Genomic DNA, 114,474 nt, shown 5'->3' with positions numbered 1-114,474 from the left:
GGGAAGCGGCGCAGCAGAAACTGATCGATAAGCTGGGCGCGGAAAAGCGCGCGACCTTGCTAGCCTTGCTGGATGAACTGGCATGAAGCCGGTTCGTTCGATGATAAGTGGGTATATACCCGCGAGCGGAGAATAAGAATGACATCGATGTGGCGTACCTGTGGTTGGGTCCTGGTGGGCAGCGCGCTGATCCTGGCGTTGTCCCTGGGCGTGCGGCATGGCTTCGGCCTGTTCCTGGCGCCCATGAGTAGCGAGTTTGGCTGGGGCCGCGAGGTGTTCGCCTTTGCCATTGCCTTGCAGAACCTGATCTGGGGCCTGGCGCAGCCGTTCACCGGTGCGCTGGCCGACCGCTTCGGTGCGGCGAAGGTGGTGTTGATCGGCGGTGTTCTTTATGCCGTCGGCCTGGTGTTTATGGGCATGGCCGACTCGCCATGGTCCTTGTCGTTGAGCGCGGGTCTTTTGATTGGCATCGGCCTGTCGGGCACGTCGTTCTCGGTGATTCTGGGTGTAGTCGGACGGGCCGTGCCGCCGGAAAAACGCAGCATGGGCATGGGTATCGCCAGTGCCGCCGGATCCTTCGGCCAGTTCGCCATGCTGCCCGGTACGCTGGGGCTGATCGGCTGGCTCGGTTGGTCGGCGGCGTTGTTGGCGCTGGGGCTGCTGGTGGCGTTGATCGTGCCGCTGGTGAGCATGCTCAAGGACGCGCCATTGCCGGTCGCCGGCCATGAGCAAACCCTGGGCGAAGCCTTGCGCGAGGCGTGCAGTCACTCCGGGTTCTGGCTGCTGGCGGTGGGCTTTTTTGTCTGCGGGTTCCAAGTTGTGTTCATTGGTGTGCATTTGCCGGCGTACCTGGTGGACCAGCACCTGCCCGCCAGCGTCGGCACCACCGTGCTGGCCCTGGTCGGGTTGTTCAATATCTTCGGCACCTATACCGCCGGTTGGCTGGGCGGGCGCATGTCCAAGCCGCGCCTGTTGACCGGGTTGTACCTGTTGCGGGCGGTGGTGATCGGTTTGTTCCTGTGGCTGCCGGTGACGACCACGACAGCGTACTTGTTCGGCATGGCGATGGGCTTGCTGTGGCTGTCGACGGTACCGTTGACCAACGGCACCGTGGCGACTCTGTTTGGTGTACGAAATCTCTCGATGTTGGGTGGGATCGTGTTCCTGTTCCACCAGTTGGGCTCTTTCCTCGGTGGTTGGTTGGGCGGGGTGGTGTACGACCGCACCGGCAGCTACGACTTGATCTGGCAGGTGTCGATCCTGCTCAGCCTGTTGGCGGCGGCGTTGAACTGGCCCGTACGTGAACGTCCGGTGGCGCGCCTGCAAGTCCAGGCCAGTGCAGCATGAGCCGCATCGGCCCGTGGTTGATCGCTGCCGGCGCCGGCCTGCTGCTGGCGTTCGCCTGGTGGGGCTGGCATCAGGGCGGGCTGGCTTTGATGCAACTGGGCATGGGCAACTGCTGAACAATGGACGGCATCGGACGCTGCGAGTAACGTCGTGGTCTGACGTGCTTTTAAGGAAAATCGACATGTTGATGCGCTGGTTTGCTGTTCCCGCCCTGTTGCTGGCTGTGACCGGGCAAGTCTGGGCCGCCGATTGCCCACCGTTGCTGGAGGGGTCGTTGCCCAAGCTGCGGGCCAAGGAAACCATTGATTTGTGCCAGCGCTTCGCCGGCAAGCCGCTGGTGGTGGTCAACACTGCCAGCTTCTGTGGGTTCGCCCCGCAATTCAAAGGCCTCGAGGCGCTCAACCAGCGCTACAAGGACCAAGGGCTGCAAGTGCTGGGCGTACCGTCCAATGACTTCAAGCAGGAATCCAAGGACGGTGCTGAAACCGCCAAGGTCTGCTACGTCAATTACGGTGTGACCTTCACCATGACCGAACCACAACCGGTGCGCGGCGCGGATGCGATACCGTTGTTCAAGCACCTGGCTGAACAATCCGGCGCGCCGAAATGGAATTTCTACAAGTACGTGGTGGACCGCCAGGGTAAGGTCGTTGGTAGTTTTTCCAGCCGGATCAAGCCTGATGATCCCGATTTCATCAAGGCGGTCGAAGCGGCCATTGCTTCCAAGCCCTGATCGCAGACCACGAAAAAGCCCCGCCTCTTTGCAGAGTGCGGGGCTTTTTTCGCTTCAGGTGGCGAGTGGTTCAGGTTCGCCGTGAAACATCAGAAGCGGTAGGTTGCACCGACACCGAAACCGTTGGCGCTGTTTTCGTATTCAGCGTTGTAGGATTGGCCGAGCGCATTGCTGCCGCCGACTTTGACTTTTTCTTCCTTGAGGTAGGAATAAGCCACGTCGATGGTCAGGTCTTCTGTCGGGCTCCAGCCGGCACCGAGGCTGAAGATGGTCCGGTCGCCGGTCGGAATGCGTGGCGAGCGGTCCTGGTTGTTGGTCGGCGACTGGTCGAAGGTCAGGCCGGTACGCAGTACCCACTGCTTGTTCAACTGGTAGGAGGTACCGATGGCGTAGGCCCAGGTGTCGTGCCAGTTTTGCTCTTCGGTGATGGTACCGAAGAGGGGCGGGTTCAGGGCACCACCACTCGTTACGTCGTTGTTTACGGTAATTTCTTTCAGGCGGCTCCAGCGAGTCCAGGTGCTGCCGGCGTAGACGGTCCAGGCATCATTGATTTGCTGGGTGACCGAAAAGTCCACCGACTCAGGCGTGGTGATGTCCAGCGAAGCGTCGTAGCGTGCGCTACTCAGTGCGGGAGGAGGAGTGCCTGCACCTGGGTTCACTTCGGTGTGGCCTTCAAGCTTGTACTTGACCTTGGAATGGTAGGTCAGGCCGACACGAGTGGTGTCGGTTGCCTGGACCAGCACGCCAATGTTGTAGCCGTAGCCAATGTCGTCACCCTTGATCTCCACGCCCGCCTCGGGCAGGCCTGGTACGCCCAGTTTCGATTCCAGGGAGCCGGAAATACGGTTGATGGTTGGGCCGAAACCGATCGATACCTTGTCGTTGAAGGCATAGCTGACGGTTGGCTGGAACGTGACGACTTTCACTTCGCTCTTGCTGCCGAAGCTCCGGCCCTGGAAGCCATTTTCGTAATCGGTGATCAAGCCGAACGGTGCGTAGACACCCAGGCCGAACGCCCACTGATCATCGATAGGCTTGACGTAATAACCCATCGGAACGCCGGTAAGCGGGACCATGTCGCCCTTGTTGGTGCCGGACTGGGTGCCGCTGGCATCGTCGATATCGGTGGAGGCATCAATGGCGGCGAAGCCACCGGTGACTTGCTGGCGCTTGAGGCGCGACATGCCGGCAGGGTTGCCAAACACGGTGCTGGCGTCATCGGCAGCGGAAGAACGACCTGCGAAACCAGTGCCCATGCCACTGATGCTTTGTTCGTTCAAGGCAAAGCCACTGGCGAAAAGTTGAGTGGATGCCAAGGTAACGGCAAGGCCAAGGGTGGTTTTGAGCATCATTTTTTTCATTGTTAGAACTCCTGGTGATCACCGGGGCGAAAATTACCAACATTTTCGGCCAAGCGCTATAGCCTTTATCGCTTGATTTAGAGTGGTTTTGTAGGACAATCAGACCAAATTCGCGACCGTTGTAGGAAGTTTCCAAATTTCCCGTCAGCAAGCGACTTGGTTCAGTGGCGAGACGTAGCTTCGCCAGGCACAGGTGAAATCTCGCAGGCGTCCTTGGGGGTGAAAGGTCTGTCGCCAGATGCGGGCCATGCCCAGCAGGTCATCGGCTTCGGGAAGCGGGGTGTTCTGTTCCTCCACCAGCAGCCAGGCAATGGCGGTGGCGTAGCGCAGGTTGACGGTCAACTCCAGGTGCGGGCCGCTGAGAAAGGCGTGCTGGCTGGCCAGGCCGCGTACCAGGCTGGCACGCTCCGGGTCCAGCGCCAGGTAATGATCCCAGAGTGCCTGGTGTCGGGGTTCGGTAATGCGATACAGGCCGTGCCCGCGGCGATCATGCAGGGCCGAACCGAGGGCGGACTGGCTGGCGGCAATGCCCAGCAACAAGGATTCCGCGGTTGCGCTATGACGCTCAAGGTAGAGGAGCGTCGGGCGGATCACATATCGACACAGTTCGCTGGCAGCGATACCCATAAAACCCTCGAAGTGTGAATGGGCGGGGCCTGAAGAGTGTGGGCTTGGCAGCGGTGGATCGGTCCAGGCCCCGCCGGAAGCGGATCATGCCGCTTGACTTGAAGTGTAGTGTCATATTTGCGCTGTAAAGGACTGTTTTTAAAACATCTTCAACGAACGGTTATAACTGTTATATCCCTTGGTACTTACGCCGTTTCGCTTGAGCGAGAAATTCCAGGCAATAAAAAACCCCACTTTCTAGGCGGGGTTTTTGGGTTTTCAGCCTTTCTGGCGTGTCAGGCAACCAGTGCCTGGCGGGTACGCTCGATCACGGCCTGCAGCGGTTCGGCGCTGGAGTACTGATCGGGGTACAGGCGTTCGCTGTGACGGGCGATGCCGTGTTCGTTGACCAGGGTGAAGCTGAAGCAGCCTTTGCGAGCGGCCATGATCAGGCAGTTCATCGGGGCAAAAGCGTTGGTGAGGGTGCGGATAGCATCCTGTGCGTGGATTTGAGTAGACATGTTATGGGTGTTCCTACAAATGACACGGTTAAGAACCGTGCAACGTTAAAACGTTCCAGTAACGTCGACCACCATTGGTCGAACGAAGAACCCGACTGGAACAAAGCAGCCAGTTTGAGCGCTATATGAAGTGCGCGCTTGGGCTGGCAGGTAGGTACTTAGGAGGGCAGGCAGCACATCAAGGGCAAAGGTTCTGGGCCCAGGGTGAAGATCCTGATCAATTTGCAGGTTGGTTCGGTCAGAGTAATGAGCCTGGCAACACCCTTTGCATTCGATCAAAGGCTGTGTTGGCGCAAGGTTTACCTGGAAACCATCGAGGGGGCCGGTCTCTTTTTTTCGGTGAGGCGTCCTTTGAAGGATGGCTGACCGTGGAGATGTGTTCGACCCGGAATTGACTTTCAGCTTGGTACTAACGCCGCGGATAGTAACGGATCGAACGGGTGAAAGGAAGGGCATTGGTTAAAAAATATTCAAATAGGGCCTCACCCTGATGCCGATTAGTTAAGAGAACAGCCTAGTAATATTCTCGTGGAGAGGGAGCTTGTTCCCGCTGGGCTGCGTAGTAGCCCCAAAACAGGGCCGCTTCGCGCCCCAGCGGGAGCAAGCTCCCTCGCCACGGGTTATCCCCAGGTTTTACCGCCAGATGCGCCAAAAAATCGCAGCGTTATAACCAGTTCGGCTGTTACTTGTGCACACTCGCTACACCACTTGTCACTGTACTGTCATGTCGAAACAATCCGGGGTGGGTGCCTGTATCCAAAATTTAAGTCAATGAAAAACATCGCTTTTTTTTGCTGGTGAAAAAATCGTCAGTTTAAGCGCAGGCCCCGTTCCACAGGGCTTTGCGCGAGTTCAGGGTGGGTTGTCCACTGAGTTATCCACAGCTTCTGTGGATTGTCCCAAGCGCTTGCTCTAGCACGGGCGTGCTGGTTTTTTTCGGCTTTACCCGTGCGAAAAAAGGAGTAGAGTGGCGCGCCTTCCGATCTGCCCCACAGTGTTTTATGAAGTTTCGCTCAGTATCAAATCCTGTTACCTCCACACCCCCTGGTGTTACCCCACCCAAGCGTATTTCGATGCGGGTGGCTGAGTGGTTGCTCGACAGCCCGCGACTGGGGGACAGCCCCAGCGTCAAGCACTTGGCCGGCCGTTTACTCAAGCAACCGGCCCGTGAAGGCGTGGTGGCCGCGCAAAGTCGCCTCGGGCAGTTGATGTGCCGTGAATGCGGCAACGCCCGGGATCGACGCATCGGCCATGACCTGCTGCGCCAGGCCGCGCGGGCCGGCGATGATCGAGCCCGCCGGGCCCTCGGTGAAATCGAAGGCTGAAAACGAAGACCGCGCTGGGCAACCCCCGGCCGCTTGGTTAACCTTCGGGCTTTATTTGATCGGCAGGAATTGTCATGGCTATGGATTTGACCAGCCTGTTGTTTGGCCTGGCAGGCGCTGCGGTGCCGTTGCTGGCACTGGCCTGGCACCTGCAACGCCAGGCAGGCGCTGCGCAGACCGAACAGGCCCTGCTGGAAGAACGCCTGGCCACCGCGCACATGGCCCACGACGGCCTCAATGCCCAGCTCGATGCCTGCCGCGATGAGATCAGCGACCTGAGCCAGGCCAACGCTGCCAAGCAAGCCGAGCTCGCCGCGGCCTGTCGTGAAGTCGAGTTGTTGCAGATCGAGCGCGACAATGCCCGGGATGCGGCCCACGCCTGGAACCTGGAGCGCGCCAACAAGGAAGCGGAACTGCGGCGGCTCGATGCCCAGGCGGCGTCGTTGCATGCCGAACTGCGCGAGCAGCAGGAAAGCCATCAGCAACGCCTGGATGACCTGCAAGGTTCGCGCGACGAGTTGCGGGCACAGTTCGCCGAGCTTGCCGGAAAAATCTTCGATGAGCGTGAGCAGCGTTTCGCCGAGACCAGCCACCAGCGCCTGGGTCAGTTGCTCGATCCGCTGAAGGAGCGCATCCAGTCCTTTGAAAAACGCGTCGAAGAAAGCTATCAGGCCGAGGCCCGGGAACGTTTCTCCCTGGGCAAGGAGCTGGAGCGCCTGCAGCAACTGAACCTGCGCTTGAGCGACGAGGCAACCAACCTCACCCGCGCGCTCAAGGGCCAGAAGACCCAGGGCAACTGGGGTGAGCTGATTCTGGAACGGGTGCTTGAACATGCCGGCCTGGAGAAGGGCCGCGAGTATCAGACCCAGGTCAGCCTCAAGGGCCCGGACGGTGAGCGTTTCCAGCCGGACGTGTTGATTTATCTGCCTGGCGACAAGCAGGTGGTGGTCGACTCCAAGGTCAGCCTCACGGCCTATCAGCAATATGTGGCCGCCGAAGATGACGCCATTGGCCAACTCGCCCTCAAGCAACATGTGGTGTCGTTGCGCGCCCACGTCAAAGGCTTGGCCGGCAAGGACTACAAACGCCTGGACGGTTTGCACAGCCTGGATTTCGTGTTGTTGTTCGTGCCGATCGAAGCGGCGTTTTCCGCCGCCCTGCAAGCCGAGCCGAACCTGTTCCAGGAAGCCTTCGACCGCAATATCGTGATCGTCAGCCCGACCACATTGCTGGCGACCCTACGGGTGATCGACAGCTTGTGGAAGCAGGAACGCCAGAGCCAGAACGCCCGGGAAATCGCCGAGCGGGCCGGGTGGCTGTATGACAAGTTCGTCTTGTTCATCCAGGACCTGGACGAGATCGGCAGTCGCTTGCAGCAGCTGGACAAAGCCTACAGCGCGGCGCGCAACAAGCTGACGGAAGGGCGCGGCAACCTGATCAGCCGCAGCGAACAGCTCAAGCTGCTCGGCGCCCGGGCCAGCAAGAGCTTGCCCAGCGAATTGCTCGAACGGGCGATGACCGATGCGGATGGGCTGCCTGAGTTGCCGGAAGAAGCCAGCGAGAAAACCCAGGGCTGAAGCAGATCCCAAGGCTGAAGCAGAAACTTGTGGCGAGGTCATCTTGTGGGAGCAAAGCTTGCTCGCGATGGCATCCTTGAGACCGCCATCGCGGGCAAGCCTTGCTCCCACAGATTTTCCATCGCCACAGTGGAACAGCGTGTCCCTCTGCCCATTACAACGGCAAATGCCGACTCAACAACGCCCGCAACGCCGCCGGCTTCACCGGCTTGGCAACCTGATCAGCCGCAGCGAACAACTCAAGCTACTCGGCGCCCGGGCCAGCAAGAGCTTGCCCACAATGGAATCTTGTGGGAGCAAAGCTTGCTCGCGATGGCATCCTTGAGACCGCCATCGCGGGCAAGCCTTGCTCCCACAAGATTTTCCATCGCCACAGGGAACCGCGTGTTCCTCTGCCCATTACAACGGCAAATGCCGACTCAACAACGCCCGCAACGCCGCCGGCTTCACCGGCTTGGCAACCTGATCAGCCGCAGCGAACAACTCAAGCTACTCGGCGCCCGGGCCAGCAAGAGCTTACCCACAATGGAATCTTGTGGGAGCAAAGCTTGCTCGCGATGGCATCCTTGAGACCGCCATCGCGGGCAAGCCTTGCTCCCACAAGATTTTCCATCGCCACAGGGAACCGCGTGTCCCTCTGCCCATTACAACGGCAAATGCCGACTCAACAACGCCCTCAACGCCGCCGGCTTCACCGGCTTGGCCAGGTAATCCAGCCCTGCGGCATGCACCTGGGCTATCATCTCAGGTCGGCCGTCCGCGCTGATCACCACCCCCGGCACCGGTTCCCCCATGCGCGTGCGCAACCAGGCCATCAGTTCGGTGCCGGTCTCGCCGTCGTCCAGATGAAAATCCACCAGCGCCAGTTGCGGTCGGCCGCCCTGGGCCAGCCAGCGCTCGCATTCTTCCCGGTTGCGTGCTGTCCACACCTGGCAACCCCAGCGCGTCAGCAGGCTGTTCATGCCGATCAGGATGCTGTCTTCGTTATCGACGCACAGCACCAGCGCGCCGCTTGGCAAATGACCGTTGGGTTCGACCACGGGGCTCGGTACGACGGCTTGTGTATGGGCCAAGGGGACGCTGACGCTGAATACGCTGCCGCGTCCCGGCCAGGAACGCACGCGCAAGGTATGGCCCAGCACACGGCACAGCCCGTCGGCGATGGCCAGGCCCAGGCCCAGGCCTTTTTCGGCGCGGGTCTGGTGGCTGTCCAGACGCTTGAACTCTTCGAAAATGACCTGCAGCTTATCCTCGGCGATGCCCGGCCCACGATCCCAGACTTCCAGGCACAACTCGCCGTTGCGCCGACGTACCCCCAACAGCACCGGGCCCTTGGCGTAGCGGAAAGCGTTGGTCAGGAAGTTCTGCAAAACTCGCCGCAACAACTTGATGTCGCTGTCCACCCGCAGCCGTGAGCCGCGCATTCGGAATTTCAGGCCTTGTTCCTGGGCCAGCGCCGTGAACTCGGCGCCCAAGGTGTCGAACAACTCGTTGAGGACGAATGGCTTGCGGTCGGGGTTGATCTTGCCGTTTTCCAGACGGGAGATGTCCAGCAGGTCGGTGATCAGGTCTTCAGCGGAACGCAGCGAACTGTCCAGATGCTGCACCAGTTGCCGGGCCTCGCTCGGCAAACCCTCGTGCTGGTGGGACAGCGCGGCAGAGAACAGCCGCGCGGCGTTGAGCGGTTGCATCAGGTCGTGGCTGACTGCCGCCAGGAACCGGGTCTTGGATTGATAGGCCGCTTCGGCGGTGCTCTTGGCTTCGGTCAGGGCCAGGTTCAGCTGTGACAATTCCCGAGTGCGTTCGGCCACCCGTTGCTCCAGCCCCTCGTTGGCTTCGGTCAGCGCTTGTGCGGCCTCGCGGAACGCGGTGATGTCGGTGAAACTCATGACGAAACCGCCACCGGGCATCGGGTTGCCGATCAGCTCGATCACCCGGCCGTTGGGGAACAGTCGCTCAGAGGTATGGGCGCGGCCCTGGCGCATCCAGTGCAGGCGTCGGGCGACGTGAACTTCGGCTTCGCCCGGCCCGCAGAGGCCACGTTCGGCGTTGTAGCGGATGATATCGGCAATGGGCCGGCCGACACTGATCAAGCCGTCCGGATACTTGAACAGCTCCAGGTAGCGCCGGTTCCAGGCCACCAGCCTGAGGGACTGGTCGACCACGCTGATGCCCTGGCTGATGTTCTCGATGGCGCCTTGCAACAGCGCACGGTTGAACTGCAGCACTTCCGACGCTTCGTCTGCGATCCGGACGACGTCTTCGAGCTGCATCTCCCGACCTTCAATGGCGGCTTTTACCACAGCCCTGGTCGAAGAGGCCCCGAGTACACCGGCCAGCAGGCGTTCGGTGTGGGCGATCCATTCGCTGTCGGCGTTCTGGGTCGGGTTGAAGCCTTTGCCCTGGCGGTAGGCAAAACGGATGAAGCTCTGCCGCGCCCGCTCCTCGCCGACGAAGCGGGCGGCCAGTTGCAACAGGTCTTCGATGTGCACCGCCAGCATTGAGCGCGGGTTGGGGCGGGCGCTGATTTCCTGGCCGATGAAGCGTCCGGCCTGCCAGTGTTCCGAAACGCGTGTGCGCGACAGCACGGAGATCCAGGCAAACAGCGTGAAGTTGCCGGCCAGGGACAGCACCACCCCCTGGGTCAGCGGGGTAATCGGCAGGTTAAAGGGATTGCCATGCAACCAGGCCAGGCCCGGAAAGCTACTGAGCGACCAGCCCAGGCTGTGGGCGGCAATCGGCAACACCAAAGTGTAGAACCACAGGAAGATCCCCGTGGCGAGGCCGGCGAACACACCGCGGCGGTTGGCCTGTTTCCAGTACAGCGCGCCGAGCATGGCCGGGGCCAGTTGGGTCACGGCGGCGAAGGCGATCTGGCCGATGGTCGCCAGGCTCGCCGTCGAACCCAACAGCCGGTAGCTGACGTAGGCCAGCAACAGGATCACGACGATGCTCACCCGCCGCACCGAGAGCATCCACTGGCGGAACACTTCGAAGGGCCGTTCGGCGTTGTTGCGGCGCAACAGCCACGGCAACAGCATGTCGTTGGAAACCATGGTGGACAGCGCCACACTCGCGACGATCACCATGCCGGTGGCCGCCGAGGCACCGCCAATGAACGCCAGCACGGCCAGGGCCGGATGGGCCTGGGCCAGCGGCAGGCTGATAACGAACGAGTCCGGCAGTACCGAACTGGGCAGCATCATTTGCCCGGCGAGGGCGATGGGCACCACGAACAGCGCGGCCAGGGCCAGGTAGGCGGGGAATACCCACTTGGCCAGGCGCAGGTCCTGGGGTTCGATGTTTTCCACCACGGTCACGTGGAACTGCCGCGGCAAGCAGATGATCGCCATCATCGCCACCCCGGTTTGCACCACCATGGACGGCCAGTTGATGGTTTCTTTCCAGTACTGCTCCAGGCGTGGGGCGAGCATGGCCTGGTTGAACAGGTCGTCGAAGCCGTCGTACAGGCCGTATGTCACGAACGCACCGACCGCCAGGAAGGCGAACAGCTTGACCAGGGATTCGAAGGCAATCGCCAGCACCATGCCACGGTGGTGTTCGGTGGCGTCGAGGTTGCGGGTACCGAATACGATGGTGAACAAGGCCAGGATCAGCGAGACGATCAGCGCGGTGTCCTGGGCGCGGGTGCCCATGGCATCGGCGCCAGCACCGATCAACAGGTTCACCCCGAGCACGATGCCCTTGAGTTGCAAGGCGATGTACGGCAGCACGCCGACCAGGCAGATCAGCGCGACCACCACTGCCAGGGATTGGGACTTGCCGTAGCGGGCGGCGATGAAGTCGGCGATGGAGGTGATGTTCTCCTGCTTGCTGATCATCACCATTTTCTGCAGGACCCACGGCGCCAGCACCAGCAGCAGGATGGGCCCGAGGTAGATCGGCAGGAATGACCAGAGCTGTTCGGCCGCCTGGCCGACGGCACCAAAGAACGTCCAACTGGTGCAATACACCGCCAGCGACAGGCTGTAGACCCAGGCCCGCACCCGCGGCGGCAGCGGTGTGCTGCGCCGGTCGCCGTAGAAGGCGATGGCGAACATGATGGCCATATAGGCCAGGGCGACAACGGCGATCAGCCCGCTGGACAACGACATGGAAACTCCCGGACGAAGACACCGGGACTTGAGCCCGGCAGGACAGTCTCGCATGCCCGCACGGGTTCGTCAGTGTCGACCAAGGTCGAGGCGTGGTGGGGTGTCGCGGGTGGGGGGAATGCTCAGGTTATTGGGTGTTCTTTCGGGCCTCTTCGCGAGCAAGCCCGCTCCCACATTGGACCTCCGGTGGACACAATATTTGTATTCACCACAGAACCAATGTGGGAGCGGGCTTGCTCGCGAAGGCGGCCTTACTGAGCCAACGCGATATCCACCAGCCGATACAACTCCTCACCCGCTAACGGCGCGGTAGCAAAGAGGATACGGAACACCGTCGGCGCCACCACCACATTGATCAGCCGTTCGACGCCTGGATTGGGCTCATCGGGGTAGCGATCCAGGATGATCTGCAACTGACGGCTGAGGATCCCCACGCAATACCCCGGCGTGGCGCAGGCCTGGATGTCGCGCATCATGTTGCGACCGGGCTCGGAGCTCATTTCGTCCAGGTATTGCTCAGCCCAGGCGCGCAGGTCGCCGCGCAAACTGCCGGTGTCGGCTGGTTCGCCGTCAGGGCGCATGCGCGCGATGGCGACGTCGGCCAGTAGCGCGGGCAGATCGCCCCAGCGCCGGTAGATGGTGGACGGCGTCACCCCGGCGCGCGCAGCGATTTGCGGCACGGTCAGGGTCGCGCGGTCCTGCTCTTGCAGCAGGTCGCGGACCGCCGAATGAATCGACTCTTGGACCCGGGCGCTTCTGCCGCCGGGGCGTAAACCTTCTTTAATAGCCATGCGTCAGACCTTAACACAAAGAATTTGCTTTAAGCGCACGCCGGTAGCACACTTCGCAAAAGCAAAAAATTAGCTTTTGCGAGTACTCCTGTGGAGCGTGCCCATGTCCCGTCCAGCTTCGACCCGCGCCAGCCTGATATTCCTGGCGCTCACCTTGCTCGGTTTTCTCGCTGCGTCCAGCGCGCCGACGCCGTTGTATCACCTCTATCAGGAACAATTACAGTTTTCCCCGGCTGTCCTGACGCTGATTTTCGGTGTGTACGCCTTCAGTCTGTTGGCGGCCTTGCTGACCGTGGGTTCGCTATCGGATTACCTGGGCCGCAAACCGGTGATCTTCGCGGCATTGTTGCTCAACATGCTGGCGATGCTGCTGTTCATCAGTGCCGACAGCGTTGCCTGGTTGATCAGTGCTCGGTTGATCCAGGGATTTGCCACCGGCATGGCCACCAGCGTGCTGGGGGCAGCCTTGCTGGATTTCGACCGTCGCCAAGGCCCGCTGATCACCAGTGTCGCGCCGCTGTTGGGCATGGCATGCGGGGCGCTGGGCTGTGGTCTGCTGGCTGAGTTCGCGCCGTTGCCCTTGCAACTGACGTACTGGCTTTTGTTGGGCTTGTTCCTGGCCCAGGCCGTTTACCTCTGGCGCCTGGCGGAAAGCGTCAGCCCGCAACCGGGTGCCTGGCGGTCCCTGCGGCCAACCCTGCATGTGCCGCCCCAGGCGCGGCAAGCCTTGTGGCGGGTCCTGCCACTGGACCTGGCGGCCTGGGCCGTGGGCGGTTTCTACCTGTCACTGGCACCGTCCCTGGTGCGGACGGCAACCGGATCGACCTCCAATCTGATCGGTGGCGCGCTGGTGGCGGCGCTGACCCTCAGCGGCGCGTTATCCATCTACCTCTTGCGCAACCAAGGCGCAGACAAAATGTTGCGCCTGTCCGCGAGCTTGCTGGTGATTGGCCTGGCATGGGTGCTGGTGGCGGTGCATGGCGCTAGCTTGCCATTGTTCTTCATTGGCACGCTGGTCACCGGTGGCGGCTTTGGCGCAGGATTCCTGGGCGCGCTGCGCAGCATCATGCCGCTGGCCTTGCCCCACGAACGAGCCGGCTTGATGTCGGCGTTCTATGTCCTCAGTTACCTGGCCTTCAGCCTGCCGTCGCTGCTGGCGGGGAACCTGACACGGGTGTTCGGACTGATCCCGACCACCGATGGCTATGGCGCGGTGTTGATTGTGCTGTGTGTCGTCGCGTTGTTGGGGTTGCGTCAATCCATGAGACCGGTCAGCGATGGCGCGCGGTCTTGAAACCAAGCATGCAGGCGCTGCTGGCAGTGGGTTAGTCTTGGCGCCTCAGCCTTTTTCCGGACGATCCCTTGAAAATCATTCGCAGCAAATCCTTCATCGGGGACCGCGCCTGGGCGGCGCTGGATATCGCCAACATGAACGGCATCACCACGCGCCTGCACTGGACCGATCAGCCGTACAAATGGCACGTCAATGACGGCGAGGAGGTCTTCGTGGTGCTCGATGGGCAAGTGCGGATGTGCTATCGGGAAGAGGGTGTCGAAAAGGAGGCCTTGCTGGAGGCCGGGGACATTTTCTACGCATCGGTGGGCACCGAGCATGTGGCCAGGCCCTTGGGCGAAGCGCGAATCCTGGTGATCGAGACCGAAGGCAGCGTCTGATAGCTATCTGTGAAACCGATAAGACATAGAGAAAATACCCGTTATATAGATATTCGATCCGGCTCTAGCATGGCGTCACCTCATCCGAGGACGGGAGTTCGCCATGACATGCTGCGCTGCAAAAAACCGCTTGCGTCCATTGAGCCATTTGCCCAGGCCGCTGGAGGCCATTCGCCAATTCACGCCTAACTGGTTTGCCGTGGTCATGGGCACCGGCGTGCTGGCGCTGGCCTTGGCGCAATGGCCGGCGTCGATGCCCGGCCTGCGGGCCCTGGGCGAAGGCTTGTGGTTGTTCAACACGCTGTTGTTCGTGGTGTTCGCCCTCATGTACACGGCCCGTTGGGTGCTGTTCTTCGACGAAGCGCGACGGATTTTCGGCCATTCAACAGTCTCGATGTTTTTCGGCACCATCCCCATGGGGCTGGCGACCATCATCAACGGCTTTCTGGTTTTTGGGCTGCCGCGCTGGGGGGAGGGCGTGGTGGCGGTGGCTGAGGCGTTATGGTGGATCGACGTGGCCATGTCGCTGGCCTGTGGCGTGCTGATCCCGTTCTTGATGTTCACCCGCCAGGAACACCGGATCGATCAGATGACCGCCGTGTGGTTGTTGCCTGTGGTGGCCGCCGAAGTCGCAGCCGCCAGCGGCGGGCTGTTGGCGCCGCATCTGGCCGACGCTCATGGGCAATGGGTCATGCTGGTGACCAGCTACGTACTCTGGGCTTTTTCCCTGCCGGTGGCGTTCAGCATCCTGACGATTTTGCTGTTGCGCATGGCGCTGCACAAACTGCCTCACGAAAACATGGCCGCCTCGAGCTGGCTGGCCCTCGGCCCGATCGGCACCGGCGCCCTGGGCATGTTGCTGCTGGGCAACGATGCTCCGCTGATTTTTGCCGCCAATGGCCTGCCCGGCGTAGGCGAAATCGCCGCCGGGTTGGGGCTGGTGGCCGGCATCACGCTGTGGGGGTTGGGTTTGTGGTGGATGTTGATGGCGCTGTTGATTACCGCGCGCTACCTGCGTGCAGGCATTCCCTTCAACCTCGGTTGGTGGGGCTTTACCTTTCCCCTGGGTGTGTACGCGCTGACCACGCTGAAGCTTGCGGACCTGCTGGGCCTGGATTTTTTCAGCGTGTTCGGGGCTGTGCTGGTGGCGATGCTGGTGGTGATGTGGCTGATCGTCGGGCGGCGTACGGTGCTGGGCGCCTGGCACGGTGAGTTGTTTGTGTCGCCCTGTATTGCAGGGCTGGCGAAATAATCGCTAAAGACAGGTAATGTGTGGCCTGGATCGAAAAACGTTCATTCCAATAAGCGTCCACGCCACTCAGGAACATGGAAGATGAGTCACCCTTCGCAGTTCACCTTGCTTCGCACGCGGCGTTTCCTGCCGTTCTTCATCACGCAGTCCTTGGGCGCGTTCAACGACAACATTTTCAAGCAGTCGCTGATCCTCGCCATCCTCTACAAATTGACCATCGAGGGCGACCGCTCGATCTGGGTCAACCTCTGCGCACTGCTGTTTATCCTGCCGTTCTTTCTGTTCTCGGCGTTGGCAGGGCAGTTCGGGGAAAAATTCGCCAAGGACGCGTTGATTCGTCTGATCAAGCTCGGCGAAATCGCCATCATGGCAGTCGGCGCAGTAGGGTTTCTGTTCGATCACTTATCGCTGATGCTGGTGGCGCTGTTCGCCATGGGCACGCATTCGGCGCTGTTCGGCCCGGTGAAGTATTCGATCCTGCCCCAGGCCTTGCGTGAGGAGGAGTTGGTCGGCGGCAACGGCCTGGTGGAGATGGGCACCTTCCTGGCGATTCTGGCCGGCACCATCGGCGCCGGGATCATGATGTCCTCGGCGCAATACGCACCCGTGGTGTCCACCGCGATCATCGGCGTTGCCGTGCTCGGTTACCTGGCCAGCCGCAGCATTCCGCGCGCGGCGGCGGCCTCGCCGCAAATGCGCTTGAACTGGAACATCTTCAGCCAATCCTGGGCCACCCTGAAACTGGGGTTGGGGCAAACCCCGGCAGTGTCCCGGTCGATTGTCGGCAACTCCTGGTTCTGGTTCGTCGGTGCGATCTACCTGACGCAGATCCCCGCCTATGCCAAGGAGTGGATGCACGGTGACGAAACCGTGGTGACCTTGATCCTGACGGTGTTCTCGGTGGGGATCGCCTTGGGTTCGATGCTCTGTGAAAGGCTTTCCGGGCGCAAAGTCGAGATCGGCCTGGTGCCGTTTGGCTCGTTCGGGCTCACCGTATTCGGTCTGTTGCTGTGGTGGCATTCCGGTGGAATCCCCGACAGCGTCGAGGGTCACGGTTGGCTTGAAGTGCTCGGTTTCGGTCACGCCTGGCTGGTGTTGATCGACATCCTGGGCCTGGGCATCTTTGGTGGTTTCTACATCGTGCCGCTGTACGCCTTGATCCAGTCGCGCACGGTGGAGAACGAGCGGGCGCGGGTGATTGCCGCCAACAACATTCTCAACGCGTTGTTCATGGTGGTCTCGGCCATCGTCTCCATCGTGTTGCTGAGCCTGGCAAAACTGTCGATTCCACAACTGTTCCTGGTGGTGTCGTTGCTGAACATCGGTGTCAATGCCTACATCTTCAAGATCGTCCCCGAGTTCAGCATGCGTTTCATGATCTGGCTGCTGAGTCATTCCATGTACCGCGTGGAGCATCGCAACCTGGAGGCGATACCCGATGAAGGCGCTGCGCTATTGGTCTGCAACCACGTTTCCTTCGTCGATGCCTTGCTGATTGGCGGCGCGGTGCGTCGGCCGATTCGCTTCGTGATGTACTACAAGATCTACAACTTGCCGGTGCTGAATTTCATCTTCCGCACCGCCGGGACGATCCCGATTGCCGGGCGCCAGGAAGACATTCACATCTACGAAAAAGCCTTCAAGCGAATCGCCCAATACCTGAAGGACGGTGAGTTGGTGTGCATCTTCCCTGAAGGAAAACTGACTGGCGATGGTGAGATCAATGAGTTCAAGAGCGGACTGACCCGCATCCTCCAGGAAACCCCGGTGCCGGTGATTCCCCTGGCGTTGCAGGGTTTGTGGGGCAGCTTTTTCAGTCGCGACCCGGCCAAAGGGCTGTTTCGCCGGTTCTGGTCGCGGGTGACGCTGGTGGCGGGTTCGGCTGTGGCGGTGGAAGTGGCTGAGCCGGCGAAGTTGCAGGCGTTGGTGGGGGAGTTGCGTGGGACTGTCCGCTAGAACGAAAAACTGTGGGAGCAAAAAGCTTATGGGAGCAAGCCCTGTGGGATTAAAACCTGTGGGGAGCAAGTTCTGTGGGATTAAACTTGTGGGAGCAAGGTCTGTGGGAGCAAGGCTTGCCCGCGATAGCGATCGCAAGGACGCCATCGCGAGCAAGCTTTGCTCCCACAAGTTTGCTCCCACAGACCTTGCTCCCACAGGTTTAATCCCACAGACCTTGCTCCCATAGGTTTGGCTCTTGCAGGAAAATTCAGGTGCTGACCTTGAGCCCGATCAACCCTGCAACGATCAACGCCACGCTGGCCAGGCGCACCAGCGCCATCGACTCACCAAACAAAATGATTCCGGCGATCACCGTGCCCACGGCACCGACCCCGGTCCAGATCGCGTAGGCCGTACCCAGCGGCAGTTCCTTCATCGCCAGGCCGAGCAGGCCGAGGCTGATCGCCATGGCGGCGATGGTCAGTGCAGTGGGGAGAGGGCGGCTGAAGCCGTCGGTGTATTTCAGGCCGACAGCCCAGCCGACTTCGAACAGGCCGGCAAAAAACAGAATGATCCAGGACATCACGCACCTCATCGATGGGTGGGGTCGTCCCCGGATAATGAACGCTATGGCGTTGCGAGGTCGTCCCCGCATTGGGCGCAAGAGTGCCCAATGCTGACGATTCGGTCAAGATTGTCCTTCAATCTGCCGCTTGACGGGCCAGTAGCTCACGGTCCTGTTTTTCGCTCATGCGCCGGAAGTACGTCGAGAGCAGGGCGCCGGAAATGTTGTGCCAGACGCTGAACAGCGCGCTGGGCACCGCCGCCAGTGGCGAAAAGTGCGCGCTCGCCAATGCCGCGCCCAGGCCGGAGTTCTGCATGCCCACCTCCAATGACAGAGTTTTGCGCTGGGCCAACGGCAAGCCGAACAAACGCCCGGTGAAGTACCCCAGCAGATAACCGAAGCTGTTGTGCAGCATCACAATGGCCATGATCAGTAGGCCGGATTCGGCGATTTTCGCCTGACTGGCCGCTACCACCGCCGCCACAATGATCACGATGCTCACCACCGATATCAGCGGCAGCACGTCTATGGCATGGCGAACCCTGGGTCCCAACAGGCGTTGGGCAACGATGCCCAATGCGATCGGCACCAGTACGATTTGCAGGATCGACCAGAACAGCGCCGAGAACGACACCGGCAACCAGGCCGAGGCCAGCAGCCAGATCAGTGCAGGGGTCAGCAGAGGGGCAAGCAGGGTCGTGAGGGCGGAAATCGCCACGGCCAGGGCCAGGTCACCGCGAGCCAGCCAGGTCATGACATTGGACGATGTGCCGCTCGGGCAGCAACCCACCAGGATCACGCCGACGGCGATCTCCGGCGGCAGACTGAACACTTGGCAAAGCAGCCACGCCGTACCGGGCATGATCACGAATTGGGCAACCACGCCCAAGGCTACGCGTCCCGGATGACGGGCCACTTCGGCGAAGTCTTCCAGCTTGAGTGCCAGACCCATGCCGAACATCACCAGGCCCAGCAGCGGCACGATGGCGATTTTCAGGCCGACGAACCACTGCGGTTGCAGGAATGCCAGTACCGCGAAAAACAGTACCCAGTAAGCGAAGGTGTTGCCGACAAAGCGGCTCAATGCAGCCAGTGCGCGCATGGCCTGATCCTTATTATTAAGAACACCACAAAACCCAATGTGGGAGCGGGCTTGCTCGCGAAAGCGGAGTGTCAGTCAACATCATCGTTGAATGTCAGTCAGTCTTCGCGAGCAAGCCCGCTCCCACACTAGAGATCAACAGTCTTTAGATCCCCTGCGGAATCTCTTCCCCGCCCAACGCTTCAACCAGCGCCGGCAGGAACTCGCCGAACGTCAACATCATCAGCGTGAAGCTGGCGTCCAGTTGGCCGAGGGCTTCGTCGCCACCGTCCTGCTCTGCCTGGTCCTGCAGCAGGTCTTCGAACTTCAGGCGCTTGACCACCATCTTGTCGTCGAGCACGAAGGACAGCTTGTCCTGCCAGGCCAGGGACAGTTGCGTCACCACCTTGCCGGTGTTCAGGTGCAGCTGGATTTCGTCGCTGGTCAGGTCCTGGCGCTTGCAGCGTACGATGCCGCCGTCTTCGTGGGTGTCGCGCAGTTCGCATTCATCCAGCACGAAGAAATCGTCTGCGGCTTTCTGGGTCTTGACCCAGTCGGTCATGGTGGCGGTCGGGGCCATCTTGACCGTCAGCGGGCGTACCGGCAGCGAGCCGATGACTTCGCGCAGGGTGGACAACAGGTCTTCGGCGCGTTTCGGGCTGGCCGAGTTCACCAGGATCAGGCCCTGTTTCGGCGCGATGGCGGCGAAAGTGGACGAACGACGGATGAACGCACGCGGCAGGAACGCCTGGATGATTTCATCCTTGAGCTGGTCCCGTTCCTTTTTATAGACCTTGCGCATTTGCTCGGCTTCGATCTCTTCGACCTTTTCCTTCAGGGCATCGCGTACGACGCTGCCCGGCAAGATGCGTTCTTCCTTGCGCGCGGCGATCAGCAGGAAATCCTGGCTGACGTGCACCAGCGGTGCGTCTTCGCCTTTGCCAAACGGCGCGACGAAACCGTAAGTGGTCAACTCCTGGCTTGCACATGGACGCGCCAGTTTGCTGGCCAGTGCAGTTTCCAACGCCTCGGCATCAAAAGGCAGATCTTGGGTCAGGCGATAGATAAGCAGGTTTTTGAACCACATGGGGTGAGTCTCTCCTTTATACAAAGGGGGGCATTATTCTCTTCGCGGCGCCATAGGCCAACCCTTCGCTAAGCCTTTGGAAGGCCTGAAAAAATTAATTTAAAAAGTGCTTGCCAGCTTAAAGAGTGCTCCGTAGAATGCGCGCCACACCGAAAGCGAAGGGTGATTAGCTCAGCTGGGAGAGCGTCTGCCTTACAAGCAGAATGTCGGCGGTTCGATCCCGTCATCACCCACCATTCGTTCAACGTGTTACGCGCAGCGGTAGTTCAGTCGGTTAGAATACCGGCCTGTCACGCCGGGGGTCGCGGGTTCGAGTCCCGTCCGCTGCGCCATATTCGGTAACCTGGAACACTGAACGCCAGGTCACCACGGAAAGCCCGCTAACGCGGGCTTTTTGCTGTTTGCAGTTCCTGCGGTGTGCGTTGCTCATGTTTTTTTGCTGAATTTGCTAATTAAATCAGCACGTTACAAAAAACTGTGAGAGAATGCGCCCCGCATCGAAAGTGAAGGGTGATTAGCTCAGCTGGGAGAGCGTCTGCCTTACAAGCAGAATGTCGGCGGTTCGATCCCGTCATCACCCACCAAACTTTCAGTGTTACGCGCAGCGGTAGTTCAGTCGGTTAGAATACCGGCCTGTCACGCCGGGGGTCGCGGGTTCGAGTCCCGTCCGCTGCGCCATATTCGGTTATCTGGAATGCTGAACGCCAGGTGACTACTAGAAACGACGCTTTTCCTTTGCGAGGGAAGAGCGTCGTTTTTTTTTGTTCTTTGTTTTTGGAGTGGTGTGCATATCCGTTGCTGCGGTAACGGCTGCTTAGGGTTCCGCTCTTACAGCGGGTCACTTTCGAAAAGCGCGAAAGTAACCAAAGCGCTCATGCCCCACCACTTGGCACCTCGCCTAGGCTCGGTGTGCCCTCACTCCGGCATTGTTCCGTGGGCCCGCCGCGAAGGGCCATCCATGGCCCAGCGCGGCTATCCCGGCATCCATGCCGGGATGCCCACTCCACAATGCCTGCGTTCAGCCATCGTGGTTAACGGGGCGCCGAGATCAACGTCCACCGCGAGGCGGCCTAGTAGCCGACCTGACTCTTGGTGAGACCGCGTTTCTCCTGTGGGAGCGGTGCACATGGATTTTGCGCCTGCCAAAGATCCAATGTGGGAGCGAGCCTGCTCGCGAAGGCGGTTTCACAGTCGATGAAGATGTTGGATGGGCAGGCCTCATCGCGAGCAAGCTCGCTCCCACAGGTTTTGCGGTGCACATGGATTTTGTGCCTGCCCAAGATCCAATGTGGGAGCGAGCTTGCTCGCGAAGGCGGTTTCACAGTCGATGAAGATGTTGGATGGGCTGGCCTCATCGCGAGCAAGCTCCCACAGGTTTTGCGGTGCACATGGATTTTGTGTCTGCCAAAGATCCAATGTGGGAGCGAGCCTGCTCGCGATAGCGGTGGTTCAGCCACATAGATGCCGGCATTTGTCCCGCTGTTGCTGTTGCTGTTGCTTTGGACTTTGATCTCGACGCCCCGTTAAACCACGCTGGCCGAACGCAGGCATTGCGCAGTGGGCAACCCGGCATGGATGCCGGGTTAGCCGCGCTGGGCCATGGATGGCCCTTCGCGGCGGCCCACGGAGCAATGCCGGAGTGAGGGCATGCCGAGCCTAGGCGAGGCACCGAGTGGTGGGGCAAGAGCGTTTTGCTTACTTTTGCGCTTTTCAAAAGTGAGCCGCTGTAAGAGCGGAACCGTCAGCAGCCGTTACCAAAAAAACGGATATACACCCCAATCCAACCTCTACAGCTCAGCATTCCGCCGATGACGATAATCGCTGACCGCCTCATACACCGCCTTACGCAAGCGATTGATCCCACCAATAGGCCGGTGCGCCTCAATCCCAAACCAAGGATTGAACGACTGATTATCACAAGCCAGATTCAGCTTGGGCGTATCGAAATCCTGAGCTGGAACCTTGATCCGTGCCACGGTCTCGAACGGCGCATCACTTTCCTGCCATTCAATACTGGTGTCTTCAATCGGCATGTACTTGCTCGGATCCTGACGCTGGATCTGCAAGACAAAACACGCCGGCACCCGGTCGGTGGATAACTGCTGGTTCAATGCGCTACGCAAGAAATTCGGCAGGTCCTGGTTCTGCGGAGGCAAGGTGTAGCTTGGGCAACTGTCCGGGTCCGGTGCGACGCGAAACTTGGCGTTGGCCTCACCGAACTTGTAAGGCGATACCGAGAAGTAAGTGGTCTGGGTCGGGCTGGCCGGAGCCGGCGAGAGGGTCGCCAGGGCGATGAATAAATGCCGAATCTGCCAGCTGCGCGGGTCCAGGCTTGGAAAGAAAGCCATCGCCTTCTTCCCGTCAGCCTGAGCGGCCACATTCTGACGGTACTCGGCGACATCACTGACGAAGAAGTTCGGATGATTGAACATCACGAAATCCTGCTCACCCTGTGATTGCCGGTCAGCGAGCAGTTGCTTGCCCGGTACGTTCATCAGCTTGATCGCCATCCCTCGTGCATCGCGCAGGCTATCGAATTGCGGATAGGCGTTGCCGTTGGACAGGCGAATCGTCGCCTGCCAGACCTTCCCCGGTTCGGCAAATACCCCTTGGCGCAACGCTGCCGGCAGGTCGCTCGGCACCTGGACTTCGGCCATGACGCACCCGTGCGCTTTGGCATGGGCATCGCGCAGGTAGCGCGTGCTTTCGCGGTGCTGCTCGACGATGCGAATAGCGGTCTGGATGATGTCCTGGGTCATGGCCGCTTCGCCGGGCGCAACCTGTTCCTTGTCCGGGACCGGTCCCTTGTGTTGCCAGGCAAACCAGGCCGTGGACAGTGCCCAGCCGAGCAGCCCGATGCCCAGCAGCCACAGGAGCGTCTTGCCCAAAAAGGCACCGAGGCGCAGCCAGAGCGTGATCAACATTGAAACTTCCTTTTACCGGTGGGGTTCATCATTACAGTTGCGACTCCAGTGGCCCGCCCAGCACCTTTAAATACTCCAGCAACGCCCAGCGTTCCTGCGGTTGCAGCAGACGCCCAATGACGCCGTTGCCGCGCTCGCCCGCGCGGAATTCATGGCCACTGTTGTGGTTGCCAGTGATCCGGGTATCGAAGAGAAATGCGTTGGTGAAGGCTTCGGTGCGATAGCCCAGGTGACGCGGGTCGTATTCGAAATTGCCTTTATAGAACGTGGTCGCGCGCTCGTCCTGGGGGGACAGCAGTTGATAGATCGTCGGCACCGAGCCGTTGTGCAGGAACGGTGGCGTGGCCCAGACGCCCGCCAGCGGCCGGGCCTTGTAGGCGCGCAATTCACGTACGCCGATGGGCAAGCCGAAACCGTCCAGGGCCGGGCGCTCGGCGGGGGTGACGCCGGCGTCGCGGTAAGCGCGGTTTTCGACGAATGCCGTGACATAGGCCAGGCCTTTGGCGACCGAGAGTTGGCTCAAGTCCAGCGGCTCCGTCGGGGTCGGGTGCAGTTGCACGTCCAGCTTCGCCAGCTCGGCCGGATCCCATTGCAGGCTGGTCAGGTCGTAGCGGTGGTCGGCGATGTTATTGGCGGTGCCCGGGTCGGTGCCGATCACTTGTACGGGGAGCATGTGCAGTTGTTGGACCGGCCTGTCAGGCCCCTGAACCACTTTGGGCACATGGCAGCCGGCGCAGTTTTCGGTAAACAGGGTCCGGCCCTTGGCCGCCAGCGGTTTGTCGATCGAGCCCAGCAGCGCTTCCGGCCACACGGGCGGCTTGAGCAGTTGTAGGGTCTCTTCGATCTTGTTCAAGTCGCGCACACGCACGCTGGAGGGGTAGCGCGCATCGCCTTGCAGCGGTTTGCCTTGGGCGTCGAAGAAATTCAGCGTGGCCCCGACCCCCAGCGCCTCACCGACGTTGCGGGCCATCGGTTGCTGGGCCGATCCGTTCCACTGGACCCAGTCGAATGTCCACATTTCCCACAACTGCGGGTAATCCACCGGTGCGTTGGCCACCCGGTAGTTTTGCGGCGAAATGGCGTCGCCGAAGCTGGCATTGGCGATGCGACCGAAGGCGTCGGTGCGGCCAGGGCCTTCTTCGGTGGGGTAGAGGCCGCGATGGGTGTCGTTCCAGGCCACCCGCAGGAACGTGTCCAGGGAAACCTTGAACGCTTTGCGCAATTCCTCGTGGCGGGCGTCGTAGTCCTTGCCCAGTACTTGGCGGGCGAAGCGCTCGAATTTCCAAGGGTTGTAGTAGGTAGACGCCAGACTGGCGACCAATGCCTGCCCGAAACTGCCACCGCGCAATGTAGGAACACTGGAAGGCAGCACGTGTTGAGCCGAGCCACCATCGATTCGTATCGCCTGGCCCTTGAAGCGCAATTCGCCGGTATGACACGCCGCGCAGGTGATATCGAGGTATTGGTCGGTGCTGCCCGGATTCTGGTGCCGGGCAAACCCTACCGGCAAGTTGCCGGGATTGCCGGGCGAGGCTTTCTGCGCCGGATCGATCAGGAAGCCGAAGCGCGCCAGGTACTCCGGCGATGCGAAGCGTTGTTGCGAAAACGGCAGTTCGAGGGCGGTGAACCAGTCGTAGCGCAAGCCTTTGACCTGGGTGCCCTGGGGCGTGAAGTAATACGTCTGGCGCTCGGCGGCGCTCCATTGATCCAGGTAGTGCACCTGTTCGATGGGCGTATAGAACGGCAAGCGAGGATTGGCGACGTAATAAAGCACCACGGCCACGACAACGATCAGCAGCGCGAGGAGCAGCAAGAGAATGCGAGAGAGGAGGCGCACGGTAACGTCCTTGTTTTTTTTGATAAGCCCTTATGCCTCAGTGCTGCGCGTCGGGCAAGTGGCCATTACCCTGGCCTGTGGAGGAGCGGCAATTTGCCCCTGTACGTAACAGATGACAGATGCTTCATTCGTCCAGGCTTAAAAAGCGTTTGCAGACCTGAACTTATCATTACTTTGTGGCTCACATGCCGGTAGCCATTGGTCGTGGCCGCCTGATAAGCTCGCGGCTTTATTCGATTGCCCTTTAGGCGCATGAACAAGGAAATAGCATGAAACAGCATCGGTTGGCGGCGGCGGTGGCCCTGGTTGGCCTGGTACTCGCGGGTTGCGACTCGCAGACCAGCGTAGAGCTGAAGACCCCGGCGCAGAAAGCTTCCTACGGTATTGGCCTGAACATGGGCAAGAGCCTGGCTCAGGAAGGCATGGATGACCTGGACTCCAAAGCGGTCGCCCAGGGCATCGAAGATGCCGTCGGCAAGAAAGAACAGAAGCTGAAAGACGAAGAACTGGTCGAAGCCTTCGCCGCGCTGCAAAAGCGTGCCGAAGAGCGCATGGCCAAGATGAGCGAAGAGTCGGCAGCTGCCGGCAAGAAATTCCTCGAAGAAAACGGCAAGAAAACCGGTGTCACCACCACCGCTTCCGGCCTGCAGTACGAAGTGGTCAAGAAAGCCGACGGTCCACAGCCTAAGCCGACCGACGTAGTGACTGTTCACTACACCGGCAAGCTGACCAACGGTACTGTGTTCGACAGCTCCGTTGAGCGTGGCAGCCCGATCGACCTGCCGGTCAGCGGCGTGATCCCGGGTTGGGTCGAAGGCCTGCAACTGATGCACGTCGGCGAGAAGTACAAGCTGTACATCCCGAGCGACCTGGCCTACGGCGCCCAGAGCCCGAGCCCGGCCATCCCGGCCAACTCGGTCCTGGTGTTCGACCTGGAACTGCTGGCGATCAAGGATCCGGCAAAAGAAGGCGCAGCCAAGTAATCGCGTCTGCTATAACGACAACGCCTCGCTTATGCGGGGCGTTGTCGCATCTGGGCTTCGGCAAAATGGCAAAAAAACCGAACGCACGATGCAGGGTATAGTCATAGGCAATACAGGCGCTGTGCTAGACGCAGTCAGCCGGTCAAGTCAATGAAATATTGGGTTTTTTTATGTGAGTAAAAAACGCCCGATCTAAGCCGGGCCCTTATGAAACGGGGGCTTCAGCGGTGAAATGCAGCTCTGTTCACAAGGTTATCCACAATTTGTGTGGATAACATTTCAGTGGGAGAAAAAATGAAGGCCCCGTGGAATTTTGCGCGATTTCTGCCCTTGGCAGGCCGCCTGCTGGCCCGCGGTCGATTGCCGACGTTGCTGTTCGCCGTTGCCAGCAAAGGTGCCCGGGAGGGTGGACGGCTGGGCAAGCTCAAGGAGGACCTGCGTCTGTTGCAGGCCTTGTGCCTGGCCTACTGGCGAGGCGAATATCGTGCTGTCAGCGCCAAGTCGATGCTGTCGGTGGTGGCAGGGCTGATGTATTTCCTCAGTCCCCTGGATGCGATTCCAGACATCTTGCCGATGTTTGGCATGTTCGACGACATCGCGGTGCTGGCATGGATCATGAAAACCCTCGACGTTGAACTCGAGGCATTCCGCGCCTGGCGTTATCGGCAATCGCCCGAGAAGCTTGCACAGGTCGAAAGGCTTCCCGATACCCCGGAACAACTCCAACTCCAAGGTCAGAAAAAAACCTGATTCGGTAGCACTTACCCCAGAGAATTCATCGCCCCGCGACCTTAGCCGGTATTAGGATTACACTTCCCAGAAAAAAGGCTGACTCGCTAAGTGTTGTTGTCCTACGGGGTAGACATGGATATTCAAATAATCACACGTGACGGAGAGCCCGAATACGCGGTTTTGCCGTGGGATCAGTACCAGTCGTTGTTGAAGGCAGCAGGCATCGATCAAGCTCCGCCGCGCGAAGCGACAGTCCGTCACGCGGCGGCACCGGGCCAGGTTCTCCCTGGCCTGGATCAATTACGCAGTTTACGCGAAGGGAAGGGCATCGCCATCGAGGCGCTGGCCCGCACGGTAGGTATCAGCCCGTCTTATCTGGCCTTGATCGAGAGCGGCGAGCGTCAGCCCGATGCCGCGATTCGGCGCAGTCTGGCCTGGGAGTTGACGGTGCCGGGTTGGAGGGAAGAATCGTGAGCGTACGCATCAGTCGGCAGCATTGGGATGGGTTGTTGGGTGAGTTGGACCAGGCGCGCCGCCAGCGCCATTTATTGACCTACCGCGCCTTGCTCGAGCGCTTGCAACTGCCCAGCCCGGCCATGCAGACCTTGACCGCGGCCCTTGAACACCTGGCGGCGCTGGACGCACGGGCGGAACAGCCGCTACGCAGTTCGTTGGTGATCAGCCAGGGCGCCAGTCGGTTGCCGCGCACGGGGTTCTTTGAGTGCGTTGAACGCCTGGGCCGCTTTTCCGGGCCTTCCGATGGCGTGGCCGCCGCCTCCTGGCACGCTTCGGAAGTGGTTCGGGTATTTGAATACGAGTACCCCGAATCGGCGGAGGCCTGAGTGCTCTGGCGACTCAAGGCGCGGGCCGGTTACTGGCTGGCGCGTCGGTTGTTTCATTGGTCCTGGTTCGTCCGCCAGCCGCGTGGCTGGACCTGGCTCGAGGGTCAGTTCTCGCGCATGGCGAACCTGGGCGATGTCGGTGCGCAGAGTTTCTACGGGCACATCCTCACCTTCCGAGGTCAAGGGCTGGGCGCCCGTGAAGAAGGGGTTCGCCTGTTGCGGCTGGCGGCATTGGCCGGTGATGGCAAGGCCGCCTACCAGGTCGGCGTGATCAGCCTGGCCGGTACAACCAGCAAGGCGCCGGACCCGGTGGAAGCGGCACGTTGGTGGACCTTGGCGGCGAAAGCCGGGCACCCGCTGGCCGAAATCAAGCTCAAATCACTTGAAACTCGCGATATCTAGGGTTATCCACAGGCGATTCGTTGTGCAGCTCGGACGAATTTAGCGAATCGCCCTACGCGCTCTGTCTCCTTCCCCTGACTTAATTCCCCTGTCATCCCCGGCAAAGTCTCGCGCTCCCTGAGTGCTGCGAGACGTCTGCCCATGTTCGACCGTTTTTTCCTGCCGGCCCTTGAGCGAGCCCTGTCCTGATGGATCAGGTGAGCCGAATCGAGCAGGAACTCGACAGCTTCAAAGGCACCTTGTCGGTCTACCGCGAGCAGCTCGAGCGCTGGTACAGCCGAGCGGCGGACCGTGCCAGCCATGCCGCTGACCTACCGTCATTGATGGGCATGGAGCGGCTGATCCGCTTTGGCGACAGCACCACCGCTGTCAGCACCGGTGACGATGACTTCCTCTCCACGGTCGTCCAGTGCCCCAAGGGCGGGCCGATGACGATCGAAAGCAAGTTCGAGTCGGTGTACGACATCCCGCTGGGCGACATCGTGGTGGATGTGGTGGATGTGGCCAGCGGCGAGGTCACGCCGGTGACCTTGGATGCCCAAGGCCTGGGGACCTTCACGGGGGAGGCGGGCAAGTCCTATCGGGTTCACGTTCAGGGCGAGGTGTCCGCCAGGCAAATCGCGAATCTGTTTTCTTCCTACGATGGCCTGACCACCGATCTGACGGACTGGTTGCGCGGTGAGTGGCAGGGTTTCAAGCCGCGATGGGCGCAGCAGTCCTTGGCGACTTCCGCAGCAGCTGTGGGGAACGGGTTGCTCGCCGGCAGTTGGGCGGCGATTGAAAGTGTGTGGGACAGCATCAGCTTGCTCTCGGACATCCTCAAGGATCCCGGTCAGTTTGTTGATCGGTTGGGCGAAAGCGCTGATCAGTTGAAAAAACTGGCTCAGGACACGCCGCAAGTGATGGCCAAGCTGCAACTGCTGGCCAGCGACGAAGCGGCGCTGTGCCTGTTGGTGCGCACTGCCAGCCTCTGGCTGGAGATGTTGCCGCCCAGTGAAGTCGCTGGCGAAACGGCCAAAGGGCTCTCGACCGTGGCGGTGCAACTGGTGATCGACTTGCTGATCGGCGTGGTCTTGACCTTTGCCGGGGCGGGGGCCGGGATTGCCTACTTGTCGATGCGGTTGGCCAGGCACGGCGCAACCCTGCTGAACGCCATGCAGCGTTTCATCCGTGCGATCTTCGCAGTGGTAAACGGCTTCATGAGCTACGTGGACCGCTACAAAACCGTGGCGGCGCGCGGCATTGCGGCGGGGATAAAGAAAGGTCGGATGCAACTGCGCTGGGATGCACAGCGCAACACCACGCTGAAAAGACACGAACCCCACGACGACGCCCCCACCCAGTCGAAAAACCCCAACGGCGACCCCGCCGACACCGCGGCCCAGACCCAGACCAGCGGCTGCCCGGTGTCGATGGTCACCGGCGAAGAACTGCTGACCCTCGACGACGGCACCCTCGATGGCCGCTTGCCGTTTGTCTTCACCCGTTTATACCGCACCAGCGCCGCTGACCTGGACGTCGGCCTCGGGCGTGGTTGGAGCCATGCCCTGGCCCATCGCTTGGAACTCGACGGCGAGCAGGTCACCTGGGTCGATCAGGAAAACCGCCGCACGACCTTTCCACTGCCCAGCACCCAGCGTCCGGCGATCCACAACAGCCTGGCTCGCGCGGCGATCTACCTGGGCACCGAGGCGGACGAACTGATCGTCGCCCAGCCCGGCGAAAACGCAGCATTCCTGCACTTTCGCGACGGCCACCTGAGCGCCCTCAGCGACCGCTACGACAACCGCCTGACCCTCCAGCGCAACATCCATGGCGACATCTGCCGTTTGGACAACGGCGCCGGGCGCGCCCTGCGCCTGCGTTACGAGCAGCGCCACCTGATCGCCGTCGACTACCAGAGCTTCCATCCCGCCATCACCCTCGACGAAGCCTGGCGGACCGAACAGACGCTGGTTTCCTACCGCTACGACGGACGTTTCCGACTGATCGAAGCGACCAATGCCGCCGGTGAAAGCGAGCGCTACGACTACGACGACCAACACGTCATCCTCCAGCGGCAACTGGCCGGCGGGGCGAGCTTTTATTGGGAATGGCAAGGCGTCGGACCGGCGTCCCGCTGCGTACGGCATTGGGCCTCGTTTGCGCAGATGGACAGTCGCTACACCTGGGGCGAAGACGGCAGCGTCACGGTCCGGCACCTGGATGGCAGCCAGGAGGTGTATGTCCACGACGACCGGGCGCGGCTGGTGCGCAAGGTCGAGCCCGACGGCGGCGAGCACCTCAAGGCCTATGACGAACAAGGTCGCTTGATCGCCGAGCAGGACCCGCTGGGCGCGGTGACCGAATACCGCTACGACGACGTCGGACGGCTGGTAGCGCTGCTTCCCCCGGACGAGACGCCGACGTCCTACGAATACCGCAACGGTTTCCTGCGCAGCCGTGCGCGCGGCAAGGCCGTGTGGAGCTACCGGCGCAATGCCCGGGGCGAGTTGATCGTCCTCATCGACCCGGACGGCCGGCGCACGGAATATGCCTACGACGCCCATGGGCAACTGCTGGCGACGTATGACCCGGACGGTGGCGAACATCGCTTCACCTGGAGTCGCCTGGGCCAACTGACCGAAGAGATCCTGCCCGACGGCAGTCGCCGGTGTTTTTCCTACGATGCCCTGGGGCGTTTACTCAGCCGCCAGGACGAACACGGCGCGCTCACGCACTACCAATGGGACGCCGTCGGCCGCCTGCTGCAGGTGACCTTGCCCAACGGTGCCACCCGGACCTGGCGCTACAACGCCTACGGCAAGGTCACCGCCGAGCGCGATGAACAGGGCCGTCTGACCCGCTACGAATACGCCGACGACCTGCACCTGGTCGGCCGCCGCCTGAACCCCGACGGCAGCGAGCTGAAGTACCGCTACGACTCGGCGCGGCTGTTGCTGACCGAAATCGAAAACGAATCCGGCGAAAAATATCAGCTGGACTACACGCCCAACGGCTTGATCCGACAGCAAGTCGGCTTCGACGGCCAACGCACCGCCTACGCCTACGACCTCAACGGCCACCTGCTGGAAAAAACCGAGCACGGCGAGGACGGTTCGCAACGGCTCACCCAGTACCAGCGCGACGCGGCTGGGCGGCTGCGGGTCAAGACCTTGCCCGACGGCCAGGCCATCGAATACCGCTACGACGAACTGGGCCGGCTGGTCCACGTCAACGACGGCAGCGATCATCCGCTGGCCTTCGAGTACGACGCCCAGGACCGGCTGGTCTGCGAGCACCAGGGCTGGGGCACCCTGCGTTATCGCTACGACGCTTGCGGGCGCCTCAACCACCTGCGCCTGCCGGACGACAGCCAGCTCGACTACCACCATGCCCCAGGTGGCGCACTGACCGCCATCGACCTCAACGGCTCGCGCCTGACCGAACACCGCTTTGTCGGCGGTCGCGAACGGCAACGCCAGCAAGGCCGGCTGCTCAGTGACTACGACTACGACGAACAGGGCCGCCTCAAGGCCCAGACCGTGTGGCAGAACCAACAGCAGCAACTGTTCTGGCGCGATTATGCCTACAGCGCCAAGGGCAACCTGCAAACCCTTTCCGACAACCGAAACCGCCGCAGCTACCAGTACGACCCGCTGGATCGCCTGACCCGCATCGACTTTTCCCACAGCGAACCGCCGGAACACTTCTGCCACGACCCGGCCGGCAACCTGATGATGCAGGACCGTCCCGGCCCGACCACCCTCAAGGGCAACCGCCTGCTGAAGGAGGGCGACCGCCACTACGACTACGACGCCTTCGGCAACCTGATCCACGAACGCCGCGACCAGGCCCTGGTCAGCGCCTACCGCTACGACAGCCAGCACCGCCTGATTGGCGTCACCACGGCCGATGGCCGCGAAACGTCCTACCGCTACGACGCCTTTGGCCGACGCATCAGCAAGACCGTGGACGGCCTGACCACGGAGTTTTTCTGGCAAGGCGACCAGGTTGTCGCCGAAAACAGCCCGCGCCACCACCGCAGCTACGTCTACGAACCCGGCACCTTCCGCCCGCTGGCGATGCTCGATGGCGAAGGCCCGGAAAAAGCCACGCCGTTCTACTACCACCTCGACCACCTGGGCACGCCCCAGGAACTGACCAGCTACAGCGGCCAGATCGTCTGGTCGGCGCGCTACAACGGCTACGGCAAACTCACTGAACTCACGCACGGTGGCGGCGAACAGCTTGAGCAACCGCTGCGCTTCCAGGGGCAATACCACGACCTGGAAAGCGGCCTGCACTACAACCGGCACCGCTACTACAATCCCGAGACTGGCCGTTACCTGACGCCCGACCCGAGCAAGTTGGTGGGTGGGCTCAATGGGTATCGGTACACCCTGAACCCGACGGGGTGGGTGGATCCGTTGGGGTTGGTGGATTGTCCGGGGAAGGGTGGGTGTAGGCCGGCGGTTGGGGAGCAGGATCCGGCGGTTAAGGCTGGAGTGGATGAGGGTGAGCCGCGGCTGCCGATGACGGCGGAGCAGCGGCGGGTGCGGATTGATGAGTTGGCGGAGGCGAATGCTTATCGGCGGTTGGATGAGATGGAGCGATCGATCCCAGGCGCGCATTTCCTAGAGAAGCATGGTGCTCAGACTACGGCGGAGGCTCAGTTGGAGCGCGTTACGACAGGGCGAAATCCTGGGACAGGCGAAATAGACGTTTATACCCACGGCAATAATATAGGTCAGCCGAAGATTCCCTCTGCAGCGACACGCTTCATAAGCCATAGAGATCAATTGAATGCCATATATAGGGCGAAACTCGTTTTCAGGCGCAATGATTTGTTTGAAAGTACCAAGCCGATCGATTTTGGGCGAAGGATTGGAGAGGGGTATAAGCGAGACGGTTTACAATACAATACATACGACCATGCGATAGTGATTTTGAAGGCGAATGGTGATCCAATAACAGCTTATACAGGGCCGAAAAAATGAAACCCAAACCAAGCATGATGCCGCTGATCGGGTTGTTGTTTGTATTTAATATTGAAAATGTTAGCGACGAGAAGCGGGAAGAGATAATAGTTTCAAAAAACATAAATATCGACTCTGAGCTTTCTGAGTTGTTTGATGTTTTGCTTAAGCCTGAGTTTTTGCGTTATCCGCCCGGAGCTCAGGATAAATATATTGAAGTAATCAGTTATTATCTGGAGGCTGGTGACAGCTTTGATGATTTGTTTGAAGATATGGATACGTATTTTGATCAGGAAATTTACGATCAGCGACATTTTATGGAAGTGCTGTTGAATTGCCTTAGGTGCTATCAACTAGAAAGTGTTTCGGAATCGTAAATCATGGAGTATTGAATTTTGATAAAGTCTAGGCGATATGGCTCGTATATGCCGAAAGAGCGTTCATTGGATGTTCACGCCAGCGATGTGAAGTCGCCGAGGCCGAGGAAGTGGAGAGCCAATTGCAGCACCAAATTCAATAGTTTTCTAATACAGCACCAAGCCATAAATGAGGCGCTAACCCGAGAGGCGAGAGGCCTGCCACGCTTCACAGGTGAAGACAAGAGAGGCAATCCAATCGTGCGCATGTATATGCCCAAGGTTGGGCAGGGATACATACCCAACGTAAATGATCGAGAGAATCCAATATTTCAAAGTGAAATTAACCTAGTTGAAGTCAGGTTCGATTACGAAACGCTACGTCCGGTCGCTTATTATCCTGTAGGAGGTTTTGATGTTGATGCATCCGTTTCTTGATCGTCCTTATGATCCTCAGATCGGTCATTTTCTAGGCGGATTCGAGGTATATGATTGCGAAGAGACCTTGGGTGAGGAACTGTCGCAGTTCGATCTCAATAGTGCTGAAGATCGGAAGGTGTTGATTTATAAGTACGTAGTGCATCGCTTTAGAAATCTAAGTTATCGACACAAATTCTTGTTTTTTTGTGTGCTCGCAATTGCGCTCGATGATCCGAAGTATGATTTTAATGCGCTGTTCGAACACGAAGTGGTTTCACATTCAGCCCTTCCGCCGGAGTGGGATGAAATGCAAGATTTCAGAATTTTCTTTGAGGATATCTATAAATATTTAGCGGAAGAGTGGGGCGGGGATCTTGATAGGGCCAACCAGGAAGACCCAGCAACCTGGTAATTCGGATAAGAAAAATATTTGATGGTGGAACTACCTTGCAAACAAAGCCTCTTTGATATCCGATAAGTCGAGCTGATTCCAGATTGCATTACTGTGGCGAGGGAGCTTGCTCCCGCTGGGCTGTGAAGCAGCCCTAAAAACAGCCTACGCAATTAACCAGACACACCGCGTTATCCAAATGAGGGGCTGCTACGCAGCCCAGCGGGAGCAAGCTCCCTCGCCACAGGATTTGTAGCTGCCATTCCGTTGGGGTGAAGGCAACCCACTTTCACACCGACAGCCCCAACTCCAGGACCGGTGCCTGCTCGATCGCACCATTAATCAAGTACACACTCCCCCCCAAAATGTCCTTGGCATGATGCTTGGCCTGCGAAGCCAGCTCAGCCAACTGGCTGGCATCCAATTCCTCACAGGCCTCGGCGCGCAGGTGCACCACGCCAATCGACAATGACAACAACGCGAACTCCTGTCGAACGCCCTGTCGGTTCAACGCTGTAAAACATCCCGCCTCCAAGTGCTCGGGGCGGTAGAAGCGGCGGCAGTGGGTCTGGAAGTCGCTGAGTAGCTGGTCCAGGCGTCTGCGCCAGTCTTCCGGGCCGAGGACCAGCAGGAAGTCGTCGCCGCCGATGTGGCCGACGAAGTCACGGCTGGGGTCGATGCGTTCGTTCAGGCATTGGGCCAGGCACAGCAGGACTTCGTCGCCGCGGCCGTAGCCGTAGATGTCGTTGAAGGGTTTGAAACTGTCGATGTCCACGTAGCAGATCACCGATTCCTGCCGTTGTTGCAGCAGGCGCGTGAGGCATTGCTGGATCGGGACGTTGCCCGGCAGCAGAGTCAGGGGGTTGGCGTAGCGGGCCTGCTGGATTTTCAGTTCGGTGATGAGCTTGAGCACGTCGATTACCCGGCCCAGGCCCAGGTAGCCGCCGTTGAGGGTGATGATGAAGTCTTCTTCGATGCGTTGTCGGGCGCGGCTGGTGATCAGGCGGCTGACTTGTTGCAGCGACTGGTTCAACTCCACCGCGAGAAAGTCATCGCTCATCAAGCGGCTGATGGGTTTGCGGGCGAACAGGTCGGTGGCGAAGGGCTTGAGCAAGGCATCCGAGAGCGAATGGCGATGAACGATGCCACAAGGCTGGTTCTGATTGTCCAGCACCGCCAGGGAGTTGAGGTTGGCCTGGCGACGAAATGCTTCCAGCACGGTGGCTGTCGGAGTGTTGTGGGCCACTGCCGGTTGTTCGTTGAGCAGCGCACTGAGGTCGTTGACCTCATCGCTCAACGCCGCCACTCCGCTGTCCTGCTTGGGCATCAGCGCTCTGGCATCGCGTGACGGTTGTTCTTGAGGCCGTGCCAGCAGATAACCCTGGACCAGGTCGACGCCCATTTCGATCAGCACCGCCAGTTCTTCCGGCAGTTCGATTCCCTCGGCAATCACCTGGGCGCGGGAGGCCCGGGCGATTTTCAGGATCGAGCCGACGAACTCGCGCTTGAGGGCGTCCTGATGGATGCCGTCGATGAAATGCCGGTCGATCTTCACGTAATCGGGCCGCAATTCAGACCACAGCCGCAGGCTCGAATAACCGGCGCCCAAGTCGTCCAGGGCAATCGAGAAACCCATGGCCCGGTAGTGATGCAGGGCGGTTTGCAGGAGCTGGAAGTCATCGATGGGGGTTTGTTCGGTCAGTTCGATCACGACCTGGCTGGGCGCGATGCCCAGGTCCTGCAGCAGTTGTAGCGTGCGCCCGGTCTGGTGCGCGGATTCGAGCAGGGATTCGGGTGAGACGTTGAGAAACAGCTTGCCCGGTAACTTTTGCTCATTGAAGCGTTGGCAGGCGCTGCGGCGGCAGGCCAGTTCCAATTCGCTGAGGCGGCCGGCCTGGCGGGCCACGGAAAGCAGCGCAATGGGGGAGTGCAACGGGCTGTTGGAGGGGCCGCGAGTCAAGGCTTCATAACCCACGATGCGCCGTTCGGAAAGGCAGATGATCGGTTGGAACAGGCTGTGCAAACCGCTTTGAGCCAGGATCGAACTCAAGGCACTCAGCTGCTCTGTCGTGGTCATGGCAATCTCTGGCGATAAAAAAAGGACCGGGTGCGCGGCACCCAGTCCTGTATTTCACGACAGACTGATGTCAGTTTGATGACACTCCGACGAGCATCACCATTAAATGGCCATCATTTTAGTGCTTGGCGATCGCCGTGTTGAGTTTCAGGTAATCCAGCAGGATCCGTCCGGTCTCGCTCAGGTAGGCATCGTCTTCCGGCTTGGTTTTCTCCGGCTCGGTGATCAGGTCTTCGTCTTCTTTCTTCAGCTCTTTGAGCGGTTCTTCGCCCTTGGCTTTGCGACGCAGGTTTTCCATGACCAGCTGCTTGGTCTCGATATCGGCATGCTGCGCGCGACGCTCGGCTTCGTTGAGGGTGACGGTTTTCTCCATCATCAACTTCTGCGCCAGGGCCAGCTTGTCGCGGATGAACACGAATTCCGCGTCCTGGGACGAGCGCGCATCGTGGTCGGACTTGAGTTGGGCCAGGTACGGCTTGAACGGGTCCACGGCCGGTTTGATCGCAGGCCGGATGGTGTCCCATGGCATGGCTTCGGGCAGGGCGCTTTCACCGATTTCCTTGGTGTCGATGATCGACGGGTAATCGATGTCAGGCAGCACGCCCTGATGCTGGGTGCTCTGGCCGGAAACCCGGTAGAACTTCGCCAGGGTCAGCTTCAGTTCGCCGTGGTTGAGCGGCTGGATGGTCTGCACGGTGCCTTTGCCGAAGGTCTGGCCGCCGATGATCAGCGCACGGTGGTAGTCCTGCATGGCACCGGCGAAAATTTCCGAGGCCGACGCGGACAGGCGATTGACCAGCAAGGCCATCGGTCCCTTGTAGAACGCGCCCGGGTTTTCGTCTTCCAGCACATCCACTCGGCCATCGGCGTTACGCACGAGCACGGTCGGGCCCTTGTCGATGAACAGGCTGGTCAGCTCGGTGGCTTCCTGCAGGGAGCCGCCGCCGTTGTTGCGCAAGTCGATGACAACGCCGTCGACCTTTTCCTTCTGCAGTTCGGTCAGCAGCTTCTTGACGTCGCGAGTCGTGCTCTTGTAGTCCGGATCGCCAGCGCGGAACGCCTTGAAGTTCAGGTAGAAGGTCGGGATCTCGATGATGCCGATCTTGTAGTCCTTGCCATCCTGCTTGAGGTTGAGGACCGATTTCTTCGCTGCCTGGTCATCCAGATTCACCGCTTCACGGGTGATGGACACGATCTTGCTGGTCTGGTCGTTCGGCGCATTGCTGGCCGGGATGACCTCCAGGCGCACCACCGAGCCTTTCGGGCCGCGGATCAGCTTGACCACTTCCTCCAGGCGCCAGCCGACCACGTCGACCATTTCCTTGTTGCCCTGGGCGACGCCGATGATCTTGTCCGCCGGGCTGACCTGCTTGGTCTTGTCGGCAGGCCCGGCCGGTACCAGGCGCACGATCTTCACTTGATCGTTATCGCTCTGCAGCACCGCACCGATGCCTTCCAGGGACAGGCTCATGTTGATGTCGAAGTTTTCCGCGTTATCTGGCGACAGATAATTGGTGTGCGGGTCGTAGGACATGGCGAAGGTATTGATGTACGCCTGGAAAATATCCTCGGCGCGGGTCTGGTCCAGGCGCGCCAACTGATTCTTGTAGCGCTTGGTCAGGGTTTCCTGGATCTGCTTGGAGTCCTTGCCGGCGATCTTCATGCGCAGCACTTCGTCCTTGACGCGCTTGCGCCATAGGTCATCGAGTTCGGCCGTGCTTTTGAGCCAAGGGGCGTCCTTGCGGTCGACCTGCAAGGTTTCCTTGGCATTGAAGTCGATTTTGTCGACGCCTTTGTTCAGTTCGGCCAGGGTGTAGTCCAGGCGCGCCTTCACGCGGTCCAGGTAACGCTTGTAAATGGTGAACCCGGCGTTCAGGTCGCCGCTCTTGAGGAAATCGTCGAACTGGGTTTTCCACTTGTCGAATTCAGCGATGTCGCTGGCCAGGAAGTAACTGCGCGATGGATCGAGCAGCTTCAAGTAGCTGTCATAGATGATGACCGAGCGCGCATCATCGAGCGGTGGCTTGCTGTAGTGATGGCGCTTGAGCAATTCGACGACGTTAAGGCTGGCAATCACTTCGTCGCGATCGGGCTGAAGCTTGTCCCAGCTGTTGGCTGCGAACGTATCGTTCGACAACGGTAACAGGCCGAGGCCAATGACGAGCGCGAGGGCGGTGCTGGGGAACAGGTGCTTCATGCTGATTCGACGCAGGGACAATTGATAACGCATATTAGGCCGTCTTTGAAGTCGCCGGTTCCATGTGGCCCGGGCGCATAATGCAAGAAAGCCCGGCGTTGAAGCAGCGGGCCCAGTCGAGACTCACTATGGAGGCACCGTGAAAGCATTGCAAGGCGTTGAAGGCCAAGTGGTATGGGCTGATGAGCCAAGTCCGGCATGTGATGTCGGGCAAGTTCGCATCCGTGTGGCGGCCGCCGGCCTGAATCGGGCCGATTTGTTGCAAAAAGCCGGACTTTACCCGCCGCCACCCGGCGCCAGCCAAGTATTGGGGTTGGAGTGTTCGGGGGTGATCAGCGAGGTGGGGCCGGGCTCGTCCTGGCAGGTGGGCGACCGCGTTTGCGCATTGCTGGCCGGCGGCGGGATGGCCGAGGAGGTGGTGGTTGATGGCCGGCATGTGCTGCCGGTGCCGGAGGGCTTGTCACTGGCTGAAGCGGCCGCGCTGCCTGAGGTCTACAGCACCGCGTGGCTGAATCTGTTCCAGTTGGCGGCGCTCAAACCGGGCGAAAAAGTGCTGCTGCACGCCGGTGCCAGCGGCGTTGGTTCGGCCGCTATCCAGCTGTGCAAGGCCTTTGGCAACCCGTGCTGGGTCAGTGTCGGTTCGACCGAGCGGCTGGCCTATTGCGAGGCCCTGGGCGCCCAGGGTGGCGTGGTGCGCACCGACGGCCTGGAGAGTTTGAACGACCTCGGTCCCTTCGATGTGATCCTCGATCCAGTGGGCGGCAACTACGCCAAACTCAACGTGAAACTTTTGTCAGTTGACGGCCGCTGGGTGTTGATCGGCCTGATGGGCGGGCGCTCTACCGAACTCGATCTGGCGCAGGTGCTGGGCAAACGCATCCAATTGCTCGGTTCGACCTTGCGCAGCCGTGACGAGCAGTTCAAGGCCGACCTGATCAGCGAGCTGGGCCAACAGGTGTGGCCGCTGTTTGCCGACAAACGCCTGAACCCGCAACTGGCCCGGACCTTCGCCATCAAGGACGCCGAAGCAGCGTTCGCGGAGCTGGCGACCAACCAGGTGTCCGGGAAGCTTGTGTTGGTGATCGATGAAAGCCTGAGCTGATTCCCGGAGCAGGGTGCGGACTTGTGGGAGCAAAGCTTGCTCGCGAAAGCGATGGATCAGTTTGCATTGATGCTGAATGTACGGCCGCCATCGCGGGCAAGCCTTGCTCCCACATGAGACTTCGGGGGCTCATAGAGCCGGTGTTCACCCCAAACTCCTTGTGGGAGCTGAGCCAAGGCCTCCTATCGACGGTGGCTTGCAACTCTCACCAGCGACCACGGGCAAGCTGACCTTCGGTCGGCAGCCCGTATCCGATGCGCGCGCCCTGCTAGCGTTAACTAATGGGGGATGGGGCAACCGCAACTTTCATTTCACCCGCCAGGTGAAGAGGTTGATCATGGCCATCGCCGAATGGCGCATGCAGGGCGTCGAATTCATTGCCTGCAACTGCAATTGGGGCTGCCCCTGTCAATTCAATGCGCCACCGACCCATGGTCACTGCCAGGCGGTGGCGTCGATGCGAGTGGAACACGGGTATTTCAATCAGGTAGCGCTGGACGGTTTGTGCTGGGCCGCCACCTTCGCTTGGCCGGGCGCCATCCATGAGGGCAACGGCAGTTGTCAGGTGTTCATCGACGAGCGCGCCGACGAGGCGCAACGCCAGTCCTTGCTGACCATCCTCTCTGGACTGGAGAGCGACCCCGGGGCCAATGTGTTTCAAGTGTTCAGCAGCACCATGAGTGAAGCGTTCGAACCGCTGTTCGTGCCCATCACCCTCTCCATCGATGTCGACCAGCGCTTGGCGCACCTGGACATTCCAGGCGTGTTGCAGGCCAGTGGCGAGCCGATCCGCAGCCCGATCGACGGCTCACCTCATCGAGTCCGGCTGTCCCTGCCCAACGGCTTCGAGTTCCTTGAGGCCGAAGTGGCCAGCGGCAGCTACCAGACGCATTCAGCCCTCAAACTACAATCCCAGGGCAGTCATAGCCACCTCGCCCACGTGCACTTCACCGGCCATGGCATAGAGCCGTAATGGCAGAACCTCAGGCGGTGACGCCGAGCAAGCGACTGACAGGCGAGCAGTGGCTGCTCCTGCTCTGCCTGCTCGCGCTGACCGCCCTGGCCTGGCTGCTGCTGTTGCGCATGGCCCGCGACATGAGTGCACCGGGCGGCATGGCCGATGTGGCAATGGCCGGCATGCTCATGCCCTGGAGCCTGAGCGATGCTCTGCTGATGTTCGTCATGTGGGTGGTGATGATGATCGGCATGATGCTGCCCAGCGCCCTACCCATGCTGCTGATCTACCAGCAGATGCTGCACAAGCGCATGCCGGCGCCGCAGCGACACCTGGCCCTGCTGCTGTTCTGCAGCGCCTATGTTCTGGTCTGGGCCGGTTTCGCCCTGGGCGCCACGGCGTTGCAATGGGCGCTCGAGCAGCTCGCCCTGCTCAGTCCGGGGATGCGCAGTACCAGCACCGCCCTGGGCGCCGGCCTGCTGCTGGTCGCAGGTGTTTATCAGTGGCTGCCAAGCAAGGCGGTCTGCCTTGAGCATTGTCGCGGGCCGCTGCATTTTCTGCTCAGCTATTGGCGCCCCGACGTGCTCGGTGGCTGGCGCATGGGGCTGGCCCATGGCGCTTACTGCGTGGGCTGCTGTTGGGCCCTGATGGGCCTGCTGTTCGTGGTCGGTGTGATGAACCTGCTCTGGGTGGCAGTGATCGGTGCCTTCATCCTGCTGGAGAAAAACCTGCCGCAGGGACTCTGGCTCAGTCGTCTCTGCGGTGTGGTGTTGCTCGGCTGGAGCCTGTGGCTGCTGCTGGGCTGAACCTGAATCTTGAACCTGTGGGAGCTGAGCTTGCTCGCGATGGCGGTGTATCAGATAAATCAATGCCGGCTGATTCACCGCTATCGCGAGCAAGCTCGCTCCCACATGAGGCTGCTTATTTCCAGGTATGGATTGGCCACCCGGCCGATTCGGCATGGGCCTTCAATACCGGGTCCGGGTTCACCACATGCGGGTAATCGACCTTGAGCAGCAGCGGCAGGTCATTGCGCGAGTCGGAATAGAAACTTGCGCCTTCCAGGTTCTCTTCCTCGGCATCCAGCCAGTCCAGCAGCCGGGTGATCTTGCCTTCGCGGTAGGTCAGGGTGCCCACGGTCTGGCCGCTGTACACCCCATGGGTCACTTCAAGTTCGATCGCCAGGATCTCGTCGATACCCAGGCGTTCGGCAATTGGCTTGACCAAGTGCGTGCCCGAGGCCGAGATCACCAGGATCCGGTCACCGGCCTTGCGGTGTTCGGCGATGGTCTTGGTGGCGTCGCTGAAGATGATCGGTTCGATGAAGTCTTCCACCCACGGCGCCACCAGGTGCTCGATCTCCTCGGGGGTGCGACCGATCATCGGCTCCAGGCTGAAGTCCATGTACGCTTCCATGCGCAGCTTGCCGTGGCTGTAGGCGTCCATCAGCTCGTTGTTGCGCCGCATGAAGGACTCGGGATCAACCCAGCCCAGGCGTCCCATCTGTTCGCTCCAGAGGGTGGCGCAGTCGCCGTGGATCAGGGTTTCGTCCAGATCAAAAATTGCCAGGGCCATCAGCGCGTTTCCTTTTCAAAATCAGTTTCAAAATCAACAAAGCCGTCAGGCTACCTCACACAGCGCCGACGGATCGATGGAAAGTGACAACCGTGCGCCATCGGGGTGCAGGTCGGCGGCCGAACGATTGAGCACATCCACCACCAATTCCACGCCACGGGCCTCAACCCGGTAGCGAATCACGTTGCCCAGCAGACTGTGGCTGCGGATCAGCGCATCGGCCTCGCCATTGCGGCTCAGCTCGATGGCTTCCGGGCGGATGGCGATACGGCCACTCACCGGCCGTTGCAGCAGTTTGGTCGCGCTGTCGGCATCCAGCAGGTTGTAGTTGCCGATGAAACCGGCGGCAAAGACGTCGATTGGCGCTGTGTAAAGGGTTTCGGCATCGCCGCTTTGTACGATCTTTCCCTGGTTCATCAGGAAAATCCGGTCAGACATGGTCAGGGCTTCTTCCTGGTCGTGTGTGACGAAGATCGTGGTCAGGCCCAACTCACGCTGGATCTGTCGGATCTGTTCGCGCAGGTGCTTGCGAATCCGTGCGTCCAGGGCCGACAGCGGCTCGTCCAGCAGCAACAGGCGCGGCCGGGTCACCAGGGAGCGGGCCAGGGCGACGCGCTGGCATTGGCCGCCGGACAGTTGATGGGGGTAGCGCGCGGCAAAATCATGCAGCTCCACCAGGCGCAGGATCTCCAGCACACGCTGGCGGCTGTCCGAGGCGTCGACTTTTTGCATGCGCAGGCCGAAGGCGACGTTCTGCTCCACGGTCATGTTGGGGAACAAGGCGTAGCTCTGGAAGACCATGCCGATCCCGCGTTTCTGCGGGCTCAATGGGACGATGTCTTGCCCGTCGAGGATGATCTGGCCGGCATCCACCGCGGTCAGGCCGGCAATGCAGCGCAACAGCGTGGATTTGCCGCAACCGGAAGGGCCGAGGAGGGTGACGAATTCGCCCTTGCGGATCTCGCAATTGATGTCGCTGAACACCGGCGTACCGGCGTAGCTTTTTTGCAGGTGTTGGACGCTGACGTAGCTCATTGGCTTTTGTCCTTGCTCAAGATGTTGGCCGCCCAGGTCAGGACCAGTACGAAGAGGAAGTAGGAAATCACCAGCGCACTGGTGAAGTGACCGCTGCTGTTGCGCATGTTGTTCAGGTACACCTGCAGGGTTTCATAGCGGGTGCCAACGAGGATGTTGGCAAACACGAATTCGCCGAACAGGAACGAGAAGGACAGCAGCAGCGCCACCATCAGGCCCTTGCGCAGGTTCGGCAGCACCACCAGGAATGCGGCCTGGAAGGTGCTGGCGCCGAGCAGTTGGGCGGCGTCCATCAGGTCGCGCAGGTTGATGGCTTGCAGGTTGTTGGTGATCGCCCGGTACATGAACGGCAGGGCGACGGTGAAGTAGCAGCCGATCAGGATCCACGGCGTACCGACCATCGCCAGCGGCCCGGAGCCGTAGAGTTGCAACAGCCCCACCGATGACACCACCGGCGGCACCGCGAAGGGCAGCAGGATGAGGATGTTCATCAGGGCGTCGAGCTTGGGGAAGTGGTAATGCACCACGAACAGCAACGGCAGGATCAGCACCACCGAAAGCACCAGCGCACCGACGCAAACCAGCAGCGATTGACCGAAGGCGTGGAGAAAACGCGGATCGCTCCACAACTGTACATACCATTTGAACGTGAAGCCGCTGGGCAGCACGGTGGCCGACCAACTGCTGGCGATGGAGTAGACGAGCGTGCCGGCCAGGGGCAGCAGCAGGATGGCGAACAGCAGGTACACCACCACCCGATGATAGAGCCCGACGGAGCCCGGTTCAGCGCGAGACATGGTAGCTCCTCTTGAGCAGCAACTGATGGACGATGGTGACCACGGTCATCAACGCCACCAATATCACGGCCAGGGCACTGGCCATGTTCGGGTCGAGGGAAATGTCGCCAGAGACCATGGCGGCGATGCGAATCGGCAGCACGTTGAAGTTGCCGGTGGTCAGCGCATAGACCGTGGCGTAGGCGCCGAGGGCGTTGGCCAGCAGGATCACGAAGGTGCCCAGCAGCGCCGGGGTCAGCACCGGCAAGCCAATGTGTCGCCAGAACTGCCAGCCGTTGGCGCCCAGCAGCTCGGCGGACTCGCGCCAGTCTTCGCGCAGGGCGTCGAAGGCCGGATAGAGCAGCAGCACGCCCAGGGGGATCTGGAAGTAGGTGTAGAGGATGATCAACCCGGTTTTCGAGTACAGGTTGAAATCCTCGATGATCCCCGCCTGTTTGAGCATGATCGTGATGCTGCCGTTGAACCCGAGCAAAATGATGAAGGCGAAGGCCAGGGGCACGCCGGCGAAGTTGCTGGTCATGTTGGCGAAGGCGTTGACGAAGTTGCGCAGCCGCGAATCCACCCGGCGCAGGGAGTAGCTGCCCAGCACGGCGATGACGATGCCGAACACACTGGACCAGAAGCTGATCTCCAGGCTGTGCTGGATCGCTTGCAGGTAGAACTTGGAACTGAAGATCTTGCTGAAGTTGGCCAGGCCCCAGCCGAACTCTTCCGATTCCAGGCTGTTGACCAGCACCCAGAGCAGCGGGGCGATCTGGAACACGATGAAGAAAATCGCGAAGGGCACCAGGCACAACGCTGCCAGCCATTTGCCGCGCGTCATGGCGTTCACTTGAGTAACTCCTGGCAGTAGGGTTTGTCGTGGTCGACGCCGAGCAATTGGCAAATGGTGCCGCACAGTTCGGTCTGCCGGGGCGTGGCGGCGGGATCGAAACTGAAGCCGCTGCCCAGGACAAACAGCGGCACTTCCCGTTCTTCGGCCAGCAGGCCGTTATGGGAGCGATCGTTGTTCATGCCGTGGTCGGACGTCACCAGCACCTGGTAACCGGCGTCGAGCCAGGCTTGCAGGTAGACCGCCAGGTTGATGTCGGCGGAGCGGGCGCTGTTGCGGTATTGCGGGGTGTCGAGGCCGTGCTTATGGCCGGCGTCGTCGATGTTCATCGGGTGCACCAGCAAAAAGTTCGGCAAGTAGCGCTGGCGCAGGTGTTCGGCGTCGGCGAACAGATGGGAATCGGGGTAATGGTCATTCCAATAGAAATGCCCGTGTTGAATCGGCAAGTCGGGGTTGTCGGTGTGACGATCGCGACCGGCCACGAAGGGCGAAACGTTATAGAGCTCGCTGACCCAGTGATACGCCGCGGCCGCCGTACTCAAGCCGGCCTGGGTGGCGTAGTGGAAAATGCTGCGCTGGTTCGACAGGCGCGAGACGTTGTTGTGCACGATCCCGCTGTCGATGGGCACGACGCCGGTGAGGATGCATTCGTAGAGCGGACGGGACAGGGCGGGCAACTCACATTCCAGTTTGTAGAGGGCCGCGCGTCCTGCGCCGACGTAAGCCTGCAAATGCCCCATGGCATGCCGGGCGACCTCATGGTTGAGACCGTCGAGCACCACCAGGATGACGTTGTGCTTCATGGGTACCGGGACTCCGGGCAGATACCAGAAAACTCGAATCCCCCAAGCTCCACTGTAAGAGCAGGCCTGTGGGAGCAAAGCTTGCTCGCGATGCTGGCGATACGGTACTACTTCAAGACCGTGTCATCGTTTATCGCGAGCAAGCTTTGCTCCCACAGGGACTGCTCCACAGTTGGGTGCCCAGTGGATATCCGAGCGGGAGCGACCGCCTTATTGCATGTTGATGATCACTTCTTCCTGCCACTTCTGCGGCAGTGCCTTGGAAGTCTTCTCCCAAGCATCCGCGTCCTTGATCGGGGTCACGCCTTTGTACTGCTCGTTCGGCAGCAGCTTGGCCTTGACCTCTGCCGGCAGGGTCAGGTGCTCGGCGCGGATCGGACGGGCGTTGCCCTTGGCCAGGTTGATCTGGCCGGCGTCGCTGAAGATGTACTCGCGGGCCAGCTTGGCGGCGTTCGGGTGCTTGGCGTATTTATTGATGATGGTGGTGTAGCCGGAGATGACCGAGCCGTCGGACGGAATCAGCACAACGTAGTCATCCGGGTTGGCCATCTTGGCCTTGTAGCTCAGGCCGTTGAAATCCCAGACCACGCCGACTTCGACTTCACCTTTTTCCATCGTGGAGATAGTCGGGTTGGCCATGGACAGGCGTCCTTGCTTGGCGATCTCGGCGAACATCAACAGTGCCGGCTGGACGTTCTTCTCGTCGCCACCATTGGCCAGGGCGGCTGCCAGCACGCCGTTGGCGGCTTGGGCAGCGGTGCTCACGTCACCGATGGAGACTTTGTATTTGCCGGTCTTCAGGTCCGCCCACTTGGTCGGTACTTCGGAGCCGTGCAGCAGCTTCTTGTTGACGATGAACGCGATGGTGCCGGTGTAGGCCAATGCCCAGTTGCCGTCCTTGTCCTTGGCCCAGGCAGGGACTTGTTCCCAGGTACTTGGCTTGTAGGGTTGGACCACGCCCTGCTTGACCGCGATCGGGCCGAACGCCGCACCGACGTCGCCGATGTCGGCGCTGGCGTTGTCTTTCTCGGCGGCGAACTTGGCGATTTCCTGGGCCGAGCTCATGTCGGTGTCGATGTGTTTCAGGCCGTAGAGCTTGGCCAAGTCGTCCCAGGTGCCTTTCCAGTTTGCCCAGTCATCGGGCATGCCGACGCTGTTCACGGCGCCTTCCGCTTTCGCAGCGGCTTCCAACGTTTTCAGATCGGTGTCAGCGGCCATGGCGGCGGTGCACATGGCAATGGTCGAGCCTAACAGTGATGCCAGGAAAAGCTGTTTCATCCGAAGCTCCTATGGGCGTTTTCAACGCTGCGATTGCGGTTGTGTTGGTCTAGGTCAGCAATACCTGAGCCAATGTAGGCGAGCCCTGTGACATTTTGATGTCGGTTCAGGATCTCCCGGGAAATGTCAGGCTCGTGAGGGTTGGCTGCGAATTAAGCGTAGACCATGGTTAAACAGCTGATCTGCAAGGACTTGGCCGTTAATTTGCACGCTTGCAAAACGACCGTTCGGCGGCTCTGTCATCTGCCAGTCATGTGCAGTGCCTAGGCTTGCTGGACCCAGAAACGGGTCGATGAACCGTCGATCTTGCCCCGAAACAGTGCTGGTCTAGTCCAGATAGGTAACGTTGATGCGCATCGATGCAACCAAAGCGGTGACAGCCATCGGACAGGTCCTGCAAGAGCAGCTCGACCACGGGTTGCTGGCGCCCGGCAGCAAATTGCCGGCCGAGCGCAAGCTCAGTGAGTTGTTCGGGACCACGCGCATTACCGTGCGTGAGGCGTTGTTGCAGCTCGAAGCCCAGGGGCAGATTTATCGGGAGGAGCGCCGGGGCTGGTTCGTCTCGCCGCCGCGCCTGGCCTACAACCTGATGCAGCGCAGCCATTTCCACGCCATGGTCGCGGCCCAGGGGCGTGTGCCTTCTACCCAAGTGATTTCGGCGCGTCTGCAACCCGCTTCGGCGGCGGTGTGCGCCTGGTTGCAGTTGCCGGCGTTGTCCAGCGTGATCCAGATCTGCCGCGTGCGGCGTATCGACGAGCGGCTGGTGCTGTACGTCGAGCACTACCTGAACCCGCAGTATTTTCCGGACATCTTGGGGTTCGACCTCAACCAGTCCATCACCGAGCTGTACGCCCGCCATTACGACCTGCACTACGGCCGAGTGAAGTTTGAAATCGTGCCCACCTCTCTACAGCCGGAAGCGGCAGCGGCGTTGAAGGTTTCGGTGGGCAGCCCCGGGCTTCGTATTGCACGGGTCAACTATGACCAGCATCAGCGGCTGATCGATTGCGACCTGGAGTTCTGGCGACACGATGCGATCCATGTCGGCGTGGATGTGCCGGAGCAACCTGAGCCGGAACAATCGCCGACAGCCTGAGACAGGGTCAGAGCGACTCGTTGAGCTTGCTCAGGATCTTGATCACCACCGTGGCGAGGATCAACAACATGCCGATCCACATGGCAAAGACCCCGACGTTCTTGTCACGGAAGTTGAAGCCGATGGCCAGCAGGATCATGCCGGCAATGATGGGCACCAGCATGGCGTTGAACGAAGACATCGAGATCATGGCGACAGCCTTGTCGGGGAAGGATAAGGCCAGTCTAGTTGGGGTTTTGTCGGGGTGTGCTGATGTATGTCACATCGCCCTCATTCCCGAGGCAAACACTGTGTGGGAAGAAAACTGTGTGGGAGCAAAGCTGTGTGGGAGCAAAGCTTGCTCGCGATGAAGGCAACTCGGTCTTTCCAGAAATAGAGTCGCCTTCATCGCGGGCAAGCCTTGCTCCCACAGGGCTCATCATGCCTTCGGGGCAACTATGGCAACTCGCGAGAGGCGTAGAACGCGCTCAGCACCTTCACCAGATGCGCCAGGTCATGGCTGCCGCACAGTTCGCGGATCGAATGCATGGCGAAGGTCGGCAGGCCGATGTCCACGGTACGCACGCCCAGCTGGCTGGCGGTGATCGGGCCGATGGTCGAACCGCAGCCCATGTCGCTGCGCACCACGAAGCTCTGCACCGGCACTTCTTCAGCCATGCACAGGTGGCGGAAGAACCCGGCGGTTTCGCTGTTGGTGGCGTAGCGCTGGTTGCTGTTGACCTTGATCACCGGGCCGGCGTTGAGCTTGGGGCCATGGTTGGCGTCGTGCTTGTCGGCATAGTTGGGATGCACGCCGTGGGCGTTGTCCGCTGAAACCAGCAGGGATTTCTGAATGGTGCGGACGAATTCTTCACCTTCAGGCAGCAGGCGACGCAGGGTCTGTTCCAGCATCGGACCGTCGGCGCCACAGGCCGAGCACGAGCCGACCTCCTCGTGATCGTTGCACACCAGCACGCAGGTTTCTTCGGTGTCGGCGTTCAGCAAGGCTTGCAGGCCGGCGTAGCACGACAGCAGGTTGTCCAGGCGCGCGCCGGCAATGAAATCGCCGTGCAGGCCAATGACCGCAGCGCTTTGCGTGTCATAGAAGCTCAACTCGTAATCGAGCACCACGTCGGCATTCAGGCCATGTTCGCGGGCCAGTTGATCGGTGAGCACAGCACGGAAGTCAACGCGTTCGTCACCGGCGAACTGGGCAAGGATCGGCGGCAGCTCATTCTGCGGGTTGATGGCCCAGCCCTGGTTGGCTTCGCGATTGAGGTGGATGGCCAGGTTCGGAATCGTGGCGATCGGCGCCTTGAAATCGATCAACTGGCTTTCGACCTTGCCGTCGCGACGGAAGGTCACGCGCCCGGCCAGGGACAGGTCGCGGTCGAACCACGGCGCCAGCAGCGCGCCGCCGTAGACTTCCACACCCAGTTGCCAGAACCCGTGGCGTTGCAGTTCCGGCTGCGGCTTGACCCGCAGGCAGGGGCTGTCGGTGTGGGCGCCGACCAGGCGGATGCCGTCGTGCAACGGGGAGTTGCGGCCGAGCTTGAAGGCGATAATCGAGGAGTCGTTGCGCGTGACGTAATAGCGACCGTTGGCCTCGGTGGCCCAGGTCTCGCGTTCGTCAAGACGCTGATAGCCTGCCGCCTCCAGGCGCTTGGCGAGGCTGGCGGTGGCGTGGAACGGGGTAGGGGAGGCCTTGAGAAAGTCGATCAGGCCCTGGTTCAACTCTGCGCGCATAAATAACTCCAGACAGCAATGGGCGGGAGTTTACCGTATTGGCAGCCCGCGTTGCAGAGCTGTTCTCCGTCATGGATTGTTGTGCGGCCTCGATATATCGATCAGCCCGAGGCCATGATTCGCTTGCGCAGGTGCGCCATGATCAACGTCTTGTCTTGAGCCTTGGATGGCTCCGGTAGGTGCTGCGGCCAATGCTCCAGTTGGCCGAACAGCTGTTGCCGGAGCTCCGGATTCAGCCGAAGAATCTCCCTTGATGCCGAATCCCACCAATGGTGCCGGCTAAGGTCGAAGTAAGGATTCTCTGGCGCCGCGCTGCCATACAACAGGTCGCGACCGATCTTGTTCAAGGCGCCGCGCTGACCGCGCAATTGCCATTTTATCTTCAGGCGCCGCCAGGTCGATGGGGATGGCCGGGTGCGTGGTACGTCATGGCTGCGCTCGACCAACTGCGCGCTGAAAGCCTCGCCGTGTTGGGCAAAGAAATGCGCATGCATGGTGTGGAAAAAGCGTTTCTCACCGAAGTAGTGATAAACGAATTTTTTGCTTTCTTTAACGGTCTTGGTGTGCAGCGCGAACGAAATCGCGATCTGTTCGATGGTATGGATGTCGAAGCCATCCTCGGTCCATTCATCGATCAGTCCGATGGCCTGGGCAAGCAGCGCAGCGTCGTTGTCGGTCACGCCGCATAGGCCGCTGTTGTAGAGATTGAAGCTACTGCTCGGAGTGATGCCGTGGGCGCGCAGGTGCGTCCCCAACGTTTGGTAACTCTCTCGCTTGCAGACGTAATCCCACTTGTATTCCAAGCGGTCCATCAGGTATTGCCCTGGCTCGATTTGCTTGAATAGCAGGTCGGGGTCGGCGAAAAATAGCGTGTCGGTGTCGACAAACAGGGTTTTTTCCGCCAGCTTCAGGCCTGACGCTATGGCACAGGCTTTGCGCCGATGTATGTAACCGTTGTTGCCTTGCCACTCGCTTAGCAGTTGGGGAGACAGCGCGAGTGTCTCGACCGGCCAGCCCAGGTAATCCTCAGGCCGGTCGGTCAGGATCCTGATGCTGGGAAGGGTGGATGGATTACCATGAGCAAGGGCCGTCAGGATACTGATGACGAACTTTTTTGACGGGTGTTCCCTGAAAATTAATAACCTGCATGTGAAGCCTTTATCTCCAGACAGCAATGGCCGGGAGTCTACCCTATCAATTAACGACATTGCAGGACCAATGCCGCGCCCCGGATGGGTCAGCCGAGCATAAGCCGGCCTTGCAAAAAAAACTCACGACGTTCCTTGCGGCCCAGGTGACTGTGCTTGCTGACTTGGTACACCTCGTTGAAGTTATCCATCGACACCGTTGGCTTCTGCCTGAGAAATTCCCTCACCAGGCTGTCATAACGGGCTTCGGTGATTAGCTTGTAAATCTCACGGTGATAAAGGAAACCGAGCTGGAAGCCAAGTGTTTCACTGAGGTATGGCGTCGACCGTGAGAAGCAATTCTCAAAATCGATGGCCTTGAGTGGCCCTTTTCCATCAGTAGGCTGCATGAGGTTGCCCACCCAGAAATCCATGTGGCTGATGTTCCTGCTCGTTAGAGAATCCAGAAGTTGGAAAGCTTTTCGGATGAATGTTTCGATTTGCCCGGGGTGTTCGGCCAACCATTTCTTGCCGTCTATGTGGTCTTCCAGCAACTGGGTAATAAGGAAGTAATCCTGAGCCAGGCCCAGTCCACTCCTTGTGTAGCCAAACCCCAGCAGCGCCGACGTCTCAATGCCTCGTTCCTCGGCATGCAGCATGTTCTGCAATTCTTCCAATGGCCAGTCGAAGCGTCCGTTGCGCTGGGGCGTACCCAAGGTGATGCGAACTTTGCTTTTAAAGCTGTCCAGGCGCTGTACCTTGGCGAACAATGATTGCTCGCTGCCTGGGATGATCGCTGTCGTGCGCGTCTCGGCACACTTGCGGCGATTGGTGATCAACTGCCGCAGCGAGTGCTCGATGTGGTGACAAGGTTTTTGCCGAAAATGTAGATCGGTATTCAAAAAACGAAAGGTGAAAGGGTAGTTCTGCTGAAGCATCGCGAGGTATGGCACGGGCATCCTGCCTGAGTGGGAAGTAGCATCATTCTAAATTCTTAATTCCAAGTGTAAATTTTTTACTGTTTTTTGTAGGAATTTTTACAGCCCAAGGCTTGCTCGTTGACTCCATAGAGTCGCTTGAGACGTCAGCCTAAAACGGCGCAGGGCACTCGAAGCGCAGGCGCTCGCCGCTTTGCGGATGGGTGAAGCTCAGCATGCTGGCGTGCAGGCATAAGCGCGGCCAGGCAGCGAGGGCCTGCGGGTGGGCGTAGAGCCCGTCGCCCAGCAAGGGGTGGCCGATGGAGAGCATGTGCACGCGCAGTTGATGCGAGCGCCCGGTAATCGGCGTGAGTTCGACCCGGCACCAATCGCCGCAACGTTCCAGCACGCGCCAGAAGGTCAGGGCGTGTTTGCCGTGCTCATGGTCCACCACATGCCGAGGTTTGGTCGGCGGGTCGTAGCGCAAGGGCAGGTCGATGCTGCCGCTGTCCAGCTCCGGTTGGCCCCAGCACAGCGCCGTGTAGGCCTTTTCGGTTTCGCGATCATGAAACTGCCGGGACAGTTCGCGATGGGTGTCCGGGTCGCGGGCCAACAGGATGATGCCGGAGGTTTCCCAGTCCAGTCGGTGCACGATTCGCGCTTCCGGATAGCCGTTTTCCTGCAGACGGGTGATCAGGCAGTCCTTGTTGTCGTCGGCCCGGCCGGGCACGGAGAGCAACAGGGTCGGCTTGTCGACCACCAGGACAGCGGCGTCCTGATGAATGATGCGGATGTTGGACAGGGGCATTGAAAACAGTCTCGTTACAAACGCCAACGGCGGCTCGGGCCCTTTTTTCCTAACCCTGTGGGAGCACAGGGTGAAGAACTTTGGGGCCCGAGCCGCCGTGGCTACCGCAGGATCTATCAGCGATCCGGCAGGGTGATGTTGAGTTCCAGGATCGAGCAGCTGCCCTGGCTTTCCAGTGCCACATGCACGTCATCGCTACCGATGTTGACGTATTTGCGGATCACTTCCACCAGTTCCTTCTGCAAGGCCGGCAGGTAGTCAGGGGTGCTGCGTTGGCCGCGTTCGTGCGCCACGATGATCTGTAGACGCTCTTTCGCGACCGAGGCGGTACTGGGCTTTTTGTTGGCACGAAAGAAGTCAAAAAGGTTCATTACCTACCTCCAAACAGGCGCTCGAAGAAACCCTTCTTCGTTACATCGAGGAAACGATGCTCCACGGTTTTGCCCAGCAGGCGATCAACGGCATCGCTGTATGCCTGGCCGGCATCGCTCTGGTCGTCGAGAATCACCGGCACGCCAGAGTTGGAAGCCTTGAGTACCGCTTGGGATTCCGGAATGACACCCAGCAGGGTGACGGCGAGGATTTCCTTGACGTCTTCGACGCCGAGCATTTCGCCATCGCTGACCCGTTGCGGGTTGTAGCGGGTCAGCAGCAGGTGTTCCTTGATCGGCTCTTCGCCCTTTTCGGCACGACGGGATTTGCTCGCCAGCAGGCCCAGCATGCGGTCGGAGTCACGGACCGACGACACTTCCGGGTTGGTCACGACAATCGCTTCGTCAGCGAAGTACATGGCCAGGTGGGCACCTTTCTCGATACCGGCCGGGGAGTCGCACACCACGAACTCGAAGTCTTCCTTGAGTTGCATCAGCACTTTTTCCACGCCTTCCTGGGTCAGCGCGTCTTTGTCGCGGGTCTGACTGGCGGCCAGCACGTAGAGGTTCTCAAGGCGCTTGTCCTTGATCAGGGCTTGTTGCAGGTTCGCTTCGCCATTGACTACGTTGACGAAGTCATAGACCACGCGACGCTCGCACCCCATGATCAGGTCCAGGTTACGCAGGCCGACGTCGAAGTCGACGATGACTGTCTTGTGGCCGCGCAGAGCGAGGCCGGTACCGATAGCGGCGCTGGTGGTGGTCTTACCCACACCACCCTTGCCGGATGTAACCACGAGAATCTTGGCCAAGGTGTTTCACCCCTAAGGAAAAAGGACTTTGTCAGTCCCTGAAAAACATCTCTGGAAAACTGCTGCAATTGGACAGGCTTGGCTGGAATCGGATGTCGGGCGGGGTTTACCTCCGGTAAACACTGCCTGATCCTTTTTCCTACGTCGTTTAAGCCGTTTTCGCTCGTTTTAGAGATGCTTGGAAAATGCGGCAGTATCCGTTAAAGCCGAATGATGTTCAACACGTCGCCCGACAGGCTGATCTGAACGCCGGCCCCCCACAACGGATCGCGGCGCAAATCCTCGGAGACCTTGTACTGTCCGGCGATGGAGACCAGTTCAGCGCTCAATTGCTGACAGAAGATCCTGGCTTTCGTATCCCCCTTGACGCCGGCCAGCGCTCGACCGCGCATCGGGCCGTATACATGGATGTTGCCATCGGCCAGAAGTTCCGCCCCCGGACTGACCGAGGACACGATGACCAGATCGCCACCCTGGGCATAGATCTGCTGCCCGCCGCGCACTGGCGAAGTGATGACGCGCGTCGGCCTGATGGTGGGCTCCGGTGGTTTTTCCGGGGCTTTCTTCGCTTCGACCGGGCTCAGCTCAAGCACGCGCTCCCGGGCGCCGGACGGCGGCAGCACCGGAATGTCCACGGCGATGGCAGCGGCGATGTCTTCGATGCGGCTGGCACGGATCGCCAGCGTGCGCAGACCGTGCTGGCGGCAAACGCGCATCAGGCCTGGCAGATCCACCGCGCCTTCGCCGGCCGGCAGTTTGTCCAGGGCCAGCACCAGTGGGGCGTTGCTGAAAAAATTCGGGGCCTGGGCGACTTTCGCCGCCAGTTGCCGGTCAAGGCTGTCCAGGTCGTTGCGGGCCAGCTCCAGCACCGTAATGGCGAGCATGCTGCCCTTCAGCTGGAACACGGGATCTTGGTCTAGCGGTTCGGTTTGGCTCATGGTCGGCGTACAACGGCTTGTCACTAAAAGTGCCGAGACTTATAACGAGATCGTCCGCCAGCCGCAACCCGGGTCGAACAATGTAGAATGCGCGGCCCATGTCTTAATGGAAGCTGTAATGGATCGCCCGCGTTTTCGAACTGCATTTTTTCATCCGCGTTTCTGGCTGCTGTGGTGCGGCCTGGGGCTGTTGTGGCTGATCGTCCAGTTGCCTTATCCGTTACTGCTGCGGGTCGGACGTGCATTGGGTGCGCTGATGTACCGGGTGGCCGGCGACCGACGGCGCATCGCCCGTCGCAACCTGGAACTGTGTTTCCCGCAAAAGTCCGCTGCCGAGCGCAAGCGGCTGCTCAAGGATAACTTTGCCTCCACCGGCATCGCCTTTTTCGAAATGGCGATGAGTTGGTGGTGGTCGCGTTCGCGGCTGGCGAAACTGGCCCATGTCGAAGGGCTGGAGCACCTCAAGCAGGCCCAGCGCGAGGGCAAGGGTGTGATCCTGATGGCGCTGCATTTCACCACGCTGGAAATCGGCGCGGCCTTGCTCGGCCAGCAGCACACCATCGACGGCATGTACCGCGAGCACAAGAACCCGCTGTTCGACTACATCCAGCGCCGGGGCCGCGAGCGGCATAACCTCGATTCCCTGGCGGTGGAGCGTGACGACGTGCGCGGCATGCTCAAGCTGCTGCGGGCCGGGCGTGCGATCTGGTATGCGCCGGACCAGGATTACGGCGCCAAGCAAAGCGTGTTCGTACCGCTGTTCGGCGTCCAGGCCGCGACGGTCACCGCTACCAGCAAGTTCGCCCGCCTGGGCAAGGCGCTGGTGGTGCCCTTCATTCAGGAACGCCTGGCCGACGGCAGTGGTTATCGCCTGGTGATCCAGGCCCCGCTGACGGATTTCCCAGGCGAGACCGAGGAAGCCGATTGCATCCGCATCAACCAGTGGGTCGAGCAGTCGGTGAGTGATTGTCCCGAGCAATACCTCTGGGCCCACCGGCGCTTCAAGAGCCGTCCGCCGGGCGAGCCCAAGCTGTACGACAAGCGCGATTGAGCCAGCAGTCCGCCATTTTTCAGCAGCACCTTGAGCACGGAGCATTGCGATGACCCCAGCTGAACCGGTTACAGGTTTGATTCTTTCCGGCGGCGGGGCTCGAGCGGCGTATCAGGTAGGCGTACTGGCGGCCATCGCCGAATTGTTGCCGGACGGGGCGCGAAATCCGTTTCCGGTGATCGTCGGCACGTCGGCGGGGGCGATCAACGCGGTCAGCCTGGCGAGCGGGGCGATGGACTTCAAGACCGCCATCGAGCGGCTGACGGCGTTCTGGCAAACGGTGCGCAGCCATCAGGTCATGCGCAGCGACTGGCGGGGCGTTATTGCCCAGGCCAGGCGTTTCATCATTCATAGCCTGCTGGGCCTGGGGCCCAAGTTGCCGGTGGCGCTGATCGACAGTTCGCCGTTGCGCGAACTGCTCCAGGCCCAATTCCATGCCTCGGGCATCGAGCAGGCCATCGCCGAGCAGCAATTGCGGGCAGTGGCGGTGACGGCGTTCGGTTATGAGTCCGGCCAGGCCGTCACCTTCTATCAGGGGCGCGGGACCATTGATGCCTGGCTGCGCCACCGGCGTATTGGTGTGCCGACGCAGTTGTCGGTGGAGCACCTGTTGGCCAGCTCGGCGATTCCGTTGCTGTTCGCGCCGGTCAGGATCGGCCCGCAATACTTCGGTGACGGCGCGGTGCGGCAGTCGGCGCCCATCAGCCCGGCGTTGCACCTGGGGGCCAATCGCGTGCTGGTGATCGGCGTCAGCGGCAACCCCCGTGGCGCCGGCGGGCAGGATCCCTCCGAGCGCAGCTACACCGGTCTGCAACCGACCTTGGCGCAGATCGGCGGCCATATGCTCAACAGCACGTTCATTGACAGCCTGGAAAGCGACATCGAGTTGCTTGAGCGCCTGAACGGTTTCAGTCACCTGTTGCCTGATGACGTACCGGCCCACGCCCTCGGCGCGGCACCAGTAGATGTGCTGGTGATCTCACCCAGCCAGCCGATCGACGAAATCGCCGCCCGCCATCGCCAGGAACTGCCCCGTGCGTTGCGGTTATTCTTGCGCGGGCCGGGCGCGACCAAGACCAGCGGCGCGGGGGTGCTGAGCTACTTGCTGTTCGAGGCGGGGTATTGCAGCGAACTGATCGAGCTGGGACGCCAGGATGCGTTGGCGCAGCGTGAGGCGTTGAGTCGGTTCCTGGGGTTGGAGCAGGGGTAACTGATCCACCGCAATCGCGAGCAGGCTCGCTCCCACAGTAGATCTTCAGTGGACACAAAATCTGTGTACGACATAAATCCACTGTGGGAGCGAGCCTGCTCGCGATGACGGCGGCACATCCAGCATCGACTCAGGCTGACCCACCGCTATCGCGAGCAAGCCCGCTCCCACAAAAGCTGTGCGGTGACTTCTGGATCCCAATGAATCAGATCAGAAATGGTACTTCAGCAAGAAGCTGGTATTGCTCTGGTTGGTCTTGAACCCGTCGCTGTCTTCGATCCCGTACTTGTTCTTCCAGTAGTCATACTCCACACCCACATACAACTGCTTGGCGCCGAGCTTCAACGCCTTGCCCAGGTCATATTTGATCTGCGGGTTGATGTGCAGGTTGGCGTGGTAGGTGCCCTTGGAGTTGGTGTCGTTGTCCACCACCCAGTCGATGAAACCGTCGATCAGGATGTCGGATGAACCCACCGGGAGGGTGTAGGCCCAGGTCGGGGTGATCTGCCAGACGTTGTCGCCGGCGCGTGGGCCTTCGGTCTGGCGGTTGTAGAAGTTCAGCTGGAAGTAGTCGAAGCCGGGAATCGCCAGGTCGAAGCCCGGGCCGATCAGGTAGGACTCGTTGTCGCCTTCGCCGAACTCATACGTCATGGCCAGCAGCACATCCTTGATCGGGCCCAGCTCCAGCTTCTGGTCGAAGATCTTGCCGAACGACAGGCGTGGGCTGAACTCGCCGTAGTAGGTGTTCGGGCCGGACTGGCTGTCGTCCTGGCCGTTATAGAAGATCCGATCGAGGAAGAAGAAGTTGTCCCCGTATTTCCAGGCGTCGGCGTGTTCGAAGGTCACGGTCTGCTGGATGCGCGGGTTGACCTGGAAATCCTTGCCGTACAGGTAGGTGAGACTGTTGTTCTGCCACTGGAACAGGTCATCGGCCATGGCTTGGCCCCCGGCCAGCAAGGATCCCGCGAGTATCAGGCTGGTGCACGTACGTTTCATTCGGTTTGCTCCCAAAGGTAAGTGGTACCGCTTTTTTTTCAGGTCAGCGCTCTGGTGTGGCGCCTTTTTCCATGGATGAAAAAACATCCGTTCGGTCAGCTTTTTGAGCGTGGCGAATGCTGATAGCAAGAGCTGAGCCAAGGCCGGGGGAAACCCGGAAAAAGACTCATCCAGCTGTTTGGAACAGTCGAAAGAGATGTGTTCAGAAGGGCGCTTATTCTATCCGCCGACGCCTGGATAAGTTGGCGGAGCGGTCAAGATCGGAGGGGTTTTTTGTGTCGGCCGGTTTCGAACGGCCGCGCAGGGTGCGGGCTTGCACCACAGGCCTCAAGTGCCCTGCAACGGCGCATGCGCGGCGAATTTGGGGCGTGATGGAGGGGCTGGGTCATCGGGTGCTTTCCTCTTGTTTTTATTGTTGAGGCGCAGGCAGTCGCTGACGGGCGGCCGGTGGTGAGCCGGTCGGCCTGTCAGCGGTATGACATGTGACGCTATTGGCGCGCGAGGTTCAGTTGGTCCGCGCGCCCTGGTTGATCCACGCGCCGATCAGATCGCGTTCCTGCTGGGTCATCTGGGTGATGTTGCCCAATGGCATGATCTGGCTGGTGACGGCCTGGGCCTGGATGCGCGCGGCCTGTTGCTGGATCTGCTGCGGGGTGTCGAACATCACTCCACCTGGCGCGGCGCTGAACAACGGGCTGGTGGGCTTGGCCGAATGGCAGACCGAGCAGCGTTCCTGGATCACGCTGTGGACCTTCTCGAACGAAGGGCCCTGGGCGTTGGCGGCCTGGGTGGGCGCCGCTGTCGGTGCGGCGGGGGCCGGCGCCGGTTTCGCGCCACCCCCCACTGCCGTTTCCGGCAACGGTTGGTACTCGATCACGCCGGCTGCCTTGGCCACCTCCGGTGTGGTGGGCATGGGCTTGGGCCCTGTGACATACGCCAGGCAGATCATCGCCAGGGCACCGACCGGCAGCGTCCAGGCAAACCGGTTGCTGTCATGGCGCGTGTTGAAGTAGTGGCGCACCAGCACCGCCGCCACGGCGATCCCGGCCAGGATCAGCCAGTTGTACTGGCTGCCGTAGGTGCTCGGGAAATGGTTGCTGATCATGATGAACAGCACTGGCAGGGTGAAGTAGTTGTTGTGGCGCGAACGCAACAAACCCTTGGCCGGCAGTGCAGGATCGGGCGTGCGGTTCTCGGCGATGGCCGCCACCAGCGCACGCTGGGCCGGCATGATGATGCGGAACACGTTGCCGACCATGATCGTCCCGATGACCGCCCCGACGTGCAGGTAGGCGCCGCGACCGCTGAACACCTTGCTGAACCCGTAGGCCGCGGCGATCAACAGTACGAACAGGATCACGCCGAGCAGGGCAGGGCGCTTGCCCAGGGCTGAGTCGCAAAGAAAGGAATAGACGAACCAGCCGACGAGCAACGAACCGAGGCCCAGGGCGACGCCTTCGGGACCACTCAGGCTGCTGCCGGGAGCCAGCAGGTAGACGGTCGGGTTCCAATAGAACACCACGCACAACAGCGCGATGCCCGACATCCAGGTGAAGTAGGCTTCCCACTTGAACCAGTGCAGGTTGTCCGGCATGGACGGTGGCGCGAGTTTGTATTTTTCCAGGTGGTAGATGCCGCCGCCGTGGATGGCCCACAGGTCGCCGGCCAGGCCGCTCTTGGGGTTGACGCGATTGAGGTTGTTTTCCAGCCAGACGAAGTAGAACGACGCGCCGATCCAGGCCACGCCAGTGATCATGTGAACCCAGCGTACGCTCAGGTTCAGCCATTCCAGCATATGTGCTTCCACAGTCTTTACCTCTCGCCCGTCACGCTTGTTTTCGCGTGATCGGACCTTCTCTTATTGGTGGGGGGCGAGGATCAAATACTCATCCTCTTTGAAAAAATGCTCATCGCAGTTATTGCCTGTGCCACTGCGATCAACCACCAGGAAGTCATCCCGCTTTTCGATCGTCAGCACCGGGTGGTGCCAGACGCCGCGATGGTAATTAATGCCCTGCCTGCCGTTGGTGACGAAGGCGCGGACCAAGCCTGATACAGGTGCATCGCCAAGTGGCGCGACCACGATCAGAAAGGGGTTGCCGAGCAGCGGAATGAAGGCCTGGCTGCCCAGCGGATGGCGCTCCAGCATGCGTACGGTCAGCGGCATGTCCAGCGCGTCGGCGCGGAAAATGCTGATGATCGCCTTGTCGTCCGGCGTGGCGGTTTCCACCGTCGCCAAGCGATGGAAGCGCATGGTCGAACCGTTGTTGATCATGAAGTGATCGCTGCCGTCGGTTTCGATCACGTCACCGAACGGGGCGAAGGCTTCTTTGGTCAACGGTTCGATCTTGAGTGTGCGCATGCTGGTCTTCTTATCCAAAAATTCTGTGTTGTTTGTTCTGGCGCCTTCGCGAGCAAGCCCGCTCCCACATTTGGAATGCATTCCCCTGTGGGAGCGGGCTTGCTCGCGAAGGGCGCGCCGCTTACTTCGCTACCTTACCGAGCACCCGCAGGCGACTCACGCCACCATCCGGGAACACGTTCAGGCGGATGTGGGTGATCGGCCCCAGGGCCTTGATCTGCTCGGCGAAGGTATGTTCGGCGTGCATTTCCAGTTTCTGGCTGGGCAGCAGCTCGCGCCAGAACAGCGACTGGGTTTCGATCTGGCTGTCGGTGCCGCCCTTGACGAACGCGCCCTGGATCGAGCAGCTGTCGGGGTAGTTGCCCTTGAAGTGCAGGGTGTCGACGATGACTTTCTCGACTTCGCCGGCATGGCCCAGGGCGATGATGACCCAGTCATTGCCCGGGGTGCGACGACGGGCGGTTTCCCAGCCGTCGCCCATGTTCACGCCACGACCCGGGTTGAGAATGTTGCTCATGCGGCCGAAGTGTTCGTCGGAACAGGCCAGGGCACGGCCACCATTGAGGGCTGCGGCCAGGTCGAGCTGTTCGTTGTCGCCCACGGCCGACCAGTCGCGGTACGGAATGCCGTAGACCCGCAACCGGGCCACGCCGCCATCGGGGTAGATATTGAAACGCAGGTGGCTGAAGGCCTGGTCGTTGTTGATTTCGTGATAGTGGTGGCTGTTGCCTTGCAACTCGACGGCCGACAGCACTTCAGTCCATTGGGTGTTTTCGTCTGGCTCGCCTTCTGTCAGGAAGCAGGCTTCCAGGGAGGCCGACGGTGGGTAGTTACCGGTGAAGAATGAGGTGTCGATGTCCACGCCTTTGATCGAGCCGGCCACACCCAGGCGGATCACCGCGCTGTCGTAGCCTTCGAAGCGCTTGCGCCGCGATTCCCAGCCGTCCATCCACTTGCCGTTGTCATCGAACACGCCCTCCTTCCATACGGCTGGGGTCGGTTGGAACAAACGGTTGGCGTCGGCGAACCAGTCATCGGTGACCGAAATGATCTTGGTGCCGAGGCGGGCGTCGGCCAGGTTGACGAACTTCTCGAAAGGTACGGCGTAAGCTTTCATTCTTCTTGTCTGCCTTTAAATAGGTTGGCTGGGGATGCTTGCAGGACCTGGGGTAGCAGGGCTGCTCGCTAAAGGGTCAGTAATCGGAACAACGCGATCTTGTTGATCTCTGCCAGCGCGCATTTGAATTCGGTGTCTACCGAGTGATGGATGCGCGTTTCGAACGCCGAGAGGATCTGATGCCGGTTGCTGCCTTTTACCGCCATGATGAAGGGAAACTTGAACTTGGCCTTGTAGGCGTCGTTCAGCTCGGTGAAGCGCTGAAACTCATCGCTCGAGCATTGGTGAATACCGGCGCCGGCCTGTTCGTTCGTGCTGGCTTCGGTCAGGTGGCCCTGGACGGCGGCTTTACCGGCCAGGTCCGGGTGAGCGTTGATCAGTGCCAGTTGGCTGGCGTGATCGGCACTCAACAGGATGTCGCTCATGCGCTGGTGCAGGGTCTCGATCTCGTCGATCGAGGGATCCCGGCCCAGGTCAAAGGCCTTTTCGGCGACCCATGGCGAATGTTCGTAGATATCAGCGAAGGCTTTGACGAACGCTTCGCGGCTCAAGGTCGAGGGCTTGAGGGTTTGGAAGGCGGTCATTTCGAAGCCTCCGGATACGGATGGGTTTGCTGCCAGTGGCGAGCGATGTCGACGCGACGGCTGAACCAGACGTGTTCATGGCCCTTGGCATATTCAAGGAAGCGCTTGAGTGAGGCCAGGCGGGCAGGGCGGCCGATCAACCGGCAGTGCAGCCCAATGGAGAGCATCTTCGGCGCCTCGGCGCCTTCGGCATACAGCACGTCGAAGGCGTCCTTGAGGTATTGGAAGAAATCGTCGCCCTTGTTGAAACCCTGCACTTGGGTGAAGCGCATGTCGTTGGTGTCGAGGGTGTAGGGGATCACCAGGTGCGGCTTGCCGTTGGGTGTGTTCGGTTCCCAGTAGGGCAGGTCGTCGTCGTAGGTGTCGCTGTCATAGAGAAAACCGCCTTCCTCCATGACCAGCCTGCGGGTATTGGGGCCGGTGCGACCGGTGTACCAACCCAGCGGACGCTCGCCAGTGATTTCGGTGAGGATGCGGATCGCTTCGAGCATGTGCTCGCGCTCCTGGGCCTCATCCATGTATTGGTAGTCGATCCAGCGATAGCCGTGGCTGCAGATTTCGTGACCAGCGGCAACCATGGCGCGGATCACGTCCGGATGGCGCTGGGCGGCCATGGCCACGGCGAAAATGGTCAGCGGGATATCGAATTCCTTGAACAACTTGAGGACCCGCCAGACCCCGGCGCGGCTGCCATACTCGTACAGCGATTCCATGCTCATGTTGCGCTCGCCCTGCAGCGGTTGCGCCGCGACCATCTCCGAGAGGAACGCCTCGGCTTCCTTGTCGCCATGCAGGATGTTGCGCTCGCCGCCTTCTTCGTAATTGAGCACGAAGGACAGGGCGATGCGGGCATTGCCCGGCCACTGGGGATGGGGAGGGTTACTGCCGTAACCGATCAGGTCGCGTGGGTAGTCAGCGCTCACTGCAGTTTTCCTTCTTGTTCGAACCATGTGGGTGGCGCCCTGGCGATGGATCATAGGCTGGCGTCACGACGATGGAGTGATTGTATACAACTTTATGTGCGATTTGTAAGCCTGATTTTTTGCATTTTTCACCGCTGTCCCCGGTTTGTCTACACTGCAAGAAACCTGCCCATCTGGTCAATTAATGGCTGGAAGAATGGCGTATCCGTTGGTGTGGCTTAAGATTGGGCAGAAGCCTTTGTCGGAACGCGCGTGGACTAAATATCTGTTTTTTATTGTGTACAATTTTCTTTTAAAATGTCTTAATTCGTTCATTGCCGTGGCGTTTCGTGCTCCGAAACGGTGCGGCCTGTCTTTCAACTGATTCAGGAGGCGTCGGGCCGGACTGCACAGCAGCGAGGCGCGCACAATCAATGGGACGTTTGACTACTCACGTTTTGGATGCTGCACACGGCTGCCCGGGCAGCTCGATCAAGGTCGAGTTGTACCGTGTGGAAGGTTCGCAACTGCAGCTGGTCGCCAGCGCGCTGACCAACAGCGACGGTCGCTGCGACGCACCGCTGCTGCAAGGGGATGACTACCGTTCGGGCGTCTATCAGATTCAATTCCATGCCGGCGATTACTACCGCGCCCGTGGTGTCCAGTTGTCCGACCCGGCGTTCCTGGATGTGGTGGTGCTGCGCTTCGGCATTTCGGCCGAGCAGGATCATTACCACGTGCCCCTGCTGATTTCACCTTACGCCTATTCCACCTATCGAGGCAGCTGACCCCAAGCGGCTGCCTTGTCCTGGAAGCGACTGCGCATGGCGCTTCTTTGGTTTTTTGCCCGCTCACACTGCGGGCTTTTTTTTGTCCATGAAAATAGGGTGTCTGGGAGGGTGCCTTCGCGAGCAAGCCCGCTCCCACACTGGATTTTTGTCGTTCACAAAAACCTGTGGGAGCGGGCTTGCTCGCGAAGCTTTTGCTTTTTTAGCGGCTCAACAAGGACGCCGCCCCCGCACCGCCAAACAACCCGGCACTGATCCGGTTGAACCAACCCTGGCCGTTACCCGTACGCAGATACCGCGCCGCACCGTGGGCGCCGAAGCCGTAGGCCAGCTTGCACAGCAGGTCGAGTACGGTCCAGGTGGCGATCATGATCAGCAGTTGTGGCAGGAACGCTTGTTCGGCGCTCAAGAATTGCGGCAGGAAAGCGGCGAAGAACAGGATGTCTTTCGGGTTGCTGGCGCCCAACACGAACGCCCGGCCAAAGAGGGCGCGAAAGCGCGGGACGGCGGCGGCCTGAGGCACCTCGGCGCCTTGGGACGGTTGGCGTGATTGCTGCCAGCTCTGCCAGGCCAGGTAAAACAGGTACAGGGCACCGACAATTTTCAGGGCACTGAACAACTGCTCCGACGCCATCAACAACGCACCGAGCCCCAGCGCCGAGGCGCTCAGCAGGCAGATCGACGCGATCACCCCACCCAGGAATGCCGGATACGAGCGGCGCAGGCCGTAGTTCAGGCTATTGCCGATCATCAACAACGACAACGGGCCGGGGATGAGGATCACCACCAAGGCGGCACCGCTGAACAACAGCCAGGTTTCCAGATTCATTGCTTTGCTCCTGATGTACAAAAGCCTCACCCAAGGGGTGAGGCGGGTGGATATGTTGTCGCTTACAAGAAGATGAACTTGGCGATGAAGATCGCGCAGAGCACCCACAGGCTGACGGAGATTTCCTTGTGTTTACCGGTGCCGGCCTTGAGCACCACATAGGTGATGAAACCCAGGGCGATACCGTCGGCGACCGAGAACGTCAGGGGCATCATGATGGCCGTGACAATGGCCGGGATGCTGTCGGTCGCCTCGTCCCATTCGATGTGGGCCATGCCGCCCATCATCAGCATGGCAACGTAGATCAAGGCCCCGGCCGTGGCGTAGGCCGGGATCATCCCGGCCAGCGGTGCGAAGAACATGGCGGCAATAAATAGCACACCGACGGTCACGGCGGTAAGCCCCGTCCGGCCACCTGCCGCCACACCAGCGGCGCTTTCCACGTAGCTGGTCACCGGCGGCACGCCGACCATGGCGCCAAATACGCTGGAGGCACTGTCGGCTTTCAAGGCGCGGGACAGGTTCTCGATCTTGCCATCGGCTTTCACCAGGCCAGCGCGCTGGGCAACGCCCATCAGGGTGCCGGCGGTGTCGAACATGTGCACGAACAGGAAGGCCAGCACCACGCTGATCATGCTGACGTTGAACACACCGGCCACGTCCATCGCCATCCAGGTCGGGGCGAGGCTCGGAGGGGTCGACATGACGCCGTTGTACTGCACCAACCCCAGGCCCCAACCGGCCAGGGTCACGGCGATGATACTGATCAGGATCGCGCCGAACACGCGGTGATAACTGAGCACGGCGATCATCAGGAAGCACACCGCGGCCAGCAGCGGCCCGGGCTCACGCAACGAGCCGAGCTTGATCAGGGTGGCGGGGCTGTCGACGATGATCCCGGCGGTTTTCAGGCCGATCAGCCCGAGGAACAACCCGACCCCCGCGCCCATGGCGAATCGCAGGCTTACCGGAATGCTGTTGAGCAGCCACTCACGGACTCGTGACAGGGTCAGGACCATGAACAGCACACCGGAGATAAACACCGCGCCCAATGCGGTTTCCCAGTTGTAGCCCATGGTGCCGACCACGGTGTAGGTGAAAAAGGCGTTCAAGCCCATGCCTGGCGCCAGGCCCACTGGCCAGTTGGCGTACAGGCCCATCAGCAGGCAACCCAGGGCCGCGGCGATGCAGGTGGCGACGAATGCGGCGCCGTGATCGATGCCGGCGTCGGCCATGATGTTGGGGTTGACGAAGATGATGTAGGCCATGGTGATGAAGGTCGTCAGGCCGGCAATCAGCTCGGTCTTCACCGTGGTGCCGTGCAAGCTGAGTTTGAAGAGGCGTTCCAGCCAGCCACTGCGTAGTGGCGGCGAGAGGTCCAGCGTCTGGGCTTCGGGTTTGCGGCTTTCCACAGCGAGTACTCCTCAAGAGTCTTATTGTTATTTCCAGCACCGCACACGCCCTGGGGGTGGCTGCGATGCGCTGAGGCAGGTAAGGCTGGCGAAGTATGTTGACCTGTTGGTCAGGAACTCGCACGAAGCGAATTATGCTTTTGTATACAAATAAAGCAAATAATGTTTTCTATGTTGTCGACGAAATGTCGGGCGATAGGGGTATATCGACCTTGAGGGCGCTATCGCGAGCAAGCTTTGCTCCCACGGCGGGCGTCCACACCCTCTGTGGGAACAGTTTTGCTTCCAGCAGGTGTCCGCTGAGACCCTCTGTGGGAGCAAGGCTTGCCCGCGATGGCGATAGACCGGGCAATACACAGCTTGCAGAGGAAACTCAGTCGACAGCCACCTGACCCTTCCCCAGTGCCAGGTTCACCGCCAGCCACCCATCCACCGCCGCTTCCCCGGCCTCGGCAAACACCCGCTCCAGCAATTTCACCTGCTCACGCCGCAACGCCTGCTCGAAGCGTTCGCCCTCGGCTGTCAGTTCCAGCAGCCGCTTGCGCTTGTCGGTCTCGGACGCGACGCTGTTCACCAGGTGCATTTCCATCAGTTGCCGCAACGGCATGTTCAGCGCCTGCTTGCTCACCCCGAGCAATGCCAGCAACTCCTTCACGCTCAATGACGGGTAGCGGGCGATGAAAAAAACGATGCGCTGGTGCACCCGGCTCAACCCGCGGCGCTCGAGCATTTCATCGGCCTTGGCGGTGAACGCCTGGTAACCGAAGAAAAACGCTTCCATGGCCATCTGTTGGGAAGTCGGGTTTTTAAGGTCAAGCATATTGACGTATCCAGAGAAGGCGGAGTAATTTCGGTCAACCAGTTTGACTCATTCCTCCAGCGACCCGCTACAGGTGACCCATGGCTTTTTCCGAACGTGTCTCGCGCCTCAACAGTTCTTTGATTCGAGAAATCCTCGCGGCGGCGCAGCGCCCTGAAGTGATGTCGTTCGCCGGCGGCCTGCCGGCCGAAGCCATGCTGCCGAAAGTGGAATGGGCGGCCATGCCGTTGTCCATGGGCCAGTACGGCATGAGCGAAGGCGAGCCCGCCCTGCGCGAAGCCCTGGCGGCCCAGGCGCGGGCGCTGGGTGTGGCCTGTGAGGCGAGTCAGGTGCTGGTGGTCAGCGGCTCCCAACAAACCCTCGACCTGGCGGCCAAGCTGCACATCGACGTCGGCACGCAAGTGATGCTTGAAGCGCCGACGTATCTGGCGGCACTGCAGATTTTCCAGCTGTTCGGCGCCGACTGCATCACCGTGCCCCTGGAGGCCGACGGCCCTGACCTGAAACAGCTGCGGGCCCGGCTGGAGCAGCATCGGCCTGCGTTCATCTACCTGATTCCGACGTTCCAGAACCCCTCGGCGGTGCGCTACAGCGAGGCCAAGCGCGATGCGGTGGCGGCGCTGTTGGACGAGTTTGGCGTGACCCTGATCGAGGACGAACCCTACCGCGAGCTGACGTTCGATGGCGGCAGTGCCACGCCGATTGTCAGTCGCTTGAGGAAGGCCAGCTGGATCTACACCGGTACCGTGTCGAAAACCCTGTTGCCGGGGCTACGGGTGGGCTACCTGATCGCCAGCCCGGATTTGTTCCCGCACCTGCTGCGACTCAAGCAGTCGGCGGATTTGCACACTAATCGCATCGGTCAGTGGCAGGCGCTGCAATGGATCGGCACCGAGCAGTACCGCAGCCATTTGAGTGAGTTGAGGGATTTCTATCGGGACCGTCGCGATCGGTTCCAGGCGGCGTTGCAAAAGCATTTCTCTGATATCGCGGACTGGAACGTGCCCCAGGGCGGGTTGTTTTTCTGGCTGACCCTCAGGCAGCCGCTGGACACCCGCACCTTGCTCGCCGCCGCGCTGGCGGCCGACGTTGCGTTCATGCCGGGGGAGCCGTTCTTTCCGGAGCCGGACCAGCATCCGGGGCACTTGCGCTTGAACTTCAGCCACATCGACCCGGCGCGGCTGGATGAAGGGCTCAAGCGGTTGGCGGGGGTGGTGCGGGAGGCGTTGGCTGCAAAAGCAGCCTGACTTATGTGGTGACTGGACTGGCCCCATCGCGAGCAAGCTTTGCTCCCACAGGGACAGTGGTGAATACAAATCCAGTGTTCACCAAGGCCCCTTGTGGGAGCAAAGCTTGCTCGCGATGAGGCCAGTCGCCACACCAGAAAACTATCAGGCTGCAGAGAACCGCTTATCCAGATACTCAATGATCACCTTGGACTCATACATCCAGGTGGTCTCGCCATTCTCTTCAATCCGCAGGCACGGCACTTTGATCCGGCCGCCTTGCTCCAGCAGCGTCTGGCGATCCTGCTCATTGTTTTTCGCATCGCGCAGAGCCACCGGCACATTGAGGCGGCGCAGGGTGCGGCGGGTCTTCACGCAGAACGGGCAGGCGTGGAACTGATACAGCGTCAGGCTGCGAGCGGCCTGCTCGACCTGCGCCTGGGCCTCGGCCGGGCGCTTTTGCTTGCCCGGGCGGGTGATGAAGTCGATGAAGATGATGAGCTGGCCCAAGCCAACTCGAAGCGCTTTGACGATCACGGTATTAAGCCTCGCGGCAGGGAAGAAGAGGGCGCGCAGCTTACCTGATTTTTCACAGGCGAAAAAAAACCGGCGATCAATGCCGGTTTTCTTCGTGCGACGGATTACTTGATGAGGCTGAGGAATTCACTGCGAGTGGCGGCGTTTTCCCGGAACTCGCCGAGCATCACCGAGGTGATCATCGAGGAATTCTGCTTTTCCACGCCGCGCATCATCATGCACATGTGCTTGGCCTCGATCACCACCGCCACGCCCAGGGCGCCGGTCACTTGCTGGACCGCATCGGCGATCTGGCGGCTGAGGTTTTCCTGGATCTGCAGGCGACGCGCATACATGTCGACGATGCGCGCGACTTTCGACAGCCCCAGCACCTTGCCGCTCGGGATGTAGGCCACGTGAGCCTTGCCGATGAAAGGCAGCAGGTGATGTTCGCACAACGAGTACAACTCGATGTCCTTGACCAGCACCATCTCGCTGTTGTCGGAGCTGAACAAGGCACCGTTGGTGACTTCTTCCAGGGTCTGTTCATAACCGCGGCAGAGGTACTGCATGGCCTTGGCAGCGCGCTTGGGCGTGTCGAGCAGGCCCTCGCGGGAAACGTCCTCGCCCAGTTGGCCGAGAATCGCGGTGTAATTCTGTTCCAGAGACATGAAACTACCTGTGGGATTTTACGCAAAGGGCAAGGGTACGGTGGCGGACACGGCGCTGCAAGCTCGGCAAGCGAGGGCTATTCGTCGCGGCCTTCCATCATGGTGCGCTTGAGCATCACGTAGACCGCCCCGGCGCCGCCGTGTTTTGCCTGGCAGGAGGTGAAGCCCAGCACTTGCGGGTGCTGGCGCAGCCAGGTGTTGACGTGGCTCTTGATCATCGGCCGCTTGCCGTCCAGGCGCACGGCTTTGCCATGGGTGACGCGCACGCAGCGGATTTCGAACTTGGTGGCTTCGGCCAGGAATGCCCACAGGGTTTCCCGGGCCTTTTCGACGCTCATGCCGTGCAGGTCGAGGCTGCCTTCGAAGGGGATCTGGCCGACCTTCAGCTTGCGCATCTGGCTTTCCTGGACACCGTCGCGTGCCCACATCAACTCGTCTTCCGGCCCGACGTCGATCACGAACTGATCGGACAAGCCATCCACGGTCGTGGCGTCGGTACGCACGGTGGCGGCCTGGCGCAGCTTGGCGATTTGCGCGCGATCGGCCTTGGGCTTGCCGGTCTCGGCGCGGTCGTGCTTGATCGGTTTTACGCCCTGGATCGCACTTTTGAACAGGGAAAAGTCATCGTCTTGCATGTCAGCCTCCGCGAAGCCGGCCAGTTTACCCAACTCTGGCGGGATCAGGCGCGACAAAACGTCGGATGGTGGGTCAGTCGTGCTTTTTCATCAGGTGCGGAGCCATGGCCAGCTCCAGGGATTGGCGGGCACGACGGCGGCAGCGGCGCCAGAGCCAGACGCCCAGCAACAACACGAAAAGACCGACTGCCAGGATGATCGCCGAACCCATTGGTGTGGCATTCAACTCACCCAGTGCGGGCGGGCGGCCCAGCAGGCTGGCGGCACCGGCCATGGCCAGCAGTACACCGAGTGTTGCCAATAGCGCAGCGATCGCCGCGCCAAAACGAAACCGCCAGTTGCTCGGGCCCTTGGGCCGCAAGCGACGTGCGTCAAAACCATCGGATAACTTCATTCCGACCTTCCTCAATGGGTATCGGCCCTTCGACCGGAAGATGTTCGGGTTGTTCCTGATACTCCGGTAATTGCGGCAAATGAGAGGCTTTTGCGGATGAGCGGCGTCACGGGCCGCTCATCGAAGGACATCAGATGAAGTCACGGGTCAACGCCAGGGTGGCGAAGTTGTCCGCCATGATCGCCATTTCGGTCTGCTGAACGTGTTCGGCACTGAGGACGCCGCCCTTGTACGGCAGGTCGCGCGTGGCGCAGGCGTCTTCCACCAGGGTGCAGCGAAAGCCCAGGTTCTTGGCGGCGCGCACGGTGGTGCTGACGCTGGAATGGCTCATGAACCCGCACACGATCAGGTCCAGGGGGCCGAAGTCTTCCAGGCGCTTTTTCAGTTCGGTGCCGTGGAACGCGCTGGGCAGCAGCTTTTCGACCACGGTTTCGTCGCCCTGGGGTTCGAGGCCGGGAATGAACTCCCCGCGCTCGCCTTGCGGATCGAACAGCCCGCCATGGGTGCCCAGGTGGCGCACATGCACGATCGGCCGAGCGGCTGCACGGGCCGCACCGAGCAATTGCTTGATGTTCGCGACGGCTGCATCCATGCCGCTCAGGGCCAGGGGGCCTGCGAGGTATTCTTTCTGGGCATCGATGATGATCAGGGTCGCTTGACTCAGATTGGCCGCTGCATAACCACGGCCGCTGAGTTGAAACATCGTTTTTGGAACGGACATTCTGGGGCTCCTTCGAGTGGGGCTTTTGCGACATTGTCCTCTGGCTGAGCGGTTCTGTGAATCGCTTCCATCGCAAGGGCCGCCGTTGCTGGCCTACAGCCTTGTCAAGATGCTCGTCTTGTTCAATAGGCGGATCAAAAAACGGATAATTCCTACGATTGGTCCGGGGTTTTTCGTTCGTCATCGGGGCGTGTTTGGGTGGGGCCGCGTTTGGCTGGTAGACTCGCCCGTCGATTTTTCTGGAGTTTGCCGCCGTGATCACTTCCCGTCTCCGTACCCTGCGCGACCATATCCGTTGGGCCGTCAGCCGTTTCCATGGGGAGGATCTGTTTTTCGGCCATGGCACCGACAATGCGTGGGATGAAGCCCGGCAACTGGTGCTGGGCGCATTGCACCTGCCATGGGAAATTGCCGACAGCTACCTGGACTGCCGCCTTGAAGACGAAGAGCTGGTTCATGTGCAGCGCCTGCTGCGTCGGCGTATCACAGAGCGGGTGCCAACCGCCTATTTGTTGGGCGAGGCCTGGTTCTGTGGGATGTCGTTCATCGTCGACGAACGAGTGCTCATTCCGCGCTCGCCCATCGGCGAGCTGATCGAAAAGCGTTTCGAGCCTTGGTTGGGCCAGGAACCCGCGCGGATTCTTGATCTGTGCACCGGTTCCGGCTGCATCGGCATTGCCTGTGCCTATGAGTTCCCGGAGGCCGAGGTGGTGCTGGCCGACCTGTCGTTCGAAGCGCTGGAAGTGGCCAACCAGAACATTGAGCGCCATGGCGTCGATGAGCGCGTGTTCACGGTCCAGGGCGATGGCTTCGAAGGTCTGCCGGGGCAACGTTTCGATTTGATCGTGTCGAACCCGCCCTACGTCGATGCGGAAGATTTCGCCGACATGCCACAGGAATACCTGCACGAGCCGGAACTGGGCCTGGCCTGTGGCGATGACGGCTTGAACCTGGTGCGCCGGATGCTGGCCGAGGCGGCCGAACATCTGACCGAGAAGGGATTGTTGATTGTCGAGGTGGGCAACAGCCAGGTGCACGTCGAGGCGCTGTACCCGGAAGTCGATTTCGCCTGGCTCGACTTCGAACGCGGCGGCCATGGCGTGTTCATGCTCAGCGCCGAACAGTGCCGTCAGCACCAGGGGTTGTTTGCTTCGCGGGTTTGATCGCTGCGACCATTTTTGTGGCGAGGGAGCTTGCTCCCGCTGGGCCTGTAGGAGCTGTGTAGGAGCTGTCGAGTGAAACGAGGCTGCGATCTTTCCCCTAACACTTGAGTCTCAAGTGAAAGATCAAGATCAAGATCAAAAGATCGCAGGCTTCGCCAGCTCCTACACCGCTATCGCGAGCAAGCTCGCTCCCACAGGGTTACTCGCACTGTTCAGTGCCGCGTCGCAATCCAGATCAGCAACCCCGCCTGGAACATGGCGAAGGCCACCAGGCAGGTGATGGTGAAGCGCAAGCCAGTGTCTTCGCGCTTGAACTTGTTGACCTTCTCTTCCTGCTGCTTGAGTTTGACTTCCTGTTCCGCCAGGTTCTGCTCGGCTTGTTGCAGCATCTGCGCCGCTTCAAGGATTTCCACGAACTGCAGCTTCTCGGTGTTCCAGTCCCCCAGCAGATCGCCAACGTGGGTTGGCTTGACGCTGCCCTTGAGGTGCTGGGCGTCGGCGTAGACCACCTCAAAGCCTTGGGCCTTGAGAAAACGGTCGCGGCGCAGGCGAGTGTCTTCGTTCAGGGCGTCCTTGTTATCCAGGTCGGTGCCGTCTACCCGGTAGGCCGACCAGCGTTTCTTGGCCCAGGTAATGCCCTGGGCCGCGAGGAAACGGCCGATGCCACGGTTAAACGGCTCGACTTGCAGGTTGTCCGGGGAAAAAAACAAGCGTTTCTCGACGTGGTCGGCCCAGACGTCCAAGTGATTCTGTTCCTTGCGCACGCGCTGGTTCGGCAACAGGATGCTCATGCGCAGCAGGCTGCGTTCCTTGCTGTGGCGCTCGGCATAGCTGAACTCGACAAACCGCAATGGCCGCGCACCGGTGGCGCGGTCGGTCTTGAGCGGCGCGAGCCGGAGCATTTTGTGATGCTCGGCATGCACGTCGGCCCACGGCAGCTCCACCGCAGGCGAGGCGGGGGCTTCGGCGGCGGTGTCGGGGGAAGCTTGAGTTTCAGTCATAACGGCAAAATCCTGTCCTGGCCGGCTGGTCGGCAGCTGTAGCGCTGCCCGACACCGGGCTATCGGCCGTTTTTGCCAGGACTGGAGGGCCAGTTGCCACTAAAACCGCTCAACGGGTGGCTAACGAGCCTATAAAACGCAGAATTCGCGCACCGAGCTCGGCCGCCAGGGGCAGGTTGGGATCCTTGTAGGAGGCCAGTTGCCGTTTCACGTCGTTGGGCACGATGCGCATCACGTGATTCATGCCCTCTATCAGCGCCAATTCAGCGTCGGGCTTGGCGGCTTTCAGCTGCCTGGCGTCATCGACGCTGACCTGGATATCGTTGCTGCCCTGGATAATCAAGGCCGGCATCTTCAACGCCGCGAAGGCCCGGGCCGGGTCCTGGCGGAACAACGAGATCAGGTAGGGCTGTACGCTGGGGCGGAAAATGACCTGCAGTTGTGCCGGCACGTTGTCGTCGAGTCGACCGGTCTTGAGGCTGTCGAGCAGTTCGTTGCTGCGCAACATCAGCGGCGGTGGCAGGCGGTTGCTCAGTTGTTGGCGCAGCACCTGGTCGATCGGCCGGGCACTGCCAGACAGCGAAATCACCGCCGCTGCATTGGCCTGGGGCGCGGCGAGGCTGGCGATCAACGCGCCTTCACTGTGGCCCAGCAGGATCAACGGGCCCAGGCGCGGATCGGCGGCGAGCTTGCGGCTCCAGGCCACGGCATCGGCCACATAGGCCTCGACGCTCAGGTTGCGCTCGTCCGGTGTCGCCGCGAGGCTGGCGGCCACGCCGCGTTTGTCATAGCGCACGCTGGCGATGTTGTGTTTGGCCAGGATCCAGGCCAGGCGCTTGAGGCTGTCGTTGCGCCCGCCCTCGGGGTTGTTGCCGTCGCGATCCGTAGGACCTGACCCGGAAATGATCAGGACAACCGGCACCGGTGTGTCGGACTTGGGCAGTAGCAACGAGCCGAAAAGCTCACCACTGCCGGTGTCGAGGCTGATCGGGCGTTGCAGCACCGTGGCCTGGGCCAGGCTGCAAAACAGGCCGGTGAACAAGGTAAGGCTTAAGGCAAGCAGCTTTAACATCATCACGCCATTAGTTGCGAAGGTGCCGGTTGGACTGGTGGCCGCCGATAAGGTTCGAGGATGAACTACGCGGGGAGCCTGCGTATACTGGCGCGCATTACGAATCCAAGGTTGAGTCTCTCAGCGATTTCACGGAGCACCCTGCATGTCCGGCAATACCTACGGCAAGCTGTTCACTGTCACCACCGCGGGCGAAAGCCATGGCCCGGCGTTGGTCGCCATTGTCGACGGCTGCCCGCCGGGCCTGGAGATTTCCCTGGACGACCTGCAACGTGACCTGGACCGGCGCAAGCCCGGCACCAGCCGCCACACCACCCAGCGCCAGGAAGCCGATGAAGTCGAAATCCTCTCCGGCGTGTTCGAAGGGCGCACCACCGGCTGCGCCATCGGCCTGTTGATTCGCAACACCGACCAGAAGTCCAAGGACTACTCGGCCATCAAGGACCTGTTCCGCCCGGCCCACGCCGACTACACCTACCACCACAAATACGGTGAGCGCGACTACCGTGGCGGCGGTCGCAGCTCGGCGCGGGAAACCGCCATGCGTGTGGCAGCCGGGGCGATTGCCAAGAAGTACCTGGCCAGTCAGGGCATCGTCATCCGTGGCTACATGAGCCAGTTGGGCCCCATCGAAATCCCGTTCAAGACCTGGGAGTCGGTGGAGCAGAACGCCTTCTTCTGCCCCGACCCGGACAAGGTGCCGGAACTCGAGGCCTACATGGACCAACTGCGCCGGGACCAGGATTCGGTCGGCGCGAAGATCACCGTGGTCGCCGAAGGGGTGATGCCGGGCCTTGGCGAGCCGATCTTCGACCGCCTCGACGCCGAGCTGGCCCACGCGCTGATGAGCATCAACGCGGTGAAAGGCGTGGAGATCGGCGCCGGTTTCGCCTGTGTCGCCCAGCGCGGCACCGAGCACCGTGACGAACTGACCCCGCAAGGTTTCCTGAGCAACAATGCCGGCGGCATCCTCGGCGGCATCTCCTCGGGCCAGCCGATCGTGGCGCACCTGGCCTTGAAGCCGACGTCCAGCATCACCACGCCGGGCCGCTCCATCGACATCCATGGCAACCCGGTGGACGTCATCACCAAGGGCCGTCATGACCCGTGCGTCGGCATCCGTGCCACGCCCATCGCCGAGGCGATGATGGCGATCGTGCTGATGGATCACCTGCTGCGTCATCGCGGCCAGAACGCCGACGTTCGCGTCAGCACCCCGGTGCTGGGGCAGCTTTGATGGTTGGCCTGCCGACCGCCGTGGCCTGACGGCCGTGGCGGCACTGCCGTACTGGCGGCTCTCCAGTTTCTATCTGTTCTATTTCGCGCTGCTCGGTTCGACGGCGCCGTTCCTGGCGCTGTATTTCGATCACCTGGGGTTCAACGCGGCGCGCATCGGCGAGCTGGTGGCGATTCCCATGCTGATGCGCTGCGTGGCGCCGAACATCTGGGGCTGGCTGGGGGATTACACCGGCCGGCGCCTGGCGATCGTGCGTTTCGGCGCGATCTGCACGCTGCTGGCCTTCTCGCTGATCTTCATCGATAAAAGCTACGCCTGGCTGGCGATGGTCATGGCGCTGCATGCGTTCTTCTGGCACGCGGTGTTGCCGCAGTTCGAAGTCATTACCCTGGCCCATCTGGGTGGGCAGGCCTCGCGCTACAGCCAGATCCGTCTATGGGGTTCCATCGGTTTCATCATCACCGTGGTGGTGCTCGGCCGCTTGTTCGAATGGCTGAGCCTGGACATCTACCCGGTGGCGCTGGTGTTGATCATGGCCGGCATCGTGCTCGCCAGCTTCTGGGTGCCCAACGCCCAGCCACTGCAGGGGCCGCGCATTTCGGGGGAGGGCTTCCTGCGGCAACTGCGCAACCCTGGCGTGCTGGCGTTCTATACCTGTGTGGGCCTGATGCAGGTGAGCCACGGGCCGTATTACACCTTCCTGACCTTGCACCTCGAACACCTGGGCTACAGTCGCGGGTTGATCGGCCTGCTCTGGGCCCTTGGCGTGGTGGCGGAAGTTTTGGTCTTCCTGCTGATGAGCCGGATCCTGACGCGGTTTTCCGTGCGCCGGGTGCTGCTGGCGAGCTTCCTGCTGGCGGCGTTGCGCTGGTTGTTGTTGGGTTCGCTGGCCGAGTTTCTCTGGGTATTGTTGTTCGCCCAGGTGCTGCATGCGGCGACCTTCGGCAGCTTTCACGCCGCTGCCATCCATTTCGTGCAACGCAGCTTCGGGCCTCGCCAGCAAGGTCAGGGGCAGGCGCTGTATGCGGCGCTGGCCGGCACGGGCGGGGCCTTGGGCGCGTTGTATTCCGGCTATAGCTGGAACACCTTGGGTGCCAGTTGGACGTTCAGTCTCGCCAGCCTCGCGGCTTTCGCGGCAGCCGTTATCATTGCCACACGTATGCAAGAGGACCGGCCATGAGCCTTCGAACCGTTAATTTTCTGGAGCCATTGTCATGAGCAGCCTGTCCGTCTATCACGTCTCGAGCCCTGATATTCCGAACAAGGTGTTGACCCACTTTGAGGACATTGCCGCGACCCTGGCTGAACAAGGTATTCACTTTGCCCGTTGGGAAGCGGCGGTGAAAATCCAGCCGGGTGCCAGTGAGGAAGAGATCATTGCGGCTTACCAGGCTCAGATCGATGGGTTGATGACTGAGCGCGGTTATGTGGCGGTCGATGTCGTCAGTGTCAGCAGTGATCAGCCGGAACAGGCTGGGGAGCTCGATGAGTATCGCCATAGTCAGGATGAAGTGCGATTTTTCGTTGCTGGTCGTGGCTTGTTTAACCTGCACGTTGGGGATTATGTCTATGCGGTGCTGTGTGAAAGGAGCGACTTGATAACGGTGCCTGCTGGTATGCCGCATTGGTTTGACAGGGGGGAGCGGCCGCATTTCGTTACGATTCGTTTGTCTGGTGATTTGCAGGGGGTGGTTGCTGAGGTTACGGGGGATGATATTGCTCGGCGGTTTCCTCGTTTGGAGGATTGACCTGCGTTCTTAGGGGGGGTGTATATCCGTTATTTCGGTAACGGCGGCTTATGGTTCCGCCCTGACGGCGGGTCACTTTTGGAAGAGCGCCAAAAGTAACCAAAAGCGCTTTGCCCCACCACTCGGTGCCTCGCTTAGGCTCGGCATGCCCTCACTCCGGCATTGCTCCGTGGGCCCGCCGCGAAGGGCCATCCATGGCCCAGCGCGGCTAACCCGGCATCCATGCCGGGTTGCCCACTGCGCAATGCCTGCGTTCGGCCAGCGTGGTTTAACGGGGCGCCCAGATCAAGATCCAAAGCAAGAGCAAGAGCAAGAGCAAGAGCAAGAGCAAGAGCAAGAGCAGGGCACAGGCCGGCATCTATGTGGCTGGGCCACCGCTATCGCGAGCAAGCTCACTCCCACAATGGGGCTGCGGTGAACACAAGACTCATGAACACCCAAATCCCCTGTGGGAGCAAAGCTTGCTCGCGATGAGGCCAGCAAACCCAACATCCATGTGACTGAGCCACCGCCATCGCGAGCAAGCTTTGCTCCCACAGATCTAACGTGTGTACGACCGGGAGAGCCAGGTCGGCTGTTAGGCCGCCTCGCGGTGGACGTTGATCTCGGCGCCCCGTTAACCACGCTGGCCGAACGCAGGCATTGTGGAGTGAGGGCACACCGAGCCTAGGCGAGGTGCCGAGTGGTGGGGCAGGAGCGTTTTGCTTACTTTTGCGCTTCTCAAAAGTGAGCCGCTGTAAGAGCGGAACCGTCAGCAGCCGTTACCGAAGAAACGGATATACACACCCCAAAAGAAGGCGCAAAAAAAAACGGCGCTTCCCATTTCTGAAAGAAGCGCCGTTTTTTTTAGCAAGCAGCACCGCGTTTTTCCAGCAAAATCACGCGCTATGGTAAGTCGGCAAAGCAAACCGATGCTGGCTCTGCAACAAGGTGATCTGTGGCAACTCGCTAGCCTGTTCAGCCAGGTCACGACGAATCGCACTGATCGCCCAGGACAACTGATCCCCCGCATGCAATTGAGCATAGGAAATCGTGCGTTTGAACAGCTTGCCGTCACTATTACGCAAGGTCAGCAAAATGCCGCCATCCGGGCGGGGCTGGGTGGTCACTTCGTAGTTGGAAAACAGGGACGCAAACTTTTCTTGAATCATGTTCATAGTTGACTGCTCCATGTATGGCAAACCGTGGAGAAGAGGTTGCACTGTCTGTGCCAGCATTTGGCTTTATATAAAATCCTTTAAAAACAGATAGTTATGTTTTTGCTGTATTTTTGATTTCGTGCATCTTGCATGAATCGCCATCGTGCATCCTGCATTTTGCGTGGTCGGGCAATGATTTTTGGAACCAAATCGTTTTGCGGCGCTCACGCTTCGCCTGTCTCGGGCAGCGGATACAAAACATTGCAAAAACCGCGTGTACAGCGCCGCAATTGCCAGCGTACTTTCGAGCCAAATCACCTCCTGCCCGATAACAAGAACCGAGACCCACGAGGTCGAACGGGGAAGATCACCATGAGTCGTACACCCAGCGACGCGATTACCTGGGGCATGATGCTGCGCAAGCTGCCAGCCATTGCCAGAGCCGTCCCCCGGATCGTCAAAGGCATGAAGCTGGCCAACGTCCAGGACCCGACCCAGCCTTGCGGCCTGGGCTGGTGTTTCGAGCAGGCCACGCAACGCAATCCCCAGGGCCCGGCACTGCTGTGCGGCGCTACGGTGTTGAGTTATGCACAGGTCAACGCGCAGGCCAATCGCATCGCCCATTACCTGCTGGCCCAGGGCATCGGCAAGGGCGATTGCGTGGCGATATTCATCGAGAACCGGCCACAGCTGTTGATCAGCGTGCTGGCGATGGCCAAGGTTGGCGCGGTCAGTGCCATGCTCAACACCTCGCAAACCGGCGACGCGCTGGTGCACAGCCTGGCCCTGGTCAACCCGGTCGCGGTGGTGGTGGGGGATGAACGGGTCGCGGCCTTCAACGACATACGAGAGCGAACCACTCTATCGAGCAGCAGGACCTGGTGGCTGGCGGATCAGGACAGCGCCGATATCCCGTCCGATGCCCCGTCCGGTTTCATCGACCTGATGGCTGGCAGCGAGGATTACCCAAGCGATAACCCGGCGTGCAGCCAGCAGGTGTTCTGCAACGACCCGTGTTTTTATCTCTACACCTCGGGCACCACCGGGCTGCCCAAGGCTGGGGTGTTTCGCCATGGTCGCTGGATGCGCACGTCCACCAGCTTCGGCCTGATCGCCTTGGACATGCAGCCCGACGATGTCGTGTATTGCACGTTGCCGCTGTACCACGCCACGGGCTTGTGCGTGTGCTGGGGCGCAGCGATCTGTGGTGCATCGGGCTTCGCGATTCGGCGCAAGTTCAGCGCCAGCCAGTTCTGGAACGACGTACGCCGTTATCGGGCGACCACGCTGGGGTATGTCGGTGAGTTGTGCCGCTACCTGATCGACCAGCCTGTCGCTGCCGATGACCGTCACCACGGTGTGAAGAAAATGATCGGCAACGGTCTGCGGCCCGGTGCCTGGTCGACCTTCAAGACCCGGTTTGGCATCGACCACATCTGTGAGCTGTATGCGGCCAGCGACGGCAATATCGGTTTCACCAATATCCTGAATTTCGACAACACCGTCGGGTTTTCCCTGATGGGCTGGGAATTGGTGCAGTACGACCATGCCAGCGGCCTGCCGTTGCGCAACCTGCAAGGTCGCATGCAAAAAGTGCCCAGGGGCCAACCGGGCCTGTTGCTGGCGCGGATCGACGAGAAGGCGCCGCTGGATGGCTACACCGATCAGGCCTTGACCGAAAAAACCATCTGCCGGGATGTCTTTGCGCCGGGTGATCGTTACTTCAATACCGGAGACCTGTTGCGCAACATTGGTTTCGGGCATGGGCAGTTCGTTGATCGACTCGGCGATACCTATCGCTGGAAAGGCGAAAACGTCTCCACCACGGAAGTCGAAAATGTGCTGCTGCAACATCCGCAGGTGGCCGAGGCAGTGGCTTATGGCGTGGAGATCAATGGCACCAATGGCCGTGCCGGCATGGCGGCAATCACTCCGTCCGAATCCCTGGCGACCCTGGACTTCAGCGAGTTGTTGCAGTTTTTGCAAGGCAAGCTGCCTGCCTATGCCGTGCCGCTGTTCCTGCGTATCAAGGTAAAAATGGACACCACCGGCACCTTCAAGTACCAGAAGACTCGCCTCAAGGCCGAAGCGTTCGACCCATGCGTCACCGGGGATGAGCCGATCTTCGCCTGGCTGCCGGGCACCGATACTTACGTGCGGGTGGATCGGCAGCTGGCCGTTCGGATTCAGGGCGGACAATTGCGTTATTGATTCTGACTATGACGGGCACAGTGAAAAAAGGGATGACAGCGCCCGGGTCCCTCGGGAAACTAGCCGCTTTGCGAAGACCCGAGTGGAGTTTCCCATGTCCGATACAAGCCGCCAGATGACCCCGGAAGAGGCTGCGGAGTTTGCCGAGCAGGTGTTCAACGTCGCACGCCAGGGTGATGCGGCCATGATGGCCGCGTTGCTGAGCAAGGGCCTGCCACCCAACCTGCGTAACCACAAGGGCGACACCTTGTTGATGCTGGCCGCTTACCACGGGCATGTGGAAACGGTGAAAGTGCTGCTGGAGCATAAGGCCGATCCGGAAATCCGCAACGACAACGGCCAGAGCCCGATTGCCGGCGCGGCGTTCAAGGGCGACCTGGCAGTGGTTTCGGCGTTGGTGGATGGCGGCGCGCAAGTGGAAGGCGCCTCTTTCGATGGCCGTACCGCGCTGATGATGGCGGCGATGTTCAACCGCGTGGAAATCGTCGACTACCTGATCGGCAAAGGCGCCGACCCGAAAGCCAAGGATGCCAACGGCGTCTCGGCCCTCGATGCCGCCAAGACCATGGGCGCGGTGGACACCACGGCGCAGTTGGAAAAGTTGTTGGGCTGAAAGGCTGTGGGAGCAAAGCTTGCTCGCGATACAGGCACCTCGGTTCCAGAGAGACCGCGTTGTTTTCATCGCGGGCAAGCCTTGCTCCCACAAAATGCTCGTTCACCACAGGTCCTTCTCCAATCCTAATCTGCATGCGAATGCGCTATCCTGCCCGCCCTCAAAACACCCTTCGCCACAGGATTCACCCCATGAAAGCCGCCCTCATCGAACTCATCGGTAAAATCAGCTCTGGCTGCCTCGGCGAGGCGGACATCGCGAAAATCGCTGACGAAGCGGCCCAGGCCTACGCCGATCCGACGGTTTTCCTGGCGGCCAACCCCGATATCAACTACGACGACACGTTCCCCATCCCGTTGGGTGAGTGGGTAGTGGTGGGCAGCCTGCCGGACACCGTGCTGTTCCAGGCCGACACCTACGTGGACCTGTTCGAACAGATCGTCGCCTCGTTCGGCCCCGGCGTGGCGTTCAACCTCAAGCCCAAGCAACTGGCGAAGACCGAAGCCCTGACCGCGCTGAACCGCATCCAGATCCAGATGAGCAGCCTGAACAAGGAAAACGGCGGCTACGTGCTGATGAACTTCAGCCAATTGCTCGACGATGAATTGCAAATGGTGCTGGTGTACGGCAACGACGTGCCGCGGGTGCTGGAGTTGTGTGCCGAAGTCGGCATCACCGCCGCGCCGGCCCTGGAAGCCCTCAAGGTCGCGGTCCACGTCTGAAGCAATAAAACGGAACCCTTGCCTGGCGCCCGCTATCCTAAGGGTGCACATCACCATTTGGGAGCGACACCATGGGTTCCACTTTCAACGGCCTGGTCGGCCTGATCATCCTGGCGCTCGATATCTGGGCGATCATCAATGTACTCAAGAGTGGCGCGCAAATCGGGATGAAAATCCTCTGGGTGCTGCTGATCCTGCTGTTGCCGGTACTGGGCCTGATCATCTGGGCGATTGCCGGACCGCGTGGCAACGTGCGGATTTGACACGCTCCACCCAAAAGCCCGGGCGCTGAAGGCGACCGGGCTTTTTTAGGCGTGGGGTCTTCAGGCCGTGGCCAGGGACGGCTTGCGCGAGGTGCTCAAGAAGCGCAGCAAGGCCAACAGTGGGAAGGCACTGCCGACGATCACCACCCACAACCAGCCGCCGTGTTCGTACACCGCACTGGCAATCGATGAGCCGAAGGCGCCACCGACGAAGATGCTGGTCATGTACAGCGCATTCAGCCGGCTGCGACTCTTGGCATCGAGGGCATAGATGGTGCGCTGGCCCAGGACCATGTTCATCTGCACACAAAAATCCAGGACCACGCCGGTCACTGCCAGGCCGATCACGCTGTACAGCGGATGGATGAACGCCGGCAGGAAACTCAGGCTGGCGAACAACATCGCCAGCAACGAGGCGTTGCGGGTATGGCCGGCATCCGCCAGGCGACCGGCGATGGGGGCGGCGATGGCGCCAATGGCACCGACCAGGGCGAACAAGGCGATTTCAGTCTGGGACAGGCCGTGGTTGCGTGACAGTTCCAGTGGCACGGCGGTCCAGAACAGGCTGAACGTGGCGAACAGGCAAGCCTGGTAGAACGCCCGTTGCCGCAGCAGCGGTTGTTGGCGCAGCAGGGTGCCGAGCGAGCCCAGCAGTTGGCCATAAGAGGCACTGTGGTCAGGCTGGCGCTTGGGCACGGTCAGTGCCAGGACGATGCTGATGGCGGCCATCAACGCGGCGGCGATGATGAACATGGCCCGCCAGCCGAAGTGATCGGCCACCACGCTGGAGACTGGCCGCGCCAGCAGGATCCCCAGCAGCAGGCCGCCCATGATCCCACCCACGACCCGGCCCCGGGTCTCCTCCGGCGCCAGGTGTGCAGCCAGCGGAATCAGGACTTGCACCGACACCGAGCTGAACCCCACCAACAGCGAAACCAGCAGGAATACGTTCGGTTGATCGGTGAACGCTGCCCCTAACAAACTGGCGATCGCCACCACGGTGGTGATGATCATCAGCCGCCGGTTTTCCAGCAAGTCACCCAACGGCACCAGGAAAAACAGGCCCAGGGCATAACCGATCTGGGTCAGCGAGACGATCAGGCTGGCCATGGTGCTGCTCAGGCCGACGTCGGGTGCGATCAGTTCGATGATGGGTTGGGCGTAGTAGATGTTGGCGACGATGGCGCCACAGCAGAAGGCGAAGAGCAGGACCATGCCGCGGGTCAAGGTGCTGCCGGGCGTGGGGGAATGAGCACTCATGGCAATCTCGTCAGTGAACAGGAAAGATGGCGCGAGGCTAAAGCGTTAGGGGGCCCTGGAACAGGGCTTGCGATTGATATCAGACATGCTTGCAGTTGATGATGGGGCGCACAAGGAAGCTGGGGAGATTTTGTGGCAAGGGGATCTCTGGGAGCAAAGCTTGTGTGGTCGGGGCCAGCCTGTGTGGGAGCAAGGCTTGCCCGCGATACAGGCACCTCGGTTCCAGAGGCACCGCGCTGTTTTCATCGCGAGCAAGCTTTGCTCCCACATATCTCCTTGCCACAGGCTCGCGTACAGCTTGTTCTACCTTATTGCCCGCTGTAGATCTGGTCGAAAACCCCACCGTCATTGAAGTGAGTCTTCTGCACCGTGCGCCAGTCGCCGAAGGTTTTTTCCACGGACAGGAAGTCGACTTTCGGGAAGCGGTCGGTGTATTTGGCCAGTACCGCCGGGTCCCGTGGGCGCAGGTAGTTGGCAGCGGCGATTTCCTGGCCTTCGGGCGACCACAGGTACTTGAGGTAGGCCTCGGCGGCTTCGCGGGAGCCTTTTTTCTCGACGACTTTGTCGACCACGCTGACCGGTGGCTCGGCCTCGGCGGACACGCTCGGGTAGATCACTTCGAACTGGTCGCGGCCGAATTCGCGGGCGATCATCTCCGCTTCGTTTTCAAAGGTCACCAGCACGTCGCCGATCTGGTTGGTCATGAAGGTGGTTGTCGCGGCGCGACCGCCGGTGTCCAGTACCGGTGCCTGCTTGAACAGTTTGCCGACGAAGGCCTTGGCCTTGTTCTCGTCACCGCCATTTTTCAGCACGTAACCCCAGGCCGAGAGGTAGGTGTAGCGACCGTTGCCGGAGGTTTTCGGGTTGGGCACGATCACCTGCACACCGTCCTTGAGCAGGTCGGGCCAGTCTTTCAAGGCTTTCGGGTTGCCTTTGCGCACGATGAACACCGTGGCCGAGGTGAACGGCGCGCTGTTGTTCGGCAAGCGGGTGACCCAGTTCTCGGGCACCAGTTTGCCGTTGTCCGCCAGGGCGTTGATGTCGGTGGCCATGTTCATGGTGATGACATCCGCCGGCAGCCCGTCGATCACCGAACGCGCCTGCTTGCTGGAGCCGCCGAACGACATCTGCACGGTGATGTTTTCGTTGTGCTCGGCCTGCCAGTGTTTCTGGAAGGCGGTGTTGTAGTCCTTGTAGAAATCGCGCATCACGTCGTAGGAAACGTTGAGCAGGGTCGGGGCGGCGTGGGCCAGGCTGCCAAAGGTCAGGCCGACGGCGAGAAGAGAGGCGCCAAAGAAGTTCTTCACTGCGAATTCCTTTTTATCAACGGGGGTTCCGGGCAATTAGCCAGCACACTAGCTGCAAGCCTATAGACCTTCAAGCATCAAAAAGTGCTTTGCTTATTCCAATTTCTTAAACAACGCATTGCCACAACGGGAGCAGAAAGCGGCACCGTGTTCGTGGTTGTTTTTGCTGCACACCGGGCAATCGTGCTGGAGCTGGTCGCCGCGCATGGCCGTGGCCAGTTCCGCCGTGAAAATACCCGTTGGCACGGCGATGATCGAGTAACCGGTGATCATCACCAGGGATGACACCACCTGGCCCAGTGGCGTCTTGGGCACGATGTCGCCGAAGCCCACCGTGGTCAGTGTCACGATAGCCCAATAGATGCCTTTGGGGATGCTGGTAAAGCCATTCCCAGGGCCTTCGATGACGTACATCAGCGTGCCGAATACCGTTACCAGGGTCGAGACGCTGACCAGGAACACGATGATTTTCTGCTTGCTCCCCCGCAGTGCCGCCATCAGGTAGTTGGCCTGCTTGAGGTAAGGGCTGAGCTTGAGCACACGGAAAATCCGCAGCATGCGGATGATCCGAATGATCAACAGGTATTGGGCATCGCTGTAGTACAGCGCCAGGATCCCCGGCACGATCGCCAGCAGGTCCACCAGCCCGTAGAAACTGAAGGCATAGCGCAGCGGCTTGGGCGAGCAGTACAGGCGCAGGCCGTACTCGACGATGAAGATGAAGGTGAAGCCCCACTCGATACCGGCCAGCAGGGCCGCGTAGTTTTTGTGCACGCTGTCGATGCTGTCGAGCATCACGATCACCAGGCTGGCGAGGATGATCAACAGCAAGGTGCTGTCGAAGCGCCGGCCGGCGACGGTGTCGGTCTGGAAAATGATCACGTAGAGGCGTTCGCGCCAATTGTTGCTGCTTTGCATAATCGTCGCCTGAACCGGAATCAGCGAAGCCTAGGGCGATTGCCCTGCAGAGCGCAAGGCGCGTTGTCGAGGCTGGCCTGGCGCCACACCCGGCCGCTGGCCTGGATCAGCCAACACGCGAGGATGAACGGTGCCGTCAGTGGGGGAAGGTCGAGGGCGATAAAACCTGGGGCAAGCATGACCGCCAGGAGAATGCCCGCCAGTGGCAGCCAGGGTTGGCGGCGCTGCTGGCTGAGGGCCAGAGCCACCAACACTGGGTTGTAACCGCCAAGGCCGCAAAGGGCGGTTGCGTTTTCATGTTGCGACAAGGCGAAGGCCAGGCCGGCGGCGGAACCGAACAATGCCCAACCGGCAGCGCGACGGTCGGCCAGCAGCAGGCCCGCCGCGATCAGCGCACCGGCCGCCGGATGGCCGAGAAACATGACCTGGCCCAGCCCGCTCAAATGCGCGGCCAGCAGGTTGGGTATCGTCATTTCAATCGTGGTGGTTGGGGGCGGCGGCAGGGTGAAACTCATCAGCAGCCAAGCCAACCCGACAAAAGGCGCGGTGTAGGCGGGCAGGCATCGAGGGCCTCGGCTGCGCTTGAGCCATTGCTGGGTCAGCATCGCGCTGAGACCGCCTGCGGCGATGATCAACGGTGGCAACAGGACGGACCAGGGCAACGCAAGGCTCAACAGCAAGCCCAGCAGGATGCCGTTGTAGCTGAACAGCCCGGCTTGCCGGTCGGCCTTGGTGTAACCGCGTCGCTGGGCCGTGAGCAACCCGGCCACCCCGCCCAGCAACGCACCGCCGAACAGGGCGGGCGCAGTGAGCAGGATCGCCAGCAGGCACAGCAGGCCGCACAACGGATGGCGCTGGAGGAAGATCTGGCTGAAGCCGTTGAGCAGGGCGGTGGCCCAGTCGGGGCAGTGGGTGGTGGAAGAATGGTTGGGCATGATGGGTCAGAGGTAAGAGAGCACTGTGGCCAGAGATAGCCCCGTAGGAGCTGTGTAGGAGCGGTGTAGGAGCTGTCGAGTGCAACGAGGCTGCGATCTTTCCCCTACCCATTGAGTCGAGAGCGAACGATCAAGATCAAAAGATCGCAGGCTTCGCCAGCTCCTACAGAAACAACTCTGGTCACAGAAAATTAGATCAACGTCTCAATGCGCAACGAATTGGTCGACCCCGGCTGCCCGAACGGCACGCCCGCGGTGATCAGCAAGGTATCGCCGCGCTGGGCCATGCCTTGGGCCTGGGCGATTTCCAGGGCGGTGGAACAGACTTCATCCACCTGCTTCAACCGATCGTTGACCACCGAGTGCACGCCCCAGGCCACCGTCAGGCGGCGAGCGGCCTGCAGGTTCGGTGTGAGGTTGAGGATCGGCACCGTCGGCCGTTCCCGCGCCGCCCGTAGACTGGAGCTGCCCGATTCGCTGTAGTTCACCAGCACCGCCACTGGCAGCACGTTGCTGATGCGACGGATCGCGCAACTGATCGCATCCGACACCGTGGCCTCGGCTTTTGGCCGGCTGACATCCAGTTGCGCCTGGTAGTCGGGGCCGTTTTCCACTTGGCGGATGATCTTGCTCATCATCTGCACGGCTTCGAGGGGGTAGTCCCCGGAAGCGGTTTCCGCCGACAGCATCACCGCATCGGCCCCCTCGGCCACGGCGTTGGCCACGTCGGTGACTTCGGCGCGGGTGGGTGCTGGGGAGAAGCGCATCGACTCGAGCATCTGCGTCGCCACCACCACCGGTTTGCCGAGGGCGCGGCAGGTGCCGATGATGTTCTTCTGAATCTGCGGCACGCTCTCGGCCGGGACTTCGACACCCAGGTCACCGCGAGCAACCATGATCGCGTCACTCAACTCGGCGATTTCCCGCAATTGGGCCACCGCCGACGGCTTCTCGATCTTCGCCATCAGGAACGCCTGGTTGCCGATCAGCGCGCGAGCCTCGCGGATGTCCTCGGGACGCTGGACGAACGACAGCGCCACCCAGTCCACGCCCAGCTCCAGGCCGAAACTCAAGTCGCGCCGGTCCTTGGCAGTCAGCGGGCTCAGGTCGAGCACGGCCTGGGGCACGTTCACGCCTTTGCGGTCCGACAGTTCGCCGCCGTTGAGCACTTCGGTGTCGATGGCGTCGCAGTGCCTGGCGGTCACGCGCAGGCGCAACTTGCCGTCGTCCAGCAGCAGGTCCATGCCGGGCTCCAGGGCCGCGATGATCTCCGGGTGGGGCAGGTTGACCCGGCGTTGATCGCCGGGCGTCGGGTCCAGGTCCAGACGCAGGGCCTGGCCGCGTTGCAGCAGGACCTTGCCGTCGGCGAACCGGCCGACCCGCAACTTCGGGCCTTGCAGGTCCATCAGGATGCCCAGCGGGTAATTGAGCTGCTGCTCGACCTCGCGAATCCACTGGTAGCGCTGGGCGTGGTCGGCATGCTCGCCGTGGCTGAAGTTCAGGCGGAAGATGTTCACGCCGGCCTGTACCAGCGCGCGGATGTCATCGATGCCGCGGGTGGCGGGACCTAGGGTGGCGAGGATCTTGACCTTTTTATCAGGCGTCATGTTCGGGGTTCTCAAGGATCAGGATGGCGCGAAAGTCGTTGACGTTGGTGCGGGTCGGTTCGGTGACGATCAGCCCATCCAGGGCGGCGAAGTAGCCGTAGCCGTTGTTGTTGTCCAACGCGTCGCTGGCGCTCAGGCCCAATTCGGCGGCGCGGCGATAGCTGTCCGGGGTCATGAGGGCACCGGCGTTGTCTTCGGAACCGTCGATGCCGTCGGTGTCGCCGGCCAGCGCGTAGATGCCGGGATGACCCTTGAGGCTGTCGGTCAGGCTCAGCAGGAATTCTGCATTGCGCCCGCCACGACCGTCGCCGCGCACGGTGACGGTGGTTTCGCCGCCGGAGAGGATCACGCACGGCGCCGCCAGTGGCTGGCCGTGCAGGGCGATTTGCCGGGCGATGCCAGCGTGGACTTTCGCCACCTCCCGGGATTCGCCTTCCAGGTCGCCGAGGATCAACGGGCTGAAACCGGCCTGGCGCGCCTTCACTGCCGCGGCCTCCAATGACTGCTGGGGGCGGGCGATCAATTGGAAGTGGTTGCGGGCCAGGCTCGGGTCGCCGGGCTTGACGGTTTCCGATGCCGGGCTTTGCAACCAGTTGCGCACCGAGGCTGGCACCTCGATCTGGTAGCGCTGGAGAATCGCCAGGGCTTCGGCCGACGTGCTGGGGTCGGCCACGGTAGGGCCGGAGGCAATGACCGTGGCAAGATCCCCGGGCACATCGGAGATCGCGTAGGTGTACACCGTCGCCGGCCAGCAGGCCTTGCCCAGGCGCCCGCCCTTGATCGCCGAGAGGTGCTTGCGCACGCAGTTCATCTCGCCGATGGTCGCGCCGGATTTGAGCAGGGCTTTGTTGATCGATTGCTTGTCGGCCAGGGTGATGCCTTCGGCGGGCAAGGCCAGCAGGGCAGAACCGCCGCCGGACAGCAGGAAGATCACCCGATCGTTTTCGCTGAGGTTGCTGACCATTTCCAGCACCCGCTGGGCCACGGCCAGGCCTGCGGCATCAGGCACCGGGTGGGCGGCTTCCACTACTTCGATTTTCTGACAGGGCGCGCCATGGCCGTAGCGGGTCACCACCAGGCCAGACACTTCGCCCTGCCAGCAGCGCTCGACCACTTGCGCCATGGCCGCCGCGGCCTTGCCGGCACCGATGACGATCACTCGGCCGCTGCGGTCGCTGGGCAGGTAGCGTTCAAGGACGTGTTGCGGATGGGCCGCGTCAATGGCTGTGGCAAACAGCTCGCGCAGCAGTTGTTGCGGATCGACCGACATGGCGGGCTCCCGGGATTCTTGTTATTTGAAGGGCAACGCAGACCCCTGTGGGAGCGGGCTTGCTCGCGAAGGCGGTGTGTCAGTCAATACTTCATTGGCAGATCGATCACTTTCGCGAGCAAGCCCGCTCCCACAAGGGTTTTTTGGTGTGTCAGTTGTCGCGGATGGAGAAATTGGCCATGTGCTCCAACCCCTTGATCAGCGCCGAGTGATCCCAGTGGCTGCCGCCGATGGCCGCGCAGGTGCTGAACACTTGTTGGGCGTTGGCGGTGTTGGGCAGGTTGATGTTCAGTTCCCTGGCGCCTTGCAGCGCCAGGTTCAGGTCCTTCTGGTGCAGGCTGATGCGGAAGCCCGGGTCGAAGGTGCCCTTGATCATGCGTTCGCCGTGTACTTCGAGGATCTTCGACGAAGCGAAACCGCCCATCAGCGCTTCACGGACCTTGGCCGGGTCGGCACCGTTTTTCGAGGCGAACAACAACGCTTCGGCTACCGCCTGGATGTTCAAGGCAACGATGATCTGGTTCGCCACTTTGGCGGTCTGGCCATCGCCGTTGCCGCCCACCAAGGTGATGTTCTTGCCCATGGCCTGGAACAGCGGCAGGGCCCGCTCGAAGGCGGCGCTGTCGCCACCGACCATGATGCTCAGCGTCGCGGCCTTGGCGCCGACTTCTCCGCCGGACACCGGTGCATCGAGGTACTGCGCGCCTTTTTCATTGATCTTCGCCGCGAACGCCTTGGTGGCGGTGGGGGAGATCGAGCTCATGTCAATGACCACCTTGCCCGCGCCCACGCCCGCCGCCACGCCGTCGGCGCGGAACAGCACGTCGTCGACCTGCGGCGTGTCCGGGACCATGACGATGATGAACTCGGCTTCCTGGGCCACTTCCTTCGGGTTGGCCAGCGCCACCGCGCCACCCGCCAGCAAGTCGGCCGGGGCCGGGTCATGGTGTTGGGACAGGAACAGGCTGTGACCGGCCTTTTGCAGGTTCAGTGCCATGGGGTGGCCCATGATGCCGGTGCCGATGAATCCGATTTTAGCCATGGGGAAATCCTCTTGTTGTTATCGCTGCTCGTAGGAGCTGTCGAGCGAAGCGAGGCTGCGATCTTTTGATCTTTCGCCCGGGACTCAAGTGTCAGGGGAAAGATCGCAGCCTCGTTGCACTCGGCAGCTCCTACAGGGGAAGGTGTTCAGGTCGCGTTATGGGTTTTCAGCCACTCCAGACCCGCTTCGGTGGTGGTCAGCGGCTTGTATTCGCAGCCGACCCAACCCGTGTAGCCGATGCGGTCCAGGTGTTCGAACAGGAAGCGATAGTTGATCTCGCCCGTGCCCGGCTCGTTGCGGCCCGGGTTGTCCGCCAGTTGCACGTGGTTGATCTCGCCCAGGTGCGCCGACAGGGTCCGGGCCAGGTCACCTTCCATGATCTGCATGTGGTAGATGTCGTACTGCAGAAACAGGTTGGCGCTGCCCACCTGCTCGCGGATCGACAGGGCCTGGGCGGTGTTGTTCAGGTAGAAGCCGGGAATGTCACGGGTGTTGATGGCTTCCATTACCAGCTTGATGCCGTTGGCCTGCAGCTTCTCGGCGGCGTATTTCAGGTTGGCGACGAAGGTTTTCTCCACCAGGGTTTCACTGCAGTTCTGCGGGCGAATCCCGGCCAGGCAGTTGACCTGGGTGTTGCCCAGCACCTGGGCGTAGGCGATGGCCAGGTCGACACCGGCGCGGAACTCCTCGACCCGGTCCGGCAGGCAGGCAATGCCGCGCTCGCCCTTGGCCCAGTCACCGGCCGGCAGGTTGAACAGCACCTGGGTCAGGCCGTTGGCGTCGAGCAAGGCCTTGAGTTCGGCGGAGCTGTAGTCATAAGGAAACAGGTATTCGACACCACTGAAACCGGCCTTGGCGGCGGCTTCGAAACGGGCGAGAAAATCCTGCTCGGTGAACAGCATGGACAGGTTGGCGGCGAAACGCGGCATGGTGGTCTCCTGTAAGTATTTGGCAAACCCCTCTGTGGGAGCGGGCTTGCTCGCGAAAGCGGTGTATCAGCCGACATCTTTGTTGGATCTGAAGCCGTCTTCGCGAGCAAGCCCGCTCCCACAGGTCAATCGAGTAGCGAAATGGCAGTCGGTGCATCGTTGCCCACAAGCGCCAGATCTTCAAATTCATTGACGGCGTTGATCTCGGTGCCCATGGAAATGTTGGTCACCCGTTCCAGGATGATCTCGACGATCACCGGCACCTTGAACTCCTCGATCATCGCCTGGGCCTGGCGCAGGGCCGGCTGGATGCCGGACGGTTCGAACACCCGCAGGGCCTTGCATCCCAGGCCTTCGGCCACGGCAACGTGATCCACGCCATAACCGTTGAGTTCCGGGGCGTTGAGGTTGTCGAAGGACAGCTGCACGCAGTAGTCCATGTCGAACCCGCGCTGGGCCTGGCGAATCAAGCCCAGGTAGGAGTTGTTCACCACGACATGGATGTAGGGCAGTTTGAACTGCGCACCCACCGCCAGCTCTTCGATCATGAACTGGAAGTCATAGTCGCCCGACAGCGCCACGACCTTGCGGCTCGGATCGGCCTTGACCACCCCCAGCGCGGCCGGAATGGTCCAGCCCAAGGGGCCGGCCTGACCGCAGTTGATCCAGTGGCGCGGCTTGTAGACATGGAGGAACTGCGCCCCGGCGATCTGCGACAGGCCAATGGTGCTGACGTAGCAGGTGTCCTTGCCGAACACCTGGTTCATTTCTTCGTACACGCGCTGTGGCTTGACCGGCACATTGTCGAAATGCGTCTTGCGTTGCAGGCTGGCCTTGCGTTGCTGGCAGTCTTGCAACCAGGCGTCGCGGTTTTTCAGCTTGCCGGCGGCTTGCCATTCACGGGCCACTTCGATGAACACCGTCAGGGCCGAGGCGGCATCGGAGACGATACCCAGGTCGGGCGTGAAGACACGGCCGATCTGGGTCGGCTCGATGTCCACGTGAATGAACGTGCGGCCTTCGGTGTAGACGTCCACCGAACCGGTATGACGGTTGGCCCAGCGGTTGCCGACGCCCAGCACCACGTCCGACTTGAGCAAGGTGGCGTTGCCGTAGCGATGGGAGGTTTGCAGGCCGACCATGCCGACCATCAGTGGGTGATCGTCGGGGATGGTGCCCCAGCCCATCAAGGTAGGGATGACGGGAATGCCGGTCAGTTCGGCGAACTCCACCAGCAGTTCGCTGGCATCGGCGTTGATGATGCCGCCACCGGCCACCAGCAACGGACGCTCAGCCTGATTGAGCATCGCCAGGGCTTTCTCGATCTGCACGCGGTTGGCCGCGGGTTTGGCCAGGGGCAGTGGCTGGTAGGCGTCGATGTCGAATTCGATCTCGGCCATCTGCACGTCGAACGGCAGGTCGATCAGCACCGGGCCCGGACGGCCGGAGCGCATCTCAAAGAACGCCTTCTGGAAGGCATACGGCACCTGGCCGGGCTCCAGCACGGTGGTTGCCCACTTGGTCACGGGTTTGACGATGCTGGTGATATCCACAGCCTGGAAGTCTTCCTTGTGCAGACGGGCGCGGGGGGCTTGCCCGGTGATGCACAGGATCGGGATCGAATCGGCCGAGGCGCTGTAGAGCCCGGTCACCATGTCGGTGCCGGCCGGGCCCGAGGTGCCGATGCACACGCCGATATTGCCAGCCTTGGTGCGGGTGTAGCCCTCGGCCATGTGCGAGGCGCCTTCAACGTGGCGAGCAAGGACGTGATCGATGCCACCCACCTTCTGCAGGGCGGAGTACAGCGGGTTGATCGCGGCACCCGGGATACCGAAGGCGGTGTCCACGCCTTCACGGCGCATTACCAGAACGGCGGCTTCGATTGCTCTCATTTTGCTCATTGTTTTGTGCCTCTTACGTTTTGTAATTGTATACAAATGGCTTTGCGCAGAGTGTATTCACGGTAAACGGCGCAGGTCAATCCATTTCCTCAAGCATCTGTTTCATTCGTCGGAAGGCCAGGTTTTGCTACGGCCTTCCATCGATTAAGGTGCTTTGTGAAAATTATTGTATACAAAAATATGTATTGTTGTGTTCTATTTGTTGTGTTCGGTTTTGCTGAAAGTGAAGCCCACAAGGCTCTCCCATAACAAAAGAAGGACAGCACCCATGAGCGTTCTAACCTTGAAAATCGCCGTCAACCTGGCCGGGCAAGCCCTTGCCGCCGGTCGTGAAATCAGCGCTGCGCCCCTGACCGTCGCGGTCCTGGACAGCGGCGGGCACCTGGTTGCCTTGCAGCGCGAAGACGGCGCCAGCCTGCTTCGCCCGCAGATCGCCATCGGCAAGGCTTGGGGCGCCATCGCCCTGGGCAAAGGCTCACGCCTGCTGGCCCAGGACGCCCAGCAACGCCCGGCGTTTTTCGCGGCATTGAACGGGCTGGGGCAGGGCAACGTCGTACCGGCACCGGGTGGGGTGTTGATCAGGGATCAGGATGGGAAGGTGCTGGGGGCGATTGGTGTCAGTGGTGATGTTTCGGATGTGGATGAGCAGGTGGCGGTCAGGGCGGTGGAGGCGCTGCGGTTGAGGGCGGATGTGGGGGTTACTGTTTGATTTTGCGGTGAATTGACTGGCGTTTTCGCGAGCAAGCTCGCTCCCACTGGATCTGGTTGTCGACACAAAATGTGTGAACATTGCACATCCCCTGTGGGAGCGGGCTTGCTCGCGAAGGCAATCGACCAGACACATCCGGCTAAAGAGTCTGACCATGATGTTGTATTCACAGCGCTAGCCTTTTAGGACTTCATTGGGAAAGGAGGGCGACGGAATGCCTGTACGCTCAGCTTCACATCGCTTGCGTATCGGTCGCTATGCAGAGCAGAACCGCATCTACTTATTGACCGCCAATACACTAGAGCGCGAACCGGTCTTCAAAGACTATGGCTTGGGCAGAACTGTTATCCGTCAATTCCGGGCGGTACAGGAGCAGGGCATTGCTGACTCCCTGGCTTTTGTCGTCATGCCTGATCATGTTCATTGGTTGATTCAACTGCACCGTGGGTCCTTGGGGCAGTTGATGTGTCGGGTGAAGTCCATCAGTGCCAAGGGAGTCAACGAGGCGGCTGGTAGGGCTGGCAGCCTTTGGCAACCGGGTTACCATGATCGAGCGCTGCGGCGGGAAGAGGATTTGGTAAAGCTGGCTCGCTATGTTGTGGCAAATCCACTGCGGGCAGGTCTGGTAGAGCGACTTGGCGACTATCCGTTGTGGGATGCCATCTGGCTTTGACTTGAAATCGAGTCGCCGCCTTCGCGAGCAAGCCCGCTCCCACAAGGGATCTGTGGCGAACATTGGATCAGTGAACACTGGGGACCCTGTGGGAGCGGGCTTGCTCGCGAAGACGGCGGCATGTTCAGCATATTCACAAACTGACCCACCGCTTTCGATAAAGGCGATGGGGTCCTGAGCCTAGCGATCCACCTCACACCCCTTCAACACCAACCGAATAATCGTCTGCGCCGCCGCTTCGTAATCCGCTTCATCCAGCTTGGCCTTGCCGGTCACGGCGCTGATCTGCCAGTCGAAATCGGCATAGGTCTGGGTGGCGGCCCAGATGCTGAACATCAGGTGGTTGGGATCGATGGGGGCGATCTGGCCGCGGTCGATCCAGGTTTGGATGCAGTCGATGTTGTGCCGGGCCTGGGCGTTGAGTTGGTCCACCAGGTCGGGGCTCAGGTGGGGGGCGCCGTGCATGATTTCGCTGGCGAAGACTTTCGAGGCGAAGGGCAGGTCGCGGGAGATGCGGATCTTTGAGCGGATGTAGTGGCTCAGCACCTCACCGGGCACGCCGTCGGCGTTGAACGGTGTCGAAGCCTGGAGAATCGGCTCGATGATGCTTTCCAGGACCTCGCGGTAGAGGTTTTCCTTGGATTTGAAGTAGTAGTAGACGTTGGGTTTGGGCAGGCCTGCCTTGGCCGCGATGTCGCTGGTCTTGGTCGCGGCGAAGCCCTTGTCGGCAAATTCTTCGCTGGCGGCACGCAGGATCAATTCTTTGTTGCGCTCGCGGATAGTGCTCATAAACCCAGGGGTTCCTTGCCTGTTCTGGCGGTGGCGCATGGTAGCACCGGCCTCGCGCGGCGCTCAAGAATGCCCCAAGGCACCACGGCTCGCGGTATGCTTCGCGGCATCATTATTCAAGGAGCCCCTTCATGGCCGGAAGCAGTTTGCTGGTACTGATCGACGATATCGCCACCGTGCTCGACGATGTTGCGCTGATGACCAAAATGGCCGCCAAGAAAACCGCCGGTGTGCTCGGCGATGACTTGGCGCTCAATGCCCAGCAGGTGTCAGGTGTGCGTGCCGAGCGGGAACTGCCGGTGGTGTGGGCGGTGGCCAAGGGGTCGTTCATCAACAAATTGATCCTGGTGCCGTCGGCGCTGGCGATCAGCGCCTTCGTTCCTTGGTTGGTGACACCGTTGTTGATGGTGGGCGGCGCCTACCTGTGTTTCGAAGGGTTCGAAAAACTGGCCCACAAGTTCCTTCACAGCAAGGCCGAAGATCAGGCCGAACATGCGCAACTGGTCGAGGCGGTGGCTGATCCGGCGGTCGATCTGGTGGCCTTTGAAAAGGACAAGATCAAGGGCGCGGTACGCACCGACTTCATCCTGTCGGCGGAAATCATCGCCATCACCCTCGGCACCGTCGCCGATGCGCCGCTGACTCAACAGGTGATCGTGCTGTCGGGTATTGCGATTGTCATGACCGTCGGTGTGTACGGCCTGGTGGCGGGCATCGTCAAGCTCGATGACCTGGGGCTCTGGTTGACGCAGAAGCCAGGACAGGTCGCCAAAAGCATCGGCGGGGCCATCCTGCGCGCAGCGCCCTATATGATGAAAAGCTTGTCGGTGATCGGCACCGCAGCGATGTTCCTGGTGGGCGGTGGCATCCTGACCCATGGCGTGCCGGCGGTGCATCATTGGATCGAAAGCGTGACGGCCAGCGCTGGCGGGGCCGGGTTTATCGTGCCGATGTTGCTCAATGCGGTGGCGGGGATTGTCGCGGGGGCGGTGGTGTTGGTCGGGGTGCTGGCTGTCAGTAAGGTCTGGAAGACGCTCAAAGGCTAAAACTGACAACTCATAACCACTGTGGGAGCGGGCTTGCTCGCGAATGCGGTGTGTCAGTTGACGAACATGTCATCTGGCACACCGCATTCGCGAGCAAGCCCGCTCCCACATTGGGATTTGCGTCAGGCGTTGGTTTATTCGGCAATCTGCAACTTGCGCGACTCGGTGTACACGTAGCGCACCTTTTCATATTCGAACGGCGTGTTCAGTTGCCCGTAGCGGAAACTGGTCTGGTAGCGCTTGTCCACACCGCGCAGGAGCAGCAACTCCGGGTGGTTGGAGCTGACTTCGGAGACGTTCAGGAAGTTGATCGCCGATTCGGCTGTGTAGTCCACCAGCAGGCCCGAAGTGTCGCGCAGGTTTGAAGGGCCGAAGATCGGTAGCACGAAATACGCGCCGCCAGGCACGCCGTAGAAGCCCAGGGTCTGGCCGAAATCTTCGCTCTGGCGCGGCAGGCCCATGGCGGTGGCTGGGTCCCACAGGCCGGCGATGCCGACGGTGGTGTTGAGCAGCAGTCGTGCCGTGGTTTCCATCGAACGCTTGCCCTTGAATTGCAGCAGGCTGTTCATCAGGTTAGGCACGTCCCCCAGGTTGTTGAAGAAGTTGCTGACCCCGGTGCGCATGAAGCTGGGGGTGATGTAGCGGTAGCCATCGACAACGGGCAGGAACACCCACTGGTCGAAGCGGTAGTTGAAGTGATAGACCCGGCGGTTCCACGACTCCAGCGGGTCATAGACGTTCAGGGCGTTTAGGGTCGAGCGCTCGAACTCGCGCTGGTCCAGCCCCGGGTTGAACTTGAGCTTGGTCAACGGTTCCTTGAAACCGTCCGAATCCACCACCACTGGCGCATTGGCCTTGCTGTTGTCGGCGTGGACCATGCCCGCGCTTATTAACGCGGCGATAAGCAGCAGATATTTAGCCACGGAAGAACTCCAGCATGGCGTCGCTGTTGACGCGGTAGTTAAGGTTGCCGCAGTGGCCGCCCAGTGGATAAACCGTCAGGCGATCGCCAAAGGTCTTGCGCAGGAAACCCAGGTCGCCCGGGCCGAGAATGACGTCGTCGGCGTTGTGCATGACGGCAATCTTCGGGCTGTCGTGCAGGTAATCCTTCAACGCGTACAGGCTGACCTGGTCGACCAGTTGCAGCAGGCTGCCGCCGTCGGTGCGCGCGCGCCACATCGGGATCACCTGCTCGGTGAGGTAACAGTCGAAATCGCATTGCAATGCACGCTTGAGGAATGGCGTCAGGCTGGTGCTTTCGGTAATCGGGAACTTGGGCGGGATGATCAGGCCGCGCCGGTTGATCAGGTCCGAGGTGAACGCGATGTCAGCCGCCGAGAAGCGGAACGAGGTGCCGATCAACATGGCCATCTGCTCGTTGCTCAGGTGTTGCTTGGACTGCTGGAAGTCATAGAGCAGCGCATCGTTGAGGTCGATGTAGCCTTTTTGCTGGAAGTAGCGGGTCAGCTTGTTCAGCACCAGCTCATAGAAGGTCGTGGTGTTGTTGATGCCCTTGACCTCGGTCTGGACCAGTTTGTCCAGGTTGGTGATCGAGGTGTAGAGGTTCACTGGCGGGTTCAGCAGCAGCACCTTCTTGAAGTTGAAGCTGCGCCGGGTTTCGTCCAGGTGTGCGACGAAGGCCGCGTCCAGGGCACCTAGGCTATAACCGGTCAGGTAATACTCGGTCACCGGCAGCTTGGGGTTCTGCGCGCGCACGGCCTGCATCACCCGGTACATGTCTTCGGCGTCTTCCTTGGAAATGCCTGGCGTGGCGAAGCGTGAAGCGGCGCTCATGAAGTCGAAGCTGGTGGGCGATGACAACTGCACCACGTGGTAGCCGGCCTTGTAGTAGAGGCGCTTGAGGTATTCATTAATGCTACTGTCAAAGCGCGCACCGGTGCCGGCGATGAGGAAGATCAGCGGCGCGGGTTTGTCCTGGGTGGCCATGCGGTAGGTGAGGCTTTTCACCGGCCAGAAGTTGTCCGGCAGGATGAACTCGCGTTCCGGGCGCAGGGTCAGGCTGTGGTCCGCCTGGTTGATGTCTTCGATCAGCGGCAACTCCGGACGCAGGTCCGGTGGCGTGGTGGCGATGGTCGCCTCGAACGGGTTGGTCAAGGGGTAGCCATAGCTGGCGGCGTCAATATCTGCCGCCAGCGCGGACGCACTCAGGATAAGGCCGCCGAGAAGGGCAGCGAAGCGCAAGGAACGGAGCATGACTGGATCCCTTAAAGGAAGGTGCCGAATGAGGTTCGCAGGCTATGACCACCGAAGCAGAGCCAAGTGCCATGATGGGCACAAAACAGGCACGGACGGGGTGCGATAGTAGCGGGACGATACACGGTCGTGCGCGGCGGCGGCTAGTTATCTGGCGTTTGCCGGATATGACGGCTAAACCTCACGTGTGGCGGTGCTACAAATGCCCTGAACTGAGAGCTGGCGTTCTGATGTCGTTTCTCGTTGCCTCGACGTCGCAGACAGAGCAGGTTCCGGATCGGCGCAGGTTGATGATCAGCGAGTCAGTACTCCACTGGCGTTCAGGCCGGTTTGAGGGCGAGCGTGATGGGGGCGCTGAGCATCATAACTATACGTTGACGCCGCCCGGCATCCGTCGGGCGCAGCACTTTCGGGGAAGTAACGATGAAGATGCGACGACTCTTGGGCGCAGGTGCCGCACTGGTACTGGCCATCAGTTCCACCTTGGCCAGCGCCGAAACCAAAACCCTGAGCATCGGTTACGTTGACGGCTGGTCCGACAGCGTCGCGACCACCCACGTGGCCGCCGAAGTGATCAAGCAGAAACTCGGTTATGACGTGAAGTTGCAAGCGGTCGCGACCGGGATCATGTGGCAAGGCGTGGCCACCGGTAAACTCGACGCGATGCTCTCGGCCTGGCTGCCAGTGACTCACGGCGACTATTGGACCAAGAACAAGGACCAGGTGGTCGATTACGGCCCCAACTTCAAGGACGCGAAAATCGGCCTGATCGTGCCGGAGTACGTCAAGGCCAAGTCGCTTGAGGATCTCAAGACCGACGACTCCTTCAAGAAGCGTATCGTCGGCATCGACGCCGGTTCTGGCGTGATGCTCAAGACCGAACAGGCTATCAAGGATTACGACCTGACCGGTTATCAACTCAAGGCCAGTTCCGGCGCTGGCATGATTGCCGAGCTGACCCGTGCCGAGAAGAAAAACGAATCCATCGCCGTTACCGGTTGGGTGCCGCACTGGATGTTCGCCAAGTGGAAACTGCGCTTCCTGGAAGACCCGAAAGGCGTCTACGGCGCGGCTGAGACTGTAAACAGCATCGGCAGCAAGGGCCTGGAGGCCAAGGCGCCGGAAGTGGTCGAGTTCCTGAAGAAGTTCCAGTGGGCTTCGAAAGACGAGATCGGCGAAGTCATGCTGGCGATTCAGGAAGGTGCCAAGCCTGACGCTGCTGCCAAGGACTGGGTCGCCAAGCACCCGGATCGCGTGAAGGAGTGGACCGGCAAGTAATCGGCCTGGTTTAGCTGTTCCGAAAAGCCGCATGACTTGTGTCATGCGGCTTTTTTTTGTGCCCGCAGATCCTTGGTCCTGCACAAATCCCTGTGGGAGCGGGCTTGCTCGCGAATGCGATTTTTCAGTTAACCATGTGTTGACTGACACACTGCATTCGCGAGCAAGCCCGCTCCCACAAAGGGAACTGCGGAAAATGTGAAGGAAACGGGCAACACCGTCATGTCGTTCTAATACTAAGGTCGTCTGGAACCTGGCCTTGAGCCGCATAGAGTAGGGTTGTTCCAATTAAATCTGTGCTGCGAGGATAAAAACAATGAACGACAGCATTTACCTCTCGATTCAAAACAGCCCGCGCTTCAAGGAGCTGGTGAGAAAAAGGGAAAAGTTCGCCTGGATTCTCTCGGCGATCATGCTTGGGCTGTATTCCGGCTTCATTCTTCTGATCGCCTACGGGCCACACATTCTCGGGGCCAAGATCTCGCCTGAGTCCACTATCACCTGGGGCATTCCCATCGGTGTCGGCCTGATTCTCTCGGCCTTCATCCTGACTGGTATCTACGTACGGCGCGCCAACGGCGAGTTCGACGACTTGAACAATGCGATTCTCAAGGAGGCTCAGCAATGATCCGGCGTCTACTGGCTCTATTGAGCATCGCAGCGTTCGCCCCGGGCGCCTGGGCGGCTGAAGCCCTGACCGGCGCCGTGCAGAAACAACCCCTCAACGTCGCGGCTATCCTGATGTTCGTGGCCTTCGTCGGCGCGACTTTGTATATCACCTACTGGGCGTCCAAGAAAAACAACTCGGCGGCCGACTACTATGCGGCCGGCGGCAAGATCACCGGCTTCCAGAACGGCCTGGCCATTGCCGGCGACTACATGTCGGCGGCGTCCTTCCTGGGGATTTCCGCGCTGGTGTTCACCTCGGGCTACGATGGCTTGATCTACTCCATCGGCTTCCTGGTGGGCTGGCCGATCATCCTGTTCCTGATCGCCGAGCGCCTGCGTAACCTGGGTAAATATACCTTTGCCGACGTGGCATCCTACCGCCTGGGGCAAACCCAGATCCGCACCCTGTCTGCCAGCGGCTCGCTGGTGGTGGTGGCGTTCTACCTGATCGCGCAAATGGTCGGTGCCGGCAAGCTGATCCAGCTGCTGTTCGGCCTGGACTACCACGTTGCGGTGATCCTGGTCGGTATCCTGATGTGCCTCTACGTGTTGTTCGGCGGCATGCTGGCCACCACCTGGGTACAGATCATCAAAGCGGTGCTGTTGCTCTCGGGGGCTTCGTTCATGGCCCTGATGGTCATGAAGCACGTCAACTTCGACTTCAACATGCTGTTTGCCGAGGCGGTCAAGGTTCACCCTAAAGGTGAGGCGATCATGAGCCCAGGCGGCCTGGTGAAGGATCCGATCTCGGCCTTCTCCCTGGGGCTGGCGCTGATGTTCGGTACCGCTGGCCTGCCGCACATCCTGATGCGCTTCTTCACCGTGAGCGACGCCAAGGAAGCGCGCAAGAGCGTGCTGTATGCCACTGGCTTCATCGGTTACTTCTACATCCTGACCTTCATCATCGGCTTCGGCGCGATCCTGCTGGTCAGCACCAACCCGGCCTTCAAGGACGCGGCAGGTGCCTTGCTCGGCGGCAACAACATGGCGGCGGTGCACCTGGCCAACGCTGTGGGCGGCAGTATCTTCCTGGGCTTCATCTCGGCGGTAGCCTTTGCCACCATCCTGGCGGTCGTCGCGGGCCTGACCCTGGCCGGTGCTTCGGCGGTGTCCCATGACCTGTATGCCAGTGTGATCAAGAAAGGCAAGGCCAACGAGAAGGACGAGATTCGCGTCTCGAAAATCACCACCATCGCCCTGGCGGTGCTGGCGATCGGCCTGGGTATCCTGTTCGAGAAGCAGAACATCGCGTTCATGGTGGGCCTGGCGTTCTCCATCGCGGCGAGCTGCAACTTCCCGGTACTGCTGCTCTCGATGTACTGGAAGAAGCTGACCACCCGTGGCGCCATGATTGGCGGCTGGCTGGGCCTGGTCAGTGCCGTGGGCCTGATGGTGCTCGGTCCGACCATCTGGGTGCAGATCATGGGTCACGAGAAGGCGATCTTCCCGTATGAATACCCTGCGCTGTTCTCGATGGCCATTGCCTTTGTCGGCATCTGGTTCTTCTCCATCACCGACAAGTCGACTGAAGGTGCCAACGAGCGGGCGCTGTTCTTCCCGCAGTTCGTGCGTTCGCAGACTGGCCTGGGGGCGAGTGGGGCGGTTAACCATTGATGTAGAGATAAGTGCTTGAAGAAATACCCCGGTCGAGAGGCTGGGGTATTTTTTTGTGTGCGATAACTGCGGTTTGAGTGATGACGCCTTCGCGAGCAAGCCCGCTCCCACAGGTAATGCTGTTCACTTAAGGCTGTGGATTGGGGTAAGGGTGTATATCCGTTGCTGCGGTAACGGCTACTTATGGTTCCGCTCTTACAGCGGGTCACTTTTGGAAGAGCGCCAAAAGTAACCAAAAGCGCTCTGCCCCACCACTCGGCACCTCGCCTAGGCTCGGTGTGCCCTCACTCCGGCATTGCTCCGTGGGCCGCCGCGAAGGGCCATCCATGGCCCAGCGCGGCTACCTCGGCATCCATGCCGAGGTGCCCACTGCGCAATGCCTGCGTTCGGCCGTCGTGGTTAACGGGGCGCCGAGATCAACGTCCACCGCGAGGCGGCCTGATAGCCGACCTGGTTCTTGGTGGGACCGCGTTTCCCCTGTGGGAGCGGGCTTGCTCGCGAAGAGGTCGGAGCAGTCAGCATCTTCAACGCATGTGCCATCGCCTTCGCGAGCAGACTCGCTCCCATACAGTTGGATTGAAGCACAGCCGCCAGAGACAGGTCGGCTATCAGGCCGCCTCGTTTCTGATCTTGATCTGGGGCGCCCCGTTAACCACGCTGGCCGAACGCAGGCATTGCGCAGTGGGCATCCCGGCATGGATGCCGGGATAGCCGCGCTGGGCCATGGATGGCCCTTCGCGGCGGCCCACGGAGCAATGCCGGAGTGAGGGCACACCGAGCCTAAGCGAGGTGCCAAGTGGTGGGGCAAGAGCGTTTTGCTTACTTTTGCGCTTCTCAAAAGTGAGCCGCCGTCAGGGCGGAACCCTAAGCAGCCGTTACCGCAGCAACGGATATGTACCCAATCCAATCCAACCCAACCCCAAAGGAAGCGGCGCTCCCTCGGAAAAGCGCCGTTTCCTTAAGTGAACAGCACTACGCTCCCACAGGGGATTTGCGTCGTACACAGAGTCCAATGTGGGAGCGAGCTCGCTCGCGAAGGTGTCGGACCAGTCGCCGCAGATATCAAAGAGGGCCTAAACAAAACAGCCCCTGCTCTTATATAAGAAGCAGGGGCTGTTTCAGTGCAGCGTGGAACCTATGGCAAGGCAGGCCTTACTTGCGGTCTTCCAGCTGAGTAATGTCACGCGACTCGTAGCCGGTGTACAGCTGGCGCGGACGGCCGATCTTGTACGGGCTGGAGAGCATTTCCTTCCAGTGGGAAATCCAGCCGACGGTCCGCGCCAGGGCGAAGATCACGGTGAACATGCTGGTTGGAATGCCGATCGCCTTGAGGATGATCCCCGAGTAGAAGTCGACGTTCGGGTACAGCGAGCGCTCGATGAAGTATGGGTCGGTCAGGGCGATCTCTTCCAGGCGCATGGCCAGTTCGAGTTGCGGATCGTTTGTGATCCCCAGTTCCTTGAGCACTTCGTCGCAGGTCTGCTTCATGACGGTGGCGCGCGGGTCGCGGTTCTTGTAGACCCGGTGACCGAAGCCCATCAGCTTGAACGGATCGTTCTTGTCCTTGGCCTTGGCGATGAACTTGTCGATGTTGGAGACATCGCCGATTTCATCGAGCATGGTCAGTACCGCTTCGTTGGCACCGCCGTGGGCAGGGCCCCAGAGCGCGGCGATACCGGCGGCGATACAGGCGAACGGGTTGGCACCCGAGGAGCCGGCCAGGCGCACGGTGGACGTGGAGGCGTTCTGCTCGTGGTCGGCATGGAGGATGAAGATCCGGTCCATGGCCTTGGCGAGCACCGGGCTGATCGGTTTGATCTCGCACGGGGTGTTGAACATCATATGCAGGAAGTTCTCTGCATAGGTCAGGTCGTTGCGCGGGTACATCATGGGCTGGCCCATGGAGTACTTGTAGACCATGGCTGCCAGGGTCGGCATCTTCGCCACCAGGCGGATCGCGGAGATTTCGCGATGCTGGGGGTTATTGATGTCCAGGGAGTCGTGGTAGAAGGCCGAGAGGGCGCCGACAACGCCGCACATGACGGCCATCGGGTGGGCATCGCGACGGAAGCCGTTGAAGAAGGTCTTCAACTGCTCGTGAACCATGGTGTGGTTCTTCACGGTGCTGACGAACTGGGCCTTTTGCTCTGCGGTTGGCAGCTCGCCATTGAGCAGCAGGTAGCAGGTTTCCAGGTAGTCCGATTTTTCAGCCAGTTGCTCGATCGGGTAGCCGCGGTGCAGCAGGATGCCGTTGTCGCCGTCGATGTAGGTGATCTTCGACTCGCACGAGGCGGTCGACATGAAACCTGGGTCAAAGGTGAAACGGCCCGTGGCCGTCAGGCCCCGTACGTCGATTACATCGGGACCAACGGTGCCGGTTAAAATGGGCAGCTCGACGGGGGCTGCGCCCTCGATGATCAACTGCGCTTTTTTGTCAGCCATGTGGCCTCCTATTAATGCTTGAAATCATCAGACAGACCCCCCACGCAGGGCCCGCACCACTATAGTGAGATAAATCCGAAAGTCAATTTGCCTAAAGTCTTGCTCCAGAAGGCTTTAACCGGACTTTTTCCGCGAAATTGCCTGCCGTTTACGCCTTTTACGCCATATGTGCAATGCGCTATTAGGGGAAGGTGAACGCGTTGTCATTAGTAGCCTAACTGTCTATACTCGGCCACCGACCGCCAGGGGCTTTTGGGCCTGCTTTCTTGGGGGTCGTCACTCCCTGGGTGGTGAGTACCTGACCAGTGCGCGCCCCAACAACTTTGCCCTGATTGTTAGGGGCTCTTCAGTGTGAAAAAAAAGCCGTGAAAAGCCAACGACCTGTAAACCTAGACCTAAGGACCATCAAACTCCCAGTCACTGCTTACACGTCCATTCTTCACCGTATTTCCGGTGTCATCCTCTTCGTCAGCCTGGCCATCATGCTTTATGCATTGGACAAGTCGCTCGATTCGGAAGAAGGCTTCGGTCAGGTGAAAGCGTGTCTGACCAGTCCGCTAGCCAAGCTAGTGATTTGGGGCATCCTGTCCGCCTTGCTGTATCACTTGGTTGCCGGTGTGCGCCATTTGATCATGGACATGGGCATCGGTGAGACGCTGGAAGGCGGCAAGCTGGGCTCGAAAATCATTATCGCCGTGTCTGCGGTGCTGATCGTTCTGGCAGGAGTCTGGATATGGTAACCAACGTCACGAACCTTTCGCGTTCGGGCCTCTACGACTGGATGGCCCAGCGTGTGTCTGCGGTCGTTCTCGCGGCTTACTTCATTTTCCTGATCGGATATGTCGTGGCAAACCCTGGCATTGGCTACGCCCAATGGCATGAACTGTTCGCAAACAACTGGATGCGCATCTTCAGTCTGCTGGCACTTGTCGCACTGGGCGCTCACGCCTGGGTCGGCATGTGGACCATCGCGACCGACTACCTGACGCCAATGGCGTTCGGCAAATCGGCGACTGCCGTACGTTTCCTCTTCCAGGCAGTATGCGGCGTTGCGATGTTCGCTTACTTCGTCTGGGGTGTGCAGATTCTCTGGGGTATCTGATCCATGGCTAACATTCCAACGATTTCTTTCGACGCCATCATCATTGGTGGTGGCGGTGCCGGCATGCGCGCGGCGCTGCAACTGGCACAGGGCGGTCACAAGACTGCCGTGATCACCAAGGTCTTCCCGACCCGTTCGCACACTGTTTCCGCCCAGGGCGGCATCACCTGCGCCATCGCTTCGGCCGACCCGAACGACGACTGGCGCTGGCACATGTACGATACCGTCAAGGGTTCCGACTATATCGGTGACCAGGACGCTATCGAATACATGTGTCAGGAAGGCCCGGCTGCCGTTTACGAGCTGGACCACATGGGCATGCCTTTCTCGCGTACCGAGCAAGGTCGTATCTACCAGCGTCCGTTCGGTGGCCAGTCCAAGGACTACGGCAAGGGCGGTCAGGCTGCACGTACTTGCGCAGCGTCCGACCGTACCGGTCACGCACTGCTGCACACCCTTTACCAGGGCAACCTGAAAGCCGGTACCGTGTTCCTGAACGAGTACTACGCTGTCGATCTGGTGAAGAACCAGGATGGCGCTTTTGTCGGCGTGATCGCGATCTGCATCGAAACCGGCGAAACCACCTACATCCGCGCCAAGGCCACCGTACTGGCGACCGGCGGTGCAGGTCGTATCTATGCCTCCACCACCAATGCCCTGATCAACACCGGTGACGGCGTCGGCATGGCCCTGCGTGCAGGCGTACCGGTGCAAGACATCGAAATGTGGCAGTTCCACCCAACCGGCATCGCCGGCGCCGGTGTACTGGTCACCGAAGGTTGCCGCGGTGAAGGCGGTTACCTGATCAACAAGCACGGCGAGCGTTTCATGGAGCGTTATGCTCCGAACGCCAAGGACCTTGCCGGTCGTGACGTGGTTGCCCGTTCGATGGTTAAAGAGATCATCGCCGGTAACGGCTGTGGCCCGAATGGCGACCACGTGATGCTCAAGCTCGACCACCTGGGCGAGGAAGTGCTGCACAGCCGCCTGCCAGGCATCTGCGAGCTGTCCAAGACCTTCGCTCACGTCGACCCGGTCGTTGCGCCAGTTCCAGTAGTTCCAACTTGCCACTATATGATGGGCGGCGTTGCCACCAACATTCATGGCCAGGCAATCACCCAGAACGCCGAAGGCGTGGACGAAATCATCCCTGGCCTGTTCGCAGTGGGTGAAGTGGCCTGCGTATCGGTCCACGGTGCCAACCGCCTGGGCGGCAACTCGTTGCTCGACCTGGTGGTCTTCGGTCGCGCTGCTGGCCTGCACCTGGAAAAAGCCCTGTCCGACGGTATCGAATACGACGATGCCACCGACGCCAACATCGAAGCTGCCCTGGCGCGTCTGTCCGCTCTGAACGAGCGTACCGAAGGCGAAGACGTGGCGACCCTGCGTCGCGAATTGCAAAACTGCATGCAGAACTACTTCGGTGTATTCCGTACCGGCGAATACATGCAGAAGGGTATTGCCCAGTTGGCGCAATTGCGTGAACGAATCGCCAACGTGAAGATCAACGATAAGTCGCAGGCGTTCAACACTGCCCGTATCGAAGCGCTGGAATTGCAGAACCTGCTGGAAGTGGCTGAAGCTACCGCCATTGCTGCCGAAGTACGTAAAGAGTCCCGCGGCGCTCACGCCCGTGAAGACTTCGAAGATCGTGACGACGAAAACTGGCTGTGCCACACCCTTTACTTCCCGGGTGACAAGCGCGTGACCAAGCGTGCTGTGAACTTCTCGCCGAAGACTGTTCCGACTTTTGAACCTAAGATTCGGACTTATTAAGGGTGGCCGCCATGTTGCAAGTCAGTGTTTATCGCTACAACCCTGATCAGGACGCTGCGCCGTTCATGCAGGATTTCCAGGTCGATACCGGTGGTAAAGACCTGATGGTGCTGGACGTGCTGGCCCTGATCAAAGAGCAGGACGAGGGTTTCTCCTATCGTCGCTCTTGCCGTGAGGGCGTTTGCGGCTCCGACGGCATGAACATCAACGGCAAGAACGGCCTGGCCTGCATCACACCGCTGTCTGCGGTGGTCAAGGGCAACAAGCTGATCGTTCGTCCGTTGCCAGGTTTGCCGGTTATCCGTGACTTGGTCGTCGATATGAGCATCTTCTACAAGCAATACGAGAAGGTGAAGCCATACCTGCAGAACGACACGCCGGCTCCGGCCATCGAGCGTCTGCAGTCCCCAGAAGAGCGTGAGAAGCTCGACGGTCTGTACGAGTGCATCCTGTGCGCTTGCTGCTCGACCTCGTGCCCATCCTTCTGGTGGAACCCGGACAAGTTCCTGGGCCCGGCCGCCCTGCTGCAAGCGTACCGCTTCCTGGCAGACAGCCGTGACACCAAGACGTCCGAGCGTCTGGCTGCACTGGATGACCCGTTCAGCGTATTCCGCTGCCGCGGGATCATGAACTGCGTCAACGTCTGCCCGAAAGGCCTGAACCCGACTAAGGCCATCGGTCACGTACGTAACATGCTGCTGCAGAGCGGCGTGTGATTCAGCTGCTGTACCCGTAGGACCGCTTTACCCGTAGAAGGCCAGGCGCGGGCTTCAACCCGCGCTGAGGCTATAACCAGAACAGCCGCTTACAAAGCGGCGGTTCTTATTTTGAAGAAATGAGACAAGCAGGGGCATCCGGGCTGGTACCCGGACTATCAGCGTGATCCTAAGTGGCTTGTTTTAGTCGCTGCACTCGGACTTCTGCAAGTTTGCTCGGTGTTTTCGCCGATGGTGTTCCCCTAATCGAGGGTGACCAAGCATGCAAGAAAGCGTGATGCAGCGCATGTGGAACAGTGCCCACCTTTCCGGTGGTAACGCTGCCTATGTGGAAGAGCTTTACGAGCTCTACCTGCACGACCCTAACGCTGTGCCAGAAGAATGGCGCACCTACTTTCAGAAGTTGCCGGCTGACGGTAACTCTGCCACTGATGTTTCGCACTCGACGATTCGCGATCATTTCGTGTTGCTGGCAAAGAACCAGCGCCGCGCTCAACCGGTGTCTGCCGGCAGCGTGAGCAGTGAACACGAGAAGAAGCAAGTTGAAGTGCTGCGACTGATCCAGGCCTACCGGATGCGTGGCCACCAGTCAGCCCAGCTTGACCCGCTGGGGCTGTGGCAGCGTCCTGCACCTGCAGACCTGTCGATCACTCACTACGGCTTGACCAATGCCGATCTTGATACGACCTTCCGTGCCGGCGACCTGTTCATCGGCAAAGAGGAAGCGAGCCTACGCGAAATTCACGAAGCGTTGCAGCAGACATATTGCCGCACCATCGGCGCTGAATTTACGCATATCACCGATTCCGAGCAGCGCCAGTGGTTCCAGCAGCGTCTGGAAAGCGTGCGCGGCCGTCCGACGTACTCTGTCGACATCAAGAGCCACCTGCTTGAGCGCGTCACCGCCGGCGAAGGCCTCGAAAAATACCTCGGGACCAAATACCCGGGTACCAAGCGTTTCGGTCTGGAAGGCGGCGAGAGCCTGATTCCGATGCTCGACGAGTTGATCCAGCGTTCCGGTTCCTACGGCACCAAGGAAATCGTGATCGGCATGGCCCACCGTGGTCGCCTGAACGTGCTGGTCAACACCTTCGGCAAGAACCCGCGCGAGCTGTTCGACGAGTTCGAAGGCAAGAAGAAGGTCGAGCTGGGTTCCGGTGACGTGAAATACCACCAGGGCTTCTCGTCCAACGTGATGACCGCAGGTGGCGAAGTGCACCTGGCCATGGCGTTCAACCCGTCTCACCTGGAAATCGTTTCTCCAGTGGTCGAAGGTTCGGTCCGCGCCCGTCAGGATCGTCGTAACGACCCTACCGGCGAGAAGGTACTGCCGATCTCCATCCACGGTGACGCGGCATTCGCCGGTCAAGGCGTGGTCATGGAAACCTTCCAGATGTCGCAGACCCGCGGTTTCAAGACCGGCGGTACCGTGCACATCGTGATCAACAACCAGGTCGGTTTCACCATCAGCAACCCGCTGGACTCGCGCTCCACCGAGTATGCGACCGACGTTGCGAAGATGATCCAGGCGCCGATCCTCCATGTGAATGGTGATGATCCGGAAGCCGTGTTGTTCGTGACCCAGCTGGCCATCGACTACCGCATGCAGTTCAAGCGTGACGTGGTGATCGACCTGGTCTGCTACCGTCGTCGCGGCCACAACGAGGCCGACGAGCCAAGCGGCACCCAGCCAATCATGTATCAGCAGATCACCAAACAGCGCACCACCCGTGAGCTGTATGCCGATCATCTGACCCAGAGCGGTGTGCTGGACGTTGAGCGTGTTCAGGCGAAAGTCGACGAATACCGCAACGCGCTGGACAACGGTCTGCACGTGGTAAAAAGCCTGGTCAAAGAGCCGAACAAAGAGTTGTTCGTGGACTGGCGTCCGTATCTGGGCCACGCCTGGACCGCGCGTCACGACACTCGCTTCGATCTGAAAACCTTGCAGGAACTGTCCGCCAAGCTGCTGGAAATTCCGGAAGGCTTTGTGGTTCAGCGCCAGGTCGCGAAAATCTACGAAGACCGGCAGAAGATGCAAGCCGGCGGCCTGCCGATCAACTGGGGTTACGCCGAAACCATGGCGTACGCGACCCTGGCGTTCGAAGGTCACCCGATTCGCATGACGGGTCAGGACATCGGTCGCGGTACGTTCTCGCACCGTCACGCTGTCTTGCACAACCAGAAGGACGCGGGTACCTACGTCCCGCTGCAAAACCTGTACAAGGGCCAGCCACGTTTCGACCTGTACGATTCGTTCCTGTCCGAAGAAGCCGTGCTGGCGTTCGAATACGGTTACTCGACCACCACGCCTGAGGCGTTGGTGATCTGGGAAGCCCAGTTCGGCGACTTCGCCAACGGTGCCCAGGTGGTTGTCGACCAGTTCATCACCAGCGGCGAGCACAAGTGGGGCCGTCTCTGCGGTCTGACCATGCTGTTGCCACACGGTTATGAAGGGCAGGGGCCGGAGCACTCTTCGGCACGTCTGGAGCGTTACCTGCAACTGTGTGCCGAGCACAACGTCCAGGTCTGCGTACCGACCACGCCGGCACAGATCTACCACCTGCTGCGTCGTCAAGTCATCCGTCCGCTGCGCAAGCCGCTGATCGTGCTGACACCGAAGTCGCTGCTGCGTCACAAACTGGCGATCTCCACGCTCGAGGATCTGGCCGAAGGCTCGTTCCAGACCGTTATTTCGGAAATCGACACTCTGGACGCGGCGAAGGTCACTCGCCTGGTCATGTGCAGCGGCAAGGTCTACTACGACCTGCTGGAAAAACGTCGTGCCGAAGGCCGCGAAGACATCGCCATCGTGCGTATCGAGCAGCTTTACCCGTTCCCGGAAGAAGACCTGATGGAGGCCATCGCGCCTTACACCAACCTCACCCATGCGGTGTGGTGTCAGGAAGAGCCGATGAACCAAGGCGCGTGGTACAGCAGCCAGCATCACCTGCGTCGCAGCATCGGCAACCATAACAAGGCCCTGGGCCTGGAATATGCCGGCCGTGATGCTTCTGCTGCACCTGCGTGTGGTTATGCGTCGATGCACGCCGAGCAGCAGGAAAAACTGCTGCAAGATGCCTTCACTGTTTAACGCCTTCGCGCTGACTGAAACCGAATTTTAAGGACCCACAGATAATGGCTATCGAAATCAAAGCCCCGTCATTCCCGGAATCGGTTGCCGATGGCACCGTTGCCACCTGGCACAAGAAACCAGGCGAGGCCGTCAAGCGTGACGACCTGATCGTCGACATCGAGACCGACAAGGTCGTGCTGGAAGTATTGGCCGAAGCTGACGGCGTGCTGGGCGCAATCATTGCCGAGGAAGGCGCTACCGTTCTGTCGAACCAGGTCCTGGGCTCGATCGAAGAGGGCGGCGCTGCTGCCGCCGCTCCAGCCGCCGCTGCACCGGCTGCCGCCCAGGCTGCTGCTCCAGCCGCTGGTGGCGAAGACGATCCAGTCGCTGCCCCTGCTGCTCGCAAGCTGGCTGAAGAGAATGGCATCAACATCGCTTCCGTTGCCGGCACCGGCAAGGGTGGTCGCGTGACCAAGGAAGACGTGGTTGCAGCCGTTGCCGCCAAGAAAGCCGCTCCGGCCGCCGCGCCAGCCAAGCCTGCCGCACCTGCCGCTGCCGCTCCGGTGTTCGCTGCCGGTGACCGCGTTGAAAAACGCGTTCCGATGACCCGCGTTCGCGCTACCGTGGCCAAGCGTCTGGTAGAAGCCCAGTCGAACATGGCGATGCTGACCACTTTCAACGAAGTCGACATGACCGAAGTCATGGCCCTGCGTTCGAAGTACAAGGATCTGTTCGAGAAGTCCCACAACGGCGTACGCCTGGGCTTCATGTCGTTCTTCGTCAAGGCTGCCACCGAAGCGCTGAAACGCTTCCCGGCCGTCAACGCGTCGATCGACGGTTCCGACATCGTCTACCACGGCTACGCCGACATCGGTGTTGCTGTTTCCAGCGACCGTGGCCTGGTGGTTCCGGTACTGCGTAACGCCGAACTGATGAGCCTGGCCGAAATCGAAGGCGGCATCGCCACCTTCGGCAAGAAGGCCCGTGACGGCAAGCTGTCCATCGAAGAGATGACCGGCGGTACGTTCACCATCACCAACGGTGGTACATTCGGTTCGATGATGTCGACCCCGATCGTCAACCCGCCACAAGCGGCTATCCTGGGCATGCACAACATTCTGCAGCGTCCTATGGCGATCAATGGTCAGGTCGTGATTCGTCCGATGATGTACCTGGCACTGTCCTACGATCACCGCCTGATCGACGGCAAAGAAGCCGTGACGTTCCTGGTAACCATCAAGAACCTGCTTGAAGATCCGGCTCGTCTGCTGCTGGATATCTGATTTTCGCCGCGAGGGCCGGTCTGTTTTGACCGGCCTCTTGCTGAAACAACCGGTTTCGTCCCTCGACGGTCATCACAAGTGATCGTCCGGTTTGATTCGAAAAGGAATGACTCATGACTCAGAAATTCGACGTGGTAGTGATTGGTGCGGGCCCTGGCGGCTACGTAGCGGCCATCAAGGCTGCGCAACTGGGCCTTACCACTGCCTGCATCGAGAAATACACCGACAAGGAGGGCAAGCTGGCCCTCGGCGGTACTTGCCTGAACGTCGGTTGCATTCCTTCCAAGGCGCTGCTGGACAGCTCCTGGAAATACAAGGAAGCGAAAGAAAGCTTCAACGTTCACGGTATCTCTACCGGTGAAGTGAAAATGGACGTCGCCGCGATGGTTGGCCGCAAGGCTGGCATCGTCAAGAACCTGACCAGCGGTGTCGCCACCCTGTTCAAGGCCAACGGCGTGACCTCCATCGAAGGCCACGGCAAGTTGCTGATGGGCAAGAAAGTCGAAGTGACCAAGCCAGACGGTTCGGTTGAAGTGATCGAAGCCGAGAACGTCATCCTGGCGCCAGGCTCGCGTCCGATCGACATTCCACCGGCTCCGGTCGACCAGAACGTGATCGTCGACTCCACCGGTGCCCTGGAATTCCAGACCGTGCCAAAACGCCTGGGCGTGATCGGCGCTGGCGTGATCGGCCTCGAGCTGGGTTCGGTATGGTCGCGCCTGGGTGCGCAAGTGACCGTACTGGAAGCCCTCGATACCTTCCTGATGGCCGCTGACGCTGCGGTTTCCAAGGAAGCGCTGAAAACCCTGACCAAACAGGGCCTGGACATCAAGCTGGGCGCTCGCGTCACCGGTTCGAAGGTCAACGGCGAAGAAGTCGTGGTGACCTACACCGACACCAACGGCGAACAGACCATCACCTTCGACAAGCTGATCGTCGCGGTCGGCCGTCGTCCTGTGACTACCGACCTGTTGGCTGCCGACAGCGGCGTGGAAATCGACGAGCGCGGCTTCATTGCCGTCGACGACCAGTGCGCAACCGCAGTTCCGGGCGTCTTCGCCATCGGTGACGTGGTTCGCGGCATGATGCTGGCACACAAGGCATCCGAAGAAGGCATCATGGTTGTCGAGCGCATCAAGGGCCACAAAGCCCAGATGAACTACGACCTGATCCCTTCGGTTATCTACACCCACCCGGAAATCGCATGGGTTGGCAAGACCGAGCAGGCCTTGAAAGCCGAAGGCGTTGAAGTTAACGTCGGCACCTTCCCGTTTGCAGCCAGTGGCCGTGCCATGGCAGCCAACGATACCGGTGGTTTCGTGAAAGTCATCGCCGATGCCAAGACGGATCGCGTATTGGGCGTTCACGTCATTGGCCCAAGCGCTGCCGAGCTGGTACAGCAAGGCGCGATCGGCATGGAATTCGGCACCAGCGCTGAAGATCTGGGCATGATGGTCTTCTCCCATCCGACCCTGTCCGAAGCCTTGCACGAAGCGGCCCTGGCCGTAAATGGCGGCGCCATTCACGTGGCCAACCGCAAGAAGCGTTAATAGACAATAAGAAACCACGGCGGTATGGCCCGTCGTGAGCCTTGCGAGCAAGACTCACCGCGGAATATCCGCTGGACGCAGCCTTGCGTAGCCGAACCGGTTAACTGGAACGCTACGCAAGCAGCAGTCACAGGTGGTGCGGCACCAGAACGGTGCAGCACCGAATGCGCAGTACCTAACGAAGACGGTAATAAGCATGAATCTTCACGAGTATCAGGGTAAGCAGCTGTTCGCTGAGTACGGCCTGCCAGTATCCACCGGTTACGCGGTAGACACCCCGGAAGCGGCAGCAGAAGCTTGCGACAAAATCGGCGGCAGCGAATGGGTTGTCAAAGCCCAGGTTCACGCCGGTGGTCGCGGTAAAGCGGGCGGCGTCAAGCTGGTTCGCAGCAAAGAAGACGCCAAAGCCTTCGCACAGCAGTGGCTGGGCAAGCGTCTGGTGACTTACCAGACTGACGCCAACGGTCAGCCAGTGACCAAGATCCTGGTTGAATCGTGCACTGATATCGCTAAAGAGCTGTACCTGGGCGCTGTCGTTGACCGTTCGAGCCGCCGCATCGTGTTCATGGCTTCCACCGAAGGTGGCGTGGACATCGAGAAAATCGCTCACGATACCCCTGAGAAAATCCTCAAGGCCACCATCGATCCACTGGTTGGCGCACAGCCATTCCAGGGTCGCGAGCTGGCATTCCAGCTGGGCCT

Annotated in this window: 104 protein-coding genes, 4 tRNA genes and 1 pseudogene (2 of these 109 cut by a window edge); 52 read left to right on the top strand and 57 right to left on the bottom strand. The window is 60.5% G+C overall.

The window, feature by feature from the left end; genetic code table 11:
• From AD662_RS21350 to AD662_RS21340, 3 genes are all read left to right on the top strand, one after another.
• On the top strand, positions 1-86 hold the end of the coding sequence (locus AD662_RS21350; protein WP_003204618.1) for a MarR family winged helix-turn-helix transcriptional regulator. The gene continues 319 nt to the left of window position 1, outside the view; only the last 86 of its 405 coding nucleotides appear in the window; the start codon falls outside the window, past its left edge; it ends in the stop codon at positions 84-86.
• Positions 87-138: 52 nt separating this feature from the next.
• The gene (locus tag AD662_RS21345; protein WP_033062554.1) at positions 139-1,347 is read left to right on the top strand and encodes an MFS transporter; all 1,209 of its coding nucleotides are present in this window, start codon (positions 139-141) and stop codon (positions 1,345-1,347) included.
• Between the two features lie 181 nt (positions 1,348-1,528).
• Positions 1,529-2,080 carry a glutathione peroxidase gene (locus AD662_RS21340; RefSeq protein WP_018604309.1) on the top strand — a complete coding sequence of 184 codons (552 nt, stop codon included), beginning with the start codon at positions 1,529-1,531 and terminating at the stop codon, positions 2,078-2,080.
• Positions 2,081-2,169: 89 nt separating this feature from the next.
• Here the strand turns inward: AD662_RS21340 and AD662_RS21335 are convergent, their stop codons facing one another.
• The 3 genes from AD662_RS21335 to AD662_RS21325 all read right to left on the bottom strand — a co-directional run bounded on the left by AD662_RS21335 (position 2,170) and on the right by AD662_RS21325 (position 4,568).
• On the bottom strand, positions 2,170-3,441 hold the full coding sequence (locus tag AD662_RS21335; RefSeq protein ID WP_018604308.1) for an OmpP1/FadL family transporter: 1,272 nt from the start codon (positions 3,439-3,441) through the stop codon (positions 2,170-2,172).
• A 144-nt stretch (positions 3,442-3,585) separates the two neighbouring features.
• On the bottom strand, positions 3,586-4,068 hold the full coding sequence (locus AD662_RS21330) for a hypothetical protein (protein ID WP_018604307.1): 483 nt from the start codon (positions 4,066-4,068) through the stop codon (positions 3,586-3,588).
• Between the two features lie 275 nt (positions 4,069-4,343).
• Positions 4,344-4,568, bottom strand: coding sequence for a hypothetical protein (locus AD662_RS21325; RefSeq protein ID WP_003204606.1), 225 nt, complete (start codon positions 4,566-4,568; stop codon positions 4,344-4,346).
• 1,001 nt (positions 4,569-5,569) lie between these two features.
• Between AD662_RS21325 and AD662_RS21320 the strand changes: the two genes are divergently transcribed.
• The 3 genes and pseudogenes from AD662_RS21320 to AD662_RS30210 all read left to right on the top strand — a co-directional run.
• Positions 5,570-5,893, top strand: coding sequence for an SEL1-like repeat protein (locus AD662_RS21320; protein WP_024616481.1), 324 nt, complete (start codon positions 5,570-5,572; stop codon positions 5,891-5,893).
• 188 nt (positions 5,894-6,081) lie between these two features.
• Positions 6,082-7,470, top strand: a complete 1,389-nt coding sequence (locus AD662_RS21315) for a DNA recombination protein RmuC (RefSeq protein WP_162493988.1) — start codon at positions 6,082-6,084, stop codon at positions 7,468-7,470.
• A gap of 211 nt (positions 7,471-7,681) precedes the next feature.
• Positions 7,682-7,795, top strand: a pseudogene (locus tag AD662_RS30210) (hypothetical protein); the annotation flags it as partial.
• A gap of 319 nt (positions 7,796-8,114) precedes the next feature.
• On the opposite strand, the gene AD662_RS21310 reads toward AD662_RS30210, so the two are convergent.
• Positions 8,115-11,585 (bottom strand): hybrid sensor histidine kinase/response regulator, encoded by a 3,471-nt coding sequence (locus tag AD662_RS21310; RefSeq protein ID WP_018604302.1) that lies wholly within the window; start codon positions 11,583-11,585, stop codon positions 8,115-8,117.
• Between the two features lie 251 nt (positions 11,586-11,836).
• Positions 11,837-12,376, bottom strand: a complete 540-nt coding sequence (locus AD662_RS21305) for a TetR/AcrR family transcriptional regulator (RefSeq protein WP_053189688.1) — start codon at positions 12,374-12,376, stop codon at positions 11,837-11,839.
• A gap of 103 nt (positions 12,377-12,479) precedes the next feature.
• On the opposite strand from AD662_RS21305, the gene AD662_RS21300 reads away from it, so the two are divergent.
• The 4 genes from AD662_RS21300 (at position 12,480) to AD662_RS21285 (ending at position 17,258) form a co-directional block, all read left to right on the top strand.
• Positions 12,480-13,670: an MFS transporter gene (locus AD662_RS21300; protein ID WP_053182192.1), complete on the top strand. Its 1,191-nt coding sequence runs from the start codon at positions 12,480-12,482 to the stop codon at positions 13,668-13,670.
• A 68-nt stretch (positions 13,671-13,738) separates the two neighbouring features.
• Complete coding sequence (locus tag AD662_RS21295; protein ID WP_053182189.1) at positions 13,739-14,050, top strand: cupin domain-containing protein; 312 nt, start codon at positions 13,739-13,741, stop codon at positions 14,048-14,050.
• A 103-nt stretch (positions 14,051-14,153) separates the two neighbouring features.
• Positions 14,154-15,302, top strand: a complete 1,149-nt coding sequence (locus tag AD662_RS21290) for a TDT family transporter (RefSeq protein ID WP_053189687.1) — start codon at positions 14,154-14,156, stop codon at positions 15,300-15,302.
• An 81-nt stretch (positions 15,303-15,383) separates the two neighbouring features.
• A complete protein-coding gene (locus tag AD662_RS21285; protein ID WP_024618200.1) occupies positions 15,384-17,258 on the top strand; it encodes an MFS transporter in 1,875 nt (624 codons plus the stop codon).
• 250 nt (positions 17,259-17,508) lie between these two features.
• Here AD662_RS21285 and sugE read toward each other — a convergent pair whose 3' ends face one another.
• The 3 genes from sugE to rdgC form a co-directional block, all read right to left on the bottom strand.
• Positions 17,509-17,823: a quaternary ammonium compound efflux SMR transporter SugE gene (gene sugE / locus AD662_RS21280; RefSeq protein ID WP_014339708.1), complete on the bottom strand. Its 315-nt coding sequence runs from the start codon at positions 17,821-17,823 to the stop codon at positions 17,509-17,511.
• Positions 17,824-17,941: 118 nt separating this feature from the next.
• A complete protein-coding gene (locus tag AD662_RS21275) occupies positions 17,942-18,907 on the bottom strand; it encodes a bile acid:sodium symporter family protein (RefSeq protein ID WP_018604296.1) in 966 nt (321 codons plus the stop codon).
• 145 nt (positions 18,908-19,052) lie between these two features.
• Positions 19,053-19,973, bottom strand: a complete 921-nt coding sequence (gene rdgC, locus AD662_RS21270) for a recombination-associated protein RdgC (RefSeq protein ID WP_014339706.1) — start codon at positions 19,971-19,973, stop codon at positions 19,053-19,055.
• A 160-nt stretch (positions 19,974-20,133) separates the two neighbouring features.
• On the opposite strand from rdgC, the gene AD662_RS21265 reads away from it, so the two are divergent.
• The 4 genes from AD662_RS21265 (at position 20,134) to AD662_RS21250 (ending at position 20,651) form a co-directional block, all read left to right on the top strand.
• Positions 20,134-20,209, top strand: a tRNA-Val gene (locus tag AD662_RS21265).
• Between the two features lie 19 nt (positions 20,210-20,228).
• Positions 20,229-20,305, top strand: a tRNA-Asp gene (locus AD662_RS21260).
• 176 nt (positions 20,306-20,481) lie between these two features.
• Positions 20,482-20,557 (top strand) — tRNA-Val (locus tag AD662_RS21255).
• A gap of 17 nt (positions 20,558-20,574) precedes the next feature.
• Positions 20,575-20,651 (top strand) — tRNA-Asp (locus AD662_RS21250).
• A 1,109-nt stretch (positions 20,652-21,760) separates the two neighbouring features.
• Here AD662_RS21250 and AD662_RS21245 read toward each other — a convergent pair.
• Together AD662_RS21245 and AD662_RS21240 are read right to left on the bottom strand one after the other, a co-directional pair.
• Positions 21,761-22,897, bottom strand: a complete 1,137-nt coding sequence (locus tag AD662_RS21245) for a catalase family protein (RefSeq protein ID WP_053189686.1) — start codon at positions 22,895-22,897, stop codon at positions 21,761-21,763.
• Between the two features lie 31 nt (positions 22,898-22,928).
• On the bottom strand, positions 22,929-24,734 hold the full coding sequence (locus tag AD662_RS21240) for a di-heme-cytochrome C peroxidase (RefSeq protein WP_053189685.1): 1,806 nt from the start codon (positions 24,732-24,734) through the stop codon (positions 22,929-22,931).
• A gap of 269 nt (positions 24,735-25,003) precedes the next feature.
• Here AD662_RS21240 and bamJ point away from each other — a divergent pair, with 269 nt between their 5' ends.
• The 8 genes from bamJ (at position 25,004) to AD662_RS21200 (ending at position 33,839) form a co-directional block, all read left to right on the top strand.
• Positions 25,004-25,717: a BamJ family beta-barrel-assembly machinery protein gene (bamJ, locus tag AD662_RS21235; protein ID WP_018605396.1), complete on the top strand. Its 714-nt coding sequence runs from the start codon at positions 25,004-25,006 to the stop codon at positions 25,715-25,717.
• Between the two features lie 294 nt (positions 25,718-26,011).
• Positions 26,012-26,467, top strand: coding sequence for a YkvA family protein (locus AD662_RS21230; RefSeq protein ID WP_018605394.1), 456 nt, complete (start codon positions 26,012-26,014; stop codon positions 26,465-26,467).
• 114 nt (positions 26,468-26,581) lie between these two features.
• Positions 26,582-26,923, top strand: a complete 342-nt coding sequence (locus AD662_RS21225; RefSeq protein ID WP_003204574.1) for a helix-turn-helix domain-containing protein — start codon at positions 26,582-26,584, stop codon at positions 26,921-26,923.
• Complete coding sequence (locus AD662_RS21220; RefSeq protein WP_003179080.1) at positions 26,920-27,291, top strand: hypothetical protein; 372 nt, start codon at positions 26,920-26,922, stop codon at positions 27,289-27,291. The genes AD662_RS21225 and AD662_RS21220 overlap by 4 nt, the downstream gene beginning before the upstream one ends.
• Entirely contained in the window at positions 27,292-27,693 is a 402-nt protein-coding gene (locus AD662_RS21215) for an SEL1-like repeat protein (protein ID WP_046062489.1), read from the top strand.
• 188 nt (positions 27,694-27,881) lie between these two features.
• Positions 27,882-32,672: an RHS repeat-associated core domain-containing protein gene (locus tag AD662_RS21210; protein ID WP_053189684.1), complete on the top strand. Its 4,791-nt coding sequence runs from the start codon at positions 27,882-27,884 to the stop codon at positions 32,670-32,672.
• Positions 32,669-33,028 carry a hypothetical protein gene (locus AD662_RS21205; protein ID WP_053189683.1) on the top strand — a complete coding sequence of 120 codons (360 nt, stop codon included), beginning with the start codon at positions 32,669-32,671 and terminating at the stop codon, positions 33,026-33,028. Before AD662_RS21210 ends, AD662_RS21205 begins: the two co-directional genes overlap by 4 nt.
• Positions 33,029-33,422: 394 nt before the next feature.
• Positions 33,423-33,839, top strand: a complete 417-nt coding sequence (locus tag AD662_RS21200) for a hypothetical protein (protein ID WP_053189682.1) — start codon at positions 33,423-33,425, stop codon at positions 33,837-33,839.
• Between the two features lie 268 nt (positions 33,840-34,107).
• Here AD662_RS21200 and AD662_RS21195 read toward each other — a convergent pair whose 3' ends face one another.
• Together AD662_RS21195 and AD662_RS21190 are read right to left on the bottom strand one after the other, a co-directional pair.
• On the bottom strand, positions 34,108-35,895 hold the full coding sequence (locus AD662_RS21195) for a bifunctional diguanylate cyclase/phosphodiesterase (RefSeq protein ID WP_053189681.1): 1,788 nt from the start codon (positions 35,893-35,895) through the stop codon (positions 34,108-34,110).
• Positions 35,896-36,013: 118 nt separating this feature from the next.
• The gene (locus tag AD662_RS21190) at positions 36,014-38,092 is read right to left on the bottom strand and encodes a carboxy terminal-processing peptidase (RefSeq protein ID WP_162843739.1); all 2,079 of its coding nucleotides are present in this window, start codon (positions 38,090-38,092) and stop codon (positions 36,014-36,016) included.
• Between the two features lie 139 nt (positions 38,093-38,231).
• Here AD662_RS21190 and AD662_RS21185 point away from each other — a divergent pair, with 139 nt between their 5' ends.
• The 3 genes from AD662_RS21185 (at position 38,232) to AD662_RS21175 (ending at position 40,955) form a co-directional block, all read left to right on the top strand.
• A complete protein-coding gene (locus tag AD662_RS21185; protein WP_053189679.1) occupies positions 38,232-39,194 on the top strand; it encodes a zinc-binding dehydrogenase in 963 nt (320 codons plus the stop codon).
• A 337-nt stretch (positions 39,195-39,531) separates the two neighbouring features.
• Positions 39,532-40,167, top strand: a complete 636-nt coding sequence (locus tag AD662_RS21180; RefSeq protein WP_053189678.1) for a DUF1326 domain-containing protein — start codon at positions 39,532-39,534, stop codon at positions 40,165-40,167.
• Entirely contained in the window at positions 40,167-40,955 is a 789-nt protein-coding gene (locus AD662_RS21175) for a DUF2182 domain-containing protein (protein ID WP_053189677.1), read from the top strand. The genes AD662_RS21180 and AD662_RS21175 overlap by 1 nt, the downstream gene beginning before the upstream one ends.
• Before the next feature lie 115 nt (positions 40,956-41,070).
• Here the strand turns inward: AD662_RS21175 and AD662_RS21170 are convergent, their stop codons facing one another.
• The 6 genes from AD662_RS21170 to AD662_RS21145 all read right to left on the bottom strand — a co-directional run bounded on the left by AD662_RS21170 (position 41,071) and on the right by AD662_RS21145 (position 46,469).
• Entirely contained in the window at positions 41,071-41,724 is a 654-nt protein-coding gene (locus AD662_RS21170) for an HAD family hydrolase (protein ID WP_014339694.1), read from the bottom strand.
• A gap of 45 nt (positions 41,725-41,769) precedes the next feature.
• Positions 41,770-42,759 carry an ABC transporter ATP-binding protein gene (locus tag AD662_RS21165; protein WP_053189676.1) on the bottom strand — a complete coding sequence of 330 codons (990 nt, stop codon included), beginning with the start codon at positions 42,757-42,759 and terminating at the stop codon, positions 41,770-41,772.
• Positions 42,756-43,556 carry an ABC transporter permease gene (locus AD662_RS21160; protein WP_018612464.1) on the bottom strand — a complete coding sequence of 267 codons (801 nt, stop codon included), beginning with the start codon at positions 43,554-43,556 and terminating at the stop codon, positions 42,756-42,758. The genes AD662_RS21165 and AD662_RS21160 overlap by 4 nt, the downstream gene beginning before the upstream one ends.
• Positions 43,543-44,379 carry an ABC transporter permease gene (locus AD662_RS21155; RefSeq protein WP_161798371.1) on the bottom strand — a complete coding sequence of 279 codons (837 nt, stop codon included), beginning with the start codon at positions 44,377-44,379 and terminating at the stop codon, positions 43,543-43,545. Before AD662_RS21155 ends, AD662_RS21160 begins: the two co-directional genes overlap by 14 nt.
• A 5-nt stretch (positions 44,380-44,384) precedes the next feature.
• Positions 44,385-45,191 carry an alkaline phosphatase family protein gene (locus AD662_RS21150; RefSeq protein ID WP_018612465.1) on the bottom strand — a complete coding sequence of 269 codons (807 nt, stop codon included), beginning with the start codon at positions 45,189-45,191 and terminating at the stop codon, positions 44,385-44,387.
• A gap of 210 nt (positions 45,192-45,401) precedes the next feature.
• Positions 45,402-46,469, bottom strand: coding sequence for an ABC transporter substrate-binding protein (locus AD662_RS21145; protein WP_053189675.1), 1,068 nt, complete (start codon positions 46,467-46,469; stop codon positions 45,402-45,404).
• 349 nt (positions 46,470-46,818) lie between these two features.
• Between AD662_RS21145 and AD662_RS21140 the strand changes: the two genes are divergently transcribed.
• Positions 46,819-47,565, top strand: coding sequence for a UTRA domain-containing protein (locus AD662_RS21140; protein ID WP_018612469.1), 747 nt, complete (start codon positions 46,819-46,821; stop codon positions 47,563-47,565).
• A gap of 7 nt (positions 47,566-47,572) precedes the next feature.
• On the opposite strand, the gene AD662_RS21135 is transcribed toward AD662_RS21140, so the two are convergent.
• From AD662_RS21135 to minC, 8 genes are all read right to left on the bottom strand, one after another.
• Positions 47,573-47,755 carry a hypothetical protein gene (locus tag AD662_RS21135; protein WP_014339687.1) on the bottom strand — a complete coding sequence of 61 codons (183 nt, stop codon included), beginning with the start codon at positions 47,753-47,755 and terminating at the stop codon, positions 47,573-47,575.
• A 245-nt stretch (positions 47,756-48,000) separates the two neighbouring features.
• A complete protein-coding gene (locus AD662_RS21130; protein ID WP_014339686.1) occupies positions 48,001-49,290 on the bottom strand; it encodes a M18 family aminopeptidase in 1,290 nt (429 codons plus the stop codon).
• 101 nt (positions 49,291-49,391) lie between these two features.
• Complete coding sequence (locus AD662_RS21125; protein WP_235862364.1) at positions 49,392-50,102, bottom strand: hypothetical protein; 711 nt, start codon at positions 50,100-50,102, stop codon at positions 49,392-49,394.
• 425 nt (positions 50,103-50,527) lie between these two features.
• Complete coding sequence (locus AD662_RS21120) at positions 50,528-51,376, bottom strand: hypothetical protein (protein ID WP_139213003.1); 849 nt, start codon at positions 51,374-51,376, stop codon at positions 50,528-50,530.
• 130 nt (positions 51,377-51,506) lie between these two features.
• A complete protein-coding gene (locus AD662_RS21115; RefSeq protein ID WP_003204542.1) occupies positions 51,507-52,142 on the bottom strand; it encodes an RluA family pseudouridine synthase in 636 nt (211 codons plus the stop codon).
• Between the two features lie 116 nt (positions 52,143-52,258).
• Positions 52,259-52,513 carry a cell division topological specificity factor MinE gene (gene minE / locus AD662_RS21110; protein ID WP_003179111.1) on the bottom strand — a complete coding sequence of 85 codons (255 nt, stop codon included), beginning with the start codon at positions 52,511-52,513 and terminating at the stop codon, positions 52,259-52,261.
• Positions 52,513-53,325, bottom strand: a complete 813-nt coding sequence (gene minD, locus AD662_RS21105) for a septum site-determining protein MinD (protein ID WP_003179114.1) — start codon at positions 53,323-53,325, stop codon at positions 52,513-52,515. The genes minE and minD overlap by 1 nt, the downstream gene beginning before the upstream one ends.
• Positions 53,326-53,525: 200 nt before the next feature.
• A complete protein-coding gene (gene minC / locus AD662_RS21100; RefSeq protein ID WP_018612479.1) occupies positions 53,526-54,263 on the bottom strand; it encodes a septum site-determining protein MinC in 738 nt (245 codons plus the stop codon).
• 118 nt (positions 54,264-54,381) lie between these two features.
• Here minC and AD662_RS21095 point away from each other — a divergent pair, with 118 nt between their 5' ends.
• Both AD662_RS21095 and AD662_RS21090 read left to right on the top strand, forming a co-directional pair.
• On the top strand, positions 54,382-55,314 hold the full coding sequence (locus AD662_RS21095; RefSeq protein WP_018612481.1) for a lipid A biosynthesis lauroyl acyltransferase: 933 nt from the start codon (positions 54,382-54,384) through the stop codon (positions 55,312-55,314).
• Between the two features lie 49 nt (positions 55,315-55,363).
• The gene (locus AD662_RS21090; RefSeq protein ID WP_053189674.1) at positions 55,364-56,524 is read left to right on the top strand and encodes a patatin-like phospholipase family protein; all 1,161 of its coding nucleotides are present in this window, start codon (positions 55,364-55,366) and stop codon (positions 56,522-56,524) included.
• 210 nt (positions 56,525-56,734) lie between these two features.
• On the opposite strand, the gene AD662_RS21085 is transcribed toward AD662_RS21090, so the two are convergent.
• The 6 genes from AD662_RS21085 to puuE all read right to left on the bottom strand — a co-directional run bounded on the left by AD662_RS21085 (position 56,735) and on the right by puuE (position 62,506).
• Positions 56,735-57,520 carry an outer membrane protein OmpK gene (locus AD662_RS21085; RefSeq protein WP_018612491.1) on the bottom strand — a complete coding sequence of 262 codons (786 nt, stop codon included), beginning with the start codon at positions 57,518-57,520 and terminating at the stop codon, positions 56,735-56,737.
• A 505-nt stretch (positions 57,521-58,025) separates the two neighbouring features.
• Positions 58,026-59,327 (bottom strand): urate hydroxylase PuuD, encoded by a 1,302-nt coding sequence (locus AD662_RS21080; protein ID WP_033062871.1) that lies wholly within the window; start codon positions 59,325-59,327, stop codon positions 58,026-58,028.
• Between the two features lie 51 nt (positions 59,328-59,378).
• Entirely contained in the window at positions 59,379-59,882 is a 504-nt protein-coding gene (locus AD662_RS21075; protein WP_024618504.1) for an ureidoglycolate lyase, read from the bottom strand.
• Between the two features lie 121 nt (positions 59,883-60,003).
• On the bottom strand, positions 60,004-60,999 hold the full coding sequence (gene alc / locus AD662_RS21070) for an allantoicase (RefSeq protein ID WP_018612497.1): 996 nt from the start codon (positions 60,997-60,999) through the stop codon (positions 60,004-60,006).
• Positions 61,000-61,067: 68 nt separating this feature from the next.
• Positions 61,068-61,583, bottom strand: coding sequence for a 2-oxo-4-hydroxy-4-carboxy-5-ureidoimidazoline decarboxylase (gene uraD / locus AD662_RS21065; RefSeq protein ID WP_053189673.1), 516 nt, complete (start codon positions 61,581-61,583; stop codon positions 61,068-61,070).
• Complete coding sequence (gene puuE, locus AD662_RS21060; protein ID WP_018612501.1) at positions 61,580-62,506, bottom strand: allantoinase PuuE; 927 nt, start codon at positions 62,504-62,506, stop codon at positions 61,580-61,582. The genes uraD and puuE overlap by 4 nt, the downstream gene beginning before the upstream one ends.
• Positions 62,507-62,919: 413 nt before the next feature.
• Between puuE and uraH the strand changes: the two genes are divergently transcribed.
• Complete coding sequence (gene uraH / locus AD662_RS21055) at positions 62,920-63,273, top strand: hydroxyisourate hydrolase (protein ID WP_053182329.1); 354 nt, start codon at positions 62,920-62,922, stop codon at positions 63,271-63,273.
• A gap of 202 nt (positions 63,274-63,475) precedes the next feature.
• Here the strand turns inward: uraH and AD662_RS21050 are convergent, their stop codons facing one another.
• The 3 genes from AD662_RS21050 to AD662_RS21040 all read right to left on the bottom strand — a co-directional run bounded on the left by AD662_RS21050 (position 63,476) and on the right by AD662_RS21040 (position 66,334).
• A complete protein-coding gene (locus AD662_RS21050) occupies positions 63,476-64,102 on the bottom strand; it encodes a LysE family translocator (protein WP_018612505.1) in 627 nt (208 codons plus the stop codon).
• 62 nt (positions 64,103-64,164) lie between these two features.
• A complete protein-coding gene (locus AD662_RS21045; RefSeq protein ID WP_024618509.1) occupies positions 64,165-65,514 on the bottom strand; it encodes an NCS2 family permease in 1,350 nt (449 codons plus the stop codon).
• Positions 65,515-65,887: 373 nt separating this feature from the next.
• The gene (locus AD662_RS21040; RefSeq protein ID WP_018612509.1) at positions 65,888-66,334 is read right to left on the bottom strand and encodes a MarR family winged helix-turn-helix transcriptional regulator; all 447 of its coding nucleotides are present in this window, start codon (positions 66,332-66,334) and stop codon (positions 65,888-65,890) included.
• Between the two features lie 80 nt (positions 66,335-66,414).
• On the opposite strand from AD662_RS21040, the gene AD662_RS21035 reads away from it, so the two are divergent.
• Positions 66,415-67,581 carry an aminotransferase-like domain-containing protein gene (locus tag AD662_RS21035; protein ID WP_053189672.1) on the top strand — a complete coding sequence of 389 codons (1,167 nt, stop codon included), beginning with the start codon at positions 66,415-66,417 and terminating at the stop codon, positions 67,579-67,581.
• A gap of 144 nt (positions 67,582-67,725) precedes the next feature.
• On the opposite strand, the gene AD662_RS21030 is transcribed toward AD662_RS21035, so the two are convergent.
• The 5 genes from AD662_RS21030 to AD662_RS21010 all read right to left on the bottom strand — a co-directional run bounded on the left by AD662_RS21030 (position 67,726) and on the right by AD662_RS21010 (position 70,497).
• Complete coding sequence (locus AD662_RS21030; protein ID WP_053182476.1) at positions 67,726-68,097, bottom strand: glutathione S-transferase N-terminal domain-containing protein; 372 nt, start codon at positions 68,095-68,097, stop codon at positions 67,726-67,728.
• A 104-nt stretch (positions 68,098-68,201) separates the two neighbouring features.
• The gene (folE, locus tag AD662_RS21025; RefSeq protein ID WP_003204506.1) at positions 68,202-68,747 is read right to left on the bottom strand and encodes a GTP cyclohydrolase I FolE; all 546 of its coding nucleotides are present in this window, start codon (positions 68,745-68,747) and stop codon (positions 68,202-68,204) included.
• A gap of 77 nt (positions 68,748-68,824) precedes the next feature.
• Positions 68,825-69,382 carry a Smr/MutS family protein gene (locus tag AD662_RS21020; RefSeq protein WP_003204497.1) on the bottom strand — a complete coding sequence of 186 codons (558 nt, stop codon included), beginning with the start codon at positions 69,380-69,382 and terminating at the stop codon, positions 68,825-68,827.
• 73 nt (positions 69,383-69,455) lie between these two features.
• Positions 69,456-69,776 carry a hypothetical protein gene (locus AD662_RS21015; protein ID WP_014339620.1) on the bottom strand — a complete coding sequence of 107 codons (321 nt, stop codon included), beginning with the start codon at positions 69,774-69,776 and terminating at the stop codon, positions 69,456-69,458.
• A gap of 130 nt (positions 69,777-69,906) precedes the next feature.
• Positions 69,907-70,497, bottom strand: coding sequence for a cysteine hydrolase family protein (locus AD662_RS21010; protein ID WP_018612516.1), 591 nt, complete (start codon positions 70,495-70,497; stop codon positions 69,907-69,909).
• Between the two features lie 254 nt (positions 70,498-70,751).
• On the opposite strand from AD662_RS21010, the gene prmB reads away from it, so the two are divergent.
• Positions 70,752-71,660 carry a 50S ribosomal protein L3 N(5)-glutamine methyltransferase gene (gene prmB, locus AD662_RS21005; protein ID WP_053189671.1) on the top strand — a complete coding sequence of 303 codons (909 nt, stop codon included), beginning with the start codon at positions 70,752-70,754 and terminating at the stop codon, positions 71,658-71,660.
• Positions 71,661-71,872: 212 nt separating this feature from the next.
• Here the strand turns inward: prmB and AD662_RS21000 are convergent, their stop codons facing one another.
• Together AD662_RS21000 and AD662_RS20995 are read right to left on the bottom strand one after the other, a co-directional pair.
• Positions 71,873-72,661 (bottom strand): hypothetical protein, encoded by a 789-nt coding sequence (locus tag AD662_RS21000; protein WP_053189670.1) that lies wholly within the window; start codon positions 72,659-72,661, stop codon positions 71,873-71,875.
• Positions 72,662-72,770: 109 nt separating this feature from the next.
• On the bottom strand, positions 72,771-73,736 hold the full coding sequence (locus tag AD662_RS20995; protein ID WP_053189669.1) for an alpha/beta hydrolase: 966 nt from the start codon (positions 73,734-73,736) through the stop codon (positions 72,771-72,773).
• A 142-nt stretch (positions 73,737-73,878) separates the two neighbouring features.
• Between AD662_RS20995 and aroC the strand changes: the two genes are divergently transcribed.
• The 3 genes from aroC to AD662_RS20980 are packed head-to-tail and all read left to right on the top strand — an operon-like array spanning position 73,879 to position 76,718.
• On the top strand, positions 73,879-74,970 hold the full coding sequence (aroC, locus tag AD662_RS20990; protein ID WP_024618518.1) for a chorismate synthase: 1,092 nt from the start codon (positions 73,879-73,881) through the stop codon (positions 74,968-74,970).
• 34 nt (positions 74,971-75,004) lie between these two features.
• Positions 75,005-76,150 (top strand): MFS transporter, encoded by a 1,146-nt coding sequence (locus AD662_RS20985; RefSeq protein WP_018612526.1) that lies wholly within the window; start codon positions 75,005-75,007, stop codon positions 76,148-76,150.
• Between the two features lie 34 nt (positions 76,151-76,184).
• Entirely contained in the window at positions 76,185-76,718 is a 534-nt protein-coding gene (locus tag AD662_RS20980; protein WP_053182315.1) for an acireductone dioxygenase, read from the top strand.
• Between the two features lie 878 nt (positions 76,719-77,596).
• On the opposite strand, the gene AD662_RS20975 is transcribed toward AD662_RS20980, so the two are convergent.
• Positions 77,597-77,875, bottom strand: coding sequence for a DUF3509 domain-containing protein (locus AD662_RS20975; RefSeq protein ID WP_003204481.1), 279 nt, complete (start codon positions 77,873-77,875; stop codon positions 77,597-77,599).
• A 354-nt stretch (positions 77,876-78,229) separates the two neighbouring features.
• Between AD662_RS20975 and AD662_RS20970 the strand changes: the two genes are divergently transcribed.
• The 4 genes from AD662_RS20970 to AD662_RS20955 all read left to right on the top strand — a co-directional run bounded on the left by AD662_RS20970 (position 78,230) and on the right by AD662_RS20955 (position 81,666).
• Positions 78,230-80,068 (top strand): long-chain-acyl-CoA synthetase, encoded by a 1,839-nt coding sequence (locus tag AD662_RS20970; protein ID WP_053189668.1) that lies wholly within the window; start codon positions 78,230-78,232, stop codon positions 80,066-80,068.
• A 94-nt stretch (positions 80,069-80,162) separates the two neighbouring features.
• Complete coding sequence (locus tag AD662_RS20965) at positions 80,163-80,681, top strand: ankyrin repeat domain-containing protein (protein ID WP_018604674.1); 519 nt, start codon at positions 80,163-80,165, stop codon at positions 80,679-80,681.
• A 191-nt stretch (positions 80,682-80,872) separates the two neighbouring features.
• Positions 80,873-81,403 (top strand): hypothetical protein, encoded by a 531-nt coding sequence (locus tag AD662_RS20960; protein ID WP_018604671.1) that lies wholly within the window; start codon positions 80,873-80,875, stop codon positions 81,401-81,403.
• Between the two features lie 71 nt (positions 81,404-81,474).
• Positions 81,475-81,666, top strand: a complete 192-nt coding sequence (locus tag AD662_RS20955; RefSeq protein ID WP_014339608.1) for a PLDc N-terminal domain-containing protein — start codon at positions 81,475-81,477, stop codon at positions 81,664-81,666.
• Between the two features lie 60 nt (positions 81,667-81,726).
• Here the strand turns inward: AD662_RS20955 and AD662_RS20950 are convergent, their stop codons facing one another.
• From AD662_RS20950 to gcl, 9 genes are all read right to left on the bottom strand, one after another.
• Positions 81,727-82,926, bottom strand: coding sequence for an MFS transporter (locus tag AD662_RS20950; protein WP_018604668.1), 1,200 nt, complete (start codon positions 82,924-82,926; stop codon positions 81,727-81,729).
• Positions 82,927-83,234: 308 nt separating this feature from the next.
• Positions 83,235-84,233, bottom strand: coding sequence for a sulfate ABC transporter substrate-binding protein (locus tag AD662_RS20945; protein WP_018604667.1), 999 nt, complete (start codon positions 84,231-84,233; stop codon positions 83,235-83,237).
• A 93-nt stretch (positions 84,234-84,326) separates the two neighbouring features.
• Positions 84,327-85,151 (bottom strand): ion transporter, encoded by an 825-nt coding sequence (locus AD662_RS20940; protein WP_018604665.1) that lies wholly within the window; start codon positions 85,149-85,151, stop codon positions 84,327-84,329.
• 20 nt (positions 85,152-85,171) lie between these two features.
• Positions 85,172-86,086 (bottom strand): urea transporter, encoded by a 915-nt coding sequence (locus AD662_RS20935; protein WP_053189667.1) that lies wholly within the window; start codon positions 86,084-86,086, stop codon positions 85,172-85,174.
• 191 nt (positions 86,087-86,277) lie between these two features.
• A complete protein-coding gene (gene pyk, locus AD662_RS20930) occupies positions 86,278-87,693 on the bottom strand; it encodes a pyruvate kinase (protein WP_053189666.1) in 1,416 nt (471 codons plus the stop codon).
• A complete protein-coding gene (locus AD662_RS20925) occupies positions 87,683-88,963 on the bottom strand; it encodes a glycerate kinase type-2 family protein (protein ID WP_053189665.1) in 1,281 nt (426 codons plus the stop codon). Before AD662_RS20925 ends, pyk begins: the two co-directional genes overlap by 11 nt.
• Positions 88,964-89,114: 151 nt before the next feature.
• Positions 89,115-90,005 (bottom strand): 2-hydroxy-3-oxopropionate reductase, encoded by an 891-nt coding sequence (locus tag AD662_RS20920; protein WP_053189664.1) that lies wholly within the window; start codon positions 90,003-90,005, stop codon positions 89,115-89,117.
• A 146-nt stretch (positions 90,006-90,151) separates the two neighbouring features.
• Positions 90,152-90,934: a hydroxypyruvate isomerase gene (gene hyi / locus AD662_RS20915; RefSeq protein WP_053189663.1), complete on the bottom strand. Its 783-nt coding sequence runs from the start codon at positions 90,932-90,934 to the stop codon at positions 90,152-90,154.
• 125 nt (positions 90,935-91,059) lie between these two features.
• Entirely contained in the window at positions 91,060-92,835 is a 1,776-nt protein-coding gene (gcl, locus tag AD662_RS20910) for a glyoxylate carboligase (RefSeq protein ID WP_018604654.1), read from the bottom strand.
• 268 nt (positions 92,836-93,103) lie between these two features.
• Between gcl and AD662_RS20905 the strand changes: the two genes are divergently transcribed.
• Entirely contained in the window at positions 93,104-93,544 is a 441-nt protein-coding gene (locus AD662_RS20905; protein WP_018604653.1) for a GlcG/HbpS family heme-binding protein, read from the top strand.
• A gap of 214 nt (positions 93,545-93,758) precedes the next feature.
• A complete protein-coding gene (locus tag AD662_RS20900) occupies positions 93,759-94,217 on the top strand; it encodes an REP-associated tyrosine transposase (protein ID WP_018604651.1) in 459 nt (152 codons plus the stop codon).
• 180 nt (positions 94,218-94,397) lie between these two features.
• Here the strand turns inward: AD662_RS20900 and AD662_RS20895 are convergent, their stop codons facing one another.
• Positions 94,398-95,006 (bottom strand): TetR/AcrR family transcriptional regulator, encoded by a 609-nt coding sequence (locus tag AD662_RS20895; RefSeq protein ID WP_053182288.1) that lies wholly within the window; start codon positions 95,004-95,006, stop codon positions 94,398-94,400.
• Between the two features lie 131 nt (positions 95,007-95,137).
• Between AD662_RS20895 and AD662_RS20890 the strand changes: the two genes are divergently transcribed.
• Positions 95,138-96,052, top strand: coding sequence for a DUF808 domain-containing protein (locus AD662_RS20890; RefSeq protein WP_053189662.1), 915 nt, complete (start codon positions 95,138-95,140; stop codon positions 96,050-96,052).
• 134 nt (positions 96,053-96,186) lie between these two features.
• On the opposite strand, the gene AD662_RS20885 is transcribed toward AD662_RS20890, so the two are convergent.
• Both AD662_RS20885 and AD662_RS20880 read right to left on the bottom strand, forming a co-directional pair.
• On the bottom strand, positions 96,187-96,975 hold the full coding sequence (locus AD662_RS20885; protein WP_053182282.1) for an MlaA family lipoprotein: 789 nt from the start codon (positions 96,973-96,975) through the stop codon (positions 96,187-96,189).
• Positions 96,968-98,266 (bottom strand): alpha/beta fold hydrolase, encoded by a 1,299-nt coding sequence (locus tag AD662_RS20880; protein ID WP_003204449.1) that lies wholly within the window; start codon positions 98,264-98,266, stop codon positions 96,968-96,970. The genes AD662_RS20885 and AD662_RS20880 overlap by 8 nt, the downstream gene beginning before the upstream one ends.
• A 423-nt stretch (positions 98,267-98,689) precedes the next feature.
• On the opposite strand from AD662_RS20880, the gene AD662_RS20875 reads away from it, so the two are divergent.
• The 3 genes from AD662_RS20875 (at position 98,690) to AD662_RS20865 (ending at position 101,827) form a co-directional block, all read left to right on the top strand.
• The gene (locus tag AD662_RS20875; protein WP_014339592.1) at positions 98,690-99,544 is read left to right on the top strand and encodes a glycine betaine ABC transporter substrate-binding protein; all 855 of its coding nucleotides are present in this window, start codon (positions 98,690-98,692) and stop codon (positions 99,542-99,544) included.
• 316 nt (positions 99,545-99,860) lie between these two features.
• Positions 99,861-100,172: a DUF485 domain-containing protein gene (locus AD662_RS20870; protein WP_014339591.1), complete on the top strand. Its 312-nt coding sequence runs from the start codon at positions 99,861-99,863 to the stop codon at positions 100,170-100,172.
• The gene (locus AD662_RS20865; protein ID WP_053182279.1) at positions 100,169-101,827 is read left to right on the top strand and encodes a cation acetate symporter; all 1,659 of its coding nucleotides are present in this window, start codon (positions 100,169-100,171) and stop codon (positions 101,825-101,827) included. Before AD662_RS20870 ends, AD662_RS20865 begins: the two co-directional genes overlap by 4 nt.
• A gap of 608 nt (positions 101,828-102,435) precedes the next feature.
• Here AD662_RS20865 and AD662_RS29375 read toward each other — a convergent pair.
• On the bottom strand, positions 102,436-102,576 hold the full coding sequence (locus AD662_RS29375) for a hypothetical protein (protein WP_156334929.1): 141 nt from the start codon (positions 102,574-102,576) through the stop codon (positions 102,436-102,438).
• Between the two features lie 403 nt (positions 102,577-102,979).
• A complete protein-coding gene (gene gltA / locus AD662_RS20855) occupies positions 102,980-104,269 on the bottom strand; it encodes a citrate synthase (RefSeq protein ID WP_014339589.1) in 1,290 nt (429 codons plus the stop codon).
• Between the two features lie 365 nt (positions 104,270-104,634).
• Here gltA and sdhC point away from each other — a divergent pair, with 365 nt between their 5' ends.
• The 8 genes from sdhC to sucC all read left to right on the top strand — a co-directional run.
• The gene (gene sdhC, locus AD662_RS20850; RefSeq protein WP_003179220.1) at positions 104,635-105,009 is read left to right on the top strand and encodes a succinate dehydrogenase, cytochrome b556 subunit; all 375 of its coding nucleotides are present in this window, start codon (positions 104,635-104,637) and stop codon (positions 105,007-105,009) included.
• Positions 105,003-105,371: a succinate dehydrogenase, hydrophobic membrane anchor protein gene (sdhD, locus tag AD662_RS20845; protein ID WP_014339587.1), complete on the top strand. Its 369-nt coding sequence runs from the start codon at positions 105,003-105,005 to the stop codon at positions 105,369-105,371. The genes sdhC and sdhD overlap by 7 nt, the downstream gene beginning before the upstream one ends.
• A gap of 3 nt (positions 105,372-105,374) precedes the next feature.
• Positions 105,375-107,147 carry a succinate dehydrogenase flavoprotein subunit gene (gene sdhA / locus AD662_RS20840; protein ID WP_014339586.1) on the top strand — a complete coding sequence of 591 codons (1,773 nt, stop codon included), beginning with the start codon at positions 105,375-105,377 and terminating at the stop codon, positions 107,145-107,147.
• A gap of 11 nt (positions 107,148-107,158) precedes the next feature.
• The gene (locus AD662_RS20835) at positions 107,159-107,863 is read left to right on the top strand and encodes a succinate dehydrogenase iron-sulfur subunit (protein WP_018610098.1); all 705 of its coding nucleotides are present in this window, start codon (positions 107,159-107,161) and stop codon (positions 107,861-107,863) included.
• Positions 107,864-108,125: 262 nt separating this feature from the next.
• The gene (locus tag AD662_RS20830; RefSeq protein WP_053189660.1) at positions 108,126-110,957 is read left to right on the top strand and encodes a 2-oxoglutarate dehydrogenase E1 component; all 2,832 of its coding nucleotides are present in this window, start codon (positions 108,126-108,128) and stop codon (positions 110,955-110,957) included.
• Positions 110,958-111,001: 44 nt separating this feature from the next.
• Complete coding sequence (odhB, locus tag AD662_RS20825) at positions 111,002-112,222, top strand: 2-oxoglutarate dehydrogenase complex dihydrolipoyllysine-residue succinyltransferase (RefSeq protein ID WP_014339583.1); 1,221 nt, start codon at positions 111,002-111,004, stop codon at positions 112,220-112,222.
• Between the two features lie 113 nt (positions 112,223-112,335).
• The gene (gene lpdA, locus AD662_RS20820) at positions 112,336-113,772 is read left to right on the top strand and encodes a dihydrolipoyl dehydrogenase (protein WP_018610102.1); all 1,437 of its coding nucleotides are present in this window, start codon (positions 112,336-112,338) and stop codon (positions 113,770-113,772) included.
• 196 nt (positions 113,773-113,968) lie between these two features.
• Positions 113,969-114,474, top strand: the beginning of a protein-coding gene (gene sucC, locus AD662_RS20815) for an ADP-forming succinate--CoA ligase subunit beta (protein WP_007919879.1). It continues 661 nt past the right edge of the window; 506 of the gene's 1,167 nt are visible here — the first part of the coding sequence; it begins with the start codon at positions 113,969-113,971; its stop codon lies off the right edge, out of view.

Source organism: Pseudomonas kilonensis, assembly GCF_001269885.1.
GTDB classification, from domain to species: Bacteria; Pseudomonadota; Gammaproteobacteria; order Pseudomonadales; family Pseudomonadaceae; genus Aquipseudomonas; species Aquipseudomonas kilonensis.
The sequence above is the reverse complement of the archived record's forward strand: the minus strand, read 5'-3'. Positions and strand labels throughout refer to the sequence as shown.

Bases quoted from the DNA above. Each gene is read 5' to 3' on its own strand.
- AD662_RS21345 (WP_033062554.1), top strand. From the start codon at position 139: ATGACATCGATGTGGCGTACCTGTGGTTGGGTCCTGGTGGGCAGCGCG.
- AD662_RS21340 (WP_018604309.1), top strand. From the start codon at position 1,529: ATGTTGATGCGCTGGTTTGCTGTTCCCGCCCTGTTGCTGGCTGTGACC.
- AD662_RS21335 (WP_018604308.1), bottom strand. From the start codon at position 3,441: ATGAAAAAAATGATGCTCAAAACCACCCTTGGCCTTGCCGTTACCTTG.
- AD662_RS21330 (WP_018604307.1), bottom strand. From the start codon at position 4,068: ATGGGTATCGCTGCCAGCGAACTGTGTCGATATGTGATCCGCCCGACG.
- AD662_RS21325 (WP_003204606.1), bottom strand. From the start codon at position 4,568: ATGTCTACTCAAATCCACGCACAGGATGCTATCCGCACCCTCACCAAC.
- AD662_RS21320 (WP_024616481.1), top strand. From the start codon at position 5,570: ATGAAGTTTCGCTCAGTATCAAATCCTGTTACCTCCACACCCCCTGGT.
- AD662_RS21310 (WP_018604302.1), bottom strand. From the start codon at position 11,585: ATGTCGTTGTCCAGCGGGCTGATCGCCGTTGTCGCCCTGGCCTATATG.
- AD662_RS21305 (WP_053189688.1), bottom strand. From the start codon at position 12,376: ATGGCTATTAAAGAAGGTTTACGCCCCGGCGGCAGAAGCGCCCGGGTC.
- AD662_RS21300 (WP_053182192.1), top strand. From the start codon at position 12,480: ATGTCCCGTCCAGCTTCGACCCGCGCCAGCCTGATATTCCTGGCGCTC.
- AD662_RS21290 (WP_053189687.1), top strand. From the start codon at position 14,154: ATGACATGCTGCGCTGCAAAAAACCGCTTGCGTCCATTGAGCCATTTG.
- AD662_RS21285 (WP_024618200.1), top strand. From the start codon at position 15,384: ATGAGTCACCCTTCGCAGTTCACCTTGCTTCGCACGCGGCGTTTCCTG.
- sugE (WP_014339708.1), bottom strand. From the start codon at position 17,823: ATGTCCTGGATCATTCTGTTTTTTGCCGGCCTGTTCGAAGTCGGCTGG.
- AD662_RS21275 (WP_018604296.1), bottom strand. From the start codon at position 18,907: ATGCGCGCACTGGCTGCATTGAGCCGCTTTGTCGGCAACACCTTCGCT.
- rdgC (WP_014339706.1), bottom strand. From the start codon at position 19,973: ATGTGGTTCAAAAACCTGCTTATCTATCGCCTGACCCAAGATCTGCCT.
- AD662_RS21245 (WP_053189686.1), bottom strand. From the start codon at position 22,897: ATGTTGATCACGCTCTGGCTGCGCCTCGGTGCCTTTTTGGGCAAGACG.
- bamJ (WP_018605396.1), top strand. From the start codon at position 25,004: ATGAAACAGCATCGGTTGGCGGCGGCGGTGGCCCTGGTTGGCCTGGTA.
- AD662_RS21230 (WP_018605394.1), top strand. From the start codon at position 26,012: ATGAAGGCCCCGTGGAATTTTGCGCGATTTCTGCCCTTGGCAGGCCGC.
- AD662_RS21225 (WP_003204574.1), top strand. From the start codon at position 26,582: ATGGATATTCAAATAATCACACGTGACGGAGAGCCCGAATACGCGGTT.
- AD662_RS21210 (WP_053189684.1), top strand. From the start codon at position 27,882: ATGGATCAGGTGAGCCGAATCGAGCAGGAACTCGACAGCTTCAAAGGC.
- AD662_RS21205 (WP_053189683.1), top strand. From the start codon at position 32,669: ATGAAACCCAAACCAAGCATGATGCCGCTGATCGGGTTGTTGTTTGTA.
- AD662_RS21200 (WP_053189682.1), top strand. From the start codon at position 33,423: ATGTTGATGCATCCGTTTCTTGATCGTCCTTATGATCCTCAGATCGGT.
- AD662_RS21195 (WP_053189681.1), bottom strand. From the start codon at position 35,895: ATGACCACGACAGAGCAGCTGAGTGCCTTGAGTTCGATCCTGGCTCAA.
- AD662_RS21190 (WP_162843739.1), bottom strand. From the start codon at position 38,092: ATGAAGCACCTGTTCCCCAGCACCGCCCTCGCGCTCGTCATTGGCCTC.
- AD662_RS21180 (WP_053189678.1), top strand. From the start codon at position 39,532: ATGGCCATCGCCGAATGGCGCATGCAGGGCGTCGAATTCATTGCCTGC.
- AD662_RS21175 (WP_053189677.1), top strand. From the start codon at position 40,167: ATGGCAGAACCTCAGGCGGTGACGCCGAGCAAGCGACTGACAGGCGAG.
- AD662_RS21170 (WP_014339694.1), bottom strand. From the start codon at position 41,724: ATGGCCCTGGCAATTTTTGATCTGGACGAAACCCTGATCCACGGCGAC.
- AD662_RS21165 (WP_053189676.1), bottom strand. From the start codon at position 42,759: ATGAGCTACGTCAGCGTCCAACACCTGCAAAAAAGCTACGCCGGTACG.
- AD662_RS21160 (WP_018612464.1), bottom strand. From the start codon at position 43,556: ATGTCTCGCGCTGAACCGGGCTCCGTCGGGCTCTATCATCGGGTGGTG.
- AD662_RS21155 (WP_161798371.1), bottom strand. From the start codon at position 44,379: ATGACGCGCGGCAAATGGCTGGCAGCGTTGTGCCTGGTGCCCTTCGCG.
- AD662_RS21150 (WP_018612465.1), bottom strand. From the start codon at position 45,191: ATGAAGCACAACGTCATCCTGGTGGTGCTCGACGGTCTCAACCATGAG.
- AD662_RS21145 (WP_053189675.1), bottom strand. From the start codon at position 46,469: ATGAAACAGCTTTTCCTGGCATCACTGTTAGGCTCGACCATTGCCATG.
- AD662_RS21140 (WP_018612469.1), top strand. From the start codon at position 46,819: ATGCGCATCGATGCAACCAAAGCGGTGACAGCCATCGGACAGGTCCTG.
- AD662_RS21135 (WP_014339687.1), bottom strand. From the start codon at position 47,755: ATGATCTCGATGTCTTCGTTCAACGCCATGCTGGTGCCCATCATTGCC.
- AD662_RS21130 (WP_014339686.1), bottom strand. From the start codon at position 49,290: ATGCGCGCAGAGTTGAACCAGGGCCTGATCGACTTTCTCAAGGCCTCC.
- AD662_RS21125 (WP_235862364.1), bottom strand. From the start codon at position 50,102: ATGGACCGCTTGGAATACAAGTGGGATTACGTCTGCAAGCGAGAGAGT.
- AD662_RS21120 (WP_139213003.1), bottom strand. From the start codon at position 51,376: ATGCCCGTGCCATACCTCGCGATGCTTCAGCAGAACTACCCTTTCACC.
- AD662_RS21115 (WP_003204542.1), bottom strand. From the start codon at position 52,142: ATGCCCCTGTCCAACATCCGCATCATTCATCAGGACGCCGCTGTCCTG.
- minE (WP_003179111.1), bottom strand. From the start codon at position 52,513: ATGAACCTTTTTGACTTCTTTCGTGCCAACAAAAAGCCCAGTACCGCC.
- minC (WP_018612479.1), bottom strand. From the start codon at position 54,263: ATGAGCCAAACCGAACCGCTAGACCAAGATCCCGTGTTCCAGCTGAAG.
- AD662_RS21095 (WP_018612481.1), top strand. From the start codon at position 54,382: ATGGATCGCCCGCGTTTTCGAACTGCATTTTTTCATCCGCGTTTCTGG.
- AD662_RS21090 (WP_053189674.1), top strand. From the start codon at position 55,364: ATGACCCCAGCTGAACCGGTTACAGGTTTGATTCTTTCCGGCGGCGGG.
- AD662_RS21085 (WP_018612491.1), bottom strand. From the start codon at position 57,520: ATGAAACGTACGTGCACCAGCCTGATACTCGCGGGATCCTTGCTGGCC.
- AD662_RS21075 (WP_024618504.1), bottom strand. From the start codon at position 59,882: ATGCGCACACTCAAGATCGAACCGTTGACCAAAGAAGCCTTCGCCCCG.
- alc (WP_018612497.1), bottom strand. From the start codon at position 60,999: ATGAAAGCTTACGCCGTACCTTTCGAGAAGTTCGTCAACCTGGCCGAC.
- uraD (WP_053189673.1), bottom strand. From the start codon at position 61,583: ATGACCGCCTTCCAAACCCTCAAGCCCTCGACCTTGAGCCGCGAAGCG.
- uraH (WP_053182329.1), top strand. From the start codon at position 62,920: ATGGGACGTTTGACTACTCACGTTTTGGATGCTGCACACGGCTGCCCG.
- AD662_RS21050 (WP_018612505.1), bottom strand. From the start codon at position 64,102: ATGAATCTGGAAACCTGGCTGTTGTTCAGCGGTGCCGCCTTGGTGGTG.
- AD662_RS21040 (WP_018612509.1), bottom strand. From the start codon at position 66,334: ATGCTTGACCTTAAAAACCCGACTTCCCAACAGATGGCCATGGAAGCG.
- AD662_RS21035 (WP_053189672.1), top strand. From the start codon at position 66,415: ATGGCTTTTTCCGAACGTGTCTCGCGCCTCAACAGTTCTTTGATTCGA.
- folE (WP_003204506.1), bottom strand. From the start codon at position 68,747: ATGTCTCTGGAACAGAATTACACCGCGATTCTCGGCCAACTGGGCGAG.
- AD662_RS21020 (WP_003204497.1), bottom strand. From the start codon at position 69,382: ATGCAAGACGATGACTTTTCCCTGTTCAAAAGTGCGATCCAGGGCGTA.
- AD662_RS21015 (WP_014339620.1), bottom strand. From the start codon at position 69,776: ATGAAGTTATCCGATGGTTTTGACGCACGTCGCTTGCGGCCCAAGGGC.
- AD662_RS21010 (WP_018612516.1), bottom strand. From the start codon at position 70,497: ATGTCCGTTCCAAAAACGATGTTTCAACTCAGCGGCCGTGGTTATGCA.
- AD662_RS21000 (WP_053189670.1), bottom strand. From the start codon at position 72,661: ATGACTGAAACTCAAGCTTCCCCCGACACCGCCGCCGAAGCCCCCGCC.
- AD662_RS20995 (WP_053189669.1), bottom strand. From the start codon at position 73,736: ATGATGTTAAAGCTGCTTGCCTTAAGCCTTACCTTGTTCACCGGCCTG.
- aroC (WP_024618518.1), top strand. From the start codon at position 73,879: ATGTCCGGCAATACCTACGGCAAGCTGTTCACTGTCACCACCGCGGGC.
- AD662_RS20980 (WP_053182315.1), top strand. From the start codon at position 76,185: ATGAGCAGCCTGTCCGTCTATCACGTCTCGAGCCCTGATATTCCGAAC.
- AD662_RS20975 (WP_003204481.1), bottom strand. From the start codon at position 77,875: ATGAACATGATTCAAGAAAAGTTTGCGTCCCTGTTTTCCAACTACGAA.
- AD662_RS20970 (WP_053189668.1), top strand. From the start codon at position 78,230: ATGAGTCGTACACCCAGCGACGCGATTACCTGGGGCATGATGCTGCGC.
- AD662_RS20965 (WP_018604674.1), top strand. From the start codon at position 80,163: ATGTCCGATACAAGCCGCCAGATGACCCCGGAAGAGGCTGCGGAGTTT.
- AD662_RS20960 (WP_018604671.1), top strand. From the start codon at position 80,873: ATGAAAGCCGCCCTCATCGAACTCATCGGTAAAATCAGCTCTGGCTGC.
- AD662_RS20955 (WP_014339608.1), top strand. From the start codon at position 81,475: ATGGGTTCCACTTTCAACGGCCTGGTCGGCCTGATCATCCTGGCGCTC.
- AD662_RS20950 (WP_018604668.1), bottom strand. From the start codon at position 82,926: ATGAGTGCTCATTCCCCCACGCCCGGCAGCACCTTGACCCGCGGCATG.
- AD662_RS20940 (WP_018604665.1), bottom strand. From the start codon at position 85,151: ATGCAAAGCAGCAACAATTGGCGCGAACGCCTCTACGTGATCATTTTC.
- AD662_RS20935 (WP_053189667.1), bottom strand. From the start codon at position 86,086: ATGCCCAACCATTCTTCCACCACCCACTGCCCCGACTGGGCCACCGCC.
- pyk (WP_053189666.1), bottom strand. From the start codon at position 87,693: ATGACGCCTGATAAAAAGGTCAAGATCCTCGCCACCCTAGGTCCCGCC.
- AD662_RS20925 (WP_053189665.1), bottom strand. From the start codon at position 88,963: ATGTCGGTCGATCCGCAACAACTGCTGCGCGAGCTGTTTGCCACAGCC.
- AD662_RS20920 (WP_053189664.1), bottom strand. From the start codon at position 90,005: ATGGCTAAAATCGGATTCATCGGCACCGGCATCATGGGCCACCCCATG.
- hyi (WP_053189663.1), bottom strand. From the start codon at position 90,934: ATGCCGCGTTTCGCCGCCAACCTGTCCATGCTGTTCACCGAGCAGGAT.
- gcl (WP_018604654.1), bottom strand. From the start codon at position 92,835: ATGAGCAAAATGAGAGCAATCGAAGCCGCCGTTCTGGTAATGCGCCGT.
- AD662_RS20905 (WP_018604653.1), top strand. From the start codon at position 93,104: ATGAGCGTTCTAACCTTGAAAATCGCCGTCAACCTGGCCGGGCAAGCC.
- AD662_RS20900 (WP_018604651.1), top strand. From the start codon at position 93,759: ATGCCTGTACGCTCAGCTTCACATCGCTTGCGTATCGGTCGCTATGCA.
- AD662_RS20895 (WP_053182288.1), bottom strand. From the start codon at position 95,006: ATGAGCACTATCCGCGAGCGCAACAAAGAATTGATCCTGCGTGCCGCC.
- AD662_RS20890 (WP_053189662.1), top strand. From the start codon at position 95,138: ATGGCCGGAAGCAGTTTGCTGGTACTGATCGACGATATCGCCACCGTG.
- AD662_RS20880 (WP_003204449.1), bottom strand. From the start codon at position 98,266: ATGCTCCGTTCCTTGCGCTTCGCTGCCCTTCTCGGCGGCCTTATCCTG.
- AD662_RS20875 (WP_014339592.1), top strand. From the start codon at position 98,690: ATGAAGATGCGACGACTCTTGGGCGCAGGTGCCGCACTGGTACTGGCC.
- AD662_RS20870 (WP_014339591.1), top strand. From the start codon at position 99,861: ATGAACGACAGCATTTACCTCTCGATTCAAAACAGCCCGCGCTTCAAG.
- AD662_RS20865 (WP_053182279.1), top strand. From the start codon at position 100,169: ATGATCCGGCGTCTACTGGCTCTATTGAGCATCGCAGCGTTCGCCCCG.
- gltA (WP_014339589.1), bottom strand. From the start codon at position 104,269: ATGGCTGACAAAAAAGCGCAGTTGATCATCGAGGGCGCAGCCCCCGTC.
- sdhD (WP_014339587.1), top strand. From the start codon at position 105,003: ATGGTAACCAACGTCACGAACCTTTCGCGTTCGGGCCTCTACGACTGG.
- sdhA (WP_014339586.1), top strand. From the start codon at position 105,375: ATGGCTAACATTCCAACGATTTCTTTCGACGCCATCATCATTGGTGGT.
- AD662_RS20835 (WP_018610098.1), top strand. From the start codon at position 107,159: ATGTTGCAAGTCAGTGTTTATCGCTACAACCCTGATCAGGACGCTGCG.
- AD662_RS20830 (WP_053189660.1), top strand. From the start codon at position 108,126: ATGCAAGAAAGCGTGATGCAGCGCATGTGGAACAGTGCCCACCTTTCC.
- odhB (WP_014339583.1), top strand. From the start codon at position 111,002: ATGGCTATCGAAATCAAAGCCCCGTCATTCCCGGAATCGGTTGCCGAT.
- lpdA (WP_018610102.1), top strand. From the start codon at position 112,336: ATGACTCAGAAATTCGACGTGGTAGTGATTGGTGCGGGCCCTGGCGGC.